Below are 115,343 nucleotides of genomic sequence, written 5' to 3'. Positions count from 1 at the left end.
GACCGGACCGGGCGGGTCGCCGCGGTGACCGGCCACGCCGACGTCCAGAACCCCGGCACCAACCTGCTCACCCGGTTGCAGCAGGTCCGCTACTTCGCCGCGTTCCGGGTCATCAAGGCCGCGGAGTCGCGGTACGGCGCGGTCACCTGCGCGTCCGGCTGCTTCTCGGCGTACCGCCGCTCCGAGCTCCTCGAGGTCCTCCACGAGTGGGAGAACCAGCGCTTCCTCGGCCAGGAGGCCACCTTCGGCGACGACCGGGCGCTCACCAACGCGCTGCTGCGCCGCGGCCGCGAGGTCCGCTACCAGTCGACCGCGGTCAGCGCGACGCTCGTGCCGGACCGCTGGAAGGCGTTCCTGACCCAGCAGTTGCGCTGGAAGAAGTCCTGGCTGCGCGAGACCCTGTACGTCGTCCGCTTCGCCTGGCGCTGGCCGCTGATCGCCGCGTTCGGCGTCTACGCCAGCGTGCTCTTCCAGCTGCTCGGCCCGCTGGTCGCCCTGCATTCCCTGGTGATCCGCCCGGTCTTCCTCGGCGGCTCGCCCTGGCTCTACCTGGTCGGCCTGCAGGTCGTCGCCGTGCTCTACGGCCTGCTCTACGCCGGCGTGAAGCGCAGCCCGCACTGGTGGGGCGGCATCGCCTACGCCTTCGCCTACTCGGCCGTGATCAGCTGGCAGATCTACTGGGCCATGCTCACCCAGCGCAACACGTCCTGGGGCACCCGCGACTCGTCGATCACCGGTGAGGGCCCGCCCCTCGCCGTCGCCGAGGTGGTCGGCGAGCCCGGCGACACCGGCCTCCCGCTGCTCTGCGCTCCCGGTCGCCGTCTCCCCGCCGTCCCCTCCACCCTCGCCGAGCGTCCCGCCGTCCCCGACTGGGACGCCGCCACGCGGCGCGACTGGGTGGTCGGCGTGCTCGCCGTACCGCTGTCGTCGCTGCCGGTCCTGTGGTGGGTGTTCCTGCGCTGAGCGGCGGCGCGGCTCGGGTCCGTCGGCCCCACGACCGGCGCAATCGCGCTGTTCAGGGGACAGGACGCCGCGCGCCGGGGGAGGAGTACGGCGAGCGCCGGGTCCGCAGCAGGACGGTCCACGCCAGGAGGGCCAGCGCGGCGGCTCCGACCAGGATCCAGCCGCCGATCGTCAGGACCCGGCCCCAGTCGGTCGGCCAGTCGGGCTCGGGGCGGTCGACGGTGGGCCTTTCGGTGGTCATCAGGTCGGTGGCCAGGGTCAGGGTGTCGGGGACGTCGGCGTCGACGGCGGCGACGGTGGCGCTGATGCCGTCGCGCTCGAGCAGCAGCAGGGCGCCGTCCGACGAGTCGAGGGTGCTGGTGCGGACCACGAGCCGATCGGCGGTGATGCCGAGGACGGTGGCGGTGCCGCCGGCGACGGGGTTCAGCTCGCCGCTCGCGTCGATGGTGGAGACCTTCAGGCGGCGATCGAGCAGCTGTACGGCGAGTTCGGAGTCGATTCCGGCGGCGATCGAACCGTCGGCGGTGACGACGCCGCGGCCCGACCAGAATCCGCGGAGGCGACGCGCCTCCCGGCGCTCGCCGTCCCAGCGGACCATCCGGTCGTTGCCGACGATGCTCAGCACTCCGTCGGCGGCGATCGCCACCGTCATGGCACTGGGCTCGCCGATCCGCATCTGGTCGACCGAGCCGGTCGTGAGATCGATCCGCCCGGCGAACGGCGACGCGCTACCCGTGGAGCTCTCGGTCCAGGAGGTGTAGCGCTCACCGGTCCAGCCGAGCCACCGTCCGTCCGAGGACCAGGTCAGGGTCCCGACGGCCGTGCCCTCCGCTCCGAGGATCGGGTGGTCGGTTACCGAACCCTCCTCGAGGTCGAGCACCCGCACGCCGCTCGGGATGGGCTCCGTGGCTGCGTCTGGTCCGAAGTGGGCGTAGGCGTAGGCGAGGCGTAACCCGTCCGGTGACAGTGCGACCGGCGAGCCGCCGAGGCCGTAGTTCAGGAGGAAGTTGTTGCCACCGAAGTCCGGGAGATCGAGCAGGTGGTACGCGCCGTCCGCGGCCCCCACGACCACCGGCAGTCCTCCGGGCGTCGTCCAGGCGGCGGCGGCCGTCCCGACATCGAGCTGCGACGAGACCTCATCCCGCATCCACGAGTCGTCGTTCTCCCGGTCCGACATCCGCTCCGGCACCGCCCACAACCGGTTCGGCACCCCGAGCGTCCGCCCGTCCACCGGCTCGAGCCCGTCCCGCGTCGGCAGCCAGGCCAGCGTCCCGGCGACCGCCAGCACGGCGACGACCGCAGCGACGACCCCGAGCCGGTCGCGCCGCCGGGCCCGCCGCGCCCGCGCCCACATGTCAGCGGGTACGACGACCTCCGGAGCCCGGGCCGCGATCCGCTCCAGCTCGTCGTGGATGCTCATGACGCTCCTCCCACCAGGTCGCCGAGCTCCGGCGCGAGGGTGCGCAGCCGGGCCAGCGCGTTCCGGGTCGTGGACTTGACCGTGCCCGGGGAGATCCCGAGGGCGTGCGCGGTCTGGACCTCGGTCAGGTCCTCGAAGTAGCGCAGCACCAGCACCGTCCGCTGCCGCACGGTCAGCAGGGCGAGGGCACTCTCCAGGCTGAGCCGCAGGTCCGGGTCGGACGGGACGGCGGGGGCGTCGTACGAGCCGAGGCGGACCTCGGACAGCCGCCGGCGCCGCCACCACGAGACGTTCTGCGTGTAGAGGATCCGGCGGACGTAGGGCTCGGGGTCGCCCTCGATCCGCGACCAGGCCTTGGCCGCCCTGAACAGCGCCGTCTGGACCAGGTCCTCGGCGAGGTGCGCGTCCCCCGTGAGCAGGTACGCCGTCCGCGCCAGCGCGCTCGTGCGCGCCATCACGAACGCGTCGAAGTCGTCCTCGTGAGTCACCCGACCCCCTCTCACCCCCTCCTACGCCGGGCAGGGGGTGTCCGGGGGGTCGGTCGGGCCGACTTTCTCCGACCTTCTCAGCCGAATCCGGACGTTCCTGGGCGAAGTAACGCCCGGGAACGTCCTAGTTCCCCGGTGAACCGGGGAAGTGTCAGCGGGCCCGCCGGGCCAGCCGCTCGACGTCCATGATCACGACCGAGCGCGGCTCCAGCCGCAGCCAGCCGCGCGAGGCGAAGTCGGCGAGCGCCTTGTTGACGGTCTCGCGGGAGGCGCCGACCAGCTGGGCCAGCTCCTCCTGGGTGAGGTCGTGGTGGACGTGCACGCCGTCGTCGGCGGTGCGGCCGAAGCGGTCGGCGAGGTCGAGCAGCGCCTTGGCGACGCGGCCGGGCACGTCGGAGAAGACCAGGTCGGCGACGACGTCGTTGGCCTTGCGGAGCCGGCCGGCGAGCTGGGCGAGCAGGCCGCGGGCGACGACCGGGCGGCCCTCGAGCCAGCGCAGCAGGTCCTCGTGGGAAAGGGACGCGAACGCGGCGTCGGTGACGGCGGTGACCGTGGCCGAGCGCGGGCCCGGGTCGAAGAGCGACAGCTCGCCGAACATCTGGCCGGGGCCGAGGATGGCGAGCAGGTTCTCGCGGCCGTCGGACGACGTACGGCCGAGCTTCACCTTGCCGTCGAGGACGATGTAGAGCTTGTCGCCCGAGTCGCCCTCGTGGAAGAGCACGTCGCCGCGGCGCAGCCGGTTCTCGGCCATCGACGCGCGCAGCGCCGTCGCGGCCTCGTCGTCGAGGGCGCTGAACAGCGGCGCCTGACGCAGTACGTCGTTGTCCACGGGTCCTCCTGGTTGACCGGATGTCCGCCCTCACCTGCGCAAAGGCATTCCGTCGTGATCCTAGCCAGTGGGGTATCTCACAGGCGACACCGGACCCCCGCGAGTCGCGGGTACGACGGCCGCGCTGTCGGTGCCCCGCCGTACCCTGAATCCGTGCCTGTGACCCCGGTGACCGCGACCAAGCCCGACACCAGCCTGGTCCGCCGAGCCCGCAAGGTCGACCGGGTGCTGGCCGAGACCTACCCCGACGCGCGCTGCGAGCTGGACTTCGACGACCCGTTCCAGCTCCTCGTCGTGACGGTGCTGTCGGCCCAGACGACTGACAAGCGCGTCAACGCCGTTCGCCCGACCCTGTTCGCCGCCTACCCGGACGCGAAGGCGATGGCCGCGGCCGACCGGGCGACCCTGGAGGGCATCGTCGGGCCGCTCGGGTTCTTCCGGGCCAAGACCGAGTCGCTGCTGCGCCTCAGCGCCGCGCTGGTCGAGGACCACGGCGGCGAGGTGCCCGGCCGGCTGGTCGACCTGGTGAAGCTGCCCGGCGTCGGCCGCAAGACCGCCAACGTCGTGCTCGGCAACGCCTTCGACGTCCCCGGCATCACCGTCGACACCCACTTCGGGCGCCTGGCCCGACGGCTCGGCTGGACCGAGGAGACCGATCCGGTGAAGGTCGAGCACGCGGTCGGCGCGCTCTTCCCGAAGCGGGACTGGACGATGCTCAGCCACCACCTGATCTGGCACGGCCGGCGTCGCTGCCACAGCCAGAAGCCGGCCTGCGGCGCGTGCCCGGTCGCCCAGTGGTGTCCGTCGTTCGGGGCCGGGCCGACCGACCCGGAGGCCGCCGCCAAGCTGGTGAAGACCGAGGGTCGCGCATGAGGAAGGCCCTCGGAGCGGCGGCCGTGCTGCTGCTCCTCGCGAGCGGCTGCGCGCCCGATGCCGAGGACCCGACCATCGGCGGCGCCCGGCCCTCGCGCGTCGACGTCGACACCCCCGAGCTGCGTGAGCTGAAGGCCGAGATCGGGGTCGAGGACTGCGCGCCCGGCGACGTGCCTGGCGACGGGGACGTCGGAGGCCTCCCCGACCTCACCCTCGCCTGCCTCGGCGGTGGCCCCGACGTCGACCTCGCCACGCTGCGTGGACCTCTGGTCCTCAACTTCTGGTACGCCGCCTGCGGCCCCTGCCGCCACGAGATGCCGGCCATCCAGGCGTTCCACGAGCAGTACGGCGACCGCGTCCCGGTCGTGGGCATCACCAACGACCTGTTCCCCGCGCAGGCCCTGGAGCTGGCCCGGACCACCGGCGCGACGTACCCCCAGCTGGCCGACCCCGGCAACGACGTCCAGGGCACCGGCCTGCGCCCCCGCGGCTACCCGACCTTCGCGTTCCTCCGCGAGGACGGCACGGTCGAGATGTCGGCCGGCGGGATCGACTCCGTCGCCGAGCTGACGGCGCTGGTCGAGGAGCATCTGGGGATCACCCTGTGACCGCGCCGGTGGTCCTGCCCGACTGGCTGGTCCCGGTCCGCGCGGCGGCCGAGCGCATCGAGGCCTCCGACCTCACCCGGTTCGTCCCGCCCGAGGGCGCCGGCGCCCGGCTCGGCGCGGTGCTGATGCTGTTCAGCGAGGGCCCGTCCGGCGGCGAGCTGCTGCTCACCGAGCGCGCCCACGACATGCGGTCCCACCCCGGCCAGGTGTCCTTCCCCGGCGGCTCGCTCGACCCGGGCGAGGGCGTCGTCGACGCGGCGCTGCGCGAGGCCGAGGAGGAGGTCGGCGTGGCGCCGTCCTCGGTGGAGGTCTTCGGGTTCCTGCCCGAGCTGTGGCTGCCGCCGAGCAACTTCGCGGTCACCCCGGTGCTCGGCTGGTGGCGCGAGCCGGGCGGTGCGTCGGTGGTCAGCCGGGCCGAGGTGCACGCGATCCACCACGCGCCGATCAGCGAGCTGGTCGATCCCGAGCACCGGATCACCGTCCGTCACCCCAACGGCTACACCAGTCCGGGCTTCCTCATCGGTCCAGACAAGGACGTCATCCTGTGGGGTTTCACGGGCGGGATCATCGCGCGCCTGTTCGACTACCTCGGGTGGTCCCGGCCGTGGGACGATGCGCGCGTCCGCGACCTCCCGTCGTACATGCTGGCCGGCGACTCGCGCACGCAGCGCAACGCCCGGGCCGGGATGCTGGACATCGAGCACGACGACCCGCACGACGAGAACGAGGACGAGGAGCCGGGGTGAACCTGCTGGACTGGCTGCTCGTCGCGCTCGTCGTCGCCTACGCGCTGTCGGGCTACTGGCAGGGCTTCATCACGGGCGCGTTCGCGACCGCGGGCCTGCTGCTGGGCGGTCTGTTCGGCGTCTGGCTGGCCCCGGTCGCGCTGGGTGACGCCTCCCCGTCGATGTGGGTCTCGCTCGGAGCGCTGTTCATCGTCATCCTGGCCGCCTCCCTGGGCCAGGCGCTCTTCCAGTTCGCCGGCGCCAAGATCCGCAACAAGATCACCTGGCAGCCGATCCGCGCCCTCGACGCGATCGGCGGCGCCCTGCTGAGCGCGGCCGCCGTCCTGCTGGTCGCCTGGGCGCTCGGCGTCGCGGTCTCCGGCAGCCGGATCGGCGAGGTCACCCCGCTGGTCCGCGAGTCGACGGTGCTGGCCAAGGTCAACGGCGTGCTGCCCCGCTCGGCGCCCAACGTCCTCAACGCCTTCAACGACGTCGTCGGCACCAGCTTCTTCCCGCGCTACCTCGAGCCGTTCGCCCCCGAGCGGATCGTCGAGGTCGCGCCGGGCGACAACAAGCTCCTCGAGCGTCGCCGCGTGCGGGTCGCCCAGGAGAGCGTGTTGAAGGTCCGCGCCAGCAACCGCTGCGGGCGCGGCGTCGAGGGCACCGGCTTCCTGTACGCCGAGGACCGCCTGCTCACCAACGCCCACGTGGTCGCCGGCGTCGACGAGCCCGAGGTGCTGCTCGGCGAGGACTCGGTGCCCGCGACCGTCGTCCTCTACGACCCCCAGCTCGACCTCGCCGTGCTCCAGCTCGACGCCGAGGGCCGCACCCCGCTCGACCTCGACGAGACCGCCGAGCCGCAGGACCCGGTCGTCATCCTGGGCTACCCCCAGGACGGCCCGTACGACGCCCAGGCCGGCCGGATCCGCGCCGAGCAGCGGCTCCGCTCGCCCGACATCTACGGCAAGGGCTCGGTCATCCGCGAGGTCTTCTCGCTGCGCGGCCTGGTCCGCCCCGGCAACTCCGGCGGTCCGATCGTCGCGCGCGACGGCGACGTCGTCGGCGTGGTCTTCGCCGCGTCGGTGACCGACGAGGACACCGGCTACGCCCTGACCGCCGCCCAGGTCGCCGACACGGCCGCCGAGGGCATCACGCGCAGCAGCGAGGTCTCGACCGGGGAGTGCGCCGGGTAGGCAGGGCGATGGGCCACCGGATCCTGCACCTGTCCGACACCCACGTCAGCGCCACGGGCCCCGACGAGGACGGCGTGGACGCGCTCCGGGCCCTCGACGGCCTGCTGGCCGACCTGCGCGACGTGGCCGGCATCGACCTGGTCCTGGTGACCGGCGACGTCGCCGACGACGGGTCGGAGGCCGGGTGCTCCGTGGTCCGTGAGCGGGTGGGCGCGTTCGCCGCCGAGCGCGGCGTGCCCCACGTCTACACGACCGGCAACCACGACGACCGGACCGCCTTCACCGCCGCGCTCGGGTCGGGTCACCTCAGCCCCGACGGGCGGGACCTCGCCGCGAGGAGCGGTCCTGGCTGCGCCGCGGTGAGCGAGGTCGACGGGCTGCGCGTGGTCACCCTCGACAGCCTGGTCCCGGGCTCCGTGCACGGGCAGCTCGACGACGACCAGCTGACCTGGGTGGACGACGTCCTGGCGGCGCCCGCTCCCGGTGGCACGGTGGTCGCCCTGCACCACCCACCGATCCACGTGCCCGGGGTGCCGACGATGGCGGCGGTGGCGCTGCAGCAGCCGGAGCGGCTGGCCGCCGTCCTGGCCGGGAGGGACGTGCACGCCGTCCTGTGCGGGCACTTCCACCACCAGCTGAGCGGGACGCTCGGCGACGTCCCGGTGTGGGTCACGCCCGGGGTGGTCACCCGGATCGACCTGACCGCCCCGCCACCGCTCGTGCGGGCGGTGCTCGGTGCCGGCGCCTCGGTCATCGACCTGGACGGCCCGGCGTCACCGGTCTGCCACGTGCTGCACGCCCGCGACCAGCGGGCCGGTGAGCAGGTCTACGTCTACGACCCGGTCACCGGCGACGTCACGACTGGCCCTTGAACGCCTTCGGGATCTCGCGGCCCTGCTCGATGGCCTTCTCGGGCGGGCCGACCTGCTTGACCTTCTTGATGCCGACGAAGACCAGCAGCCCGGCGATGCCGAGGTAGAGGCCGAAGACGATCAGGAACGCCCAGTGCAGGCTCAGCCCGCTGCCGTTCCAGTGGATGAAGTAGGCGATCGCCACCGAGAGCATGATGACCGCCAGCACGGCGACGAACCCGGCCGCGGCGAACATCGCGATGCCGATCCCGCCGGCCTTCACGCTCACCTTCAGCTCGGACTTGGCGAGCTCGATCTCCTTGGAGATCAGGGTCGAGATGTCGCGGCTGGCGTCGGCGACGAGCTTGCCGATCGTCGGGTCGTCCTTGCGGGGTGCCGGGACGGGTTCGGTGGCCATGCGGACCTCTCCTGAGGGCGAGCGGGATGCGGTGTGCAGACCCTACAAGCCCGTGGGACCGGGTCGGTGGTCGCGTTGGTAGACGTCGGGTACCCCATCGCCGTCCGCGTCGATCCCCTCCTCCTCGCAGAGGCGCCGATAGACGCGGTTGCGGCTGCGCAGCACCGCCGCGGCCAGCAGGGTCGCCACCAGCGAGCCGACCAGGACCCCGACCTTGACGTGGTCGTCCTGCGGCGTGCCGGTCCCGAAGGCCAGCTCGCCGATCAGCAGCGACACGGTGAACCCGATGCCCGCGAGCATCGCCATCCCGACCACGTCGACCCACGACAGCTCGTCGTCGAGGTCCGCGCGGGTGAAGGTCGCCAGCAGCCAGGTCGATCCGGCGATGCCGACCGTCTTGCCGACCACCAGCCCGGTGACGATGCCGAGCGCGATCGGGTCGGTCAGCGCGTCGGTCAGCCCCGAGAGGCCCCCGACGTCCACCCCGGCCGCGAAGAACGCGAACACGGGGACGGCGACTCCCGCCGAGATCGGTCGCACCAGGTGCTCCAGGTGCTCGGCCAGCCCGGGACCGGCGTCCGGTCCGCCAGCGGCCTCGCTGCGCAGCACCGGCACCGTGAACCCGAGCAGGACGCCGGCAACTGTCGCGTGCACCCCCGACTCGTGGACCAGCGCCCACGCGACCACCGCGAGCGGCACGAGCAGCCACCCGGAGCGGATCCGCCGCTGGACCAGCGCCGCGAACAGCGCGATCGGCACCAGCGCCAGCAGGAGGTACGACGGCCGCAGCTCGTCGGTGTAGAAGATCGCGATGATGGTGATGGCCAGCAGGTCGTCGACGACCGCCAGCGTCAGCAGGAAGGTCCGCAGGCCGGACGGCAGGTGCGTGCTGATGACCGCGAGGATGGCCACCGCGAACGCGATGTCGGTGGCCGTCGGGATCGCCCACCCGGTCAGGTCGCCGTCGGCGCCGAGGTTCCACAGCACGTAGACGATCGCAGGCGCAGCCATGCCGCCGACCGCCGCCGCGACCGGCAGAGCGGCCCGCCGCGGATCGCGCAGGTCGCCGGCGACGAACTCCCGCTTCAGCTCGAGTCCGGCGACGAAGAAGAAGATCGCCAGCAGCCCGTCCGCCGCCCAGGTGCCCAGCGACAGGTCGAGGTGCAGCGACTCGGGGCCGATCCGGAGGTCGCGAAGGTCGGCGTACGACGGCGCCCAGGGCGTGTTCGCCCAGACGATCGCGATGAGGGCGCCGGCGATGAGCAGGAAGCCGCCGGTCGTCTCGGCGCGCAGCACCGCGGCGATCCGCGAGCTCTCGAGGAACGTGCCGCGGGAGAACAGGCGGGGGGAGCGGTGCTGGGACATGGGGCCCTTCGAGGGGTCGGCGACAGGACTGCCGACCAGACTTCCCGGCGCACCACGCCCCACCCTATCCGCGAGCGCCCGGCCCGCCGAGTCGGCGCGAACTCGCGCCGACTCGGCGATCGGGGGAGTCAGTCCTCGCCCTTGCCCTCGCTCTGCTTGGCGGAGATCAGATCCATCACGGAGCTGTCGGCGAGGGTGGTGACGTCGCCGACCTCGCGGTTCTCGGCGACGTCGCGGAGCAGGCGGCGCATGATCTTGCCGGAGCGGGTCTTCGGGAGCTCGGCGACGATCATGATCTGGCGCGGCTTGGCGATCGCGCCGATCTCCTTGCGGACGTGGTTGCGCAACTCCTCGACGATGTCGGCCCCGCCGTCGCCCGCCTCGTCGCGCAGGATCACGAACGCGCAGACGGCCTGGCCGGTGTCCTCGTCCTTGGCGCCCACGACCGCCGCCTCGGCGACCTTCGGGTGCGAGACCAGGGCGGACTCGATCTCGGTGGTGGAGAGCCGGTGCCCGGAGACGTTCATGACGTCGTCCACGCGGCCGAGGACCCACAGGTCGCCGTCGGAGTCCTTCTTCGCGCCGTCGCCGGCGAAGTACCACCCCTGCTTGGCGTAGCGCGACCAGTAGGTGTCCTTGAACCGCTGGTCGTCGCCCCAGATGGTGCGGAGCATCGCGGGCCACGGCTCGGTGAGGACGAGGTAGCCGCCGGAGCCGTTCGGCACCGACTCGCCCTCCTCGGTGACCACGTCGGCCGCGACGCCGGGGATCGGGATCATCGCCGAGCCGGGCTTGCCGTGGGTGACGCCGGGCAGCGGGCTGATCATGATCGAGCCGGTCTCGGTCTGCCACCAGGTGTCGACGACGGGGGTGCGGTCGCCGCCGATGACGTGGCGGTACCAGACGTAGGCCTCCGGGTTGATCGGCTCGCCGACCGAACCGAGCAGCCGCAGGCTGGAGAGGTCGCGGGCGTCCGGGATCTCGCGGCCCTGCTTCATGAACGACCGGATCGCGGTCGGCGCCGTGTAGAAGATCGTGACGCCGTACTCCTCGATGATCTGCCACCAGCGCCCGCGCTCGGGGGAGTCGGGGGTGCCTTCGTAGAGCACCTGCGTGGCGCCGTTCGCGAGCGGCCCGTAGACGATGTAGGAGTGGCCGGTCACCCAGCCGATGTCGGCGGTGCACCAGTAGACGTCGGTCTCCGGCTTCAGATCGAAGACCGCCCAGTGCGTGTACGCCGCGCCGGTGAGGTAGCCGCCCGTGGTGTGCAGGATCCCCTTCGGCTTGCCGGTCGTCCCGGAGGTGTACATGACGTAGAGCGGGTGCTCGGCGTCGAAGAACTCCAGCTCGTGCTCGGTCGAGGCCTGCTCGACCGACTCGTGCCACCAGACGTCGACGTCGTCGTCCCACGCGACGTCCTGCCCGGTCCGGCGTACGACGAGCACCTTCTCGACGACGTCGGTCTTGGTGCGGGCCTCGTCGACCGCGGGCTTCAGGGCCGAGGGGGCGCCGCGGCGGTAGCCGCCGTCGGCGGTGACGACCACCTTGGCCTGGCAGTCGGTCAGCCGGGAGGCGAGGGCGTCGGAGGAGAAGCCGCCGAAGACCACGGTGTGCGGGGCGCCGATGCGGGCGCAGGCCAGCATCGCGACGACCGCCTCGGGGATCATCGGCATGTAGATCGCGACCCGGTCGCCGGCACCGACGCCGAGGTCGGTCAGCGCGTTGGCCGCCTGGCTGACCTCGTCCTTCAGCTGGCTGTAGGTGATGGTCCGCTTGTCGTCGGCCGGCTCGCCGACCCAGTGGAAGGCGACCTTGTCGCCGTGCCCGGCCTCGACGTGGCGGTCCACGCAGTTGTACGCCGCGTTCAGCCGGCCACCGACGAACCACTTCGCGAAGGGCGGGTTGGTCCAGTCCAGGACGGTGTCCCACTTCTGGTCCCAGCTCAGCCGGTCGGCCTGCTCGGCCCAGAAGCCCTCACGGTCCGCGGCCGCCCGCTCGTAGGCCTCCTCCGTCAGGTTGGCGTTCGCCGCCAGCTCGGCCGGCGGCTCGAACCGGCGGTCTTCCTTCAGCAGGTTCGAGAGGGTCTCGTCGCTCACGTCGTACTCCTGTTATCGCGTCGAAGGGTGGCACCCGCCACATTAGGGGCACCTCGTTGGTCGAGTAGTCCGCGAGGAACGAGCGGGCGTATCGAGACCCCCTGCAGCGGGTCTCGATACGCTCGCTGGCGCTCGCTACTCGACCAACGATCTGAGGTCTCGTTGGAGTCGTCCAACGGTCTGAGGTCTCGTTGGAGTCGTCCAATGGTCTGAGGTCTCGTTGGTCGAGTAGCCGCCGAGGAACGAGGTGGCGTATCGAGACCCGCCGCGTTGGCCTGGCCACTCGACCAACGAGTTGCTAATGCTGGACGGCCTGCTCGGCGCCCGCGCCGGTGAGGGCGCGGACCTCGAGCTCGTTGTAGCGCTCCTCGGCCTCGGGCTCGCGGGAGGTCACCGAGCCCAGCCAGCCGAAGAAGAAGCCGAGCGGGATGGAGACGATGCCCGGGTTCTCCAGCGGGAACCAGGAGATGTCGATGCTGGTGGGCAGCAGGGACAGGTTCTTGCCGGTGGGGTCCTCGCCCTTGCCGGAGACGATCGGCGAGAAGATCACCAGGCCGACCGAGGAGATCAGGCCGCCGTAGATGCTCCACACCGCGCCACGGGTGTTGAAGCGGCGCCAGAACATGTTGTAGACGATCGCCGGCAGGTTGGCCGAGGCCGCGACCGCGAAGGCCAGGGCGACCAGGAACGCGATGTTGAGGTTCTGGGCCGGGATGGCGAGCAGGATGGCGATCGCGCCGATGGCGGCGGCGGCGATCCGGGTCATCCGGATCTCCTGCTGCTCGGTGGCCTGGCCCTTCTTCACGACGTTGTTGTAGATGTCGTGGGCCACCGACGCCGAGGACGTCAGCACCAGTCCGGCCACCACCGCGAGGATGGTCGCGAAGGCCACCGCCGCGATCAGGGCGAGCAGGATCGCGCCGCCGGTCGAGCCGGCACCGCCGCCGACCTCCTCGGCCAGTTTCGGCGAGGCCAGGTTGCCGGCCGCGTCGAGCGTGCTGGTGTCGAGCAGGGCCGCCGCGCCGAAGCCGAGGACCAGGGTGAAGAGGTAGAAGACGCCGATCAGGCCGATCGCCCACAGCACCGACTTCCGCGCGTCGCGGGAGGTCGGGACCGTGTAGAAGCGGATCAGGATGTGCGGCAGACCCGCCGTACCGAGGACCAGGGCGATGCCGAGGCTGAGGAAGTCGATCTTGCTGGTCATCGTGGCGCCGTACTTCAGGCCGGGTTCGAGGAACGCCGAGCCCGCACCCGAGTTGTTCGCGGCGGAGCCGAGCAGGTCGGAGATGTTGAAGTTGAACTTGATGAGGACCAGCACCACGATCAGCGCGGAGCCGCTCATCAGCAGCACGGCCTTCACGATCTGCACCCAGGTGGTGCCCTTCATGCCGCCGACGGTGACGTAGAAGACCATCAGCGCGCCGACGGCCACGATGGTCAGGTTCTTGACGGCCTGGTCGTCGACGCCGAGCAGCAGGGTGACCAGCGCGCCCGCGCCGACCATCTGGGCGAGCAGGTAGAAGATCGACACGATCACCGTCGAGCTGGCCGCCGCCATCCGCACCGGCCGCTGCCGCATCCGGTAGGCCAGCTGGTCGGCCATCGTGTAGCGCCCGGAGTTGCGCAGCATCTCGGCGACCAGGAGCAGGGCGACCAGCCAGGCCACCAGGAAGCCGATGGAGTACAGGAAGCCGTCGTACCCGCTGAGCGCGATGGCGCCCGAGATGCCGAGGAACGAGGCGGCCGACATGTAGTCGCCGCCGATCGCGAGGCCGTTCTGGACGCCGGAGAACGAGCGGCCGCCAGCGTAGAAGTCGGCCGTGCCCGAGCTCTGCCGGCTGGCCCAGAACGTGATGCCGACCGTCAGGGCGACGACGGCGAGGAACAGGGTCGTGGTGAGCACCTGGTCGTCCATGTCAGACCCCCTTCGCCTGGTGCTCGCGGTACTCGTCGTCGAGCTGGCGGGCCAGCGGGTCGAGCTTCGCGGTCGAGAACCGGCTGTAGAGCCAGGCCAGCAGGAAGGTGGTCACGAACTGCAGCAGCCCGAACACCAGCGCGATGTTGATGTTGCCGACGACCTTGGTGCTCATGAAGTCGTGCGCCCAGTTGGAGAGCACGACGTAGAGCAGGTACCAGCTGAGGAACGCGACCGTCGCCGGGAAGACGAAGCCGCGGTAGAGCCGGCGCAGCTCGGTGAACTCGGGCCGGGCGTGCAGCTCCTGGTAGACGGGGTCGTGCGGGGAGGCCTGTTTCGGATCGGGTCGTGACGCCACGGTGGGTCCTCTCGGACGAGCGGGTGTGATCGCCGTCACCGTAGGAGCGGTCGTCGTACGACGGAGAGGGGTGCGCGCCCGACGTTCGCCCAGCGGGCGTGCCGCGTCGGCGAGCGGTCGTTCTCGTACGACGAGCGGTCGGCTCTCCTCCCCCGCTGGTTGAGGTGCGAGAGCCGCTAGGCCCGGGCCCTCCTCCCGGTGGTTGAGGTGCGAGGGCCGCTAGGTCCGGGCCCTCCTCCCGGTGGTTGAGGTGCGAGGGCCGCCGGGCCCGGGCCCTCCTCCCGGTGGTTGAGGTGCGAGGGCCGCTAGGCCCGGGCCTTTCTCCCGGTGGTTGAGGTGTGAGGGCCGCTAGGCCCGAGCCTCGAAACCCGGTGAGCCGGGAGTCGGTGCCGACCCGGTCGCCTCGGACGTCGCAGCCCGCCGCTGCACGGCCGCACGACGCGAGAGGTCCGGCAGCGCGTCGTACTCGCCTCGGATGAGCGCCTCGCGCTTGCGCCGGCTCCACCCCTGGATGCGCTTCTCGAACAGGTACGCCTCCTCGACCGAGTCGAACCACGCGCTCCAGACGAGCTCCACCGGCCGTCGCCTGCGGGTGTACGCCGCGCCCAGGTCGGGACTCTCGTTGTGCTGCCAGAGCCGTACCTCCAGGTCCCACGTGCTGCCGGCGTAGTAGGAGTCGTCGGAGCAGCGCAGGAGATAGGTGTAGGGCATGCCTGAAGCGTTCCCGGGTGCTCGGGCCGTGGCAACGACGTCGACTGGGGCTGTGGAGGACCTCTCGGCGCCGACGGTCGGGTCACCGGGTTTCGAGGCTCGCTCCGCTCGCACCTCAACCAGCGGGGGGGCGTGTCGCTGGTTGAGGTGTGAGGAGCGCTAGCGACGAGCCTCGAAACCTGGTGAGTTCGGGGTCGGTCTCGTGTTGTTGTCTGCTGTGCGCTTGGTGGTGGGTCGCTGGGCGTTGGTTGTCGGGTTGTCGGGTTTCGAGGCTCGCTCCGCTCGCACCTCAACCAGCGGGGGGGCGTGTCGCTGGTTGAGGTGTGAGGAGCGCTAGCGACGAGCCTCGAAACCTGGTGAGTTCGGGGTCGGTCTCGTGTTGTTGTCTGCTGTGCGCTTGGTGGTGGGTCGCTGGGCGTTGGTTGTCGGGTTGTCGGGTTTCGAGGCTCGCTCCGCTCGCACCTCAACCAGCGAGGGACGAGGGTCGGGCCTGGCGGCCTTCGCGCCTCGAGCAGCGGGGGTCGCCGCCGTGAGGTCGTGAGGGGCGTGAGGTCGTGAGGAGAAGTTGACGACATCGGTACGGCGTCATGTCGCCGGTGTTACGGCGGCTGTCGAGGGTGGAGGCACCTCACCCCACCAGGAGCACCGACATGACGATGACCGAGAGCCGCGCGGCCGCCGAGACCGTGCCCGCCGCCCGCCGTACCGGACGTTGGATCGACGACTGGCGGCCGGAGGAGCCGGAGTTCTGGGAGAGCACGGGCAGGCGGGTGGCCCGGCGCAACCTGGTCTGGTCGATCTTCGCGGAGCACCTGGGCTTCTCGGTCTGGCTGATCTGGAGCGTCAGCTCGGCGTTCCTGGTGTCGATGGGCTTCAGCTACTCGCCGCAGCAGCTGTTCCTGCTGGTGGCGCTGCCCAACCTGGTCGGATCGCTGCTGCGGCTGCCGTACACGTTCGCGGTGCCGAGGTTCGGCGGCCGGAACTGGACGATGGCCAGCGCGGCGCTGCTGCTGATCCCGACGCTGGGCTTCGCGGTGGCGGTGCAGAACCCGGGTACGCCGTACTGGCTGTTCTGCCTGATCGCGGCGACCGCGGGTCTCGGCGGCGGCAACTTCGCCAGCTCGATGGCCAACATCAACTTCTTCTACCCGAGTGACAAGAAGGGCGCGGCGCTCGGGCTGAACGCGGCCGGCGGCAACCTGGGCGTCGCGCTGATCCAGCTCTTCCTGCCGGTGATCATCGGCGGCGCGGGCATCTTCGGACTGGTCAAGGCGGCCGAGGGCGGGATCAGCCTGGAGCGGGCGGCCTACGTGTACGCCGGCCTCGCGGTCGCGGCGACCCTGGCGGCGTACTTCTTCATGGACAACCTCACCTCCGCGCAGTCGAGGCCGCGCGAGCAGCTGGCGGTCGTGAAGGAGAAGCAGACCTGGGTGATGGCGTTCCTCTACATCGGCACGTTCGGGTCGTTCATCGGCTACTCCGCCGCGATGCCGCTGCTGATCAAGCTCAACTTCTGGGTGCCGGACCCGGCGCCGCTCGGCACGGGCATCTACTTCGCCTACTTCGCCTTCCTCGGCGCGCTGGTCGGCTCCGCGACCCGGCCGTTCGGCGGCTGGCTCGCCGACAAGTACGGCGGCGCCCGCGTCACCCTCGGCGCCTTCGCCGGGATGATCGTCTCGACGCTCGCCGTCCTCTGGACGCTGACGCAGCTGACGCCGAACCCCGGCCAGAGCCCGGCGATCGCGGACGACAACCAGTCCTGGTTCCCCTGGTTCCTCGCGTTCTTCCTCTGCGTCTTCGCGAGCACCGGCATCGGCAACGGGTCGACGTACAAGATGATCCCGGCGATCTTCCGGACCCAGGCCGAGCGGGCCACGACGCCAGGCACCCCGGAGCGCGGGGCCGCGCTGCACGCCGGCACCAAGAAGGCCTCGGCCGCCATCGGCGTCATCGGCGCGGTGGGTGCGGTCGGCGGGTTCCTGATCCCGATCGCCTTCAGCTCGCCGTGGGTCGACCAGCCGATGGAGGCGACCAAGGGCGCGTTCGTGGTCTTCACCGCCTTCTACGTCGTCTGCGCGGTCGTGACCTGGGCGGTCTTCCTCCGCAAGCCGGCGCCGGCCAAGGCCGCGACCAGCCTCGCCAACGCCGGGATCTGATCGGCCTTGACCGACACCCACTGCCCCTACTGCTCCCTGCAGTGCGGCATGACCCTTCGAGTCGGCTCGTCCCTCGCCTCCTCGGGGCAAGCAGGTTCCAGCAGGAGCCGCCGGCTGGAAGTCCGGGAGCGCGACTTCCCGGTCAACGAGGGCGCGCTGTGCCGCAAGGGCTGGACGGCCACCGGGCTCCGCGGCCACCGCGAGCGGCTGACCACGCCGCTGCTGCGCGATCGGGCGACCGGCGAGCTGCGGGCGGCGTCGTGGGACGAGGCGCTCGACGTCGTGGCCACCCGCCTCCGGACGCTGCAGGAGGCGCACGGCCCCGACACGGTCGCCGTCTTCGGGGGCGGCGGGCTGACCAACGAGAAGGCCTACCTGCTCGGAAAGCTCGCCCGGGTCGCGCTGCGGACCAGCCGGATCGACTACAACGGGCGCTGGTGCATGTCGTCGGCCGCGTCGGCCGCCAACCAGGCCCTCGGGATCGACCGCGGGCTGCCGTTCCCGCTGGCCGACATCGAGCGGACCGACGTGCTGGTGCTGGTCGGCTCCAACCTGGCCGAGACCATGCCGCCGGCCGCGCGACACCTCGACCGGCTCCGCGAGCGCGGCGGGCACGTCGTGGTGATCGACCCCCGCCGTACGGCGACCGCGGCCCGGGCCGACACGGTCCTCCAGCCGGTGCCCGGCACCGACCTGGCGCTGGCCCTCGGCGTCCTGCACCTGCTCGACGCCGCCGGCGCGGTCGACGAGGAGTACGTCGCGTCGCGCACGACCGGTTTCGCCGCGGTCCGTCGTACCGCTGCGGCCTGGTGGCCGGAGCGGGTCGAGCGGGTGACCGGGGTGTCGGCGGGGGAGCTGCGCGCGCTGGCCGGCCTGCTCGCCGGCGCCGGGACGGTCACGGTGCTGACCGCCCGCGGCGCCGAGCAGCACAGCCAGGGCACGGCGACCGTGCTCGGCTGGCTGAACGTGGCGCTGGCGCTGGGGATGCCGGGGAAGGCGCACGCCGGCTACGGCTGCCTGACCGGGCAGGGCAACGGCCAGGGCGGCCGCGAGCACGGGCAGAAGTCCGACCAGCTGCCCGGCTACCGGATGATCGACGACCCGGCCGCGCGCGAGCACGTCGCGCGGGTGTGGGGCGTCGATCCGGAGTCGATCCCGGGCAAGGGGCTGTCGGCGTACGAGCTGCTGGAGTCGCTGGGCACCGGCTCGCGGGCCCTGCTGGTGTTCGGCTCCAACATCGTGGTCTCCGCGCCGAACGCCACCCGCGTCACCGAGCGGCTCGCCGCGCTCGACCTGCTGGTGGTCGCCGACATCGTGCTCAGCGAGACCGCCGCGATGGCCGACGTCGTGCTGCCGGTGACCCAGTGGGCCGAGGAGAGCGGCACCATGACCAACCTCGAGGGCCGGGTGATCCTGCGCGAGCGCGCCGTGACCCCGCCCGACGGCGTCCGCAGCGACCTCGACGTGTACGCCGGCCTGGCGTCGCGGCTGGGATCGACGGCGGCCTTCCCGACCGACCCCGAGGAGGCGTTCGCCGAGCTGCGGCTCGCCTCGGCCGGCGGGCGCGCGGACTACGCGGGCATCACCTACGACCGGATCCGCGCCGAGGACGGGGTCTTCTGGCCGTGCCCCGCCGAGGACCACCCCGGCACCCCGCGGATGTTCGCGGACTCGTTCGCCACCCCCGATGGCCGGGCCCGCTTCGTCGACGTCGAGCACGCCGGCGCGGCCGAGCAGCCCGACGCCGACTACCCCGTGCACCTGACGACGGGCCGGGTGCTGGCGCAGTACCAGTCCGGCGCCCAGACCCGCCGGGTCCGCGACCTCCCCGACGACGGCCCCTTCGTCGAGCTGCACCCGATGCTCGCTGCCCGGATCGGCGCCCGCGACGGGGAGCCGGTCATGGTGACCACCCGGCGCGGGTCGCTGCGCGCGCCCGCGCGGATCGTCGACACGATCCGACCGGACACGATCTTCGTGCCGTTCCACTGGGTCGGTGCCAACCGGCTCACCAACGACGCGCTGGACCCGTCCTCGCGGATGCCGGAGTTCAAGGTGTGTGCGGCGGAGGTGGGTCTCGATACGCCGTCGCTCGTCCCTCGCGACGGCTACTCGACCAACGAAGGGCTCGTTGGTCGAGTAGCGAGCGCGAGCGAGCGCGCTGTCGTTGGTCGAGTAGCGAGCGCCAGCGAGCGTATCGAGATCCCCGCAGCCCACCAGCGACCTGGATCGGGGCCGACTCTCGGGTCACCGGGTTTCGAGGCTCGCTTCTCTCACACGTCAACCACCGGCGAGACCCCCGCATGAGGACCGTGGTGGTCGGGGCCGGGATGGCGGCGGCGCGGCTGGCGGACGACCTGGTCGCGCGGGGCGGTGAGGTGACGCTGCTCGGCGACGAGGCGCACCCGCCGTACAACCGGATCCTGCTCTCGGCGGTCCTGGAGGGCACCCACGACGTCGGCGCGATCGGGCTCGGGCTGCGCCCGGAGGTCGACCTGCGGCTCGGGACCCGGGCGGTCGAGATCCACCGCGAGGAGCGCGAGGTCGAGCTGGCCGACCGCAGCCGGGTGCCGTACGACGCCCTGGTGCTCGCCACCGGGAGCATCCCCACGCTGCCGCCGATCCGCGGGCTGGTCCGGGTCGACGGGCGGCTGCACGAGCGGGTGCACGCGTTCCGCAGCCTCGACGACTGCGCCCGGCTGGACCGGGCGGTCACGGCCGGCGCGCGGACCGCGGTGGTCGTCGGCGGCGGGCTGCTCGGCCTGCAGGTCGCCCGCGCGCTGGGGGTGCGCGGGCTGGCGGTCGAGGTCGTCGAGGGCGGCGAGCACCTGCTCCGCGGCCAGGTCGACGAGAAGGCCGGGGGGATCCTGGCCCGCGACCTCCGGCGGCTGGGCGCGACGGTCTACACCGGCGCCCGCGCCGTACGGCTCACCGAGGACGGGTTGGTCCTCGACAACGGCTACACGCTCGACACCGACCTCGTGGTGCTCACCGCCGGCGGCCGTCCGAGCACCGCGCTCGCGCGCCGCGCGGGGCTGGAGGTCCGGCGCGGGATCGTGGTCGACGACCGGCTCCGCACCGACGACGAGCGCGTCTTCGCGATCGGCGACTGCGCCCAGCACCGCGGCCGTACGACGGGCTTCGTCCCGCCCGCCTGGGAGCAGGCCGGGCTGCTGGCCCGGCACCTCGCGGGCGAGGAGGTCGTCTACACCGGCACCCGCTCGGTCGCCCGGCTGCGCGCGACCGGCCTCGACGTGGCCGTGCTCGGCGACCCACAGACCGCCGCGGGCGAGGTGGTCGAGGTGACCAACCCGATCGTCGGCTCGCACCGGCGGCTGGTGGTCCGCGACGGCCGGATCGTCGCCGGCACCCTGGTCGGCGACCTGTCCCGGATCGGCCTGATCACCCAGCACTACGACCGGCAGACCGTGCTCGGCGCCCGCGAGCCCGGCCTGCTGCTGATGCCCGACCGGGCGACGGCGGAGGTCCCGCAGCGGCTGCCCGACGACGCGGAGGTCTGCTCCTGCGCGGGCGTCACCGCGGGCCGGATCCGCGCCTGCTCGTCGTACGACGACGTCCGCACCACCACCCGCGCCACCACCGGCTGCGGCGGCTGTGCCGCCGCGGTCGAGCAGCTCGTCACGGAAGGAGCACACGCATGAGCCCGCACCTGAGGAAGAAGCTGGTCGTCGTCGGCCACGGGATGGTCGGCCACCGGTTCGTGCAGGCCGCGATCGAGCGCGGCCTGACCGAGACCCACGACCTCGTCGTCGTGGGGGAGGAGCCGCGGCCGGCGTACGACCGGGTCGCCCTGACCTCCTTCTTCGAGCGCGGGGCCGACGAGCTGTCGTTCCTCCCCGAGGGTGCGTACGACGACCCGCGGGTCCGGCTCCTGCTCGACACCACCGTGGAGGGCTTCGACCCCGAGACGCGCACCGCGCTGCTGAGCAGCGGCGAGGTGCTCGCCTACGACGAGCTGGTGCTGGCCACCGGCGCCGCCCCGTTCGTGCCGCCGATCCCGGGCCACGACCTGCCGGGCTGCTTCGTCTACCGGACCATCGAGGACCTCGAGGCGATCCGCGAGGCCGCCGCGACCGCGACGGTCGGGGCGGTGATCGGGGGTGGCCTGCTCGGGCTGGAGGCGGCCAACGCGCTCGCCCAACTCGGCCTGGAGACCCACGTGGTCGAGATGGCGCCGCGGCTGATGGCCGTGCAGGTCGACGACGCCGGCGGCGCCGTCCTGACCCGGCACATCGAGAAGCTGGGCCTCTCGGTGCACACCGGGGCGATGACCTCCGCCGTCGTCGAGCGGGACGGTCGAGCGGCGGGGCTGGCGCTGAAGGAGATGGCCACCCCGATCGAGGCCGATGTAGTGGTCTTCTCCGCCGGCATCCGCCCCCGCGACGCACTGGCGCGGAGCGCCGGCCTCGACCTGGCCGAGCGCGGCGGCGTCCTGGTCGACGAGCGGTGCCGGACCTCCGACCCGCACGTGTGGGCGATCGGGGAGTGCGCGGCGCCCGCCGGCCGGATGTACGGCCTGGTCGCCCCGGGCTACGCGATGGCCGAGGTGGTGGTCGACGCGCTCCTCGGCGGGCCGGGCTCGTTCACCGGCGCCGACATGTCCACCAAGCTGAAGCTGATGGGCGTCGACGTGGCCAGCTTCGGCGACGCGTTCGCCACCACGCCGGGCGCGCTCGAGCTGGTCTACGCCGACGCGGTCGCGGGGGTCTACAAGAAGCTGGTGGTCTCCGACGACGGCAAGCAGCTGCTCGGCGGGATCCTGGTCGGCGACGCCTCGGCGTACGGCGTGCTGCGGCCGATGGTCGCCAGCGGCATCGAGCTGCCGGCCAACCCGGAGGAGCTGATCCTCCCGGTCACGAGCGGGTCGGGCGCCGGGGTGACGCTGCCCGACGAGGCCCAGGTGTGCTCGTGCAACGACGTGACCAAGGGCGACATCGTCGCGGCGGCCGCGGCGGGGGTGACCACCCGGGCGGGCTCGACCTGCGGGTCCTGCAAGGTGCAGGTCAAGAAGATCATCGAGGACTATTTCACCTCGGTCGGGCAGGTCGTAGACAAGAGCCTCTGCGAGCACTTCGCGCTCACCCGGCAGGAGCTCTTCGACGTCGTCGCGGTGCACGGGCACACCCGCTTCGACCAGGTGGTCGAGGCGCACGGCACCGGCCGCGGGTGCGACGTCTGCAAGCCGGCGATCGCGTCGATCCTGGCCAGCCAGCTCAACGGGCACGTCCTGGCCGAGGGCAACCGCACCCTGCAGGACACCAACGACGCCTACCTCGCCAACATCCAGCGCAACGGCACCTACTCGGTGGTGCCGCGCATCCCCGGCGGCGAGATCACCCCCGACAAGCTGATCGTGATCGGCGAGGTGGCCCGCGACTACGGGCTCTACACCAAGATCACCGGCGGCCAGCGGATCGACCTCTTCGGGGCCCGGATGGAGCAGCTGCCCGAGATCTGGCGGCGGCTGGTCGACGCCGGCTTCGAGTCCGGCCACGCCTACGGCAAGTCGCTGCGGACCGTGAAGTCGTGCGTCGGGTCGACCTGGTGCCGGTACGGCGTCCAGGACTCCGTTCAGCTGGCCATCGACCTGGAGCTGCGCTACCGCGGCCTGCGCTCGCCCCACAAGCTGAAGGGCGGGGTCAGCGGCTGCGCGCGGGAGTGCGCGGAAGCCCGGTCCAAGGACTTCGGCGTGATCGCCACCGAGAAGGGCTGGAACCTGTACGTCGGCGGCAACGGCGGTGCCACCCCCGCCCACGCCCGGCTGCTGGCCGGCGACCTCGACACCGAGACGCTGATCCGCTACCTCGACCGGTTCCTCATGTACTACATCCGCACCGCCGACCGGCTCCAGCGCACCGCGCCCTGGGTCGACTCCCTCGACGGCGGCCTGGACCGGGTGAAGGAGGTCGTCGTCGACGACGCGCTCGGGCTCGGCTCGGAGCTGGAGGCGGCGATGGTCCGCCACGTCGACTCCTACTTCGACGAGTGGAAGGAGACCATCGAGGACCCGGAGAAGCTGGCCCGGTTCGTGTCGTTCGTCAACGCCCCCGACACCCCGGACCCGAACATCTCCTTCCGCGCCGAGCGCGGCCAGATCGCCCCGGCCGACAGCGACGGTCCGGTCTCGCTTGGCTCGACGATCCCGGTGGGAGCGCCGCGATGACCACCTTCACCACGGTCTGCCGGCTCGACCAGATCGAGGTCGAGGGCGGGGTCGCGGCCCTGGTCGACGGCGAGGCGGTCGCGGTCTTCCGGACCTACGACGACGAGGTCCTCGCGATCTCCAACTACGATCCCTTCTCACGGGCCTCGGTGCTGGCCCGTGGCATCGTCGGGACCCGGGGCGAGATCCCGTTCGTGGCGTCGCCGATCTACAAGCAGGGGTTCGACCTGCGCACCGGACAGTGCCTCGACGACGCGGCGGTCCGGGTTCCGACGTACGACGTCCTGGTCGCCGACGGTGTGGTCTCCGTGGGCCGCAGGAGGGAATCTCATGACTGACCTGCCCCTCACCGGCTTCCGCGTGGGTGTCACGGCCGCGCGCAAGGTGGAGGAGCAGATCGCCCTGTTCGTGCGCCGGGGCGCCACCGTCGAGTGGGCGCCGGCGCTCTCGCAGGACCCCAACCAGGTCGACGACGCGTCGCTGCGCGCGGCGACCGAGGAGGTGCTGGCCCGCCCGGTCGACATGTTCCTCGCGACCACCGGCATCGGGATGAGGACCTGGTTCCTCGCCGCCGACGGGTGGGGCCTGGCCGACCCGCTCGTCGCCGCCCTGTCCTCGGCCGAGATCCTCGCGCGCGGCCCGAAGTCGGTCGGCGCGCTGCGCCGCCGCGGTCTGCGGGAGATGTGGGCGCCGGAGTCGGAGTGCTTCGAGGACGTCCTGGAGCACCTGCGCGGCCGCGACCTCACCGGCCTGCGGATCGTCGTGCAGGAGCACGGCCAGTCGCTGTCCATGGTCGCCCACGCGCTGCGCCGGCGCGGGGCCGACGTCACGGTCGTGACCGTCTACCGGGTCGCGGGCGCCGAGGACCCGGAGCCGATGTTCCGGATGATCGAGCTGATCGCCGACCGCCGGCTGGACGCGGTCACCTTCACCTCCGCGCCGGCCGTCGCCGCGCTGATGGACGCCGCCGGCCCGGTCGGGCGGCGCGACGACGTGATCACCGCCTTCCAGGCCGACGTGATCGCCTCCTGCGTCGGTCCCGTCACCGCGGCCGCCTTCGAGCTGTGGGGCGTGCCGACGATCTTCCCCGAGCGGTCCCGGCTGGCCGCGATGGTCAAGCAGCTCGAGGTCGAGCTGCCCTCGCGCCGTGAGGGGCTGTCGATCAGCCTGCAGGGCGGGGCGCTGCTGCTCCTCCACGGCGACGACGTGCTGCTCGACGGCCTCGAGGTCAAGCTCTCTCCCGCCCCGACCGCCGTGCTGCACGCCCTGGTCGCCAACCCGGGCAACGTCGTCTCCCGCCGCGCCCTGCTGGCCATGCTGCCCAGCGGCACCGCCGGCTCCGAGCACGCGGTCGAGATGGCGGTGGCCCGACTCCGCGCGGCGCTCGGCACCAAGGCCGTGCAGACCGTCGTCAAGCGCGGCTACCGGCTGGCGGTGAACGACTCGTGAGGCTCGTGACCGTCGCCCACGGCACCCGGCACGCGACCGGCAACGAGGTCGCGCGCTCGCTCACCGCCGCGGCCGGCGAGCGGCTCGGGCTCCCCGCGGTGGCGTCGTACGTCGAGCTCTGCGAGCCGATCTTCGCCTCGCTGCCGGCCGAGCCGTCGCTCGTCGTCCCGCTGCTGCTGTCCACCGGCTACCACGTGCGCGAGGACCTCGGGGGCGCGCGACCGCTCGGTCCCGACCCGCTGCTCGCCTCCGCCCAGGTCGACCGGCTGCTGGCCGCCGGTGCCCGGGCCGGTCAGCCGGTGACGATGGTGGCCGCCGGATCGACCGATCCGCTGGCGATGCGTGACCTGGTCCGCGCCCGCGACCTGCTCGCCGGTGCCTGGGGCGGCCCGGTGCGACTGGCCACGCTCACCGGCGAGGGTCTCCGCCCCGCCGAGGTGGTCCGGCCCGGGGACGCGGTCTCGCCGTACCTGCTGGCCGAGGGGTTCTTCGCCGCCCGCGCCCGCCGGGAGTCGGTGGGGGCGTCCGTCGTCGCCGACGTCATCGGCCCGCACCCGCTGGTCGTGGACCTGGTCGTCGCCCGCGCGACGGCGCTGCTGGAGGTCCGGGCGAGCGCCTGAGCCTGCCGCTGGTCGGGCTGCGGGTGTTTCGAGGCCTCAACCAGCGCTAGCCCCGGTCCAGCTCGACCGCCTCGGGCGTGTGCAGGCGCACCATCAGCCGGCGGGTGTGCGGAGGGATCCGGCCGGGGGTGAGCAGGCTGACGCCGACCATGGTCGCGAAGGCCAGCGGCACCGACCAGGCCGCCGGCTGCTCGAGCAGCACCCCGACCCACCCGGAGGCGGACGCCGGGGCCAGGGTCCAGGCCACCGCCGCGCCCGAGCCGACCCCGCCCGCCACCAACCCGGCCACCGCGCCGACCGCGGTCAGCCGGGACCACCAGATGCCGAGCAGCAGCAGCGGGCAGAAGGTCGAGGCCGCGACCGCGAAGGCCAGCCCGACGGCCCGGGCGACGCCCACGTTCGGCACCGCGAGCGCGACCAGGACGGGGACGAGCACGGCGACCACCGCCGCCACCCGGAACGCCGTGATGCCGCGCAGCCGGCGCTGGGTGACGTCCTGCGTGAGCACCCCGGAGACCGCGATGGCCAGGCCCGACGAGGTCGAGAGGAAGGCGGCGAACGCGCCGGCGGTCACCAGCCCGGTCAGCACCTCCCCGAGCGGTCCAGGTACGACGAGCCGCGGCAGCTCCAGCACCAGGACGTCGGACCGCCCGGACGCGGCCAGCTCCGGCGCGTAGACCCGCCCGAGGGCGCCGTACGCCGGGGGCAGGAGGTAGAAGACGCCGAGCAGCGCCAGCACCACCAGCGTCGTACGGCGGGCCGCACGCCCGTCGGGGTTGGTGTAGAAGCGGACCACCACGTGCGGCAGGCCCATGGTGCCGAGGAACGTGGCGACGATCAGCGAGTAGGTGAGGTAGAGCCCCTGCCCGCCCCCGTCGGCCAGCGGCACCGACCAGCCGGCGACCTCGCGCGCCGCGGGCGGGGTGCCGTCGCCGGCCCAGACGACCAGCAGCACCATCAGCGGCAGCAGCAGGGCGGTGAGCTTCAGCCAGTACTGGAAGGCCTGCACGAAGGTGATCGAGCGCATCCCGCCCGAGGTCACGTTGACCAGCACCACCAGCCCGACGATCACCGGGCCGACCCACACGGGCGCGCCGACGGCCGAGCGCAGGGTCAGCCCGGCGCCCTGGAACTGCGGCAGCAGGTAGAGCCAGCCGATGGCCACGACCAGCACCGAGCAGACCGCCCGCACCCCGCGCGAGCCGAGCCGGGCCTCGGCGAAGTCGGGCAGCGTGTAGGCGCCCGAGCGGCGCAGCGGGGCCGCGACCAGGACCAGCAGCACGAGGTAGCCCGCGGTCCAGCCGATCGGGTACCAGAGCATGTCGGCGCCGAAGGTCAGCACCAGCCCGGCGACGCCGAGGAAGGACGCGGCGGAGAGGTACTCGCCGCCGATCGCGCTCGCGTTGAGCCGCGGGTTGACCGAGCGCGACGCGACGAAGAAGTCGCTGGTCGTCCGCGAGAACCGCAGGCCCCAGGTGCCGATCGCCAGCGTGGCCACGGTGACCAGCACGATCGCGACGATCCCCGGGGCCGGGCTCACGGGCGGGTGTCCATGAGGTCGACGAAGGCCCGCTCGTTGCGCTCCGCGCGGCGGACGTACCACCAGCCCAGGCCGACCAGCAACGGGTAGACCAGCACCCCCAGCACCAGCCAGGCGACCGGCACCCCGGCCACCTCCACCGCCGCCAGGTCGGGCCAGACGTGGAAGACCAGCGGCCACGACCCGACCGTCACCGCCAGCACCCCGAGCACCCGCGCGGCCAGGCCGAGCTGCGCGCGCAGCAGCGAGCCCAGGTAGATCTCGCCGAGGCGGGTGTCGGTGTCGATGTCGCGGGCGCGCGACGAGCGCGCGGTCGCATCGGCGGTACGACGGCGCGGCGGTCCGGTCACCCGCACCCGCTCGGTCACGACCCGGCCCGCTTCAGCAGCAGGTCCCGCAGCTGCCGGGTGTGCCGCCGGCTGACCTGCAGCTCGGCCTCCGCGACCACCACCGTGCACCGCCCCGCGTCCATCCGCACCTCGTCCACGTGGGCCAGCGAGACCAGCAGCGAGCGGTGGATCCGGACGAACCCGGCCGGCGCCCACTCCTCCTCCAGCTGCGAGAGCGGGACGCGGACCAGGTGGGACCCGTCGGCGGTGTGCAGCCGCGCGTAGTCGCCCTGCGCCTCGACGTGCGAGATCGTCGACCGGGCCACGAACCGGGTCACCCCACCCAGCTCGACCGGCACTTGCAGGTCGCCGGCCGGGCCACGGTCGGAGGCGCCGTCGGCGATCCGTCGTACGGCCTCGGCGAGCCGGTCCGCGCGCACCGGCTTCAGGACGTAGTCGACCGCCCGCAGCTCGAACGCCTCGACCGCGTGCTCCTCGTGGGCGGTCACGAAGACGATCGGCGGCGGCTCCTTGAAGCGGGCCAGCACCTGGGCCAGCTCGAGCCCGCTCAGGCCCGGCATCTGCACGTCGAGGAACAGTGCGTCCACCTCGATCTCCTGCAGCACCCGCAGCGTCTCGGTCGCGCTGTCGCAGGTCAGCACCTCGGCCACCCGGGGGTCCTGCCCGAGCAGGTAGGCCAGCTCGTCCAGGGCCGGCCGCTCGTCGTCGACCACGAGGACCTTCACACGCTCACCCCCGGCGCGAACTTGGGCACCCGCACGACCACCCGTGTGCCGGCTCCGGGCGCGGTCTCGACGATCAGCCCGTGCTCGTCGCCGTAGGCGTTGCGCAGCCGGGCGTCGACGTTGCCGAGGCCGACCGAGTCGAGCGAGGCGTCGCCGGCCAGCGCCCGTCGTACCCGCTCGGGGTCCTCGCCGATCCCGTCGTCCTCCACCTCGATCACCGCCTCCTGGCCCTGGTCGCGCGCGCTGATCCGGATGTGCCCGCCCTCGCCGCGCCCCTCCAGCCCGTGGCGCACGGCGTTCTCGACCAGCGGCTGGATGCACAGGAACGGCACGACCACCGGCAGCACCTCCGGCGCCACGTTCAGGGTGACCCGCAGCCGGTCACCGAAACGCGCCTCCTCGAGCAGCAGGTAGCGCTCGATGGACCGCAGCTCCTCGGCCAGCGTCGTGTACTCGCCGTGCCGGCGGAACGAGTAGCGGGTGAAGTCGGCGAACTCCAGCAGCAGCTCGCGGGCCCGGTCGGGGTCGGTCCGCACGAAGCTGGCGATCGCCCCGAGCGAGTTGTAGATGAAGTGCGGGCTGATCTGCGCCCGCAGGGCGCGGACCTCGGCCTCCATCAGCCGGGTCCGGCTCGCGTCCAGCTCCGCGAGCTCCAGCTGTCCCGACACCCATCCCGCGACCTCGTCGGTGGCCCGCGCCAGCCCGGCCGTCGGGGACGGCGCGAACGCCTGCAGCGTCCCCACCACCCGCTCGTCGACCACCAGCGGGCTGGCGATCGCCGTCCGGATCGGGCAGCCGCCGACCTCGCAGCCCACCTCGCTCCGATCGAAGCTGCGGGTCCCGCCGGCCTCGATGGTCGCGACCGCCAGCGCCGCCGTACGACGCTCGTGGTGCTGCTGGCCGCCGCCGTCCCAGGCCAGCGGCCCGGCGGTGTCGGTCAGCGCCAGCGCGGGGGTGCCGAGCAGCGCGCGCAGGTGCCGGATCGAGCGCTCCGCGCTGGTGGTGGTCAATCCCTCCCGCAGCGCCGGGCTGGCCAGCGACGCGGTGTGCAGCGTCCGGAAGGTGGCGCGGTCCGACTCGCTCCCGAGGTGCGTACGTCGCCAGGCCCGACCCATGGCGACATCATCGCCGACGTGACCCCGATCACCGCCCTGTGGAGAGCGGCGCGCGTCGCCCGCGGATCCGCGTGAGGGTGGACGGATGGAGGTCCTGGAGGCGATGGCCGAGCTGGGCGGCGTGGCGACGACCGCCGTACTGGTCCGGCTGACCTCGCCCAAGCGGGTTCGTCTCGCTGAGGAACGCGGTGACATCGTCCGCGTGGGACGCGGGCGCTACCGCACCTCCGACGCGGACCGGGCGCTGCGACGCGCGGTCGAGCTGCGCGGCATGGCCTCGCACTTGAGCGCCGCGCAGCTGCATGGCTGGGAGATCCCGCACGCGCCGTCGTCGCCGTGGGTCACGGTGCCGCGCAACCGGCAGGTGCCCGCAGAGCGCCGCGCCCAGGTCCTCTGGGCGGACCTGTCCGAGGAGTCCGGGTTCGTGACCTCGCCGGTGCGCACCGTCGTCGACTGCGCCCGGCGCTGCGCCTTCCCGGAGGCGCTCGCCGTGGCCGACTCCGCCCTGCGCGCGGGGGTGGACCACGAGCTCGTCGTCCGCGCTGCTCGGGCCGTGCGGGGCAAGGGCGCCGCCCGGGCGGTCCGGGTCGCCGAGCTCGCGTCGCCGTTGGCCGCCAACACGTTCGAGTCCGTGCTGCGTGGTCTCGCCGTCGAGGCCGGGCTCGACGTGCTGCCGCAGGGGGAGATCGACCTCGGCGACCGCACGGTGCGACCCGACCTGGTCGACCGCGAGCGTCGGCTGGTCCTGGAGGCCGACTCCTGGGAGTTCCACGCGGGGAAGGACGCGTTCCAGAGCGACTGTCGCCGCTACACCGACCTGGTCGTCGCCGGGTGGACGGTGCTCCGGTTCACCTGGTGGCAGGTCATGCACGAGCCGGACTGGGTCCGAGCCTGCCTGCGTCGGATCGGGGCGGGGCACTCCCCGGGGGCGAACGTCGCCTGATCCCGGCGATACCGGGGGTGGAGCGAGGTGTTCGCCCCCAGGGAGTGCCCCCTCAGCGGAAGTCGATGAGCAGCATGTCCGTGTCGGTGCCGTCCGAGGTGGTCTCCATCGGGGTCGCGTCGTCGGAGGACACCGGCTCCTCGACCGCGGGCGCGTGCCGCACGATCCGGTCGGCCACGACCGAGCGGAAGCAGCGCACGACGTAGGGGAGCTGCATCCCGTCCATGCCGCGGCCGTAGTCGGCGTAGAACGCGCGGACCTCCTCCAGCTTGGCGGCCCGCGCCTCCTCGTCGAGCACCGCGACGTTCGAGCGGGAGCGGACCAGGTCGATGATCGACTCGCGGTCGACGCCCTGCCAGTGCTTGAAGACCGCGTCCTCGACGAAGCCGAAGTGCCCGCAGGTCGACACCGGCTCGGTGGGGTCGGTCGCCCGGTCCTGGGTGCCGATGATCCGGCCGAGCTTCTTCACCCACGGGATCCGCTCGTCGCGCTCGTTCCACACCAGCGCCAGCCGGCCGCCGGGCTTCAGGACGCGCGCGATCTCGGGCAGCGCCCGGTCGAGGTCGAACCAGTGGAAGGCCTGCGCGCTCACCACCACGTCGTACGACGCGTCCGGGGCGGCGATCTCCTCCGCGCCGCCGACGGTGGTCCGCACGTCGGGCAGGTCGCGGCGCAGGATCGCCAGCATCGCCTCGTCGGGATCGGTGGCGTGCACGTCGTGGCCGAGGTCGACGAGCTGCCGGGTGAGCTTGCCGGTGCCGGCGCCCAGCTCCAGGACGGTGGTCGGCTGCTCGCCGACCAGCCACGCCGCGGCGTCGCGCGGGTACGACGGCCGGCCGCGGTCGTAGGCGTCGGCCACGGCGCCGAAGGAACGGGCGTGGAGGTCACTCATCCGGTCCAGGCTAACGCGCGGGTAGCCTCCCGTCCGTGACCGCCGATCCCCTTGCGTGGCTGGTGTCCCTGGAGGGCGTCCCGAGCGCGTACGCCGCCGCCCGCGACGGCATCGACGTGGTGCTGCGCGACCGCGGGCTCCGGCGTACCTCTCCGGAGACGACGGCCGAGTCGCTGCTCCGCGGCGCCCACGCGAGCGCCGTCCTGGAGGGGTCGGCCTCGTCGCTCGCCGAGGTGCGCGAGGGCCGGGGCGACGACATCGCGCGCGACGCGGTGCGCCTCTCGACGCAGCTGCTCGGCCTGGTGCCGACCCTGCGGACCGCCCCGCTGCAGGCGCTGGCCCGGCTGCACGCGGTCGCCGCGTCCGGCTCGGTGGAGCCCGAGCGGCTCGGGCGGCCCCGGGACGCGGAGTCCGCCGGCCGGCTGCGCGACCTGGCCGGGATGCTGACCGCTCCCACCGAGGTGCCGGCGCTGGTCGTCGCGGCGGTCGTGCACGCGGGCCTCGCGACCACGGCGCCGTTCGCCTCCCACAACGGGATCATCGCCCGCGCCGCCGAGCGGCTGGTGCTCACGACCCGCGGGGTCGACGAGAAGTCGTTGATCGTGCCCGAGGCGGCGCACCTCGCGCTGCGGCCGGCGTACGAGTCGAACCTGCGCGGGTACGCCGGCGCCACCCAGGCGGGCGTGCACGCCTGGCTGCTCTACGCCGCCGAGGCGTACGCCGCTGCCGCGGAGGCCAGCCCGCTGCGGCGGACAGCGGAGTAGTCCTCGAGATGCAGGTGGCGCCCGAGTCGAGACCGACTCGGACGCCACCGCTGACACGAGAGACCGTCGGCTACCAAGCGTGCACATTCCAATTGCTGCCACCGGCAGATCCGGTTGGCGAGCACCCTGTAGGAAGGGTAGGTCGCCGCGTGGGTACCCCGGCTCACGTGTACGTCTCTGGAGTTGTGTGAGTCCTTGTCTACGCCCCTCGACCCGGGGGTTCAACCCTTGACTTTCGTCCGTCGGAGGGGGAGGCCTCAGCCCGAGAAGCGGCGGACCAGCTCGCGTCCGAGGGGTGGCTGGGAGAACCCCAGGTCGCCGGGGACGACGCTGTCGCTGTCCGGCGTGCGGCCCGCGAGGTAGACCGTCACCCGGTCCGCGTCCTTGCCCAGCTGACCGACCAGCGTGCTCGTCACGGCCCGCAGCACCACCACGAACGTCTCGCTGTCGGGCACGTCGACGGTGCCGCTGACGGCGCCGCCGGCGTACTGCTGGTGGTTGTAGGAGACGTCGTGGGCGCCGACCCCCGGGACCGCACTGACGGCCGCGGCGAGCCGCTCCGCGACGGCGGCCGCGTCGGGGCGGGAGCCGAAGAGTCGCGACAGCGCCGACACGTCAGTCTCCTCTGCTCACCGGGACGTCCACCGCGCTCGCCGAGCCCCCGGGTCCGACCAGGAACGGCGCGAGCGTGGCCTGGTACTCCCGGAGGATACGACCCGCGTCGGTGTCGGCCCCGAGCTCGTCGCGGACCGACTGGGCGTACTCGGTGTAGCTGTGGTTCACGCCCGGCTGCCAGAAGCCGCCGGGGCTGTCCAGGGTCACCGTCGGCGCCTGCGGGTGGGAGGTGCCGACGCCCCCCAGGTCGAGGCGGGGTACGACGTCCGCACCGTGCTGGACCTGCAGCACGCCGACCCCCGGCGCGACGGCCACGTGGTCGATCGGGGCGCCGTACGTGAGCACGTTGGTCACGCCGTACCGCTCCACGAACGCGGGGTCGCTGGCCAGGTTGGCGGCGATGATGCCGCCCTGGCTGTGGCCGACGAGCAGCACCTGGGAGCCGGCCGGGATGTTCGCCGCCTGCATCGCCTGCTCGACCGACTCGCTCGCCGCCGACGGGCTGCCCGCCACCAGGGAGAGGTTCGCGGTGAGGTCGCGCGGCTGGCCGCCGCCGGCCGGGGACCAGTTCTCGGTGCCGGGGATCGCGACGACGTACGCCGGGGTGCCGCCGTTGTCGACGCGGGTGATCCGCACGTCGCCGGTGCTGCCCGGCCCCTCGCCGACCTGGTAGCCGTCGGAGACGCCCTGCATCAGCGACGGCAGGTCGGTGGGGGTGGTGAGCGCGGGCTGGAACTGGCTGGCCTGCGTCGGGTCGGTCGGTACGGCGCTTGGGGTGCCGGCCAGGCCCGGGCCCTCCTTGAACCAGCCCTGGTCCTCGCCGGTGATGCCGTTGTAGATCGCGCCGGCGGCCGAGCCGACCGTGGTCAGGGCGCTGGCGGCGATCGCGGCGACCGGGACGTCCTCGCCGGACAGGACGTCGCCGAGCTTGCCCACCAGGTCGCCGGCACCGTCGAGCGTGCGGCCGACGCCCTGGAAGAACGCGCCGAGGTGGGCGCCGAGCCAGCCGGTGATCCCGCCGTCGGCCTGCTCCTGCTCGAGGGTGCCGTCGACGCCGCCGCCCGTCGTACCACCGGAGGCCTGGCCGGAGGCGTGGTCCTGGGCGTCGGCCTCCTGGCGGATCAGGGTGACGAGCGAGGTGAGGTGCTCGGCGGTGGAGTCGAGCTGGCGGCGCTCCTGCTCCTGCCAGCTGGCCCGGACCCGCTCGGCGTCGGGGCCGTTCCACTCCAGCTGCATCAGCAGCCCGTCGAGGCGCTGGGCCAGGCCGGTGATCTGGTCGGCGCCGCCCTGCAGGTCGTTGCTGGCGTTGCGGGCGGCGTCGGTGTCCATCCCGAGGGTGGTCACGACGCCGCCTCCAGGGCCCGGACCAGGGCCTCCATCGCGGCGGTGACGTCCCAGACGAGGAGCTCGGCGAGGCTGCCGGGCTGGGCCTGCCGGACGTCGTTGCCGGACGCGCCCGGCGTGACCGACCAGAGCTCGGTGCCGGTCGCGAGCCAGGTGCGGACGCTGACGTGCTCGGACTCGGCGCTGCCGGCCACCGTCGCCAGCACCACCGACGCGCGGCAGTCCTCGACGAAGGTCGGACCGGGCGGGCCGCCGGTGCGGTGCCGCGTCGACGGCGGGTCGGCGCGCAGGTGCTCGAGCGGCGGCAGCAGGTCGCGGACCACCGGCCAGAGCCGCTCGACCGGGAACGGGGTCGCGACGCCGTCCTCGACCAGCAGGCCGTGACTGCCGCGCAGTGCGAGGTCGACGCGACGCGTCGTGTCGTCGTACGTCGTGACGAGGCGCAGGCCGACCTGCGGACCCTGCTCACCCGGGGCGTCGATCGTCTCCATACGGGGACGCTAGGCGCGCCGGCGGGGGTGGCGGCAGGTGGAAGGTTCCTGCCTCTTCGCCGCTAGCGGCGGTGCTTGCGGGCGTTGGCCCAGATGACGCCGCCGACGGCGACGACCCCGCCGACGGCTAGCGCGGCCAGCGCCGGTCGCGGCGGGAGGACCCGGCTGCGCAGCGTCACGGGCCGGGTGAAGACCAGGACCGGCCAGCCGCGGTCCTGGGCGGCGCGCCGCAGGTCGCGGTCGGGGTTGACCGCGAAGGCGTGACCGACGGCCGCGAGCATCGGGACGTCGGTGACCGAGTCGCTGTAGGCGTAGGACTGCGCGAGGTCGTAGCCGCGGCGCTCCGCGAGCTCGCTGACGGCGCGAGCCTTCTCCTCGGCGTAGGCGTAGTAGGCGATCTCGCCGGTGTACTTGCCGTCGGCGATCTCCATCCGGGTCGCGATGACCAGGTCGGCGCCGAGCATCTCGGCGATCGGCTCCACCACCTCGATCCCGCTCGCGGACACGACGACGACGTCGCGACCGGCCGCGTGGTGCTCCTCGATGAGCGAGACGGCCTCGTCGTACACGAGGGGGTCGACGATGTTGTGGAGCGTGTCGGCGACGATCTCGCGGACCGTGGCGACGTCCCAGCCGGCGCAGAGCTGCGACATGAACTGCCGCATCTTCTCCATCTGGTCGTGGTCGGCGCCGCCGACCAGGTAGACGAACTGGGCGTACGCCGAGCGCAGCACGGCCCGCCGGGAGATCAGTCCGCCGGCCTGGAACGGCTTGCTGAACGCCAGGGTGCTCGACTTGGCGATGATCGTCTTGTCGAGGTCGAAGAACGCGGCGGTGGGCTTCGGCACCGGGGCGGTCATGCCCTCATCGTAGAGACCCGAGGCACGGAGCGGGCCACGAACCGTGCACAGGTGGCGCTCCCGCAGGCGTCGTCCCCAGGCCCACCCGGGACCGGCATGACCGGTCGGTGCGGGCGGGGAACGTCCTCGCCATGAACCCACCCCTCTTCGTCACCCGCGACGACACCCTCCTCGACGAGCTGCTCCGGCTGGCCGCGGCCGCCGGTGTCACCCCGGAGGTCGCCTCCGACGTCGGCGCCGCGCTGCGCGCCTGGACCGCGGCTCCGCTCGTGCTGCTCGGGGCCGACCTGGCCCTGGAGATGGCCCGCCTCGGCCCGCCCCGCCGCAGTGGCCTGCACCTGATGTCCTGGGGCACCTCTCCGGACGGCCTGTTCCGGCTGGCCCTCGAGGTCGGCGCCGAGAGCGTCACGGACCTGCCGCGCTCCGACGCCTGGCTGGTGGAGGTCCTCACCGACCTCGGCGACGACCGGCCGGCCCGGGGCCTGACGATCGGGGTCACCGGCGGGTCCGGCGGGGCGGGGGCGACCACCTTCGCCTGCGCGCTCGGCCAGGTCGCGGGCCGCGGCGGTCCCGCGGTCGTCGTCGACACCGACCCGCTCGGCCCCGGCATCGACCGGGTGCTGGGAGTGGAGTCGCGCGACGGCATCCGCTGGGACGCGCTCTGCCAGACGACCGGGCGGCTCAGCGCCCGCTCCCTGCGCGAAGCGCTGCCGCGCCGCGACGGCGTCGGGGCGCTGACCTGGCACGCCGGCTCCCGCGGCACGCTCCAGGCGTTCGCGGTGCGCGAGGCCCTCTCGGCGGCCCAGCGCGGCCACGACACGGTCGTCGTCGACCTGCCCCGGGTGGCCGATCCGGTGATCGACGAGGTCGCGGCCCGCTGCGACCTGGTGCTCGTGCTGGTCGCGCCGACCGTGGCCGGCGTCGCCTCGGCCGGTCGGGTCTGCGGGCGGCTGCCCGACCGGGGCGCGGTCCGGCTGGTGGTCCGCGGCAGCGGCCTCGACGCCGCGGAGGTGGCGCGGGCGACCGGCGTCCCCGTGCTCACCCAGATGGGCCACCAGCGCGGGCTCGACGAGGCGATCGACCTCGGGCTCGGCCCGGTGCGGTCCTGGCGCGGGCCGCTGGGCCGGAGCGCCGGCGCGGTCCTGGACCGGATGGCCCTGACCCGGGCCGCCGCGTGACGGCCGACCTGCCGGCCGGCGTCCTCGAGGCGGTCCGCGACGACCTGGTCAGCCGGGCCGGCGACCTGACGCCGCACCGGGTGGCCGAGGCCCTGCGACGCGCCGGCCGGCCGGTGGGCGACGCGACCGTCCTGGCCGTCCACGACGCGCTGCGGCGCGACGTCCTGGGCGCGGGGCCGCTGGAGCCGCTGCTCCGGCTGCCCGGCGTGACCGACGTGCTGGTCAACGGTCCGGGCGCTGTCCACGTCGACCGGGGCGACGGGCTGGAGGCGACCGACGTACGTTTCCCCGACGACGAGGCGGTCCGCCGGCTGGCCCAGCGGCTGGCCGCCACCGCCGGGCGACGACTCGACGACGCCTCGCCGTACGCCGACGTCCGGCTCGCCGACGGCACCCGCTTCCACGCCGTCCTGGCCCCGGTGGCCCGGCCTGGCACGGTCCTCTCCCTCCGCGTGCCCAGCGCGCGCCAGTTCACGGTGACCGGGCTGGTCGGCGCCGGGATGCTCGGTCCCGGAGCGGCCCGGCTGCTGGCCGCCGTGGTGGCCGCGCGGCTCGCGTTCCTGGTCAGCGGCGGCACCGGCAGCGGCAAGACCACCCTGCTGGCCGCGCTGCTGGCGACCGTCCCGGACGAGGAGCGGCTGGTCGTCGTCGAGGACGCCTCGGAGCTGCGGCCCGACCACCCGCACGTGGTCGGGCTGGAGGGTCGCCCGGCCAACATCGAGGGAGCCGGTGCGATCGACGTCCGCACGCTGGTCCGCCAGGCGCTGCGGATGCGGCCCGACCGGCTGGTGGTCGGCGAGGTGCGGGGCGGCGAGGTCGTCGACCTGCTGGCGGCGCTCAACACCGGCCACGAGGGCGGCTGCGGCACCCTGCACGCCAACTCCGCGGCCGACGTACCCGCTCGGGTGGAGGCGCTGGCCCTGGCCGCCGGGCTCGGGCGCCACGCCGCCCACAGTCAGCTGGCCTCCGGCGTCGACCTGGTCCTTCACCTGGTCCGGGACCGGGACGGCACCCGTCGGCTGCGGGAGGTCGCGGTCCCGGCTCGGGACGAGGGCGGGCTGGTGCGGATGGAGACCGCCGTACGGTTCGAGGCCGACGGACGCGAGGTGACGGGCCCGGCGGCGGCCCGGCTCGAGCGGGCCCTGGCGGACGCGTCGTGACGGCCGTCGCCGTCCTCGCGGCCGCGCTCGCGGCCGGGCTGCTGGTCGGTCGTCCGGCCCGGCTCCCGCGCCCGCCCGACCGACGACCGGGCGTCCGCACCCTGCTACCGCTCGGCGTCCTGCCGGCGGTGGTGCTGGTGGCCGGTGCCTCACCGCGGGTGCTGGCCCTCGCGGTCGTCGCCAGCGCGGCGTGGTTCGCGGGCGCGGCGCTGTGGCGCCAGCGCGGGGCGCGGCTGGCGGCGGAGCGTACGGCGGTCCGGGTACTGGAGACCTGCGAGCAGCTGGCCGGTGACCTGGGGGTCGGTCAGCCGCCCGGCCCCGCGCTCTCGCGGGCCGCCGCAGGCTGGCCCGAGCTCGATCCCGTGGCCCGGGCCTTCACGGTGGGCGCCGACGTCCCCGGCGCCTGGCGCGAGGTGGCGGGCCGGCCGGGCGCCGGCGACCTCCGCCACCTCGCGGCGGCCTGGCAGGTCTCGCACCGCACCGGCCAGGGCCTGGCCGAGGCCGTCGACCGGGTCGCCGAGCGGCTGCGGGCGGGCCAGGCGACGCGACGGGTCGTGCGCGGCGAGCTGGCCTCGGCCCGTTCCACGGCGCGGTTGGTCGCCGGCCTCCCGGTGGTCGCGCTGCTGATGGGCTCGGGCGCCGGCGGGGATCCGCTCGGCTTCCTGCTCGGCGAGCCGGTCGGCCTGGCGTGCCTCGCGGGAGGGCTCGGCTTCGGGGTCGCCGGGCTGGCCTGGATCGAGGCGCTCGCCCGCGACGTCGACCGGGTCGGGTGAGCACGGTGCCGGGGACCGTGGCGCTGTCGGCGCTCGCTGCTGCGCTGGCTGTGGCCCTGCTGCTCCCGGCGCGGCCGCGGCTGCGGGACGGTCCGCCCGTCCCCTCGCCCGCCGAGGACGGTGGTCGCGACTGGATGCTGCGCTACCGCTCGCTCTGGTGCCTGCTCGCGGGGCTGGCCGGCGCGGTCTTCGTCGGTGGTCCGGCGGGGCCCGTCGCCGGCGCGGTCGCCGGCGTGGGGGTCTGGGTGGTGATCGGTCGGGCCGAGCCCGCGGAGCTCCGGCGGCGCCGGGAGCAGACCCGCGCCGACCTGCCCCACGTCGTCGGGTTGCTGGGGTCGGCCCTCCGGTCGGGCGCGGCGACCGGCGAGGCGGTGGGCGTGGTGTGCGCCGCGCTCCCCGGCGCCGCGGCGGACCGGCTGGCGCCCGTGGCCGCGCGGCTCGCGCTTGGCGCCGACCCGGTGCGGGTCTGGGAGCAGCTGGCGGCCGACGACGCACTGGGCCCGCTCGGCCGCGCGCTGGCGCGGGCCCAGGTCTCCGGAGCGCCGGTGGTCCGGTCGGTCGAGCGGCTGGCCGACGAGCTCGCCGCGACCGCTCGCGCCGAGGTCGAGGACCGTGCCCGGGCGGTCGGCGTCAAGGCCGCGCTCCCGCTGGGGCTCTGCCTGCTGCCGGCCTTCGTGCTGATCGGCATCGTGCCGCTCGTCGCTGGGCTCCTCGGGACGGTCGGGCTGTGAGCGATGGGCCACGAACCGTCCACCGGTGCTGCTCCGGCACGACGTTCCACAGGGCTGACGACGAGGGCGGCGCCGTACCCGGTCCGCGCCGCAGGCTCGTTCCACCGGCCGCACCCCGTGGCCACGACGAGGAGGAGACCTCATGCACGACGACCACACGTCCCCCGCCCGGCCCGTCCACCCGGTCCGCGACGAGCGCGGGATCACCACCGCCGAGTACGCCGTCGGCACCGCGGCCGGAGCGGGCCTGGCGGGCCTGCTCTACAAGATGCTGACCGGCGGCTTCGGCGACCAGCTGCTGCAGACCCTGTTCGACCACGTGCTCGGCCTGCTGGGCATCGGATGACCCGCCGCCCCCGACGTACCGACCGCGGGGCGGCGACGGCCGAGCTGGCGATGACCCTGCCGATCCTGGTCGCGGTCACCATCGGCCTGGTCTGGCTCCTCGCGGTGGGGGCGGCTCAGGTCCGGGTCGTCGACGCCGCGCGGGAGACCGCCCGGGCCGCGGCCCGGGGTGACGCCGAGGGCGAGGCGGTGGCCCGGGGACGCCGGGTGGCGCCGGCCGGAGCCACGGTCACCTTGAGTCGCTCCGGCGACGAGGTGCGGGTGGTCGCGTCGGGGGAGGTGCACGGCCCGGGCGGGCTCTTCGGGTTCCTGCCGGGGGTCACCGTCCGGGCCGAGGCGGTCGCCGCCGCCGAGGAGGAGGGGCCGTGAGCGGCGTTCGCGACGAGCGGGGCTCGGCCACCGTGCCGGCGCTGGCGTTCCTCGGGGTGCTGCTGCTCCTCGGGGCGGCGCTCGGCGCGGTGGCGGCCCTGGTCGTGGCCCACCGGTCGGCGCAGTCGGCGGCCGACCTGGCGGCGCTGGCGGCCGCCACCGCGCTGGCCGAGGGTGGGGACGGCTGCGCGGCCGCGGACCGGGTGGCCGGCGCCAACGGGGCGGAGATCACCCGGTGCGACGTCGACGGGTTCGAGGCCACGGTCGGCCTGCGCGTCGACGGGCCGCGGTGGCGGGTGCTCGCGACCGACCCGGAGGCCGAGGCCCGGGCCGGGCCGGCGTGAGCGGTCAGGTCGGTGCGGGGTGGATCAGCTGCGGTCGTGGTCGGCGTCGTCGTTGTCGCGGTGCCGCTCGCGGTCGGCGATCTCGAGCTTCTCCGACAGCTCCTCGAGCTTCTTCGACTCCCGGCGCTGGCGCAGGGAGCGCTTGGTGCCGTACTTCAGGATGCCGAAGCCCCACAGGACGGCCAGACCGGCGCCGACACCGAGCAGGAAGAGGGCCAGCGGGCTCACCGTCACGCCCAGGACCTCGAGGTGTCGTCCGTCGATCTCGGCGGTGAAGACGGTGGCGACGATGACCAGCGCGCCGGCGCCGATGAGGATGAGACCCAGAAGCAGCATGCGCTGAGGCTACTGCTCCGTGAGGTCCGGCGGAGCGCCCTCGAGCAGGACGTCGAGGAGAGCGGTCGCGCCGGCCTTGTCGAGCGGGTTGTTCTGGTTGCCGCACTTGGGCGACTGGATGCAGGAGGGGCAGCCCTCCAGGCAGGTGCAGGAGGCGATCGCCTCACGGGTCGCCGAGAGCCAGGACCGGGCGGCCCGGAACCCCCGCTCGGCGAAGCCCGCGCCGCCGGGGTGGCCGTCGTAGACGAAGACGGTCAGCATCCCGGTGTCGGGGTGGAGCGCGGTCGAGACGCCGCCGATGTCCCAGCGATCGCAGGTCGCGAAGAGCGGCAGCAGTCCGATCGAGCAGTGCTCGGCCGCATGGGCGGAGCCGGGCAGGTCGCTCGCCGCGAGCCCGGACTCAGCGAGCACGTGACCGGGCACGGTCCACCAGACCGAGGCGGTGCGAAGCGTGCGGACCGGCAGGTCGAGCGGCACCTCGGCGACCACCTCGCCGCTGGGCTGGCGCCGCTTCAGGAACGAGACCACCTGATGGCTGACGTCGACGTCCCCGAACGAGAGTCGGCAGCCGCCCCAGTCGCGGTGCTCGCGCTCGCCGACCACGGTGATCTCGGTGACCTCGCGCGCCGACGTGGAGTAGTCGGGATCCGCCCGGCGGATCTCGGCCACGTGCTCGTCGAGGTCGAGCGAGTCGACCAGCCAGGTCTCACCGCGGTGGACGTAGACCGCGCCGGCGTGCGCGGTCGAGTGGGTGCTGGAGGCGTCGACGGTGCCGATCACCCGGCCGGTGCCGGTCTCGACCAGCTGGACGGGCGCGCCGCCGGCGGAGCGGATGTCGGCCAGGTCGGCCGCGCGGCGACGGTCGGTCCAGAACCAGCCGTGCGGGCGGCGGCGCAGCAGCCCGGCCTCCGTCAGTCCGTCGAGGACCTCGCGGGCGCCCGGACCGAAGAGCGGAAGGTCGGCCTCGGTGAGCGGGATCTCCTGGGCGGCGGCGCAGAGGTGCGGGCCGAGGACGTAGGGGTTGCCGGGGTCGAAGACGGTGGCCTCGACCGGCTGCCCGAGCAGCGCCTCGGGGTGGTGGACGAGGTAGGTGTCGAGCGGGTCGTCGCGCGCGATGAGCACCCCGAGCGCGTCCTGGCCGTCGCGGCCGGCCCGGCCGAGCTGCTGCCACAGGGCGGCCCGGGTCCCCGGGAATCCGGCCATCAGCACGGCGTCGAGGCCGGCGACGTCGATGCCGAGCTCGAGGGCGTTGGTGGCGGCCAGCCCGAGCAGGTCGCCGCGGCGCAGCGCCGCCTCGATGGCCCGCCGCTCCTCGGGCAGGTAGCCGCCGCGGTAGGCCGCGACCCGACCGGGGAGGGACGGGTCGACCTCGGCAAGCAGCTCGGCGGTCGTCAGGGCGACGTGCTCGACGCCGCGACGGGAGCGGACGAAGGCGAGGGTGCGGACCTGGGCGAGGACCAGGTCGGCCAGCAGGTCGGCGGTCTCGGAGGAGGCGGCCCGGCGGACCGGGGCGCCGTTCTCGCCGGTGTGGGCGGTGAAGGGCGGCTCCCACAGGGCCAGCGAGACCTGGCCGCGCGGGGAGTCGTCGCCGGTCACGGCCAGCACGTCGAGGCCGGTGAGCCGGCCGGCCGCCACCTCCGGCTCGGCGACGGTCGCGGAGGCGAGCACGAACGTCGGGTGCGCGCCGTACGACGCGCAGACCCGCCGCAGTCGCCGCAGCACGTGGGAGACGTGGGCGCCGAAGACGCCGCGGTAGTGGTGGCACTCGTCGACCACGACGTAGCTCAACGAGCCGAAGAACGCCGCCCAGCGCGCGTGGCCGGGGAGCAGCGAGCGGTGGAGCATGTCGGGGTTGGTCAGGACGTACTCGGCGTGGTCGCGCGTCCAGTCGCGCTGGTCGCGCGGGCTGTCGCCGTCGTGGGTGGCCACCCGTACGTCGAGGCCGAGCCCCGTCAACGAGGTCAGCTGGTCCTGGGCCAGGGCCTTGGTCGGCGCGACGTAGAGCACCGTGGCGCCGCGCTGGCCGCGCGCACCTCGCGCGGCGCGGACCCGGGAGAGCGCGGGCAGCTGGTAGGCGAGCGACTTGCCGGAGGCGGTGCCGGTCGCGAGCACGACGTGCTGGCCCGCGTGCGCCGCGTCGGCGGCCACCGCCTGGTGACGCCAGGGGCTGGTGATGCCGCGGCGACCGAACGCCTCGACCACCTCGGCGGCGGCCCACTCCGGCCAGTCGGCGCGCACGCCGGCCCGGGCCGGCAGCACCTCGACGTGGGTGAGTCGGTCCTCGCGGCCCGGCACGGCGGCGAGACGCTCGACGAGGCCGGGCAGGAGGGTCCTGCTGCGGGGGGTGGTGGCCGTCGTCGTCACGCTCCCGATCCTGGCAAAGGGCACCGACACCGGTGCCGCCCGGAGGGGGTCACCTGGCCGTCCGTCGTCCCGCACTGTTTACTTCTTTGTGCGCGCGAGCGTTCGGCATGGTTTCATTGTCCAGGCCGGGTGTCGGGCGCGTGTCGTTCCGCCACCCAGGTGCCGGTCGGAAATATCCTCCAGGGGAGTACACGTGGACCTCACTCTTGCAACGCGCGACGTCGATGGGAAGACCATCGTTGCCGTCGGCGGCGAGATCGACGTCTACACCGCGCCCAAGCTGCGCGACAAGATCACCGAGCTCGTCGCAGCCGGCGTCTACGACATCGTGATCGACATGGAGGCCGTCGAGTTCCTCGACTCCACCGGCCTCGGTGTGCTGGTCGGTGGACTGAAGAAGGTGCGTGCCCACGACGGGTCGCTCCACCTCGTCTGCACCCAGGACCGCCTGCTCAAGATCTTCCGCATCACCGGCCTCGCGAAGGTGTTCGTGATCCACGACTCCGCCGACGCCGCCCTCGCCAGCAGCTGACCCGTTCAGCCAGCACGCCCCGTCGTCCACCGCGGACGTCGGGGCGTTCGTCGTACCCGGATGTCGTGCCGGGACGTGCTGCTGACGACTCGCCGTGTGGTCCAGGTCACACGAACGTGCGTGACGCAGGTCTCATCTGCGTAGACTCCGGCTCGTTCTGACCTGAGTCACGCCACCCAGCTACTGCAGGAGGAAACACATGACGGGGATCGCTCCCGCTGTCGTGGAAGTCTCCGGCGGCAACCTCGTCCTGGTCATCGTCGTCGCCCTCATCGCGCTCGGCGCGCTGGCGATGGCGGCGATGTTCCGCCAGGAAGTGCTTGCTGCCGGTGAAGGCACCGACAACATGAAGGCCATCGCCCAGGCCGTGCAGGAAGGAGCGAACGCCTACCTGACGCGACAGTTCCGGACCCTCGCGATCTTTGCGGGCATCGCGTTCTTCGCGCTCCTGGTGCTGCCGGCCGACGACGCCGTGGTCCGGATCTTCCGGTCCGTGTTCTTCATCGTCGGGGCGGGATTCTCCGCGGCCGTCGGCTACCTCGGCATGAACCTCGCCGTGCGCGCCAACCTCCGGGTCGCGGCCGCCGCCGAGACCACCGGACGCGAGCCGGCCATGCGGATCGGCCTGCGGACCGGGGCCATGGTCGGCATGCTCACCGTCGGCCTGGGCCTGCTCGGCGCCAGCCTGGTCGTGCTGTTCTTCCAGGACGAGGCGCCCGACGTGCTCGAGGGCTTCGGCTTCGGTGCCGCGCTGCTCGCGATGTTCATGCGGGTCGGCGGTGGCATCTTCACCAAGGCCGCCGACGTCGGTGCCGACCTGGTCGGCAAGGTCGAGAACAACATCCCTGAGGACGACCCGCGCAACGCTGCCACCATCGCCGACAACGTGGGCGACAACGTGGGCGACTGTGCGGGCATGGCCGCCGACCTCTTCGAGTCGTACGCCGTCACGCTGGTCGCGGCCCTGATCCTCGGCTCGCAGGCCTTCGGCGACGCCGGTCTGGTCTTCCCGCTGCTGATCCCGGCGATCGGTGCCCTGACCGCGGTCGCGGGCGTCTACCTGACGACTCCGAAGGCCGGCGAGAACGGCCTGAAGACCATCAACCGGTCGTTCTACCTCTCCTCCGGCATCGCGGCCGTCGCCAGCATCGTGCTGTCCTACGTCTATCTCCCGGGCAGCTTCGCGGACTTCGACAACATCTCCGCGGACCTGGTCAACGCCGACGGGGATCCGCGCTTCATCGCCGCCTCCGCCGTGGTCATCGGCATCGTGATGTCTGCGGGCATCCTGGCCCTGACCGGCTACTACACCGGCACCGAGTACAAGCCGGTCAAGGACGTCGGCAAGACCTCGCTCACGGGCGCGGCGACGGTCATCCTCTCCGGCCTGTCGGTCGGCTTCGAGTCCGCGGTCTACACGACCCTGGTGATCGGGGCCGCCGTCTTCGGCGCCTACCTGCTCGGCGGCGCTGCGCTCACGGTCTCGCTGTTCGCCGTCGCGCTCGCCGGCTGCGGCCTGCTGACCACCGTGGGCGTCATCGTCGCCATGGACACCTTCGGCCCGGTCTCCGACAACGCCCAGGGCATCGCCGAGATGTCCGGCGACGTCAGCCCCGCCGGCGCGCAGATCCTCACCGAGCTCGACGCGGTCGGCAACACCACCAAGGCGATCACCAAGGGGATCGCGATCGCGACGGCGGTGCTCGCGGCGACGGCGCTCTTCGGCTCCTACGCCACCGCGGTCGCCGAGTCGCTCGCCGATGCCAACGTGGCGGACGACGAGTTCTACCTGCTCGACTTCAGCGTCTTCAACCCCGCGGTGATCGTGGGCGTCCTGCTGGGCGCGGCCGTGGTGTTCCTCTTCTCCGGCCTGGCCATCAACGCCGTGGCGCGGGCCGCCGGCGCCGTCGTCTACGAGGTACGACGCCAGTTCCGCGAGATCCCGGGCATCATGGAGGGCACCGGCCGGCCGGAGTACGGCAAGGTCGTCGACATCGTCACCCGCGACTCGCTGCGCGAGCTCATCACGCCCGGCATCCTGGCCGTGCTCGCCCCGATCGCCGTCGGCTTCGGCCTCGGCGTCACGGCGCTGGCCGGCTTCCTGGCCGGCGCGATCGGCACCGGCACCCTGATGGCGGTCTTCCTCGCCAACGCCGGTGGGGCCTGGGACAACGCGAAGAAGCTCGTGGAGGACGGCAACCACGGCGGCAAGGGCTCGCCCGCTCACGAGGCGACCGTCATCGGCGACACCGTCGGTGACCCGTTCAAGGACACCGCCGGCCCGGCCATCAACCCGCTGATCAAGGTGATGAACCTGGTCTCGCTGCTCATCGCCAGCGCCGTCGTGTCGCTGAGCGTCGGCGACGACCAGAACGACATCGTCCGCATCCTCATCGCCCTGGTGGCGGTGGCGATCATCGCGGTCGCCGTCTACGTCTCCAAGCAGCGCGAGGTCACCCTCGGCGACGACGTGCCGCCGGCCCCGCCCGCGGCGCCGCCGACGAGCCAGGTCGACCCCACGCCGACGGCGCAGTTCTAGCCGACGACGTACGACGAACGGCCCGCCCGGAGCGATCCGGGCGGGCCGTTCTGCGTCTGCGGCTACTCGATGTCGACCTTCAGCGGTCTTCCACCGGTGGGTCCGACGAGGTCGTTGCCGCCGTAGCTCACCCGGACGGTGTGCCGGCCACGGCCCAGCCGGGCCAGGTCGATGGTCGTCACGCCGTGCTGCCGAGCGGTGAGCATGGTGCGCGCGACGATCCGCCGGTCGTGGTGGATGACGACGCGCCCGGTCGTGGGCAGGCCGCCCGGTGCGCTCACCCGCAGGGTCACCTTGCTGCCTCGCGCGGTCAGTCGGATGCGCGGCGCAGCGAACCAGACCCGGAACGAGTAGCTGGTGCTGGTCGCCGAGACGGAGCCGACCCGGGTCGCGGTCGAGACGACCGTCAGGGTGGTCCGGGCGAGTCGAGGGCTGAGCCGCAGGGTGGTGCTCGTGGCGCCGGGCACGCGGCGACCGTCGGCGTACCACTGCAGGGTCGAGGTGGCGTCCGCTGGCCAGATCGTGGGGCTCAGGCGCACGATCCCGCCATCCGGGTCGGACGAGCCCCTGATGAAGCCCCGCTGGAGGACCGGCGGCGGGTCGCCCAGCCCGACGGGCACAGCCGCCGAGGTGACGGTGCCGGTCTCGTGCCCCGGCCGGTGTCCGGTGATGCGCACGGAGATCCGGTGGCCGACGTCCGGGGTCCGCAGCAGGTAGGAGTCGGACGTGGCGCCGCGGATCGGCTGACCGTCTCGCAGCCACTGGTAGGTCGAGCTCACCTCAGGAAGCGACCAGTCCGGTGAGGGCGCGGTGAGGACGTGCCCGTTGCGTGCGGTCCCCGTCGGCGCCGGGGTCGTGGCCGTAGGTGCCTCGCCGGCGCCGACGAGCAGACCCGGTGACGTCACGACCCCCGGTGCTCGACCCGAGGCCGATCCGGTGATCCGTACCGACACGACGTGCCCGACGTCGGCGCTCGTCAGCTGGTACGACGCATCGACGGCGCCGTCGATCGGGACGTCGTCGCGCCGCCACTGGAAGGCCGACCTGACCTCGCTGGTCGACCACGTCGGGACGTCGACGGCGAGGCGCTGGCCCGCGCGTGCGGTGCCGCGGACAGTCGGAGTCGCGGCGGTGGGCGCCGGCAGCTGGAACGAGATCGCGCCGACGTCGAGCGTCGCGGACTCGGGGGAGGCCGACAGGAACCGAGCCTCGCGGCGTACGGTGCCGCCGCCCAGATAGCGGCGTTCCTTCCGGACCTGGTCGTAGACGTAGACGGTGAACTCGGTGTTCCACCGGACCTTGGCCTGGTAGCGCCCGCCGCCGAGACCGGTCGCTCGGCTGAGCACCGTGCCGTCGCGATCGACCAAGCCGGCCCACAGCTGGTCGCCGTCGGCCGGCCCGCCATCGCGGTCGAACAGCTGGAACGTGACCTGGGTGGCTCCCGGTCCGACCGGGATCGACCCCGCGTCGTACGCCTGGTCCCCGACGAGGAAGCTCTGTGCCTCCCCGAGGTCGGTGGTGTCACCGAGGAAGAAGGTCTCACCCTCATCGGGTCCGTCGGCGGGAATGGCGGCGAGGGTGTAGCGGCCGGGGAGAGCCGAGAAGCGGTAGCGCCGGACACCGTTGGGAAGCCAGGCCCAGGCCACGACCCAGCCGCGATCGCCCTCGGCGTTGAGATGGACGAGGGCGACGTCGACTCCCTGGGCGTAGGTGTCCCGCAGCGTGATCGTCCCGGTCACCGGCGTGCCCGAACGGAGCACGAGATCACCGACGCTGCGCCCGGGGGAACGAGAGCCGAGGGTGAAGGTCTCGGCATCGATGATGCTGGGTGCGCCGCCCAACCAGGTCGTGGGCAGGCCGAGGCGCGTCTCGTCGATGTCGTAGGCGCCGTACACCGAGATCGTGAAGGTCCGGCCGCGGTCGACGGCGGGAAAGGTGAAGGCGCCGTCGTCGTCGGTCCAGACCTGGGACCGCACCGAGTACTCCAGGTCGCTCACCGATCGGACCAGGCTGACCCGGATGCCTCCCATCGGACGTCCGTCCTGGTCCAGCACCCGTCCGGTGACCGGCACGCCCCGGTCGCGCTCCAGTGCGACGGCGTCCAGGAGCAGGTCCTGCGCGGGCGCGACGGTGACCGTCGTACCGGCGCCGCCGCCGTAGTAGGCGGGTTCGAGGGCGGGCGCCACCCCGTCGGGCGAGGAGAAGCGGACGAGGTAGTCGCCGGCCGGGACGTGCAGCGTGTAGGCGCCGTGCGAGGCGAGGTCGCCGACCTCGTAGGTGAGGTCGCTGGCCACCGGCTCACCGCCGGGGTCGAGCACGGAGAACGCCTCGACGAGCACGTAGTCGCGCAGCAGGCCGTCGGGGCCGAGGACCGTGCCGCGGACGGTCGCGTCGGCGGGGAGCGTGGGGTCGATGCCGGGGGCGTAGCGCCGCTCGGACCCACCCGGCGCGGGCGGGTCCGCCGCGTCCGCGGGGGTGTGCGTGCCCAGGACGGCGACGAGGGTGCCGAGCAGCAGGGCTGCGAGGGCGACGATGGTGGTGGCGGTGCGCGTGCGCGCGCCAGCGGCCGGAGACATGGGACCTCTCTTCTGTTCCGGAGGACCTTAAGTCGGCTGGGCCCCTGTCCGCCGGGTTTCCCGGATAGTCGGGCCGCACGGACGGGCTCCTAGGCTGTGCGGGTGACCTCCAGCGACCTGCCCCACCGGCTCCGCGACGCGCTGACCGCGGCGTCCTTCACCTACGACGCGGTCGCCGAGCTCCTGGGCCCGCTGGCCCACGACGCGCTGGCGCGCAACGAGACCCGTCCCGGGGTACGACGGACCGCGGGCGGGTCGCCGCTGGAGACGCTGGTACGGCTGTTCCTGCTGCAGCGACCGGTGTCCGCGAGCCAGGCCGAGACCGCGCTCCCCGGGCTGGTCGACCGGCTGGCCGTCGAGGGGATCCTCGAGCAGTCGATCGGCGAGGTGGCCGCGCGGCTCGACGTACGCCCGTATGCGACGGAGGGGCTCGATCTCTGGGTGGTCAGCGACCTGACCCCCGGGCTGGACGGCGGACCGCAGCGGGTCGGGCCCGAGCACGTGCTGGGCATCAGCCCGGCGTCGACGTCGCTGGCCCAGCTGACGCTGCGCGACCCGGTCGCGCGGGCCCTCGACCTCGGCACCGGCTGCGGCGTGCAGGCGCTGCACCTGGCCGCGCACAGCACCTCGGTCGTGGCGACAGACGTCAACCCGCGCGCCCTGTGGGTCACCCGGTTCAACACCGCGCTCAACGACGTCGCCGAGAAGGTCGAGGTGCGCGACGGGTCGTTCTTCGAGCCGGTGCGGGGCGAGCGCTACGACCTGATCGCCACCAACCCGCCGTTCGTGATCTCGCCGGCGACGGGGGAGCGCCTGGTGTACCGCGACTCCGGGCTGCCCGGCGACCGGGTGGTCGAGGACATCGTGCGGGCCGCCCCGGACCACCTCACGCCCGGTGGCTGGTGCCAGGTGCTGGCCAACTGGGTCATCGACCGCGACCGGCCGTGGGACGAGCGGCTCGCCGGCTGGCTGGCCGACGACTGCGACGCGCTCGTGGTGCAGCGCGAGGTCGTCGACCCGGCCCGGTACGTCGAGCTCTGGCTCAAGGACGCGGGCCACCACGGGGGACCCGACTACGCGCACCGCTACGACACCTGGCTGTCCTGGTTCGACGAGCAGGGCATCGAGGCGGTCGGCTTCGGCTGGGTCAACCTCCGCAAGCGCTCCGGATCCGACACCGGGGCCGGGGCTCCGGCTCGCGAGCTCCTCGACTGGCCGTACGACGTCGAGCAGCCGATCGCGCCCGCGCTGGGCGCCTGGGGCGACGCCGTGGACGCCCTGGCCGACGGGGTCGGACCCGACTCGCGGCTGGTCGTGCGCAACGACGTCCGTCAGGAGACCGTCGGCGCCCCCGGCGCCGAGGACCCCGAGGCGGTCGTGCTGCGCCAGCAGCGCGGGCTGCGCCGGGCCCGTCAGGCCGACACCGTGGAGGCGGCGCTGGTCGGTGCGTGCGACGGCGAGCTCGCCGTCGGCCAGATCCTCGACGCGGTCGCCCAGCTGCTCGAGCGCGACGCCGAGGAGACCCGGGCGACCTACCTCCCGGCCGTGCGCGAGCTGGTCGCCCAGGGCTTCCTCGAGCCGGCGTAGGACGACTCAGTCGGCGGCCGCTCGGGCGCGGTCGCGCAGCCGGACCAGCTGCTCGCGGGTCGCGCCCAGCAGGACGTCGGCGCGTCCGAGCGGCAGCAGGTCGGGCACGCCGGTGGGCCGACCGCTCCACGGCTGGCCGCGGAAGCCGCGCAGCGCCGCGGCGACCTCGTTGCCCGCGGTCGACAGGCCGCCGCTCAGCCCCAGCGTGTCCTGCACGGTGCCGATCCGGCGTGGACCGGTGGGCTGGAAGAGACCGTTGGCCTTGCCGACCGCCCAGACCAGGCCACCGGCCAGGTGCGCGGCGGACTTGGGCCGCGTGACCCGGGTCGGGTCCTCGACCCACAGGGCGAGCAGCGCGTGCCGGAGCGCGACGGACGTCTCGGGATCGAACCACCGGTCGGCCACGACGTCGAGGAGCGTGGCGGTGGTCTCGACCCACTGCCGCGACCTCTCGTCCGGGAAGTCCGTGGGGAGGTCGGTCGTCTCGTCGCCCAGGGGCTCGGCGTCCAGCGCATCCACGGCGGCCGCTCCGCCGCAGAGGTAGGTCAGCCAGTCGAGGACGCGCACGTGCTGGGGCGGCTCGGGCGGCGGGGGCGGCGGGGCCGGTCGCTCGACGTACTGCTCCCACGCGGTGTCGCGGGCGTGCTCGTGACGGGTCTCGACGAGCCGGCCGCCGACGTAGACCAGGTGGGTGACGCGGTCGGCGAGGTCGATCGGTGGCTCGGCGTAGGGGGAGGGGTAGGGGTCGTAGCGGTCGTCGTACCAGTCGTGCACGGGAGCCTCCGAGAAAAGGGCAGGGGCGGGCCGTGCCACCGTGGCACGACCCGCCCCCGACGCGTGGAGCTCGTCCACAGGCCCCTGGATCAGGCCTTGATCCTGACCGTCTTCTTGATCGGCGCGACGTTGGCGTCGCCGCCGTAGGTGATCGTCAGCTTCCGCTTGCCCTTCTTGAGCTTCTTCAGCTTGATGACGACCTTGCCCTTGCTCTTGGCCTTCAGCGTGGTCGCGCCGACCTTCTTCTTGCCGTCCTTGACCACGATCGAGCCCAGCGGCCGCTTCAGACCGGGGACCTTCACGACGACGGTGAGCTTGCCGCCCTTGTAGGTGGCGACCAGCTTCGGCACCGCCTTCGGGACCTTGATCCCCTTGCTCGTGAAGACGATCGGTGCCCGGGTCGCGCCGTCGGGGTTCGGGTCCTCGATGGTGATCCGGTAGCTGACCGTGCGCCCGCCGGCGACGGCCGGGATCGCGAACTTCTCGAAGAGGTCGCCGTCGCTGTAGTCGTCGGCGGGCCGGCCGTCGATGAACCACTCGATGGTGACGTAGTCCTGCCACCCGGGGGTGGACCGGAAGTCCGGGCTCCAGGTGCCGAGGCTCGTGGTGATGGTCTTGCCGACCAGCACCTTGCCGCTCACCTTCGGGGCCGAGACCATCCGCGGGGCCGTGAGCAGCAGCTGCACGTCCTCCAGGACACCGGCCTCGATCCCCACACCCGGCGCGGTGATGGCGCCGCCCGCGGCGACCGTCACGACGGCGTACGCCGTGGTCTCGGCGTCGGCGTTCAGCAGCCACGTCGTGGCCCTGCCGGCCTTCTCGTAGCGCAGGTTGTACCGGCCGACCGGGACGTTGATGGAGAAGGTGCCCTCGGCGGTGGACGTGCCGACCCCGGCCTGGGTGCCGGTCCCGGCCTTGAACGCCCGGACCGTGGCACCGGCCAGCGGCTCCCCGGTCTCGTCGCTCACCGTGCCGCGGATCGCGTAGACGCCGGTCGACTTCGCCAGCACGACGTCGTCGAGGCCCGAGGTCAGGACCTCGCCGTCCACCTCCGACAGGGTGCCGTCGTTCGCCACCTTGATCGAGGTCGGCGCGGTCACGCCACCGTAGAAGGTGCCGTCCCAGGTGGTGCCGCCGACCGCGCGGCCGACGTACTCGATCGTGTAGGTCCCGACGGGCAGCTTCAGGGTGAAGGTGCCGTTGGCCGCCGAGGTCGTGGCGATCGCCGGCACCTCGGTGTCCGTGGTCCTCGCCCGCACGGTGATGCCGGCGAGCGGGTTGCCGGCGCCGAGCACCCGACCGGTCAGGTCAAAGTTGGTCGTGCCGCGCAGCGTCACGCCCTCCAGCGCTCCACCGGGGACGGGGTCGCCGCCGACGATGCTGACCGCGCCTCCGACGGCGACCACGACCTGGGCGGTCGCGCCGTCGCCGTTGAGCAGGTACGCCGTGGCGAAGCCGGTGCGGGTGAACTTGATCCGGTAGGTGCCGGCCCGCAGGGCCAGCGCGTACGCGCCCTCGTCGTCGGTGAGGACCGGGGTGACGGCGGCGCCGGGGGTGACGACCTCGACCGACACGCTGACGCCGCTGAGCGGGTCGCCGTTGGCGTCGGCGACGTCACCCGAGAGCGGGTACGTCGTGTCGGCGGTCGCCACGCTCAGGGTGGTGTCGCCGAGCGCGCCGCCCGCCTTTGGGACGTCGTTGACGGAGACGGCGTTGCCCTGGCCGACCTTGACCGGGGTGGACGCCGCGGGCGTCGCGCCGCCGTAGTAGGTCTGGACGTAGGCCGGAGCGGCCGCACCGTTGTCGGTGAACCGGACCGTGTACTCGCCGATCTTCAGGCCGGAGACCGACCAGGCACCGCTGGCGGTGGTCGCGGCCGAGACCCCGACCCGGCTCTCCGGGGCGAGGTCGCCCGCGGGGAAGACCTCGGCCACGATGCCGGCGACGCCGCTGCCGTTCGCGACCACCCGGCCGTTGATGGCGGTGCCGGCGGTGGCGTCGGCCAACGTCATCGACTCCAGGGTGGCCGGGGTGACGATGCCGCCCGAGGCGACGACGACCTGGATCTCAGGCTCCCCTGCGCCGGGGTAGGTGGCGCCGGTGAACCCGGACTTCGCGAAGGTCAGGCGGTAGGTGCCGACCTTCAGCAGCAGCCGGTAGCGACCGTGGTCGCCGAGCTCGCCGTCCGCGCCGGTGACGGCGCTGGCGAGGGTGCCGGATCCGTTCTGCGGCGTCGCGGTGACGGTGGCGCCGTCGATCGGGTCGCCGGCCTCGTCGAGCAGCTCGCCCACGACGGGGTACGTCGTGTCCGTGCCCTCCTTGGCCATCTCGGTCTCGCCCACGGCCCCGCCGGGGGCGGGGACGGTGGCGACGGTGACCGCGTTGCCCTGGCCGACCTTGACCGGCGCTGCCGTCCCGAGCTCGCTGCCGCCGAGGAAGGTCTGGATGTAGGTGTTCGCGTCCGCCACCTTGTCGGTGAACCGGACCGTGTAGGTGCCGATCTTCAGGGTGTTGAGCGACCAGGCACCGAGCGTGCCGGCGTTGGTCGCGGTCGTCGCCGTGGCGACGGGGGTGCCGGAGACGTCGCCGTACGGGAAGACCTCGACGGTGATGCCGTTGACGCCGGCCCCGCCGGACACGACCCGCCCGGAGAGGACCGCGTCGCCGGTGGCGTCGGCCAGCTCGACCGGGGCCAGCTCGGCCTCGGGGGACGGGGTGGTCCCGATCAGGACGGTGCCGTCGAGGTTGACCTTCACGTCGACCGGGGTCAGGTCACCGCCGGGGTAGGTCGCGTTGGTGAACCCGGTGCGGGCGTAGGTGACGCGGTAGGTGCCGGGCTTCAGCAGCAGCCGGTAGCGCCCGTGGTCGCCGAGCTCGCCGTCGGCACCGCTCTGGACGACCACCTGGTTGCCCACCGGGGTGGGCGTCTGCGGCACGGCGGTGACGGTGACGCCGTCGAGCGGGTCGTCGTTGGCGTCGGTGACCTCACCGGTCACCGGGTGCGGGGTGTCGGCGGAGGAGCGGGACAGGGTGACCGCGCCCAGCTTGTTCTCGGCCACCGGGACACCGGCGACCTTGGCCACGCCGCCCTGGGCGATCTCGACCGGAGTGGCGGTGGCGCCGCCGTACCAGGCCTTGTCGTAGGTGTTGGCGCCCGAGGCGCCGGAGAACTCGACGACGTAGGTGCCGACGACCAGGCCGTCGACGCCGCTGAGCGACCAGGCGCCGGTCGCGCCGGTGCTGGTGGTGCTGGCGACCGCGGTGGTCAGGTCACCCTCGCGGTAGGCCTTGACGGTGATGCCGGGCAGGCCGGCGGTGCCGTCGGTGACGGTGCCGCTCAGCGCGTACTCGGTCTTGCCGGCGACCTCGGTCTCGCCGAGGTCGCGGCCGGCGATCGGGGTCGCGTTGACCGAGATCGTGCCGTTGGCGGCGACGGTGACGACCGCGGTGGCGTCCCCGCCGCCCTGGTACGTCGCGTTCTCCCAGTCGGTCCCGCCGGCGACGTGGATCTCGTAGCTGCCCGGCTTCAGCTGCAGCCGGTAGCGGCCGTGCGCGCCGGCCGCGCCGTCGTCGCCGCTCTCGTCGACGTCCCCGGTGCCGGCACCCTGGGGTACGGCGCTGACGGAGAGGCCGTCGATCTCGGCGCCGTTGACGTCGATCACCGAGCCGAGCACGGGGTGGGTGGTGTCGGCGCTGGAGAGCGAGAGCTTGACCGGGTCGAGCGCGTCGACCGCCGTGCCGCCGACCTTCAGGGCGCCGCCCTGGCCGACCTGCACCTCGACCAGCGAGGTGGAGGAGTACGTCGTCGGCGTCGGGACGTTGTCGACGTACTCGAGGTCGTAGGTGCCGACGGGCAGGTTGAGCGTGTAGGAGCCGGTGCCGTCGGTGGTGTCGGTGTCGACCACGTCGCCGGCGTCGGTCGAGCCGGTCGGGAAGGCGCGGACGGTGATGTCGGCGATCGGGGTGGTGTCTCCGGAGACCTGGACCAGGCCGGTCACGGCGTACGGGTTGCTCACCAGGAGGACGTCGTTGAGCCGGTTGGCGACCAGCGGCTCGCCGGCGCTGGCGGAGAGGGCGCCGGTCGGGCCGACGGTGACGGTCGCGGGCGTGGTCTGGCCGCCGTACCGGGTCGAGACCCAGCCGGTCTTGGCGAAGGCGACCCGGTAGGTGCCGGGCTTCACCGAGACGGTGTAGCGACCGGCGTCGTCGCCCTCGGGGGCCGTGGTGCCGGTGCCGGAGTCGGTGCTGCCGCCGATCGGGGTGACGCTGACGTCGACGCCGCTGACCGGGTCGCCGTTGGCGTCCACGACCGCGCCGGCGACGGGGAACTCGGCGTCGGCGGGCGGGGTGGCGAGCTTGACCGTGGTGAGCGCGCGGTTGCCGGTGACGGTGACGTCGACCGGCTCGGTGCCGGTGCCGTCGTACCAGGCGGGGACGTAGGTGCTGCCGGGGTCGGTGTAGCGGACGTGGTAGACGCCGGGGGACAGGATCAGGGTGTAGGCGCCGCTGCCGTTGGTGGTCGCCGTCGCGACCGCGTCCTCCTCGTCGCCCGGGTGGTAGGCCGCGACGTTGATCCCCGTGAGCGGGGTGCTGCCCGCGTTCTGGACGACGCCCGTGACGGAGTAGGTCTGGGTGCTGGAGAGCTGGACCTCCTCGAGCTCGTTGCCCTCCAGCGGCTCGCCGTCGACCGAGAGCTGGCCCTCGTCGTCCACGTCGACCTGCAGCGGCTCCTCGCTGCCGCCGTACAGGGCGGTGGTGTAGCCCGTCTTGGCGAACTGCAGCCGGTAGCTGCCCTCGGCCAGCGGCAGCGTGTAGACGCCGCCGCCCGCGGTGGTGGTCTGGCCGGCGCTGGTGGTGAACGCCGGCGCCGCCAGCGCGGTCACGGTGACGCCGTTCAGCGCGGCGCCGAGGCTGTCGGACACCGAGCCGCTCGCGGCGCCGGGGACAGCGTGGGCGGGGGCGACGCCGACGAGGGAGGCCAGAGGGACGGCGAGCACGGTGGCCAGCAGGAGCACCAGGGCGCGGAGGGAGCGGCGGGGGGAAGGCATGGAGGGGGTCTCCTCGGTCGTGGCACGGACTGACCCATGCTGGCGACACCTTCGGGCCCGCGAGCCCTTCCTGGAGGAGTTGCCCGGGGAGGACTAGACCAGTCGTCGAACGGTCTCGCGGAATGCTCCGTCGCCGGCACGCGCTACCGTGACTGGCCGTGAGCCCCCTCGTGGGGATCCAGGACGTTCGAGGAAAGAGCAGCAGTGGCACACAAGTTGGTGATCGTCGAGTCCCCGGCGAAGGCCCGCACGATCGGCGGGTACCTCGGTCAGGGGTACGTCGTCGAGTCCTCCATCGGCCACATCCGGGACCTCCCGCAGAGCGCGGCGGACACCCCGGCCAAGATCAAGGACAAGCCGTGGGGTCGGCTGGCGGTCGACGTCGACCACGGCTTCGAGCCCTACTACGTGGTGCCGCGCGACAAGAAGGCCCACATCGCCAAGCTCAAGACCCTGCTCAAGGACGCCGACGAGCTCTACCTCGCCACCGATGAGGACCGCGAGGGCGAGGCGATCGCCTGGCACCTCCTCGACGAGCTGAAGCCCAAGAAGGGCGTCCCGGTCCACCGGATGGTCTTCCACGAGATCACCAAGCCGGCGATCCTGGCCGCCGTCGAGAACCCGCGCCAGATCAACGACGACCTCGTCGAGGCCCAGGAGGCGCGCCGGATCCTCGACCGCCTCTACGGCTACGAGGTCAGCCCGGTGCTGTGGAAGAAGGTCATGTCCGGCCTGTCCGCCGGTCGCGTCCAGTCGGTCGCGACCCGGCTGGTCGTCGACAAGGAGCGCGAGCGGATGGCCTTCCGCGTCGCGTCGTACTGGGACCTCGAGGGCACCTTCGACGCCGGCAGCAAGCACGAGCAGCGGATGTTCCCGGCCAAGCTGCACTCCGTCGACGACGTGCGGGTCGCCCGCGGCTCCGACTTCGGCCAGGACGGGCAGCTGAAGGCCAGCGCGAACGTCGTCCACCTCGACCGCACCCGCGCCGAGGCGCTGGCCTCCGCGCTGCAGGACACGACGTACGACGTCCGCTCGGTGGAGTCGAAGCCCTACCGGCGCTCGCCGTACGCGCCGTTCCGCACGACCACCCTGCAGCAGGAGGCCGGCCGCAAGCTCGGGATGAGCGCGTCGGTGGCGATGTCGGTCGCGCAGCGGCTCTACGAGAACGGCTTCATCACCTACATGCGTACGGACTCGACGACGCTGTCGGACAGCGCCGTCGGCGCGGCCCGGGCGCAGGTCCGCGAGCTGTACGGCGCCGAGTACGTCCCCGACAGCCCCCGCGTCTACGCCTCGAAGGTCAAGAACGCCCAGGAGGCGCACGAGGCGATCCGGCCCGCCGGCGACACCTTCCGCACCCCCGCGCAGACCGGCCTGACCGGCGACCAGTTCCGGCTCTACGAGCTGATCTGGATGCGCACGGTCGCGTCCCAGATGAAGGACGCCGTCGGCAACTCGGTCACCATCCGCCTCGGCGGGGCCGCGGCCACCGGCGAGGACGTCGTGTTCTCGGCCAGCGGTCGCGTCATCACCTTCCACGGCTTCCTCAAGGCCTACGTCGAGGGCACCGACGACGACTCCGCCAAGGACGACGCCCAGACCCGGCTGCCGAACCTCACCCAGGGCGACGCCGTCTCCGCCGCCTCGGTGACCGCGAACGGCCACGAGACCAAGCCGCCGGCGCGCTACACCGAGGCCACGCTGATCAAGGAGCTCGAGGAGCGCGAGATCGGGCGGCCCTCGACGTACGCCTCGATCATCGGGACGATCCTCAACCGCGGCTACGTCTACAAGAAGGGCACCGCGCTGGTGCCGGCCTGGCTGGCCTTCTCGGTCACCCGGCTGCTGGAGGAGCACTTCCCGCGGCAGATCTCCTACGAGTTCACCGCGCAGATGGAGGACGTGCTCGACGAGATCGCGGCCGGTCGCAAGACCCGCGCGGAGGAGCTGGCGGAGTTCTACTTCGGCTCCGGCGACGTCGAGGGCCTCAAGAAGCTGGTCGACGAGCTGGGCGACATCGATGCCCGCGAGCTGGCGACCTTCCCGGTCGGCGGCCCGGACTCCGGCATCAACCTGCGGGTCGGCCGCTACGGGCCCTACCTCGAGGGCCCGGACGACGAGGGCAACCCGATCGGCAAGCGCGCCAACGTCCCCGACGACCTGCCGCCCGACGAGCTGACCCTGGAGAAGGCGACCGAGCTGTTCGCCAACCCGGCGGGCGAGGAGATCGAGCTCGGCGTGCACCCCGAGAGCGGGCTGCACGTGGTCGCCAAGAACGGCCGGTTCGGGCCCTACGTCACCGAGGTGCTGCCCGACGACGCGCCGAAGTCGGCCAAGCCGCGCACCGGCTCGCTCTTCAAGTCGATGACGCTCGACACGGTCTCGCTCGAGGACGCCGTCAAGCTGCTGTCGCTGCCCCGTGTGGTCGGCGCCGGCGAGGACGGCGAGGAGATCACGGCCCAGAACGGCCGCTACGGGCCCTACCTGAAGAAGGGCACCGACTCGCGCTCCCTCACCTCCGAGGACCAGCTGCTGACGATCGGTCTCGACGAGGCGCTGCGCATCTACGCCCAGCCCAAGCAGCGCGGCCGGGCCGCGGCTGCCGCGCCGTTGAAGGAGCTCGGCAACGACCCGGTCTCCGGGCAGCCGGTGGTCGTGAAGGCCGGCCGGTTCGGCGAGTACGTCACCGACGGCGAGTACAACGCCACCCTCCGCAAGGAGGACAGCGTCGAGTCGATCACCCTCGAGCGTGCGGCCGAGCTGCTCGAGGAGCGGCGCGCGAAGGGTCCGGCCAAGAAGGCGGCCAAGAAGGGCGCGAAGAAGGCGCCGGCCAAGAAGGCCGCGGCCAAGAAGACGACCGCCAAGAAGACGACTGCCAAGAAGACGACCAAGAAGGCCGCGGCCAAGAAGTCCTGACCGCGGCCTCGGTGGCCGGGGGGCGCCGCGGCGGCCCCCGGGAGAGTTTCATCGGCTGGCCGATGAAACTCCTGCCTGGACGATGAAGCTTTGTCGTCCCGGCGTGAGCTTTGTCGGCCAGCCGATGAAACTCACGCCGGCGCCGGAGAGCGTCGGCCGACGCCCTTCAGGAGATCGACCATGTCCTGCTCGCTGAGTCCCGCACCGGGAGCGGTGAGCGACATCAGCCGGCCCTCGTTGCGGGTGGGCGCCTTCAGGTAGAGCACCGCCTCGCCCGACCCGTCGGTGGTGACCCAGGCCCGGGCCGGGTCCATCTCCGGGAAGTCGACCTCGCTCGCGTCCTCGGGCACCGACGCCGGCGAGGCCAGCGTGAAGCTGATCGGCTGCTCGCTGAGGCCGCGCTCGTACGACAGGGTCATCCCCATCACCTGGAACTCCTCGGTCACGACCTCCCCGGCGGAGGAGGGGGCGGTCGAGGGAGGGGCGGACGGGGCGGCCGGGGGTGGCGGGGTGGGGGCATCGGGGGCCGAGCCGCCGACCACGACGGCCGCGGCGGCGACGGCGGCCGCGGCGGGCAGCGTGACCATGCCGATCCGGCCCCACAGCGGGGTCGCGCGCACGGTCGGCACCGGGCCGTCGTACGTCAGGTCGTCGGCGGCGTCGTGGAAGGCGACCCGCAGGTCGCGGGTGAGGTCATCGTCGGTCAGCATCGGCGTTCTCCTTGGTGGGGGCGAGCACGGACCGGAGGCGGTCCAGCGCGCGGGCGGTCTGCGACTTGACGGTCCCCTCGGAGCAGCCGAGCGCCGCCGCGGTGTCGGCGACGCTGAGGTCGTCGAAGTACCGCAGCACCAACACCGCCCGCTGTCCGGCCGGCAGCTGCCGGGCCGCGCGCAGGAGGCGGTCGCGGTCGGCGACCCCGTCGGTCACCGGGACGGCCACATCGACCTCGAGGGGCGCCTCGCCGGGTCGACGGCGCAGGTCGCGCCACCGGTCCTTGGCGAGGTTGACCACGACCCGGCGGGCGTACGCCGCCGGATCGCGCCGGGCGGTGGACCATCGGCGGGCGGTCCGCAGCAGGGCGGTCTGCACGAGGTCCTCGGCGTGGCCGCGGTCCCCGGTCAGGAGGTACGCCGTGCGCAGCAGTCGGTCGGACGCGTCGTGCACGAACGTCTCGAACGAGCGCTGGTCGGCCCGGCTGATCACTGGTGGCTCCGTCTTGTCACACCCCCCAGAACTCCGACCCACGCCGTCAGGTTGTCACGGTCTCGAGGATTCGCCAGCGGACGCCGTACCCGGTGGCTAGCGTCGGTCCATGCGCTTCCGTTCCCTCGCCGCCGCGGCCTCGCTCGCGGTGCTGCTCCCCGGTCTCGCCATGACGTCGGCCCACGCCTCCGTCCCTGCTCACCGCGCCGCGAAGGTGACGTTGAAGGACCTGCCGGCCTCGTCCGAGGTGGGGAGGAAGGTCACGCTCGCGGGCACGGCCAAGCCGGCCCGGAAGGGCAAGAAGGTCAAGGTCACCGTCGAGCGGCTCTACGCCGGCGGTTCGTGGCAGAAGGTCGCCACGGCGCGGACCAACAAGAAGGGGAAGTACGCCGTCAAGGTCGCGCTGACCCGGGGCGGGACGACGTCGTTCCGGGTGAAGCGGGCCGGCGGTGGCACGACCGCGGCTGACTCGCTGGCGGTCTACCAGTGGCTGAACCTGGTCGACGTGCCCTTCCTGGTGGGCGGCGGCGCGGTGGAGATACGACGGGTGGCGAGGATCGGCGGCCGCGCCTTCCCGAACAGCATCCAGCTCCCCCAGGGCAACGGCGGCCTGGCGGTCAAGCCCAACGGGCTCTGCACCTCGCTCGAGTTCTGGACCGGGTTCCTGGACAGCCAGCGTTCCGGGCTGGCCGCCACGGCCCGCCAGAACGGCGGCCTCGGGGGGTACGGCGGACCGGCCCAGTCCCAGGTGTCGTTCTCGACCCCCGTGGGCCCGGCCGTCCGGGTGAGCCTGGATCTGACCGGGCAGCGCTACGGGTTCGGTGAGGTGATGGTGGCCGACGCCCCGAACACCGACCTGGTGCTGGCCAGCCCCCGGCTGCGGTGCAACGCCACCACCGTCGCCGAGATGGACTGGAACGAGCTCTCCCTCTGAGGCGACCCGTCTTGGCCGGTGTCGGCGGCCCCCCGTAGGTTCTCTGCGTGAGCAGCTCCGGGGTGTACGCCGACACCGGCGTCTTCGTGTGCTTCGAGGGCGGCGAGGGGTCGGGCAAGTCCACCCAGTCGCGGCGGCTGCGCGAGGCCCTGGAGGCGGACGGCCACACGGTGCTGCTGACCTTCGAGCCCGGGGACACCCCGGTCGGGCGGACGCTGCGCGAGATCGTGCTCAGCCCCGAGACCGGCGAGCTGTCCGACCGGACCGAGTCGCTCCTCTACGCCGCCGACAAGGCCGAGCACGTCGACACCGTCGTCCGCCCCGCGCTCGACCGGGGCGAGGTGGTCGTCACCGACCGCTACGTCGACTCGGCGCTGGCCTACCAGGGGGCCGGACGCGCGCTCGACGTCGCCGAGGTCGAGCAGGTGATGCGCTGGGCGACCGGTGACCTACGGCCCCACCTCACCGTGGTCCTCGACCTGGAGCCCGACGCCGGGCTGGGCCGGTTCGAGGGGCGCGACCGGATCGAGGGCGAGTCCCTGGAGTTCCACCAGCGGGTGCGCGAAGCCTTCCAGCGGATGGCCGCCGCCGCCCCCGACCACTACCTCGTGGTCGACGCCCGGCTGCCGGTCGACGAGATCGCCGGACAGGTGCTCGACCGGGTCCGCCCGCTGCTCGACCGGGCGGCGGTGGCGCCGTGAGCGTCTGGGACGACCTGGTCGGCCAGCACCGCGCCGCCGTGGCGCTGCGCGAGGCCGCCGCCGGTCACGGCATGAGCCACGCCTGGCTGTTCACCGGACCTCCCGGCTCCGGCCGCTCCAACGCCGCCGTCGCCTTCGCGGCCGCGCTCCAGTGCACGGAGGCCGAGGCCGGCTGCGGGGTCTGCCACGCCTGCCACACCGTGCTCGCCGGGTCCCACGCCGACGTCAAGCGGGTCAGCACCGAGGGCCTCTCGCTCGGCGTCGACTTCATCCGCGACCTGGTCCGGGCCTCGGCCCTCTCGCCGGTCGGCCGGGGCTGGCAGATCATCATCGTCGAGGATGCCGACCGGCTCACCGAGCGGGCGGTCAACGCCCTGCTCAAGGCCATCGAGGAGCCGGCCGAGCGCACCGTGTGGATGCTCTGCACCCCGACCGTCGAGGACGTGCTGCCGACCATCCGCTCCCGCTGCCGGCTCGTCACGCTCACCACGCCGACCGCCGCCGACGTCGCGGCCTTCCTGACCCGGATCGACGACGTCCCGGACGCGCTGGCGTCGTACGCCGCTCGCGCCAGCCAGGGCCACATCGGCCGGGCCCGGGCGCTGGCGCGCGACGAGGCGACCCGCAACCGCCGCCGCGACGTCGTCTCGATCCCGGCCGGGCTGACCAGTCTCGGGCGTTGCATGAAGGCCGCCCAGCGGCTCGCCGAGGTCACCAAGGAGGAGGCCGACGTCGTGACCGGCGACCTCGACGCCCGCGAGAAGGTCGACCTCGACTCGGCGTACGGCGTGGTCGAGCGCGGCCGTCGTCCGCGGGAGTACGCCCCGGCCCTGGCGACCCTGCTGAAGGAGCAGAAGTCGCGGGCCAAGCGCCGCCACCTCGATGTCGTCGACCGCAGCCTGATGGACCTGGTCTCGGTCTATCGCGACGCGGTCGCCCTCGCGACCGGGGCGCCGGGCGAGCTGGTCAACGCCGAGATCCGCGCCGACGTCGAGAAGGTCGCCGCCAGTGCGTCGCCCGAGCTCAACCTGCGCCGGATCGGCTGGATCTTCGAGGCCCGCGAGCAGATGCTGGAGTTCAACGTGCCGCCCGCCCTCGCCCTGGAGTCGATGATGGTGGCCCTGCAGTCGCCGGACAGCGTGCACGGATGATGGGGCCGCGCGCAGTCCGGGTCGTGGTGCTGGTGCTGGTCGGCCTGCTGGTCCTCGGTGCGCTGGGGGCGGCGATCTCCACCTTGGCCTCCGACGACGGTGGTGGTGGGGCCGGGCGCAGCGACGGTCCGGCCCGGGCCAACCCGCCCACGCCCCCGCCCGCCGGCGCCACCGACGCCCCCGAGCCGGCGCTGGCGCCGTACTACTCCCAGCAGCTGAGCTGGGGCGTCTGCCGCGAGCAGTACGAGTGCGCCACCCTGACCGTGCCGCTCGACTACGACCGGCCAGCGGGCGAGACGATCGACCTCGCGCTGCTGCGGGTGCCAGCGGGCGACCCCGACGGCCGGGTCGGCTCGCTGGTGGTCAACCCGGGCGGCCCGGGCGCGCCCGGCACCGACTACGCCGCCAGCGGCCAGTTCGGCGACCGTCTGGCCGAGGGTTTCGACATCGTGGGCTTCGACCCCCGCGGCACCGGCCAGAGCGCGCCGGTGGACTGCCTGTCCGACGACGACCTGGAGGCCTACCTCGCCGCCGACCCGTCGCCGGACGACCAGGACGAGATCGAGGCGACGGCCGCCGACGTCACCGCCATGACCCGCGGCTGCTCCGAGCTGTCGGGCGAGCTGGCGGCCCACGTCTCGACGGTCGAGGCGGCCCGCGACATGGACGTGCTGCGTGCGGCCCTGGGCGAGCCGGAGCTGCTCTACCTGGGGGCGTCGTACGGCACCTTCCTCGGGGCGACGTACGCCGAGCTCTTCCCCGACCGGGCCGGGCGGCTGGTCCTCGACGGGGCGGTCGACCCGACCCTCTCCGCACTCGAGCAGTCGCTGGCCCAGGCCGGCGGGTTCGAGACCGCGTTGCGCTCCTACGTCACCGACTGCGTCGACGGCGGCGACTGCTTCCTGGGTCGTTCCCTCGACGAGGGTCTGGCCCGGATCGCGTCCTTCCTCCGGACGGTCGACGAGGAGCCGCTGCCCGCCGGCGGCGACCGCGAGCTCACCGAGGGGCTGGCCTTCACCGGGATCATCACCCCGCTCTACGTCCGCGACTACTGGACACTGCTGGACCGCGGGCTGGAGTCGGCCTTCGACGGCGACGGGTCGGTGCTGGCCCTGCTGGCCGACGCCTACGCGTCGCGGGGACCTGACGGCAGCTTCCTCAACAACAGCGTCGAGGCGATCGTCCCGATCAACTGCCTCGACGACCCGGCCACCACCCCGGTCGACCGGGTGCTCGACCAGCTCCCGGCCTTCGAGAAGGCGGCCCCGACCCTGGCACCCCAGTTCGTCTGGAGCCAGGTGGGCTGCCTCGGCTTCGAGCCGCGCACGGCCGAGCCACCCCCGACCATCCGGGCCGAAGGGGCCGCGCCGATCGTCGTCGTCGGCACGACCCGGGACCCGGCGACGCCGTACGAGTGGTCGGTGGCGCTGGCCGAGCAGCTCGAGTCGGGCGTGCTGGTGAGCCGCGACGGCGACGGCCACACCGGCTACGGCTCCGACAACGCGTGCGTCGACGACGCGGTCGAGGACTTCCTGGTCGACGACACGGTGCCGGAGGACGGGCTCAGCTGTTGATCGACGCGGCCCGAGGAACGAGGGCCGAGGTCGCGACGGAGCGTGTCGAGACCGAGCCGGGGTCCCCTCGCAGCCTGGCGTCTCACACCGGCTCGGCGATCGCCTGGATGCGGCGGGTGGCCAGCTCGATCATCAGCCGGGCGGCGGGGGAGAGAACCGCGTCCTTGCGGTGCACGACGGCGAAGGTGTCGTACTGCCGCGGCCGCAGGGACGCCCACGTCGCGCCGGGGGCGAGGCGGGGGATCAGCTGGCGCGCGGCGCCGAGCGGGATGACGGTGTCGGCGTAGCCCATCCCGACCAGCTCGACGGCGGTCTCGATGTCCTCGACCTCGATCCGGGTCTGCGGGTTGCGGCCGGTCTCGTGCAGCATCTGACGCAGCGTGTGCCGGGTCGAGTCGACCGAGCGGAAGGTGGTCTCCGCCATCACCAGCGAGGCGAGGGAGAGCCGGTGCGCCGTCACCGGCGCGGCCACATGAGCGGGATCGGCGCTGACGTAGACCAGCTCCTCGCGGGCGACCGGGGTGAGGGTCAGCCCCTCGCTGCCCACCGTCGAGAGGGCGAGCATCGCCGCCTCCAGCCGACCGCGCCGCAGGTCCTCCGCGACCTCGGTCGAGTTCTGGCCGACCAGCTCGACCCGGACACCGGGATACCGAGCGAGTACGTCGGCGATCAGGCCGGCGCCGGCGTACAGGCGGGCGATGCCGAACATCCCGAACCGGATCGTCCCGGTCTCGAACGCCTTCACCGACTGCACCGCGCGCCGGGTCTCGTCCGCCGCCGCGAGCGTCCGCTCGGCGTGCGGGCGCAGGGTGTCGGCGACGGTCGTGGGGATCACGCCGCGGCCGACCCGCCGGAAGAGCTGGACGCCGAGCGACTTCTCGAGGGTGCGGATCTGCTCGGAGACGCTCGGCTGCGAGTAGCCGAGCTCCTCGGCGGCCCGGGTCAGCGACCGGTGCTCGTAGGTCGCGAGGAAGCAAGTCAGCTGGTGCAACGAAAGCATAGGGAAAGCCTATGGGTTCTGCAGGCAAGTGAGGCTACCCCTATGAGAGCGGCGGCCCGACAATTGTCGTGTACCCACCCTGACCCCTGAAGGAGGTCCCTCGATGTTCGCTCACCACTGCACGTCGTGCACCCAGCGCCAGCTGATCTTCCCGAGCCAGGTGACCTCGCTCGTGAACACCGACCACGGCATCATCGCCGCGTTCACCTGCTGGTGCGGCTCCGAGCAGACGCTGCTCACCGGCCGCAACGCCGGCGCCCCGGCGGAGGTCCGCGAGGACGCCGTCGTCGCCGCCTGATCGCGGATTTTCGCGAGGCCGACCGCTCTCCGTATACTTCCCCGGGTTGTCCGGCACCTGGTGCTGGGCGGCACGCCGCCTTAGCTCAGTCGGTAGAGCGAGTCACTCGTAATGACTAGGTCGTCAGTTCGATTCTGACAGGCGGCTCCACGTCAACAGCCCCCGCCTGCGGAGACGCAGGCGGGGGCTGTTGGCGTTCCGGGCCAACGGTGCCGAGTCGATGCGCTCCAGGTCCTGTCAGTTTGTCGACACCGCTCTGACGTGCGCGTTCGCACTCGCCGCAGGCGCCGCCGAGTTGGGGGTGTGCTCAGCGGCGGGACCGAGCGACCGCCTGGGCGGGGGCACGCTCCTGGAAGTGGCGGTGAGAGCGGGAGGTGCGTCGCGCGAACCGCGGCGGCATCGCGGTCGTATCGGCGCGGCCGACAGAGCCCTATCCCTCGGAGACGATGCGACCTAATGTTAGCGCTAACAATGGACGTGACGGTCGTCACGATGTATCGCTAGAGGACGCAGATGACTTCTCCTACGACCCGCCGACGGCGGTCGACGGCGCTGGGCCTGATCGCGGCGTTGGCCGCCACTGGCCTGACGAGTACCGGTCTGGCGGGGCTGGGCGGCCCGGCCACAGCGGTCGAGCCCGACCCCTCCCTGATCGCCAGCTTCAACTTCGATGACGCGGCCACTGGCCTCGTGGGTGCCGGTGCGAAGGCCACGGTGCAGGGCTCGCTCAGCCTGGTTGAGGGTCAGGACGGCACCACGGCCGTCAAGATCACGCGCGGCAACTGGCTCGACGTCACCAAGGACGACGGCACGCCGCTGCTGGCCGGGCTGGATGACATCACCATCAGCTACGACCGCAACCCCACCGACAGCAGCGCCAATGCCGGCTGGGCCCTGATCGCGCAGCGCAGCAACCAGACGAACGTCTATCAGCAGGAGCACTACGTCGGCGTCCTCGACAAGGCCACCAGCCTCGTGGTCGAGCGCTACGACAACGCCGGTGCGCGCGACAGCAGCGGCAACCTGAGCGCGGGCGCCCTGACTCCGGGATGGAAGCACGTCGACCTGGTGCTCGACGGCCCCGCCGCCCGCCTCTACGTGGACGGCGACCTCAAGGCCACCAACACGACGGGCAAGGCGCTCAGCACCATCCTCGGCGCCTCCGGCGGCGTCCTGCAGATCGGCAAGGCCGACTGGACGGCGAGCGACGAGTACTTCGACGGCCTCATCGACAACGTCGAGGTCCGCGACCAGGCCCTCACCGAGACCCAGGTCGCGCAGCTCAACGCAGCCCAGGCCCTCGCGAAGGTGCCGGACGAACTCACCATCGAGGCCTCCAGCTACGTGCTGCCCGGCGCCGAAGGCGTCGTCTCCTGGACGTCGCAGACCCCCGCGGTCTCGATCGACGCGGACGGCCGCACCGCCACGGTGACCCGCCCGGCCCCGGGTTCGCCGGCCACGACCGGCACCCTGATCGCGCAGGTCAGCATCGACGGCGAGCCCCGTACGAAGCGGGTCGCGGTCACCATCACCGCACCGCTCACCGCCGAGCAGATGGCCCGCGACGCCCTCGACGGCATCGTGCTGCCCGGTCTGCAAGACGTCCGCTCCAGCCTCGCGTTGCCCACCACCGGCGCGCACGACCTGCCCATCACCTGGACGTCGTCGGCGCCGTCGGTCATCTCGCCGACCGCCCTCGGCGAGGCCGCGCCCGGCGTGGTGACCCGCCCCGGCCAGGATCAGGTCGTCACGCTGACCGCCACCGTCGGCACCCTCACCCGCACCTTCAGCGCCGTCGTCCGTGCCGCCGTGGCCGCGCCCGAGACCACGGACTACCTCTTCGCGCACTTCACCGGCGTGGAGCAGACCCCCCAGGACGAGCAGATCTACTTCGCCACCAGTGAGGACGGCGACACCTGGACCGACACGCGCACCAACGGCAACCCGGTGCTGCGCAACGACGAAGGCGACCGCGGGGTGCGCGACCCCTACCTGGTCCGCTCACCCGAGGGCGACACCTTCTACCTCATCGCCACCGACCTCAACATCCACCTGCGCGGCGGATGGGGCAACGCGGGCGCCACCGACACCGGCAGCCTCAAGCTGGCCGTCTGGAAGTCGACCGACCTGGTCAACTGGGGCGAGCCGGAGCTGGTCGACGTCGCCTCCCAGATCCCCGGCGCCGGCATGGCATGGGCGCCCGAGGCGATCTGGGACCCGGTGAAGAAGCAGTACCTCGTCTACTGGGCCACCAAGTCCCAGGACACGAACACGCTCGGAGACTGGGTGAACGTCTACTACGCCACGACCCGCGACTTCGAGACGTTCTCCGACCCCGTCAAATGGATCGACCGCGACCACTCGATCATCGACACCACGGTCATCAAGATCGGCGACTGGTACTACCGCGCCTCCGGTGACGGCCAGATCACCATCGAGAAGTCGAAGAACCTCTACGCCACCACCACCTCCGCCACGGCACCGGCGTACGTCAGCGACGACCAGTGGTCGCTCGTCGGCACCCTGTCGTCGATCTTCGGCGACCCGAACTTCTCCGGCGCCCGTCTGGAGGGGCCCGAGTTCTTCGAGTACAACGACGACGACCGCAACGCACCCGACCAGCGACTGTGGGGCCTGCTGGCCGATGAGTACTGGAACGGCAGCGGCTACTTCCCCTTCCGGACCACCGATGTCGCCGCCACGAACGCCCCGCCGTGGGTCAACGCCAAGAGCAGCGTCAACTTCGGCGCACTCAAGAAGCGCCACGGCACCATCCTGCCCATCACCCGTGGCGAGCTGGACGCCGTCAAGGCCGCCACCGCGCAGCCCGGACTGCTCGTCGACGACACTCCGCCCACCGTGCAGGTGAGCATCGACCCGGTCGCCCGCACCGCCACGATCGCCAGCAACGACACCGGCTCGGGAGTCGCGTCCGTCGAATACAGCCTGGACGGCGACACCTGGGAGTACTACACCGGTCCGGTGGTCCTCGGGGACGACACGGGCACACTCGGGTGGCGCGTCGTCGACCGACTCGGCAACCAGGCCAGCGGCGAGCAGGCATTCGCCGGCCTCGAGGCCCTCTCCGGCCCGGCACCCGCCATCGCCGGGTCGGCGCGGGTGGGCTCGAGCCTCACCGCGGTGCTCGGTGCCTGGAGCCCGGCCCCGACCTCGGTGACGTACCAGTGGCTGCGCGCAGGGAGGCCGATCGCCGGCGCCACCGGGGGCTCGTACCGGATCGTCCCGGCCGACGCCGGCCGACGGCTCTCGGTCACGGTGACCGGCTCACGCGCCGGCTACGCCAGCACCCGACGGACCTCGACGCCGACTGCCATCGTGGCGCCCGGTCGCCTGACCACCGGCACGGTGCAGGTGAAGGGCCGCGCAGCTCCAGGCCGCACGCTCGTCGCCGTCGTCCGTCGCTGGGGCCCGGCCCCGGTCACGGTGGCCTACCAGTGGCTCCGTGACGGCAAGGTCGTGCGCGGCGCGAAGGCGACCGGCTACCGCGTGAAGCGCGTCGACCGCGGCCACCGCCTGTCGGTTCGAGTGACCGTCACGAAGGCCGGCTATGTCGCGGTCACCAAGGTCTCGCGCGTGGTCCGCGTGCGCCGACCAGCAGCTCAGTAGCCGCGAGGGGCGCGGGCGTACGGCGTGCGCCCGCGTCCCTCGCAGCAGTGCGCGGAGTGTGCCCGCCGCGGTCGCCGACGGCCAGTCGCCCAGCGCGAGCCTTCTCAGGATCGATCGTGTGGGTCTGCTGCACGAACCGGTGGGAGGTCGACGTGCCCTACCTCCGGCAGATCTGGGTACGAGCACGAGGTGACCTCACCTCTGGATGCGCGCGTTCTGACCTACCGGCTCTTCTACGGCCCCGCGCTCCTGGTCAAGCGTCTCCTCGTGCGTGACGGATTCGAGGTCATCGGTCCGACGACGCCCCGGAGCGGGCGCACCTGCACCTTGCAGGTCGCGACCGGAGGCGAGGGACGTGAAGGCCGGGCAGACGAGATCGTGCGGCGTTGGGCGCCGGATTCCTACCGGCTGACGGTCGATGCCGCGGGCAGGTCGTGACGCGGGTTCGCCCTGCGACCACGGGACGGCTCTCGGGGAGGGGGTCGAAGAAGTCGCGCCTGCGCCGCGCGGCGAACGAGCGAGTCACGGACTCGCGCCACCCGACGACCAGCATGCACAGACCGAGCGCGACGAAGCGGCATGCGGATGCGACGGACCACGCGGATCGACGAGACATCGATGCTCCCCTGGTCGAGATGTGCAGGGGCCTGGTGTCCCGCACCCGTCCACTCGAAACCGGTGCCACGGTGACCCGGTCAACCGCAGCAGGCCCGACTGCAGGGCCGCCGACACGGGTGGGCCGCGGATGGCGCAGATCCGGTTCCTGGTTTCGTCCCTCACGAGCCCAGCCGCGGAGGTCATCGGCGCCGGTCGGGTACCCCTTCCTCTCGGGTCCGCTTGCTGGCGACGCGCGTCCGACCAAGACTGGCCCAGCCCGATCGTCAACGTTCGACGTCCCGCCCAGGAGGGGCTGATGCTCACAGCTGCACCGTTCGCGGGTGCCCGAGACGGCACCAGGATGAACGGGCCTCGTGCATGGAGGTGCGTGATCGCAGGCGAGGCGAGGTGTCGACGTGGTCGATGAACGCGACCGCGACGGGCAGGGACGCGCGCAGCAGGCGCGTCCTCGTGACGCGCTGGGACGACCGCTGCCGTACGGCGCGGCCGGCGTCGAGCCCATCTCCGAGGCGCCGCTCCCACCGCGGGAGACGCTGGGCTACGCCCGCAGCCTGCTCGAGGAGGGGCGTCCGTTCGCGGCGCACGAGGCCCTCGAAGTCAGGTGGAAGTCATGCCCGGAGGAGGAGCGCGAGCTGTGGCAAGGTCTGGCCCAGCTGTGCGTGGGCCTGACCCACCACGCGCGCGGGAACGCGGTGGGAGCTTCCAGGCTCGTCGAACGAGCGGCCGGGCATCTCCAGGAGCACGCGCAGGCCGCCGGCCCTACCTTCGGACTCGACCTTGCGGCCCTCATCACGTGCGCCCGCCTCCGCCTGCAGGACGCGTGAAGGCTCCCCCGCGAGAGGGGAGGTGACGTCAGGGTCGAGCCCCTCTGCCGTCGGGTCCCGAACCAGACCGTGATCCCGGAGTCCTCCTGCACCTGCGACGCATCCGGGGTGGAGGCCCGTGGTGGACCCGTCGGAAGCATCCGGGCCATGCCGGCGTGAACGGCTGGTCGCAGGAGGTGCGCCCGGCGTACCCGAGTTTCCCGAACCCCCTGCACGGCCGGCGAGCGTCCCCTACCTTGACCCGGTGATGAAGCGCTCTCGGGTCCTGGCCCTGGTCCTCGTGACCGTCGTGTCGGCGGTGCTCAGCATGGGCTCGGTCTCGCCGAGCCCGGCGGCGGCCTCGTCGGCCGCGGGCGGGTTCCGGTGCACGATGGAGGCCTTCGGGCACACCCAGGACGGGCGGATCACCTTCCGCCGTGTGGTGAACGACCGGGTCGAGGTGTCGAAGACGACGGCCGGGCCGGTGGGCTGGCGACCGATCTCGTGGACGCTCCTGAGCTACAACGGCTGGCCGGGGCACGAGGAGACCGAGCAGCTGGTCGCGGCGACGGACGGCAAGATCCGGCTCGTCGCGACCGAGTGGAACGAGGGCGGGAACCTGAGCGTGCGCGTCCTGAAGGTGGTCGGACGCGGGTACCCGAGCCGGCTGATCACGTTCGACAACGGCAACGTCTTCTGGGTGGGCGCCGACCGGGCGCTGCGGCGCGCGAGGTTCACGGGCAGCAAGCTCGTCCGGAGGACGGTCCTGCCGGTCACGATCAGCGGCGCGACCGCGATGACCGCGCGCGGCGAGGAGTTCGGTGAGTCGCGGATCTACTACACCGACCGGGCCGGCGCGCTCCACGTCGTGACGAACGACGGCGCGAAGGCGACGGATGTGGTCCTGAAGGCGAGCGGCTACCGCGGTGTCACCGGGTTGCGGGCGGGCGGCTGCTCGTCGGCGAACGGTGCCCGGCACCGGCCCTACCTCGGCCTCCTCCTCGTCAAGCGCACGACGGGGGAGGGACGGTTCCAGCGGATCCTCCGTCCCACGGCGGCGAACGGTGGCCGGGTCACGAAGTCCGTCCGTGTCGGTCGGTCGGACTGGACGTGGCGCCGGCTCGGGTGAGCCGACCTGGCCGAGCACGCGTGGTCCGGGGGCATCGCACGATGCGGAGATGGCAACGTCCGTCGCGGGCGTGACGCCACGCCACGGACCTACGTTGGCGAGGTGAACGACCCGCACCTCGACCCGCAGATCGCCGTACTCGCCCGTGGTGGGGCAGTGGCGGAGCCGCCCGGGCCACAGGTGCGGTCCGTGCGGGACCTGACGGTGCCGGGCCCCGGCGTCCCGGTGCGCCTGTACGGCGGGGAGCGCGACGACTGCGTCGTGGTCTTCCTGCACGGGGGCGGGTTCGTCAGCGGCGGGCTGGACAGCCACGACGCCCACGCACGGATGCTCTGCCGCGACACCGGGCGCAGCGTGCTCGCGGTCGACTACCGGCTGGCCCCCGCCCACCGCTTCCCCGCGGCGTACGACGACGCCCTGGCCGCCGTCCGCTGGGCGGCCGACGAGCTCGCCGACCGGGTCGCGGTCGCGGGTCCGAGCGCGGGGGCGAACCTTGCGCTGGGGGCGGCGCTCGCGCTGGCGGGGACGACCGCGGCGCCGGTCGCCCAGCTGCTGGTGAACCCGCTGGTGCACGGCGACCCGTCGTACCCCTCGCGGAGCGAGCTCGCCGACGCCTACGGGCTGACGTCGGAGCGGCTGGAGTGGTGCACCGAGCAGTACCTCGCCGATCCGGCGCTGCGCGACGACGTGCGGTTCGCGCCGCTGCTCTCGCCCGACCTCGGTGCGCTCCCGCCGACGGTGCTCGTCGTCGCGGGGCGGGACCCGCTGCGCGACGAGGGCCGCGAGCTGGGGCGTCGGCTCCGCGTCGCCGGGGTGCCGGTCGATCTCAGCGAGGAGCCGGGGATGCCGCACGGCTTCTGGCGCTTCGCCGAGCTCTCGGACGCGGCCGGCTCGGCGGTGGCGCGGATGGGGGCGCTGCTCCGGAGCCGGATCGACGCCGCTCCGTAGGATCGCGCCGTGCCGCCCCGCTCCCCGCTGCCGCTCCGGCACGGGCTGAGCGCGGCCTGGGTGTGCACGCCGCACCGCGACCCGGAGCGGCCCGCGCCGTGGACGACGATGGGGGCCTGGCTGCGCGACCACGTCGACGCCCGCGTCGAGGTGGAGCCGATGCTCGCCGCCGGCCGCTTCGTGTACGCCGACGCGCGCCCCGTCGCGGACGCGGACCCCTACCGGCCGCACACCTTCGTGTGGTTCCACCGCGACCTGCGCGACGAGCCCGTCGTGCCGGGTCCGCTCACCCTCGTCCACCGCGACGAGCGGGTCCTGGTGGTCGACAAGCCCGCCTTCCTGTCGACGGTCCCGCGGGGGCGGCACGTGACGCAGAGCCTCGTCGTCCGGCTGCGTGACGAGCTCGGCCTGCCGGACCTGACGCCGATGCACCGGCTCGACCGGGTGACCTCCGGACTGGTGCTCTGCGCGGTCGGGAAGCAGTGGCGCGGGGCCTACCAGGCGATGTTCGCGCAGGGGACGGCGCGCAAGACCTACCGCGCGCTGGCGCCGTACCGGGCGGAGCTGGAGGAGCCGCGCACGGTCCGCGACCACATCGCGGCGATCCCCGGCACCGGGCGGGCGGAGATCGTGGCCGGTGCGCCGGTCAACGCCGAGACGCTGGTGGAGCTGGAGGAGCGGCGCGGCGACCTCGCGGTCTACCGGCTCACCCCGCGCACCGGCCGCACCCACCAGCTGCGGCTGCACCTGCGCGACCTCGGCGCCCCGATCGTCGACGACCCGATCTACCCGGTCGACCTGGAGGTGGACGTCGACGACTTCACGCGGCCGCTGCAGCTGCTCGCCAGCGAGCTGGAGTACGTCGACCCGGTCGACGGCGTCGTACGACGGTTCGCGAGCCCGCGGGGCCTGCCGCTGAGCGCTCTGGGGCGGTGAGCCGCCCACCATCGGCCGGCCAGGAACGGTGGACACCGCACCGCCCGACGGCGCGTCGCGCGGAACGGATCCGCCGGGGCGCCCCGCGGGACTAGCATCACCGGGCACGTCACAGGAGCGGGGGAGAGCCGTGGTGGGACCGGGTCTGGCACTGCCGGCCGCGCCCGACCACGGGCCGGAGTTCGGGCACGACGCGCTGGTGGTCTGCGACAACCTGGTGCGGATCTACCAGACCGAGAGCGTCGAGGTGCAGGCCCTGCAGGGGCTCGACCTGCTGGTGCACGAGGGCGAGATGATCGCGCTGGTCGGGGCGTCCGGGTCGGGCAAGTCGACGCTGCTGCAGGTGCTGGCCGGGGTGGACGCGCCCACCGCCGGGCGGGCGCGGGTGGCGGGGCACGACCTGCTGGACATGAGCCGCGCGGACCGGGTGCGCTACCGGCGGCACGTGGTCGGGTTCGTGCGTCAGCAGTCGGTGCGCAACCTGGTGCCCTACCTGACCGCCGCCCAGGTGGTCGACCTCCCGCTGAGCATCGCCGGCGTACGACGGAGCGAGCGGCGCGAGCGCACCGCGGAGCTGCTGGACACACTGGGGGTCACGCACTGCGCCGACCGGCGGCCCGGGCAGATGTCGGGCGGCGAGCAGCAGCGGGTGGCGATCGCGGTGGCGCTGGCCATCCGGCCGCGGGTGCTGCTCGCCGACGAGCCCACCGGCGAGCTGGACAGCGAGACCGCGCAGGAGGTGTTCGCCGCGCTGCGCACCGCCAACCGGGTGCTCGGGGCGACGGTCGTCGTGGTCACCCACGACCGCGCGGTCAGCGACCAGGTCGCCCGGACCGTGGCGATCCGGGACGGCCGCACCAGCAGCGAGGTGCTGCGCAGCGACGAGGGGGCGGGGGCGCTCGGCGCGGCGGAGGAGTACGCCGTGATGGACCGCGCGGGTCGGGTCCAGGTGCCGCGCGAGTTCCGCGAGGCGCTCGACCTCACCCGCCGGGTCCGGCTCGCCCTGGCCGCGGACCACGTCGAGATCCGCTCGGACCGCGAGGGGGGCCGGTGAGCGCGGTCGTCGTCCGCGGGCTCACCCGGTCGTACGGCGCGGGCCCGGGCACCGTGCACGCGCTGCGCGACGTCTCCTTCGACGTGGCCCCCGGCGAGATGGTGGCCGTGGTCGGCCGGTCCGGCTCGGGCAAGACCACGCTGCTCAACCTGCTCGGCGGCCTCGACCGACCCGACACCGGGACCGTCCACCTCGAGGGCACCGAGGTGACCGCGCTCGGCGACGAGGGGCTGAGCGCCCTGCGGCGCGACACGGTGTCCTACGTCTTCCAGACCTTCGGCCTGCTGCCCGCGCTCACGGCGGCCGAGAACGTCGGCGTCCCGCTGCGCCTGCGTCGTACGGCGGTGGCCGCGCGCGAGCAGCGGGTGGCCCTGCTGCTCGACCTGGTCGGCCTGCGCGAGCACGCCCAGCAGCGACCGGCCGAGCTCTCCGGCGGCCAGCAGCAGCGGGTGGCCATCGCCCGGGCACTCGCCGGCTCGCCCCGACTGCTCGTCGCCGACGAGCCGACCGGCCAGCTCGACGCCGAGACCGGGCTCGCGGTGATGGCCCTGCTCCGGGCCGTGGTCGAGTCCGAGGGCGTGACCGCGGTGGTCGCGACCCACGACCCGGTGATGATGTCGCTCGCCGACCGGGTCCTCACCATCGCCGACGGACGGGTGCACGGGTGACGTGCTGAGGTTCGTCGTACGCCGGGCCCTCGTGCAGCGGCGGATGGTCGTCGCCGCCGTCGTCCTGGTGGCGGTGGCGGCGACCCTGCTCGGCACCTGCGCGCTGCTGCTGGGCCCGACCCAGGACCGGGCCTTCGCCGAGCAGGTGCAGCGGTCCGAGCCGGCCGAGGTGGACGTGACCGCCTACCTCGTCGACCTCCCCGGCCCCGACCTGGTCGCGGCCCGCGAGGAGGCCGGCGTCGTGGTCGCCGGGGTGCTGGCCACGACGGACCCGACGGTGACCGGCAGCGCGACCTCGCGGATGCGCCGGCTCGCCGACGGCGACCGGCTGGGCTACCTCGTGGCCGGGGATGACGTCGAGCAGCGGGCGGTGCTCACCTCGGGTCGCTGGCCGGTCGGGGCCGGCGAGACGGTGCTGCCCGACGTCGCCGCGAGTCGCCTGGAGCTCCGGGCGGGGGACCGGCTGCGACTCGGCGGGGAGATCGGGCAGGGCGGCGTGGACGGCGACCTCGCGCTCCGGGTCGTCGGCACCTTTCGGCCGCTCTCGCGGGCCGGGTGGGAGACCGACCCGCTGGGCGGCGCGGGCTCCGAGCCGTCGTTCAGCGACGGCTCGGTGACGGCACCGGCGTTCGGGCCGTTCGTCGTCACCGACGACGAGCTCCGCGCCAGCGGCTCGACGGTGTCCGGGCTGCGGGTCACCGCCCACCCGACCCTCGCCCTCGCCGACGACCGGGCGCTGCGGGACGCCGTCGCCGCGCTCGACCGGGCCTCGGCGCTCCTGGACTCGCGGGTCGGCGACCGGGCCCGGATCACCCGGGTGGGCTCGGACCTGCCGCGGACCCTCGACCGGATCCACGCCCAGCAGGACACCACGCGGGCGACCGTGGTGGTCGTGCTGCTGCTCGGCGCCGCGCTGTCGCTCGCGGCGGTGCTGCTGGCGGGCCGGTCGGTCGCCGCCGTACGGGACGAGGAGCGGGCCCTGCTCGTCGCCCTCGGCCTGAGCCGCGGGCAGCAGGTCGGCGCCGCGCTCGGGGAGGCGCTGCTGCTCGCCGTCGCCGCGTCCGTGCCGGCCCTTCCCGCGGCCGCGCTCGCCCACTCCCGGCTCACCCACCTGCCGTCCCTCGAGGCGGCCGGGCTGGCCCAGTCGCCCACGGTCACGGCGGGGCTCGTGGTGACCGTCCTGGCGGCGGCGCTGGTGCTCACCCTGGCGCTGGTCGCGTCCGCGGTGGATCCGTCGACGACGACCGCCGCCTCCCGGCGCCGCGCCGTCGCGGGGCTCGGCGTCGACGCGCTGCTGGTCGGCGCCGCCGTGGTCTGCGCGTGGCAGCTGCGCTCGCAGCCGGCCGGGGCCGCCACCGGCGGTGACGTCACGCTGCTGCTGGCGCCGGTCGTCTGCCTGGCCGCCGCGACCGTGCTCGTGGTCCGGCTGGTCCCGCTGCTCCTCGCCCTGGTGGCCCGGGCGGCGGCCCGGTCCCGCGGCCTGGTCCTGCCGCTGGCGGCGCACCAGGCGGCCCTCCGGGCCCGCACCGGTACGGCGACGCTGCTGATCGTCGCCGCCGTCGCCGCGATCCCCGTCGGCCTGGCGCTCCACAGCACCTGGTCGCAGTCGCAGGACGACCAGGCCGCGCTGCGGGTCGGCACCGACCTCGCGCTCACGCTCGCCGGGCCGCCGAGCAGCGCGGACGCCGCCGCCGTGATCGCGGCGACCGCCGACCAGGACCCGGTCGTGTCCGCGGTGGTGGACCGCCCGGTCGTGCTCGGCCGGTACGTCGGCGAGGCCGGCTCGCCCCCCGTGCTCGTGGCCGTCGACAGCCGGCACGCCGGCGAGCTGCTCCGCGGGCGCCACGAGGCGGGGCGGCCCTGGTCGGCGGTCGGTGCCGAGCTGGCCCCCGGGCCGCCGGTCGAGGGGGTGCCCGTCCCCGAGGACGGCGCCGGTCTGGAGCTGACGGGGACCGCGCTGGACGGGGCGCGGGTCACGCCCACGGTGGTGCTGCAGGACGCGTCCGGCTTCCGCGGGTCGGTCTCCGGCGTGGCCGTGCCGATGGACGGCCGGCCTCACCCGGTGGAGTGGCGGGGGCCGATCGGACCGGACCAGCGGCTGGTCGCCGTACGGCTGGAGGTCGACGGGGCGCCGGTCGACGAGCCGACCGTGGGGACGGCGGACGTGGAGATCGCGCTCGGCGTCCCGGGGGACACCGCGGGCTGGCAGGTGCACGCGCTGGGTCGGGACACCCCGGTCCGCAGCGCCGAGGTCGTCCCCGGGCTGCGGGTCACCGCCCGGCTGGACCTGGCCTACCTCGCCTACACCGGCGCCGACCTGCTGGTGACCGCCTTCGCGCCCCCGGACGAGGTGCCGGTCGCCGTCTCGCAGGACCTGGCCGACGCCGTCGGCGTGGGGGTCGGCGACGACCTGTCCGCGATCGTCGGGGAGACCGACCTGCCGTTCCGGGTGGCGGCCGTGGTGCCCAGCGTGCCCGGTGCCCCCGGTCGGACGGCGGTGCTGGCGGACGTCGACACCGTCTCGCGGGCGCTCGTGGACGCCGGCCGGCTCGAGCCGGTCGTCGACGGCTGGTGGGTGGCGGACCCCGGCCCCGGGACCACCCGCGCCCTGGAGGACCTCGACCTGGGTGAGGTGCTCACCCGGCAGGAGCTCGCGACCGACCTCGCCCAGGGGCCGCTCCGGGTCACCGTCCCGGCCGCGCTGCTCACCCTCGTCGTGGCCGCGGCGGTGCTGCTGCTTGCCGGTGTCGGGCTGGTGCTCGGCGCCGACCGGCGCCGGCGGACCGCCGAGGTGCCGCGGCTGCGGGCCCTCGGCCTGACCCGGCGCGGCGCCCGGCGGCTGCTGCTGGCCGAGCACGCGGCGCTCGTCGTACCGCTGCTGCTGGCGGGGACCCTCGCCGGCGCCGGGGTGGTGCTGGCGATCGGACCCGACCTGGTCCGCTCCGACCTCGGCGCGGCGCCGGTCCCCGCCGCGGTCGTCGCCTGGCCGTGGACGGTGTCGGCGCTGGTCCTCGGGGGGCTCCTGGTGGGCGTGCTGGCCCTCACGGCGGTCGTCACCGCCCGCCAGGTACGACGCTCCGACCTCGCCGACCTGCGTCAGGGGGACGGATGAGACTGCACGGACCCACCCTCCGCGGCCGGGTGCGCAGCGATCCCGGCCTGCTGCTCCTCATGGGCCTGGTCGTCGCGCTCACCACCGCCCTGACCGCGGCGGTCGCGCCCCTGACCGACCGCACGGGCGACCGGGCCTTCGCGGACGCGGTGCGCGACGCCGGCCTGCGCGGTGCGGTGGTCGCCACCCTCCCCGAGGGGTACGACGACCCGCGCGGCGAGCGGACCCGCGACCCGGGCTCCGCGACCGAGCTGCGCCAGGCCACGTCGTACGCGCAGGGCACGCTGCCCGGCCGGCTGGCCCGGGTGCTCCGGCCCGGGGTCGCGACGACCACCACCCTCGCGCTGCAGCTGCTGGACGCCGGACCGGGCCGCTACCTGCGGCTCGCCTACGTCGACACCCCGGACGGCGAGCCGGCCGTCACCTACACCGCGGGTCACGCGCCCCGGGCGGCCGTGGGCGAGGACCGCGCCGACGCCGCCGTGCCCGCCGGCGCGGGTCCGTGGCCGGTGCAGGTCGCGCTGTCCGAGGCGGCGGCCGCCGCCCTCGACGTCGGCCCCGGCGACCGGATCCCGGCCGAGGACGAGCAGCACCGCGAGGTGCTGGTCCGGATCAGCGGCGTCTACGTCGCGTCCGACCCCGACGACGACGCCTGGCAGGTGTCGACCGAGCTGCTCGAGCCGTCCCAGGGGATCTCCGAGGGCGTGCTGCGCACCTCGGCCGCGGCGCTCGTCTCCGCCGCCGCGTTGCCCGACCTGCGGCTCGCCGTACCGGCCGACGACCTGACGCAGCGCATCCTCTTCACCCCGCGCCCCGAGCGGCTGCGCTGGCGCGACTCGCGGGAGCTGGAGCAGGCCGTGGCCTCGCTGCAGACCACCGCCGGGGTCGGCGGCGGCGACCTCTCCTGGGACAGCCTGCTCGACCGGGTGCTGGCCGACGAGCGCGTGCAGGTCGCGTCCGCGCAGGGGCAGGCCCAGGTCCTGCTGCTCGGGCTGCTCGCCTGCGCACTGCTGGTGCTGACCCTCGGCGCCCAGCTCCTGGTACGACGGCGCGCCGGTCCGGTCGTGGTGGCCCGCGAGCGCGGCGCCTCCCTGGCCGGCATCTCCGGCGAGCTGCTCGTCGAGTCGCTGCTCGTCGCGGTGGGCGGGGCCGCCGTCGGGCTCGGCGCCGTCGCCCTGCTGGCGGGCACCCCCGGCTGGGGCTGGTCGCTCCCGGTGCTCGCGATCGCCGTCGGTGCGGCGCCGGTCCTCGGGGCGGTCCTCGCCGCGCGGGCGACCGGTGCACGGCGGGTGCCGGCCAACCGCGCAGCCCGTCGTACGGCGGCCCGCTCGCGGCGGCTGACCCGGCTCTTCCTGGAGGCGAGCGTGCTGGTCGCGGCCGGGCTGGCCCTCCTGGCCCTGCGCCAGCGCGGCGTGGTCGGGGCCGACCTGACGGCGGCGTCGGCCCCGACCTGGTGGGCGGTCGCGGGCGCGGTCGTCCTGCTCCGGCTGCTGCCGCCGGCGGCCCGCCTGGCGCTGCGCGGCGGACGTCGTACGACGGGGACGGTGCGGTTCCTCGCCGCGGCGCGGATCGCGGAGACCGGCGCCCGGGCGCTGCCGCTGCTGGTGGTCACGGTCGCGGTCGCCCAGCTGACCGTGGGCGTCGCGCTGGCGGCGACCGAGCGTGAGGGGCAGGCGGCCGGCGCGCTGCTCGCGGTCGGGGGAGACGCGCGGCTGACCACGGCCCCGGGCGCCGACCTCGCCCCTGCGGTCGCGGCCGCCCCGGGCGTGCGCGCCGCGGCGTCCGGGCGGGTCGAGGACGGCGTGCGCGCGTCGTCGCGGAGCAGCGCCGACTCGGTGCGGCTGGTGGTGGTCGACGCGGCGTCGTACGCCTCGCTGCTCGCGGCGAGCGCCCTCCCGGACGCGCCCCGGCTCACCCGTCTCCGAGGCGGCGGCGACCGGGTGCCGGCGCTGCTGCTCGGCGGCGACGCCGGGCTGCGCGACGGCCTGGTGGTGCGCTGGGACGACGAGAACGTCCCGCTCGACGTCGTCGGGACCGCGCCCCGGGTGGACGCCTCGGTCGACCCGGTGGTGGTCGTGGACGCCGCCGCCTTCGCCGACGCCGGCGCGGTGGCCCAGCCCGACACCGTGTGGGCGGTCGGACCCGGAGCGGCGGACGCGCTGGAGGCGACGGGGGCCGGCGTCGTCCTCCGGTACGACGACGAGCTCGCCGCCCGCCGGGACGCGCCCCTGGCCGCGGGCCTGGTCCGCCTGGCCGTCGCCACCTCGGTCCTGCTCCTGCTGCTCGCCGTCCTCGGGGTGGTGCTCGCGGCCGCTGCCGAGGCGCCGGCCCGGGGCGAGTCGCTCGGCCGGCTGCGCGCGCTCGGTCTCGGGGACCGCGAGCTGCGCCGGGTCCTGGGCGCCGAGCTCGTCGTCCCCGTCGCGGTGGCCGTGCTGGCCGGCCTGGCCCTGGGCGTCGGCGCCTCCGCCGCGACCTTCGGCTCGCTGTCGCTGGAGCGGATCACCGGCCAGACGACGACGCCGGACCTGGTCCTCCCGTGGTGGACGGCGCTCGCGGTCGGCGTCCTCGTCGGCGCCGTCCTGGTGGTCGCCCGCGTCGAGTGGCGGCGGCTGCGGAGGCGGTCGCTGGCGGGGCTGCTGCGGGGCTGACGGCGTGCGGCCCCGGTCCGGCGGTGAGCTGTCCACCGTTCGTCGTACCGGATCGGTGGATGACGCACCGCCGGGTGGCGCGTCGCGGCCGACACCCCGCGGCGGCGGTGCGTCCGCCACCGAAGGCCGCGCGGGAACGGTGGACAGCTCACCGCTGCCCGGGTGGTCCCGCCCTGCCGACACCGGCGCGACGAGGGGAACGCCGGACACCGGGGGTGGGTGGTGGCACCATGCGGTCCCGGAGGTGGAGCCCGTGTCGACCCAGACGCTCACGTACCAGCGGCCGTCCGCGCTGACGGACCCACGCCGGCTGGTCCTCGAGACCGGCGGCGGTCGGGCCCTGCTGCACCCGGCGGCGCACCCCCGCTTCTTCGACGGCTGGGTGACCCGCCCGCACCTCGTCGCCGAGGCACTGCGCCAGGTCGCCTCCGTCGCCGCCGCCGAGTACTGGCGGCGTGAGCGGGTGCCCGCGGGCGGCGGATTCGACCCGGTCGTCACCTCGGACGGTCGGATGCTGCGGTTCGAGTCGTTCTCGCTCTGCGGCGGTGTCCAGGCGCGGCTCGACCTCGAGCCCGAGATCCTGGATGGCGACCTCCTCGACCGGGGGACGACCAACGTCGACGTCAACGAGCCGCTGCGCCGGATGCTGACGGGCGTCGCCGCCGACGGGATGCTGCACCTCTCGGTCGGCTCCGACGGCCTGGTCGCGACGACCGGGGAGGGCTCGGTCGTGGAACGACGGGTCCCCCTGTCGACCCGTTGGCTGCGCGGCTTCGCGGAGGCCCAGCAGCTGGCCTCGACGTTCGAGCTGCGCACCGAGCTCGACGGCCGGCAGGCTGCGGCGTTCCTCACCGGCCTGGCCCGCGACACCCGCGGGTGGGTCGTGCCGGCCGGCCGCGGCTGGCGGCTGTCGTCGCGCGCCGCGCCGGGCAGCGTCCACCTGTCGGGCTCCGCACGGCTGGCGTCCCTGCTGCCGCTGGTGCGGCACGCGACGGCGCTGCGGGCCTACGGTCCCCACCTCGCCTCGGGCTCGGCGCCGACGGCCTCGGTCTGGGAGCTGCGGCTGCCCGGTCTGCGCTACGTCCTGATGCTCTCCCCGGAGCCCGCCCGAGGCTTCTCCGGGGAGGGGGCGGGCCTGACCGTGCTCGCCGGGCGCGGGGCCCTGGACGACGCCGACGAGGTCGGCCGGCTGCTGGACTACCAGTCCCGCCTGGAGCCGGACCTCCTGGCCGAGCAGACCGGCCTGCCCGCCGAGCGGGTGCGGGCCGCCCTGGCCTGCCTGGCGGTCGCCGGCCGGGTCGGGTACGACGTCACCACCGCCGCCTACTTCCAGCGCGACCTGCCCTACGACGCCACCAGCGTCGGTCGGCTCAACCCTCGGCTCCGCCAGGCCGAGGAGCTGGCGGCCGCGGGCGCCGTCACCGTCGTGGGCGACTCGGTCGCCGAGGTGGTGAGCGGCGAGCGCACCTACCGGGTCCGGACCCGCGACGACGGCAGCACGGCCTGCACCTGCACCTGGTGGACGACGCACCGCGGCGCGCGAGGACCCTGCAAGCACGTTCTCGCCGCCACCCTCGTGACCAGCCGGGCCTCGGCCGGATGAGCGCGCCGACCCTCGACGAGCTCGTGCCGCTGATGGCGGCCCGGGACCTCGCCCCGCTCGTCGCCCGCCTCGACGACCTCGACGACGCCGGCCGCAAGACGCTGGTGAAGCCGGTCCGCGCGCTCTCCCGGTCCGGCGAGTGGGGAGATGCCCCCCGCCACCTGGCCCGCGGGCTGGCCGTCGTGGGCCCCGCGGTCCTGCCGGACGCCCGGTCGACGACCGCTTGGGTGCGCCGCTTCGCCGGCTGGCCAACCGACGACCAGGACGTGAGGTTCGACCGCTACGGCAACCGGCTGCCGAGCCTGTCGCTGGTCGGCGGAGCCGTCGTCGAGGTTCTCGTACGACGGGCTCCGACGTGGCTGCCCGCCCTCGTGGACGCCCTCGCCGAACGGCTCCGGTTCAACCCCTACGACCCCGACGACTACCTGCTCATCGAGAGCCTGCGCACCCGGATCGGGCTGCCGCCCCCCGCGGTGCCGGTGTTCGTCGCCGCGTGGATCGACGTCGCCTGGTCCCCCAGCCGCGACGGGTCCGACCCCGTCGACCTGGTGCGGGCGGAGCCGGCGTACGCCGCGCTCGTGCCACTGGCCCTCGAGGTCGATGAGATCGCCGGCGTGCTGAGCGAGGGCGGCCAGCTCCGTCGCCTGGCGGACAGCGGAGCGGTCGACCGCGACGGGTTGATCGACGCCGCCCTGGCCCGCCTCCAGCGGGGTGGACGACCCCAGGCGACCAACGACGTCGTGCGCGTCCTGGACTCCCTGGACCCGACCCCGGACGAGGTGGCCGCCCGCGTCCGCGGCTACCTCGTCCTGCTGCCGCCCGGGTCCGCCACCAGCGTCGCCACGGTGGCGCAGCGCGACCTCCAGCGCCAGCACGCCGAAGGTCTGCTCCGAGCCGACGACGTCCTCGAGATGTCGCGGTCGGTCTTCGCCCGGACCGACAAGAAGGTGCTCCGGGCGCAGCTCAAGCACCTGGCAGCGCACGCCCGGTCCGTCCCTGCCGACGCCGACCTCGTGGCCCGCGCGGCCTGTGCCGCGCTGGACAACGCCGCGCCCGACGTCCAGCGTGGTGCCGTCGACCTGCTGGTCCGGCTCGCGCCTGGATTGTCGGCCGCGGTCGTGGCGGAGGTCGCGGCCGCGGGCGAGGGGCTTCCGGGGGACCTGCACCTGCGACTCGGGTCCGGTCTCCCGGCGGCGGAGGCGGTCCCGGCTCCGCCGCTCCCGGCACCGCCGGTCGCGACCCTGCCGGGCCCGCCGGCGCCGGTCGGACCGGTGCTGCCGATCACCTCGGTCGACGAGCTCGTCGAGGAGCTGGCGTCGATCGTGCGGTCGGAGCCGCTCCGGGCTCGCGGCGCCGACCTCGACCGCGTGGTGGAGGCCCTGCCGCGCCTCGCGGGCGCCGACCGGGACGGCCTGCGCCAAGCCGCGACCACGATCACGCAGTCCGGGACCTACGCGTACTACCGCGAGCACGCGAGCGGGTTCGACTTCGGGACCCGGTGCGGCCTGGTGGTCCTCCTGGCCAGCTGCCTCGGCGACGCCTGGGGGCGACCGGCGCCGGACCCCCACCTGGGCCGTCGTCCCGGCCCGGAGCGAGCGATCACGGAGCGCCTCTTCAGCCTTGCCCAGCGCATCCGCACCGACGGGACCGTCCGGGTCGTCGCGCTCCCGTCGACCCTCGACGGCGCGATCACCGCCAGCGACCTGCTCGACCGCCTCGCCACCGCGGCCGCACAGGGATGGACGCCGGACGAGCTTGATCTCGAGCAGGCCCTGCTGCGCCTCGACCCGTCGGCGGCCGACCCTGCGCTGTTCGAGGCACTGGGTGGAGACGCGGCCGCTCGGGTGGCGCGCTGGATCCGGTCGGGCGGGCGCCGTACCCCCGTCGGGGTGAGGGGACGGGCGCCCGAGCCCGCGGTCGAGAGTCTCGAGGACCCGCCGGTCACGGGGCTGCTCTGGGAGCGGTTGAGTCGATGGACCGTGCCCCGGAAGGGCCAGACGGCCGGATGGGATCCAGGCGCCGCGTTCGACACCTGGCCGCTGGTCCTGCCGCACCACCGCGACATCGTGGCGGCCCATCTTCTCCGCGAGCTGAGCCGCGCCCGGGACTCCCGATGCCAGGGGCTGGGTGCCCTGGTCGACCTGACCGAGGGCTCCGGCCCCGTCGGGAACGCGCTCCTGGTCGGCCTCGCCTACGCGGCGGCCGGCAAGCACCAGGACGCCTGGTCGGCCGCAGCCGACGGGCTCCTGGTCCTGGCCGGCCGGAGGCAGCTCGACGGTGCCGCGTTCGGTGAGGTACTCGCCACGATGGTCGAGCGGGGAGACATCGTCGCCAAGCGCCTGGTGACGCCCCTGGGGGACGCCGCGCGGGCCGGCGCAGCGGTCGAGATCTGGCCCGCGCTCGCCGGGGTGCTCCGTCCGCTGCTGACCGGCACGGCGACCGGGACCGGACTCGTCGACCTGCTGGTCCTCGGCGCGGAGGTCGCTCCCCTCGCGGGGGCGCGGGGCACCGTCGAGGGTCTCGACGCGCTCGCCGAGCGCCGGGGGAGCAGTCGCCAGGTGGTCGAGGCCCGCCGGCTGCGGGAGATCCTGAGGAGGCCGGTCGGCTGAGGCCGACGGCTCGTAGCGCCCCGGCCACCGGCGTGCGGCCCCGGTCCGGCGGTGGGCTGTCCACCGTTCGTCGTACCGGATCGGTGGATGACGCACCGCTGGGTGGCGCGTCGCCGCCGACACCCCGCGGCGGCGGTGCGTCCGCCACCGAAGGCCGCGCGGGAACGGTGGACCGCTCACCGCCGCCCGGGGATCAGCGGGTGGCGGTGCGCGCCCCCAGCAGCCCGTCAGTCGCCTCGGCCAGCCGGGCGGCGAACATCTCGGTGGTGGACTCGACGAAGCTGTCGGAGAGATGGGTGCCGGCGCGGTAGACCACGACGCCGCCGATGACCGCCGGGCAGTGCACGCCGTCGGGGCAGACCACGGACGTCATGTCGACGACGCGGGTGCCGGGGACCCGCTCGGCCGCCGCCCGCTGGACCTCCGCGCCGGAGCGGGGAACCCCGTCCGCGAGCGTCCCCGTGCAGATGGTGAGGTCGTCGAGGTTCTCCTGCACGCAGTCCGGGATGGTCATGCTCGACGGCACCGGGGTGTCGAGGATCGGGACGATCCGGGCGCCGGTCGCGGCCACCCGCTCCCAGTGGTGCACCAGGCCGTCGACCATCGCCTCCGGCTCGTAGTCGGCGGTGGTCTGGCCGCCCGGCGGCAGCGACTTGGATGGCCGCGTGACGGTGAGGACGACGTCAGGCCGGAGCTCCTCGACCATGGACAGGGAGTCGCGCGACCAGGCCTCGCAGTTCTCGTTGCGCTGGCCGTGGTCGAGCAGCACGGAGTCGGCGAACAGGCAGCCGTTCTTGGCGATGACGACCAGCCGCCAGCCCTCGCGCTCGGCGATCGCCTCGACCGGGGTGAACCACTGGGCGGCCTTCGAGTCGCCGACCAGGACGACGGTGCGGTCGGCGTCGGGATCGCCGTACTCGCAGGAGAGGAGCTTGCCGGTGCGCGGCGGCGCGACGCAGCGGTCGGCGTAGATGCGCGGCAGGTCGCGGTAGGTCTCCAGCGGCGAGGGGCGCAGGTGGTCGACGCGGCGCACCGCCGCCCAGTCGGTGTCGACGTACCGCGGGTCCTGCAGGGCGCGGGCTCCCGGCGCCTCGGTCGCGGTGGCCACCTCGGCCGTGTCGACGAGCGAGTACGACGCCACCAGCGCCACGCCGGCGACCGCGGCCACGGCGGTGCCGAACGCCCCCGCGAGCAGGGCCGGCCGGGGCCGGGCCAGGCGGGGGGAGTGGCGCAGGGGCGTCTCGAGGTAGCGGTAGGACAGCCACGCCGGCACGACCGAGACGGCCACGACCAGCAGCGCCTGGCGGACCCGCAGGTCCCCCCAGATCCCCTCGGCGGCGACGAGGAGCGGCCAGTGCCAGAGGTAGAGCGAGTACGACAGCGCGCCGACCCAGACCGCCGGTCGCAGCCCGAGCACCCGCCCCACGCCCCACGGCACCGTGCGCCCGGCGCCGGCCAGGATCGCCGCGGCGGTGCCCAGCACGGGCAGCAGGGTCGCGGGTCCGGGCCAGCGGGTGCCCGAGTCGACCAGCAGGATCGCGGACACCACGGCCGCGCCACCGGCCCAGCCGAGGACGCCGCGCACGGCGGCTGGGATCCGCAGCAGCCAGGGCAGCGCCAGGGCCAGCAGCGCGCCGACCCCGAGCTCCCAGACCCGGGTGGTGGAGACGAAGAACGCGAGACCGGGCTGGGCGACGGCGTACGAGAGGGTGAAGACGAAGGACGTGGTCGTGGCGACGACGAGCACCACCAGGAGCACGGCGCGCCACCGGTGCCGGACGAGCGCGGCCAGGAGGGCGGCGAGGATCGGCCAGACGACGTAGAACTGCTCCTCGACCGCGAGCGACCAGTAGTGCTGCACGGGCGACGGCCCGACCTGCTCGGCGAGGTAGTCGACCTCGCGGAAGGCCAGGCGCCAGTTGACGACGTACCCGGCGGCCGCGGCGATGTCGCCGCCGAACACCTGACGGCTGGTCGCCGGCAGCCAGAGCAGCGAGACGAGGCCGCTGAAGACCAGGACGACGGAGCTCGCCGGCAGCAGCCGCCGAGCGCGGCGGGCCCAGAAGTCGGCGAGGCCCAGGCGTCCGCGCTCGGCCAGCTCGCGCGCCATCATCGAGGTGATCAGGAAGCCGGAGATGACCAGGAAGACGTCGACGCCGGCGAAGCCGCCGGGCGTCCAGGCCAGGCCGGCGTGGTTGAGCAGCACGGAGCCGACCGCGAGGGCACGGAGACCCTCGATGTCGGGGCGGAACGACCGGCTCGGCGGAGCGGTCCGCTTCGGGGTTCGCGGGGCACGGTGCACGCCAGGTCCGATGCCGGTCGACCCGGATCGGTTCGGACCGGGTGACGGGTCCGCACGGCGGCCGGTGGCGAGCAACGTCATGTAATCAAACTAAACCACTAGACTTAGTTCACGGGAAACGTCCGCGTGTCGAACGGCTGTGAATCGTTACATCGCCGCAATAGGAGGAATCTTTACGCGCAACGGGACGACCGTAGAAAGGCCAGCGCCTCTTCTCTCCTGCCACGAAAGGCGCTGGATCCTTCATGTCCCCACGCACCACCGGGCGTCGTACCGCCCGCCTGATCGCCCTGCCGGCGATCGCGGCGGTCGCGGTCGGCACCCTCGCCGTCACCCCCGCAGCCCAGGCGCTGACCAGCGTCACCACCAGCAACGGCGCAGCCGTCTTCATCAACGACGCGCGACGCCCGGGCCTCGACACCGGCTCGATCCGCAACGTCACCGGCTCGCGGATGGAGGGCTTCGGCAACATCTTCGTCCACGTCGACACCCCCGCCGGCGAGGAGCCGCGGATGAACGACCAGATGATGCGCGGGTTCGGCCTGACGGCCGGCGCGCCCGGGTCCTACCTCTCGACCAAGTCGGTCCGGCTCGGCGACGTCCTGATGACCCGCAAGGTCCGGGTCGCGGCCGCCAGCAACACCACCAGCTTCTTCGACACGTTCACCAACTCCTCGACCGAGACGGTGACGCTCCAGGTCTCCTTCGGCGGCTCGCTCGGATCCGGCTTCACCGCCACCAGCCCCAACAAGGCGACCGTGTCCGCGTCCAGCAGCGGCGACGCGGTGGTCGACGCCGCGGACACCTGGATCTCGGCGACCACGCCCGGCACGACCCGCCCCACCGGCGTCGTCGTCGGCTCCGGCGTCGAGGCGCTCGGCGACCAGCAGTCCGACCCGTTCACCACGCCGTACGTCGCCACCGGCAGCCGGTCCAACGACCTGGGCTTCGTCCGCGAGCTGACGATCGAGCCGGGCGAGACCGAGTCCCTGGCCCAGTTCGTCGTCGTCGGCGCGACCAGCGACACCACCCAGATCGCGACCGACACCGCGGCCCTCGCGGCGAGCCCGGACTTCTCGAACCTGACGATCGACGAGATCTGCACCCTGGAGAACTGGGACCTCGCGTCGTACGCCGCCGCCTGCGCGGGCGCCGAGCCGCTCCAGGTCCCGGCTGCCGACGCCGAGGTCGAGCACACCACCGACGTCGCCTACGACGTCACCGGCAAGACCGTCGCCCAGCTCCAGGCCGACCTGGTGGCCGGCAACGTCACGTCGGTCCAGCTGACCAAGGCCTACCTCGACCGGATCGAGGCGTACGACGGCGGCGCGCTCGGCTTCCACTCGTTCATCACCGTCGCGAAGGACGCGGTCGCCCAGGCGCTCGCCGCCGACCAGGCGCGGAAGGCCGGCCGCACGGGCGACCTGCTCGGCATCCCGATCGCGCTGAAGGACATCTACGACACCAAGGACATGCCCACCTCGGGCGGCACCCTGGCCCTGAAGGACTGGGAGCCGAAGAAGGACGCCTGGCAGGTCGCGAAGCTGCGCGAGGCCGGGGCCGTCGTGATCGGCAAGACCGTGCTTTCGGAGTTCGCCAACTCGGGCTCGTTCAGCGAGAGCGGCTTCAAGCAGACCTGGAACGCCCTCTACCCGTCGAAGACCTCCTTCGGCTCCAGCGGCGGCTCGGCCACCGCGGTCGCGGCCGACCTGGCCGCCGCCGCGATGGGCACCCAGACCGGCGTCTCGCTCTACGCGCCCTCCACCGGCGCCAGCCTGACGACGTTCCGCGGCACCGACGGACTGACCAGCACCAACGGCGTGATGCCGCTGACCTGGGCCACCGACTACGCCGGCCCGATCGCTAAGTCGGTCACCGACGTCGCCTCGATCCTGGACGCGACGGCCACCCGGACCACCGGCAACAACCCCGACGACCTGCTCACCTCCCGCGTGGACAACGACCTGCGTCCCGTCGAGTGGAAGTCGGCGCTGAAGACGACCGCGCTGCAGGGCAAGGTCATCGGCTACGTCCCGAGCGCCTTCGCCTCCACGGCCATCACCGACGACAACGCCGGCGCCGTGGCCCTCGCTCAGTTCCGTACGGCGGTCGAGGCCGCCGGCGGCACCCTCGTGGCGGTCACCGGCGCGACCGCGCCGACCAACCCGCCGGCCGCCGGCTTCCCGACCTCCGGCAGCGCCGGCTCCGAGGGCTGGGAGCGCTACATCGGCGAGGAGCGTCCCGCGACGTTCCCGATGACCGCGAAGCAGCTGCTGGAGAACCAGGCGAACCTGCCCTACAACGTCTCGGGCAACTACAACTACAACCCGATGGACGACACCAGCGTCACCAACCTGCTGGCCCGTCGGGACGCCTACAAGGTCAACGCGGCCTCCTGGATGGACACCGCCTTCGGCCAGCCGGTCGACGCCGTGGTCTACCCGGGCTTCCTGACCAGCATCGGCAACAACGACGCGTCGTCGGCGATCTTCAGCTCCGACCGCGCGTCCGGCGTCATCACCCAGGGCGTCGGCCTGCCGACGGTGATGGTCCCGATCGGCAAGAACGACGAGGGCCAGTCCAACAACGTCCAGATCGTCGGGCGGGCCTGGACCGACACCACCGTCCTCGGGATGGGCTACGCCGTGGAGCAGCAGGCCCAGGCGGCCATGCACACCACGTTCGCCCCGGCCCTGCCGTGGAGCGGTCCGGCCGACTCGGTCACCGCGCTGAGCCTGCGCAGCACGGCCACGACGTACGGCACCGCGGCCCAGGCGACCGTCACCGTCGCCGCCGACCCGGCCGCCACCGGCACCGTCACCGTCGCAGCCGCCGGCCGGTCGGCGACGGGGACGCTCGTCGGTGGCAAGGCCACGGTGGCCCTCCCGGCGACGCTCCCGGTCGGCACCCACCTGGTCACCGCGACCTACTCGGGCTCGGCCACGGTCGCGGGCAGCACCGCGACCGCCACCCTCAAGGTGGCCCGCTCGGCCCCGGGCGTCTCGGTCGGGCTGGTGAAGAAGACCGTGCGCACGAACCAGAAGGGCGCGGTCAAGGTCCGGCTGTCGGCCCCCGCCACCGTCCTGGTCTACGACGGCAGCAAGGTCCTCCGCTCGGTCAAGGTCGGTCGCACCGGGACGGTGAAGCTGCCCCGGCTCTCCGCCGGTCGGCACCGGATCCGGCTCTACGTCGTCGCGGGCGAGGAGTACGCCGCGGCCTGGAGCAGGACCGTCGTGCTGCGGGTGAAGAAGAAGCGGTAGCACCGGCACGAACGCACCACCGGCAGCGCCGCGGACCTCGGGGTCCGCGGCGCTGCCGTCGTTGCGGGCTCAGCCCGGCCGGTCGCCGGTGGCGACGGGGCGCGAGGGGTCCGAGCTCCACGCCGACCACGAGCCCGGGTAGAGCGCCGCCGTCACGCCGAGGGTGGCCAGGGCGAGCACGTCGAGGGTCGCGCTGGTCCCGCCACCGCAGTAGGCGCCGACCTCGACGCCCTCCGCCAGCCCGACGGCGTCGTACGTCGCTCGCAGCGCGTCCGCCCTGCGCAGCCGGCCGAGGCCGTCGAGGTTGGCGGTGCTGGGCAGGTGGTGGGCGCCGGGGACGTGACCGCCCGTCACCCCGCCGGCGTAGGCGTGGGTGCCACGCGCGTCGAGCAGCAGTCCCGAGCGGGCCAGCGCGGCCGCGCCGTCGTCGTCGAGCACCGGCAGCGACCCGAGGGTGACCCGGAGGGCGCCGGACCCGGGTGGCTCGCTGTGCTCCCCGAGGGGCCCGCCCGCGGCCACCCAGGCGTCGAGGCCGCCGTCGAGGTAGCGCACGTCCGGTACCCCGGCCCACCGCAGGGTCCACCAGGCGCGCGCCGCCAGAGCGGGCTGGTCGCGGGTGTAGACGACGACCACCGAGTCGGGGTCGACGCCCCAGCGCTCGACCCGGTCCTGGACCTGGGCGCGGTCGGGGAGCGGGAGCGAGCCGGTGCCCTCCCGGGGGGTGCCGACCAGGTCGGCGGTCAGGCCGACCAGGAGCGCACCGGGCACCCCGGTACGGCGCGCATCGGCCGGCCCCAACTCGCGCCGGACCTCCAGGAGCACCACGCGTCCGGACCGCTCGCCCGTCAGCAACGTCCGCAGCGCGTCGGGGGCCACGACGGGCGCGACCCCGGCCGCGGCGGCGGGATCGGGGGATGGCGGCATGGTGCTCCTCGGCTCACGACCCTATTGTCGAGTATTAAGATACAGATAAGTGAGTAAAAGATCCGTGCGGGGTCCTGGTGTGGTCCGGCGTGGCGGCCCGGTCCTCTAGCCTGCGGCGGTGAGTCGACGCAGGAGGTGGATCAGCGCCGCCACGCACGCGGCGTGGGGCTGGCTGGACCGGGCGGGGGAGATCGTCCCCGGCACCCGCGCGGCGGACGCGTTCGGGAGCTTCGGCCCGGGCAGCTGCCTGGGGTTCCCGACGGCCACCCTGATGAACGTCGGCTCGATCCACCTCGGCTCGCGCACCCTGGTCGGTCGGCAGGCGACGCTGTCGGTGGGCTACTCGCCGGGGGACGCCGTGCTGCCCGAGCGCGGCCTGGTGATCGGTGACCGATGCGTGATCGGCGCGCGGACCAGCCTCACCGCGCACGAGTCGATCGTCGTCGGCGACGACGTGTGGTGCGGGCAGGACGTGTTCGTCTCCGACGCCAGCCACGGCTACCAGGACCCGGACATCCCGATCGGTCGGCAGTTCGGCCAGCACAGCCCGGTCGTCATCGGCGACGGCTGCTGGATCGGGCACGGCGCGATCGTGCTGCCCGGCACCACGCTCGGTCGCCACGTGATCGTGGCCGCCGGGTCGGTGGTGCGGGGCACGGTTGAGGACCACGCGATCGTGGCGGGCGTCCCGGCCCGGGTCGTCCGGCGCTACGAGTCGGGGGTGGGGTGGATCGGCGCGGGCGGCGACGTACGTCCCGAGGTGGGACCGGACCCGCGGTTGCGTTGACTCCTAGTCTCGGAGCATGACCGCGCAGCCGACGTACGCCTCGACCAGCCCGACGACCGGGGAGGTGCTGGCCACCTTCGACTTCGCCTCCGACGCGGACGTCGAGGCGGCACTCGCAGCCGGGGCCCGGGCCTTCGCCACCTGGCGCTCCGCCACGCTCGAGGAGCGGGCGGCGGTGGCCAAGCGGGTCGGCGCCCTGTTCGCCGAGCGGGCCGACGAGCTCGCGCTGATCGCGGTCGAGGAGATGGGCAAGCCGCTGGGCGAGGCGGTCGAGGAGGTCGAGTTCTGCCAGGCGATCTTCGACTACTACGCCGAGCACGGACCGGCGCTCGCGGCCGACCAGCCGATCACGTCGTTCTCGGGCGACACCGCCGTTGTGCAGAAGCGGCCGATCGGGCTGCTGCTCGGCGTGATGCCGTGGAACTTCCCCTACTACCAGGTGGCTCGGTTCGTCGCGCCCAACCTGGTGCTCGGCAACACCCTGCTGCTCAAGCACGCCGAGTCGGTGCCACGCTGCGCGGAGGCCGTCGAGCGGCTGCTGGCCGACGCGGGCGTCCCCGACGGCGTCTACCGCAACCTGTTCGCCACCTTCACCCAGGTCGAGACGGTGATCGCCGACCCGCGGGTCCAGGGCGTCTCGCTCACCGGTTCGGAGCGGGCCGGCGCGACCGTCGCCGCGCTCGCCGGGCAGCACCTGAAGAAGTGCGTCCTCGAGCTCGGCGGCTCGGACCCCTACGTCGTCCTGGACTCCGACGACGTCGAGGCCGCCGCGAAGCAGGCCTGGGAGACCCGGCTCTACAACACCGGCCAGGCCTGCAACTCCAACAAGCGGATCATCGTCACCGACGACCTGTACGACGGCTTCGTCGCCAAGCTCGTCGACCTGGCCAGCGGCCTGCGGCCCGGCGACCCGGCCGACCCGGACCGCGGCGACGACACCTACCCGCCGCTGTCGTCGGTGACCGCCCGCGAGCGGCTCCAGGAGGTCGTCGACGACGCGGTCGCGCAGGGCGCGACGCTGCACGTCGGCGGAGAGGCCGGGGCGGGCGCCTACTACGCGCCGGCCGTGCTGACCGGGGTCACGCCGCAGATGCGGGCCTACCGCGAGGAGCTCTTCGGCCCGGTCGCCGTCGTCTACTCCGTGTCCTCCGACGAGGAGGCGTTGACGCTCGCCAACGACACGCCGTACGGCCTCGGGGGTGCGGTGTTCAGCACCGACGAGGAGCGGGCCGCACGGCTCGCCCGCCAGCTCGACGTCGGCATGGCCAACGTGAACACGCCCGCCGGTGAGGGCGCGGAGATCCCGTTCGGCGGCGTGAAGCGCAGCGGCTTCGGTCGCGAGCTCGGCCCGCTGGGCATGGACGAGTTCGTCAACAAGCGGATGTTCTACGTGAAGAGCGACGGATGAGGTCGTGAGTAGTACGGGGAGGGGCATACGTGTGCCCCTCCCCGTACTACTCGACAGGCGACCCCGCGGCCGACGGTGGCCCCGACCACTACCGTGAGGGCGTGCTGACCCCCGTCTCGTACCCCGCCTACCCCGCCCCCTCGGCCCGCGCGCTGGAGCTGTACGACGCGATGGTGGCGTTCGTGCGGGAGGAGGTGCTCCCAGCGGAGGCGTCGTACGACGCGTTCCGCGCCGCGGCCGCGCCGGGGGACCACACCGTGCCGCCGGTGATCGAGGAGCTGAAGGCCAAGGCCCGCGAGCGCGGGCTGTGGAACCTCTTCCTGCCGTCGGAGTCGGGGCTGTCGCAGCTGGAGTACGCGCCGATCGCCGAGCTGTCGGGCTGGTCCAACGAGCTGGCGCCCGAGGCGATCAACTGCCAGGCGCCGGACACCGGCAACATGGAGCTGCTGCACCTGCTGGGCACCGAGGAGCAGAAGCGGCAGTGGCTGGAGCCGCTGCTGGCCGGGGAGATCCGCTCGGCGTTCGCGATGACCGAGCCGGCCGTGGCGAGCTCCGACGCGACGAACATCGAGACCCGGATGGTCCGCGACGGCGACGAGTACGTCATCACCGGCCGCAAGTGGTGGATCAGCGGCGCGGCCGACCCGCGCTGCCGGGTGCTGATCGTGATGGGCAAGACCGACCCGACCGCGGCGACCCACCGCCAGCAGTCGATGCTCGTGGTCCCGGTCGACACCCCCGGCGTCGACATCCAGCGGTCGCTGCCGGTCTTCGGGCGCCAGGACCAGCACGGTCACTGCGTCGTGGAGTTCACCGACGTCCGGGTCCCGGTCACCGCCGTGATCGGCGAGGAGGGCGGCGGGTTCGCGGCCGCCCAGGCCCGGCTCGGCCCGGGTCGGATCCACCACGTGATGCGCGCGCTCGGCGCGGGGGAGCGGGCGCTGGCCATGATGGTGAAGCGGGCCCAGACCCGGTCCGCCTTCGGGGGGCCGCTGGCCGACCAGTCCGCCGTGCGCGAGCGGATCGCCGAGTCGCGGATCGAGCTCGAGCAGGCGCGCGCGCTGTGCCACCGGGCGGCGTACACGGTCGACGCCGAGGGCAACAAGGCCGCGCGCCACCTGATCGCCGCGGCCAAGGTCGCCGTACCCCGGGCCGTGCTGTCGGTCATCGACCGCGCCATCCAGCTCCACGGCGGTGCCGGCGTCACCGACGCGACCGTGCTCTCGACGCTCTACGGCTGGCACCGCGCGATGCGGATCTTCGACGGCCCCGACGAGGCCCACCTGACCACGCTCGCCCGCGCCGAGCTCACCCGCGAGCCGCTGTTCGACCTGCCGGAGACGGTGTTCAGCCAGTTCGGCTGAGGGCCCTCCAGCGGTCACCCGCTGACCGCAATCGGTGCCAGGCTGACCGCATGAGCCGTCACGTCCAGATCACCTTCGACGCCCACGACCCGCGCGCCCTCTCGACGTTCTGGCGCGACGCCCTCGGCTACGTCCACCCCGGCCCGCCGGGGGTCGAGCTGCCCGAGGGGGCCGACCCGCTGGCGGCCTGGGAGGAGTTCCTCGAGCGCGTCGGAGTCCCGCCGGAGCAGCGCAACAGCCGCTCGGCGCTCGAGGACCCCGCGGGGGAGGGGCCGCGGCTGTTCTTCCAGCAGGTGCCCGAGGAGAAGGCCACCAAGAACCGGGTGCATCTCGACGTCCGGGCCGCGCCCGGGATGGAGGGCGACGAGCGGATGGCCGCCCTCGAGGCCGAGGCCGACCGGCTGGTCGAGCGGGGGGCCTCGCGGGTGAGGCGGTTCGAGCCCGAGCCACCGCTGTCGCTGGGCTTCCTGGTGATGGCCGACCCGGAGGGCAACGAGTTCTGCCTCGACTGAGGTCGTTCGCCGCTACGGTGACCCGGTGTCCACGACCCTCCTGACCTCGCGACGAGGACTCGGGCCGATCGCCGGGGTCCACGCGGGGCTGCTGGTCGGGGGCGCGATCACTCTCTCGCTCGACCCGCCCGCCCAGGGCTGGGGCGTCCTGCTCTGCGTCGTGGCGTACGTCGCCGCGCTGCTGACGGTGTGCCGCGCGACCGACCGCGAGGACCTGCTGGCCCTGGCCGGCTTCCTGGCCCTGGTCTCGGTGTTCCAGGTGCTGCCGGACTGGGTGCTCGCCGACCTCGTCGGCACCCTGCGCTTCCCCGACCGGGGCGGGCCGCGCGTCGACGACGTCATCCCGCTCGCGATGGCCGCGATGTGGGTCGCCCCGCTGTTCGTCGCGGTCGGCCTCGCCGGCGGTCGCCCGGGCCGCGCCGCACTGCTGTCCGGGCCCGTCTTCCTCGGGGCGGAGCTGCTGGCGCCGAGTCTCGGTCTCTGGGAGCCGACCGGCGACACCCGCCGCGTGCTCGGCGTCGCCGTGTACGTCGTCCCGGCCGAGGCCGCGCTGGGCTGGGCGACCGCCACCGCCTTCGCCCACGTGCGGAGCGCCTCGCTCCCGGTCCGCGCCGGCGCGGCGCTCGCCGTGTCGACGTTCTACCTCGGCGCCCTCGTCCTCGCGCACTTCCTGATCGACGTCGCGGGCTGGCGCCTCACCGCCTGATCAGCGCGGTCGCACGTCCACCGTCAACCGGACGGTCACCTCGTCGCCGAGGGAGACCCCCTCGGCCCTCCGCAGCTTGTCCTTCAGCGGTACGACGTACCCGCCGTCCTTCGGCCACAGCGACGTCGTCAGCTCCGTCTCGCCCACCGCGACCCGGACCGGGATCATCCCCCAGCCGTAGGACACCAGGGCGGCCGCCTCCGCGAGCTCGACGCACTCGTCCTCGGGCACGCTCACGAAGTGGTACGGCGCCGGTCCGCGCCACTCCCAGACGACGCCGTCGAACTCCAGGATCACGGTCCGACGGTAGCGGGCGGGTCTCGAGAAAACTGACGGCCCGGCGCTGTCCGGCGTTCGTGCGGACACACCTGGCGCGTCACTTTTCCAGCGCCGACCCGAGCCGCCTGCGGAACCGAGCCTGGCCCGCGGGCGTGAAGAGGGACTCGCGCAGCAGGGCGTGCCAGACCTGGATCCGGCCCGGGTCGTGCGGGCGGCCGAGCGCGAGGTCGGCGTCGCGGAGGATCCCGACGGCCTGGTGCAGGACGTGCTCGCTGGTGTAGCCGCGGCGCTCCAGGTCGGCCGCGATGATCCGGCGACCGCGCTCGAGGTCGCGGCGCTGCCGGGCGCGCGGGAGGTGGTCGGCGCCGTCGTACTCGTGCAGGAAGCGGGTGCCGAGAACGCGCAGGTCGGCGCGGGCGACGTGCCGGCCGTCCGGCGTCCAGATCTCCTGCGGCGGCTCGACCGGGACGTCGCAGACGACGTGCAGGACCCGCAGCAGCGTCTCCCAGGCCGACTCCGCCCGACCGTCCGCCAGGACCAGCGCCTCGCGCAGGCGGGGTGCGCCGCGCCGGTGCTCCCGCGCCGCGATCCACAGCTCGTCGGTCGTCGTCTGGTGGTGCTGCAGCGCGCAGTCGACCAGCACGACCAGGTCGAGCAGGCCGAGGTCGCGGCCGCACGCGACCAGGGTCTCGGGGACCGTCGTCAGCCGCAGACCGTCGATCACCTCGCTGGGTGGGATGGCGCGGTACCGGCAGGCGATGAGACCGCGTCGACGGGACGCGTGCTGGGCCTCGATCTGAGCGACCCAGACCGGGAGCGGGTCCGGGAGCGGCAGCAGCCACCAGCCCCGGACGCGCGCGCTGGTCAGGTGGGTGAAGGCGGCCGTCTGGCGGAGCACCTGCTGCCAGGCGTGCAGGTCGGAGAGCCCGGAGGAGGTACGACGGTGCAGTGCACGGGCCACGGTGTCCCAGTCGGGTCCGGGCGGCCGCGGTCCGGTGGCGAGGTCATAGCGGGTGAGCATGCCTGTCACGGTCGTCGGCACCGCGGACGCTCGGAGCCCAGGCGAGACCGGCCTGGGGATGACCGCGGCGGGACCAGTGCCTGTGGACGGTGAGGGGGCTGGGGTGGTGGCCGGGCGGGTGGTGGAAAAAGTGACGCCTCGGCACGATTCCACCGGGTGTCCGGACCGCCCCAGCGCGTCGGTTTTTCCCCGACCCCGGACCCAGCCCGTCAGTTTTTCCCGGACCCGGACCCCGCTACTGCTCCTCGATCGACGCCTTCACCGCAGCCGCACTGGCGTGCGCCTCATCCATCAGCAGGATCAGCTCGGGGGCGGTCCAGCTGCGGGGCTTGTCGTCCATCACCGACAGCACGCCGATGATCCGGCCGGCGCCGTCGGTGATCTGCCAGCCGGCGTACGAGTGGATGCCGAGCTCGGCGATGAGCGGGTGGGCGGCGACCCGCTTCTCCAGGCTGACGTCGTCGACGATCAGCTGGGCGCCGTGGTCGCGCACGTAGGTGCAGAACGACTCGATCAGCGGGATCTCGCGGGCCCGGTCGAGGTCGTCGGGGAGGCCGGAGGCGCCGATGAAGAAGTGTCGCTCGTCGTGGAAGGTCGAGAGCAGGGCGATCCGGACGTTCAGCCGTTCGCGCAGGCGGAGCGCGACATCGTCGTGCCGTTGACCGGTGTAGGCCGGGCGGGGGTCGCTCACGCGTCGAGTGTGGCCCATCGCCGGCCCGGCCGGACCGGAATCGTCGATGCTCACCCCCGGGTGAGTGCGTCCCGCGCCCGCTCCACCTCGGCGGCGGCGGCCTCGGCCAGCGCGGCGACGGTCGCGGGGTCGCCGCCGTCGCGCGCGGCGGTCTCCAGCTCGGCGAAGCGGTGGGCGACGAGCAGGGCGCCCAGGGACGCGCTCGCGGAGCGCATGCTGTGAGCGATGTCGGCCGCCGCCGGGGCGTCGGCCGCGTCGACGGCGGCGGTGAGGCCGGCCAGCTGCCGGCCCGCGTCGGTGACCCACGCGTCGACGAGGCGCTGGCGGAAGGCGTCGGCGTCGGGGCCCAGGTGGCCGGTGAGCGCGTCGAGGGCGCCCGGGTCGAGCACCGGGGGCAGGTCCTCGGCGGGCGGGGGCGCGGGCTCGGCCGGGGTCGGCGTCGTGGACCGGACCCGGCGCAGCGCGCCGGCCAGCTCCTGGGCGCGGACCGGCTTGGAGAGGTGGTCGTCCATGCCGGCCGCGAAGCTGGCGTCGACGTCGTCGACGAGCGCGCCGGCCGTCATGGCGACGATCCGCGGCTGCCGCTCGACGGGCAGCTCGGCCCGGATCCGCCGGGTCGCCTCGTGGCCGTCCATCACCGGCATGTGCACGTCCATCAGGACCAGGTCGTACGGCGCCGCGTGCACCGCCGCGAGGGCCTCCTCGCCGTTGGCGACCACGACCGGGCGCTGGCCGAGCCGCTCGAGCATCAGGGTGGCCACCTTCTGGTTCACCGTGTTGTCCTCGGCCAGCAGGATGCGCAGCCGGCCCAGGCTCTCCGGCTCCTCGACCACGGCCGCCTGGAGGTCGTGGGCCCCCAGCAGCTGGGCGACGGTGTCGCGCAGGGAGGCCGCCTTCACGGGCTTGGTCAGGTGGACCAGCCGGACGGAGGCCGCCTCGCGCACCGGCTCGCCGAGCGAGGTCAGCAGCAGCAGCGGTACGTCGGCCCACGCCGGCAGCTCGCGCAGCCCGCGGGCCAGGTCCAGCCCGTCCAGCTCGGGCATGTGCATGTCGAGCACGCCCAGGTCGAGCGCGCCGGGGGTGGCGGCCATGGTGGCGAGCGCCTGCGCCGGGTGGGCGAAGTCGACGACGTGCATCCCCCACGCCTCCAGCTGGGCCCGCAGGATGTGGCGGTTGGTGTCGTTGTCGTCGACGACCAGCGCGTGCCGGCCCCGGAGCTCGGCGGGCGCGACCCGGGTGCGGTCCTCCTCGCCGTCGGCGGCCCGGCGCATCGGGACGACCATCGTGAACGTCGAGCCGGTGCCGACCTCGCTCTCGACGACCAGCCGGCCGTCCAGCGCCTCGGTCAGCCGCTGGCTGATGGCCAGCCCGAGGCCGGTCCCGCCGTACACGCGGGTGGTGCTGCTGTCGACCTGGCTGAAGGAGCGGAAGAGCCGGTGCATCCGGTCCTCGGGGATGCCGATGCCGGTGTCGCGCACGGCCAGGGCCAGGACCGGGCGGTCGGGGTCGGAGCCGTCCTCGACCCGGACCCGCACCAGGACCTCGCCCTCGGAGGTGAACTTGACCGCGTTGCTGAGCAGGTTGACCAGCACCTGGCGGACCCGGGTCACGTCGCTCTCGACCACCGCGGGTACGTCGGGGTCGATCTGCGCGACCAGGTCGATGCCCTGGGCGGCGGCCTGCGCGGCGACCAGGTCGAGCGAGCTCTCGACGCACTCGCGCAGCGCGAACGCGTGCTGCTCCAGGTCGAGCTCGCCGGACTCGATCTTCGAGAAGTCGAGGACGTCGTTGATGATCGTGAGCAGCGCGTCGCCCGAGGCCTGCACGGTCTCGGCGTAGTCGCGCTGCCGGTCGTCGAGGTCGCTGGCCAGCAGCAGCCCGCTCATCCCGATCACGGCGTTCATCGGGGTCCGGATCTCGTGGGACATGGTCGCCAGGAACGCCGACTTCGCGACGTTCGCCGCTTCCGCGTCCTGGCGCGCGGTCACCAGCTCGCGCTCGCGCTCGACCAGCGCCCGGGCCATCCCGTCGAGGCCGGTCCCGATGTCGCGCAGCTCGTCGGGGGCGTCGCCGCGCGGGCGCGGCTCCAGGTCGCCGTCCCGGATCCGGCCGATCGCGACCAGCAGCTCGTCGACCGGCTCGACCACGGCCGCGCGGAGCGTACGGCGCTGGCGGCCGACGACGTACGCCGCACCGCCGAGCAGGAGCACCTCGACCACCAGGCCCACGGCGAGGACGGTGGTCTTGCGCTGCTGGGCGTCGGCGCGGCGCTGGTCGGCGTACGTCTCGAGCTCGTCGTGGACCGTGCGGTAGTCGTCGAAGAGCGCCTTGCCGCGGTCGATGAACTCCCTCTTCGCGGGGCTGCCCGGCTGAGCGGCCAGGGCCGTCCCGGTGCCGAGGGCCTCGTCGACCCAGTCGTCGGTCCAGCGCTGGCTCGCGCGTTGTTGGGCCGCCAGCATCTCGGCGATCCGGTCGTCGCCGTCGAGGTAGCGCTCCGCGTCCTCGAGCTGCTCGCGGGCCGCCACGACGCCCTCGGAGTAGGGCTCCAGGTCGCTGGTCTGCCCGGTCAGCAGATAGGCGCGCAGCCCGGTCTCCTGGTCGAGCATGGCGAGGTGGGCGAGCCGGACCGCCCGCGCGCCGTTGGTCGCGCGCTCCAGGTCGCGGTCGAGCGAGAGCGCGAGGTAGCCGAGGATGGCGCCGTTGACCAGCGCCACGAGCGCGACCGTCAGCAGACCCGTGAGCGTGACTCGGCCGACCTGTCGCGCGAGGGACACGTAAGGAATGGTCTCACGAGCGTCGAGAGGTCCTACCCGTTCGGGTGACCTCACGGCCGGGTACGAAGGCGGACGTGACCGACCGCGACTGGCTGCTGACCACCGAGGAGCGCGGCAACCCGCGGACCCGGCTGGGCGCCTGGACGGCAGGCAACCTGGTCCGGCCGCTGGTGCACGGGGCGACGTACTTCGCCGAGCTGTTCGAGCGGATCGAGGCGACGGTGGCCGGCGACCTGCTGTTCTTCACGGACTGGCAGGGCGACGCCGACGAGCGGCTGACCGGCGAGCCCGGCAGCGAGGTCGCCGAGGTGCTGGGGCGGGCCGACGAGCGCGGGGTCGACGTACGCGGTCTGGTCTGGCGCTCGCACCCGAGCGCGATCGGCTTCACCGAGGACCAGAACCGCCGGCTCGGGCGCGACCTGCAGCGGCGCGGCGCCGAGGCGCTGCTCGACATGCGGGTCCGCACCGGCGGCTCGCACCACCAGAAGCTGGTCGTGATCCGGCACCGCGACGACCCGTCGCGCGACGTCGCGTACGTCGGCGGCATCGACCTGTGCCACTCGCGCCGCGACGACCTCGACCACGGCGGCGACCCGCAGCCCCAGCCGATGGCCGAGGAGTACGGCGCCACCCCGCCCTGGCACGACCTCCAGGCGGCGATCAGCGGGCCCGCGGTGCACGACGTCGAGACCGTGTTCCGCGAGCGCTGGGAGGACCCGACCCGGCTGAGCCGCAGTCCGGTCTACTTCTTCGGCGACAAGTTCCGCGGGCTCGACGTACGGCCGGACCCGCTGCCGCCGCAGGCGCCCCCGCCGCCCGCGGCCGGGTCGCACACGGTGCAGCTGCTGCGCACGTATCCCAACCTGCGGCACGGCCGCGACTACCCGTTCGCCCGTGGTGGCGAGCGGAGCGTGGCCCGCGGCTACACCAAGGCGCTCGACCGGGCGCGACGGCTGGTCTACGTCGAGGACCAGTACCTCTGGGGCCACCACATCGGCAACGCGTTCACGCGCGCGCTGCGCGAGCACCCCGACCTGCACGTGCTCGCGGTCGTCCCGATGCACCCCGACCTCGACGGAGTGATGGGGCGGACCCCGCAGCTGCTCGGACGGCGCCGGGCGATGCTGCAGATGGCCGAGGCGGCACCCGGCCGGGTCGCCGTCTACGGCATCGAGAACCACGCCGGCACGCCCGTCTACGTGCACGCCAAGGCCTGCGTCATGGACGACACCTGGACCTCGATCGGCTCCGACAACTTCAACCGCCGCTCCTGGACCCACGACTCCGAGCTCTCCGCGGTGGTGGTCGACGAGGACGGCGCCTACGGCCGCGACCTGCGGCTCACCCTGGCCGCCGAGCACCTCGACCGCTCACCCTCCGACGTCGCCGACCTCGCCGACCCGCACGCCATGTTCCGGGCGTACGACGCCGCCGCGGCCGCCCTCGACGCGTGGCACGAGGGCGGACGCGTCGGTCCGCGGCCGCCCGGTCGGCTGCGCCGGCTCGCTCCCCCCGACCTCGGCCCGGTCGCCCGGGCGCTGGCCACCCCGGCGTACCTCTGGCTGCACGACCCGGACGGCCGGCCCCGACCGCTGCGGAGGCGGGACGGGTTCTGACCGGGGTCCCGGCCACGGCGGACCTTCGACCCTGCTCGTCGCGCCGCGACCGGCGCAGGCTGGAGCCATGAACGAGATGAACCCCGGCAGCTTCAGCTTCGGCCCGCTCTGGTGGGCGATCTTCCTCGGCGTCATGGCGCTCGCCGTAGTGGCCGTGATGTGCCTGTTCCTGTGGCAGGCCAGCAGGGAGTCGACCCCGCGGGCCGCCGTGCCCGTGCGCCTCGACCCTGCCCTCGGGTCGGGTCAGCGGGTGGGGCAGCTCGCCGTCGACCAGGACGCGGCCGACGCGAGCCGGGGCGGCATCCTGGCGCCGGCTCAGAAGCCGATCGGCAGCCCGGCGTAGTTCTCGGCGAGGCCGGTGGCGCCGGCCTCGCTGCTGGTGACCCAGCGCAGCTGCGAGAGCTGGAGCTGCTCGTCGAAGGGGTCGCCGCCGGTGTGCAGCATGGTGGTCATCCACCAGGAGAAGTGGGTGCAGCGCCAGACCCGCCGCAGCGCGGTGTCGGAGTAGGCGTCGGCGAGCCGGGTGTCGTCCTTGCGGAGCAGGTCGACCAGCGCGGGCGCGAGCAGCGCGACGTCGGCGACCGCGAGGTTGAGCCCCTTGGCTCCGGTGGGCGGGACGATGTGGGCGGCGTCGCCGGCGAGGAAGAGGCGGCCGTGCCGCATCGGGGACTGCACGAAGGAGCGCATCGGCAGCACGCTCTTCTCCGTGATCGGCCCGTCGGTCATGGCCCAGCCGTCCTGGCCGTGGCCGAGCCGGTCGCGCAGGGCGGCCCAGATCCGGTCGTCGGACCACTCCTCGGGCGCCGTCCCGTTCGGCACCTGGAGGTAGAGCCGCGAGACGGTGGCCGAGCGCATGGAGTGCAGGGCGAACCCGTCCGGGTGCCAGGCGTAGATCAGCTCGTCGGTCGACGGGGCGACGTCGGCCAGGACGCCGAGCCAGGAGTACGGGTAGGTCCTCGCCCAGGTGCTCGGCGACGGGAGCGCGCTGCGGCTCGGGCCGAAGGAGCCGTCGCAGCCGACGACGACGTCGGCGGTGATCCGCTGCTCCTCGCCGTCCTGCGTGAACGTCACCGAGGGGTGGTCGGTCTTCAGGTCGTGCAGCGCGGTGTCGCCGACCTCGTAGACGACCTGCTGACCCGCCGCGCGGCGGGCCGCGACCAGGTCCTTCTGCACCTCGGTCTGGCCGTAGACGTGCACCGCGCGGCCGACGAGGTCGACGAAGTCGAGATGGTGCCGCTCGCCCGGCCACTGCAGGTGGATGCCGCGGTGCCGGTCGCCCTCACGGTCCAGCCGGTCACCGAGCCCGGCGTAGCGCAGCAGGTCGACGGTGGACTGCTCCAGGATGCCGGCGCGGATGCGGCCGGCGACGTACTCCTCGCTGCGGGACTCGACCACGACCGACTCGACGCCCTCGGCGGCCAGCAGGTGGGCGAGGAGCAGGCCGGCCGGGCCGGCGCCGACGATCGCCACCTGGGTTCGCATGCTCGTCAGTGTTCGTCGGCACAGGCGGTGAGACCTAGGCGGGTGTTCCGGTCACCGGAAGTCCGCTGATCGCCCGGCCGACGCCGTGCGCGGCGACCTGGAGGGCGGCCACCAGCCGCGGCCGGTCGTTCCTCAGGGACGGGACGACGATGCCCAGCGCGGCCACCACGTCCGGCCCGCGCCGGATCGGCACCGCCACCGAGCAGGCGCCCAGGCTCATCTCCTCGACCGTGGTCGCCCAGCCCTCCCTGACCGTGCGCGCTAGCTGGCGGCGCAGCGTCCCCGGCTGGGTCACCGTGTACGGCGTGACGCGGGTCAGGTCGCTCAGCACCGCCGCCTGCACGTCGGCCGGCGCGTGCGCGAGCAGTACCTTGCCGACCCCGGTCGCGTGCAGCGGCAGCCGCGACCCGATGGTGCTCACCACCGGCACCGACGCGTGCCCGGCCAGCCGGTCCAGGTAGAGCACCTCCGCCCCGTCGCGCACCGCGAGGTGGACCGTGGCCAGGGTGGCGCCGTACAGGTCGTGGAGGTACGGCGACGCCACCTCCACCAGTCCCGCGTTCAGCGGCGCCAGCAGCCCGATGTCCCAGAGCCGCCGGCCGACGACGTACCGCCCGTCGCTCGCGCGGGCCAGCGCACCCCACTCGACCAGTTCGCCGACCAGCCGGTGCGCCGTGGCCAGCGGCAGCCCCGCCCGCCCGGCCAGCTCGGTCAGGGTGAGCCGGCGGTGGTCCTCGTCGTACGCGCCCAGGAGTGCCAGCGCCCGGCTCGTGACCGAGGCGCCGGAGCGGGACGCGTCACCGGCCATGGGGCCATCATCGCTGGTGCCCCTCGCTGGTGCCCCTCGCGCCGGTTGCGGTTCACGCTGGTTGAGGTGTGAGGGCCGCCAGGCCCGAGCCTCGAAACCCGGTGAGTCGGGAGTCGGCCTGGGTCGAGGCCGTCTTGTGGCAAGACGGGTTTCGAGGCTCGCTTCGCTCGCACCTCAACCACCGGTGGTCACCGCCGTTGCCGGTGGTTGAGCAGGTTGCGCAGCAACCGTGTCGAAACCCCTGCACCCGGGCGCCGTCGTCGGGCTGCGGGGGTTTCGACACGCTCACCCGCTGGCGCGGCTTCGCTGCTCAACCACCGATCCTCGCCGCCGCTGCCGGTGGTTGAGCAGGTTGCGCAGCAACCGTGTCGAAACCCCTGCACTCGAGCGGCGTCGTCGGCTTGCGGGGGTCTCGACACGCTGACCCGTCGGAGGAGGGGGAGCTGGACGGCGCCGGACTTCCGCTGAGCGGAAGGCGAACGGGACCTCGCGTGCCGGTGGCGTCGTACGGTCCGGGACGTGACAGCAACCTCTTCCGACACCGCGGCCACCACCCAGGCCGAGGTCAGCGCCGAGATCGCGGCACTCTCCCGGGCGTACGACGACGCGGGCACGACCGAGGAACGGGTACGGCTCGACTACCCGCCGTACCGCAGCAGCATCCTGCGGCACCCCACGAAGGACCCGCACCACGCCGACCCCGAGGGGATCGAGCTGTGGTCGCCGGCCTTCGGTCACACCGACGTCGACCCGCTCGAGGCCGACCTGACCATCCAGCACGCCGGCGAGCCGGTGGGGGAGCGGATGGTGGTCACCGGTCGGGTGCTCGACGGCGACGGCCGGCCGGTGCGGCACCAGCTGGTCGAGGTCTGGCAGGCCAACGCGGGCGGACGCTACCTCCACAAGCGCGACCAGCACCCCGCGGCGATCGACCCGAACTTCACCGGCGTCGGGCGCTGCCTGACCGACGGTGACGGGGTCTACCGGTTCACCACGATCAAGCCGGGGCCCTACCCGTGGAAGAACCACCGCAACGCGTGGCGCCCGGCGCACATCCACTTCTCGGTCTTCGGCAGCGATTTCACCCAGCGGCTGGTCACCCAGATGTACTTCCCGGGCGACCCGCTGTTCGCGCTGGACCCGATCTACCAGGCCATCGTCGACCCGCGGGCCCGCGAGCGGCTGGTGGCGTCGTACGACCACGACGTGACGCAGCCCGAGTGGAGCACCGGCTACCGCTGGGACATCGTGCTCACCGGCGCGCACCGCACCCCGATGGAGGACGCGTGAGCACCCCCACCCCCGGCCAGACGGTCGGCCCGTTCTTCGGCTACGCCCTCCCGTACGACGGCGACAGCGAGCTCGTCCCGCCGGGCAGCCCGGGCGCGGTCCGGCTGTCCGGGCTGGTCCTCGACGGCGCCGGCCAGCCGGTGCCGGACGCGCTGCTCGAGCTGTGGCAGCCCGACGCCGACGGGGTGGTCTCCCGTGAGACCGGCTCGCTACGCCGGGACGGCTTCACCTTCACCGGCTGGGGTCGGGCCGCGACCGACCACGCCGGTCGCTACTCCTTCACCACCGTCGCGCCCGGCCCGACGGCCTCCGGCGCGGCGCCGTTCTTCGCGCTGACGATCTTCGCGCGTGGCCTGCTGGACAAGCTCCACACCCGCGCCTACCTCCCGGACCCCGGGGCCGACCGGCTCCTCGAGTCCGTGCCGGCCGAGCGCCGGGACACCCTGGTCGCGCGGCCCGACCGGCACGGGTTCGTCTTCGACGTCCGCCTGCAGGGCGAGGGGGAGACCGTCTTCCTGCGTCACGCGCGAGACTGACCGCATGGCTGACCTCTTCTGGCCCGGCGACGACCGGGCCGGCGACCACTTCACGTCGGAGTCGTTCCTCGCGGTGATGGTCGAGCTCGAGGCCGAGTGGGCCGACCTCGACCTGTCCGACGTCGACGCCGAGCGCCACCTGGAGTGGCTGGTCAACGAGTCCGAGATCGGCGGCAACCCGGTCATCGGGCTCGTCGACCTGCTCCGCGAGGCGACCGGAGACCGGTCGATCCACCGGGGCCTGACCAGCCAGGACGTCGTCGACACGGCGCTGGTGCGGATGGCCGAGCAGGCGGTCGCCGACCTGCGCCACGACCTGGACGCGGTGGTCGCCCGGCTGGCCGCGCTCGCGACCGAGCACCGCGACACCCCGATGGTGGCCCGCACCCTGACCCAGCACGCGGTCCCGACGACCTTCGGCTTCCGCGTCGCCCAGTGGCTGACCGCCGTGCTCGACGCCCGCGACGACGTACGACGCCTCGAGTTCCCCGACCAGCTCGGTGGGGCCGCGGGGACGCGCGCAGCGATGGTCGAGCTCGGGCGGGACCTGCCGCTCGACGAGCTGCCCTGGCACACGACCCGCGCGACCGTGACCCGGATCGGCGACGCGCTCGCCGGGTGCGCCGACGCCTGCGCGCGGATCGCGAACGACGTCCTGGTGCTGGGCCGTCCCGAGATCGGTGAGCTCGCCGAGGGCTCCGGCGGCGGCTCGTCGACGATGCCGAACAAGGCCAACCCCGTCCTCTCGGTCCTGGTACGGCGGGCCGCGCTGACCACGCCCCAGCTCGCCGCGACCCTGCACCTGGCGGCTGCCAGCCAGGTCGACGACCGCGCGGACGGCGGCTGGCACGCCGAGTGGGCGACCCTGCGCGACCTGGTCCGGCGCACCCTGGTCGCGGTCTCGCAGACCTCCGACCTGCTCGACGGACTGGTCGTCCACGCCGACCGGATGGCCGCGACGCTGGCGGCGGCGGGCGACGGCGTGCTCGCCGAGCAGCGCACGATGGCCCGGGCCGCGGGTCACGACCCCGCGCCGACCTACCTCGGGCAGGCGGGGGCGATCATCGACGCCGTCGTCGCCCGATCGAAGGAGAACCCATGATCCCCGCCATCACCGCGGTGCGGATGACCGGCGCCGCCCACCGCGCCGACCTGCCGCTGCTGGTCCTCGGCCCCTCGCTCGGCACCTCCGCGAGCACCCTGTGGACGGCCTGCGCCGCGGGCCTGACCGAGGTGTTCGACGTGCTCGCCTGGGACCTCCCCGGGCACGGCCACAACAAGGCCGTGCCGGAGGAGCAGTTCACGATGGCCGAGCTCGCCAGGGGGGTGCTCGCCGTGGTCGACGACGTATGCGAGCAGCGCGGCAAGGCCGGCAGCACCTTCCTCTACGCCGGCGACTCGGTCGGTGGTGCCGTCGGGCTGCAGCTGCTCCTCGACGTCCCGGACCGGGTCGGCGGCGCCGTGCTGCTCTGCACCGGCGCGAAGATCGGCGACCCCGCGATGTGGGCCGGCCGGATCGGCCAGGTGAGCGTGTCCGGCACGCCGGTGATGGTGGCGGGTTCGGCCGAGCGCTGGTTCGCCCCGGGCTTCCTCGACCGCCACCCGGACGTCGGTTCCGCCCTGCTGGGCGCGCTGCAGGACACCGACGACACCGGCTACACCCAGGTCTGCCAGGTGGTCTCCGACTTCGACGTCCGCGACCGGCTCAGCGAGATCACCGCACCCGTGCTCGCCGTCGCCGGCGCGCACGACGTCGCCACCCCGCCGGCCCTGCTTGAGGAGATCGCCGACGGGGTCCGCGACGGCCGGCTCGTCGTCCTCCCCGACGTCGCCCACCTGGCCCCGGCCGAGGCGCCCTCGGAGGTCGCGGCGCTGCTGCGCCAGCACCTCCTCGGGGAGCCGCTCCCCGCCGAGCGCGGCGAGCGGTATGACGCCGGCCTCGCCGTACGCCGCGAGGTGCTCGGAGACGCCCACGTCGACCGGGCCACCGCGAACGCCACGGACTTCACGCGCGACTTCCAGGAGCTGATCACCGAGTACGCCTGGGGCGAGATCTGGACCCGTCCCGGCCTGGACCGCCGCAGCCGCTCGCTGATCACCCTCACCGCCCTGGTCGCCCGCGGCCACCACGAGGAGCTCGCGATGCACGTGCGGGCCGCGCTCCGCAACGGGCTCACCGTCGACGAGCTGAAGGAGCTGTTCCTCCAGACCGCGATCTACTGCGGTGTGCCCGACGCCAACACGGCGTTCCGGATCGCCCAGGGGGTGCTCGCGGAGGAGGGCCTGGCCTGAGCCCGGGGCGCTAGGCCCCCACCCGGGCCGGCCGGCCCCGCAGCACCTCGGCCGCCGAGGCCTGCAGCCGCTCCATCAGCGCCCGGATCGCCGGGACCTCCTCCGCGCCGGGGCGGTGCACCAGGCCGATGGTCCGCCCGCCGAAGAACGCCGAGCGGCGGACCTCCACGTCGGGGTGCCGGAACGCGGCCAGGGCCAGCTGGGGCAGCACCGTCACGCCCAGCCCGCGGGCCACCAGGTTCTGCACCACGACGTAGTCGTCGCTCTCGTGGAGGAGCTCGGGCTCGAAGCCGGCCTCGCGGCAGCAGCCGACCAGGTGCTGGCGGCAGCGCTCGCACCCGGCCACCCAGCCCTGGCCGGCCAGCCAGCGGGCGGTCACCTGGCGCGGCAGGCCCGCGTCCGGACCGGCCACCAGGTACGTCGGCTCCGCGCCCAGCGGGACGTGGGCCAGTCGGCCGTCCTCCTGCGGCTGGCCGTCGTACCCGAACACCACGGCGACGTCGACGTCCCCGGTCTGCACCGCCGCCCAGGCCTCGGGCGGCTCGGACTCCACGAGCGTGACGACGACCCCGGCGTGCAGCGCGCGCAGCTCCTGGACCGCGTGCGGGACCAGGGTGGCGGCGGCCGACGGGAAGGCGGCCAGCCGCACCCGCCCGGCCCGGAGGTCGGTGAGCGCGGAGAGCTCCTCGCCGGCGAGGTGGAGCTCGTTGGCCACGCTGTTGGCCCGGCCGAGCAGGATCGTGCCGGCCTCGGTGAGTCGGGTCCCGCGGCTGGTCCGCAGCAGCAGGGCCGACCCGACCTCGCGCTCGAGCATCGACAGCTGCTGGCTGACCGCCGACTGGGTGGTGCCGAGCTCGCGGGCCGCCGAGCTGAGCGAGCCGGAGCGGGCGACGGTGCGGAAGAGCAGGACGCGGCGCGGATCCATCCGGCCATCAGATCACCTAAGGGATGCTCTGAGCAATGGAAGGCTACCTGGGATCGGTGGATCGGCGGACCATAGGAGCATGGAGACCCTGGGCCTGATCGGCGGCATGAGCTGGCACTCGACGGCGACCTACTACCGGATCATCAACGAGATGGTCGCCGAGAGCCGCGGCGGCCACGCCTCGGCCCGGATCGCCCTGCAGTCGCTGGACTTCGCGGAGGTCCGCGAGTGCCAGGTGCGCGGCGACTGGGACCGGGCCGCCGAGCTGCTCGTCGAGGCCGGCCGGCGCTGCGTCGCCGGCGGCGCCACCACTGTGGCGATCTGCACCAACCTGATGCACAAGGTCGCCCCGCAGGTCGAGGCCGCTCTCGACGTGCCGCTGCTCCACATCGGGGACGCCGTGGCCGCCGAGGCCCGGCACCACGGCTGGGGCACGGTCGGCATCCTCGGCGCCCGGTGGGTGATGGAGGAGCCGTTCTACAGCGAGCGCCTCGCCCGGCACGGCGTCGGCACCGTCACCCCGGGGCCGCGGGACCGCGACGCGGTCGACCGCGTCATCTTCGACGAGCTCACCCAGGGCGTCGTCCGGGACGCCTCGCGCGGGACCTACCTCGACGTGATCCGCGACCTGGCCTCCCAGGGCGCCGAGGCCGTCGTGCTCGCCTGCACCGAGATCGGCCTGCTGGTCGGGCCCGGCGACAGCCCGATCCCGGTCATCGACAGCGCCGAGGCGCACGCCCGCGCGCTGGGCCGCATCGCCCAGGGCGTGACCGTCTAGACCCCGAGCTCCGCCGCCACCAGCGCGGCGTGCAGCGACACCCGGATGTCCGGGTCGTCCAGCCGCTCGCCCAGGACGGCCTCGGCCTTCGCGAGCCGCGCGTAGTACGCCGGCCGCGACAGGTGCAGGCTCGCGGCGGCCTGGGCCTTGCCGGCCGGGTTCAGCAGCAGCGCGCGTACGGCGGCCACCAGCTCGGTGCCGTGAACGGCGTCGTGCTCGCGCAGGGGCTCCAGCTCGCGGGCGACGAAGAGCCGCAGCCGGTCGTCGTCGGCGAGCAGGGTCAGCAGGCCGCGCAGGTGCACGTCCTCGAGCCGGTGCACCGGACGGTCGGCGGGCCGGTCGGGGCGGACCGCGTCGACCACCTGCCGCGACTCGCGCAGCGTCCGGTCGGCGGTGGCCAGCGAGGCGGCCGGCCGGCCCGCGCCGACGACGGCGGAGTGGCGCCGCAGGAGCGCGGTCGCGAGCCGGTCGACGACCGCCTCCGACGCCGTCGGGGAGACGGCGAGCAGCACCCGCACGTCGTGGTCCATCTCGCAGATCAGGGCGGGCAGGCCGGCCTCGTGGGCGGCGTGCACGACGGCGGCGAGCACCTCGCCCGCCGACGACCGGCGCGACGCGTCCGGGCGCGGCCGGATGGTCAGGCCGACGTACGAGCGCCGGGTCGTGGGCAGGCCCGCCAGCTCGCAGCGTCGTACGACGTCCGCCGCGGCGGGGTCGGTCTGCAGGGCGAGGAGCAGCTCGTGGTGGGTGCGCCGGACCAGGTTGTCGCGGTCCCGGTCGTGCAGCCGGTGCAGGGCCAGCGCGGCGGCCCCGCGCTCCGCGATGGCCACCAGCCGCTGGGAGGGCGGGCGCGGGGAGAGGACGACGAGCCGCCCCCAGCCGCGCTCGCGCGGGCCGAGCCGGGTCAGCAGCCAGCCCTGCTGCTCGTCCCAGGTCGTGCGGCCGGCCAGCGGCACCCGGCCCGAGCGGGTGGTCCAGCCGTCGAGCAGCTCGCCGGGGTCGTCCGGTCCGGCGAGGTAGTCGACCACCTGGTGCTGCTCGCTCTCCAGCACGACCGTCGCGCCGGCCAGCCGCTGCACGGCGGCCAGGATCTCGCCGGGGTCCGCCTCGGCGAGGCTGAGCGCGGTGAACGTCTCGTGCACCCGCTCGGCCTCCCGCAGCTCGGCCAACTGCTCGTCGACCACCCGCTCGCCGACCGCCTGGGTGATCCCCGCGAAACGCGTCACCCGCTGCAGGCACACCAGCGGCAGCCCGGCCTCGGCGCAGGCCGCGACCAGGGTGTCCGGGACGGCCGACCAGCGCCGCCCGAGCTCGACCATCAGGCCCGCGGCGGACACCTCGGCGAGGCTCTCGGCGAAGGCGCGCAGCCCGGCCTCGGCCTCCGGCAGCGCGATGCCGGTGGTCAGCACCAGGTCGCCGCCGCGCAGCAGCGGGGCGATGTCCGGCAGCTCGGTCGCGTGCACCCAGCGCACCCGCCGGTCCAGCCCGTCCGCCCCGGTCAGCAGCACCGGCTCGGCCGCCCGCAGCACCGGCATGGCGAGCACGTCGCGCAGGGTGACGTCGGTCATCGCGGCAGCCTTACAGATCGTCGGGTTGTTGTCGGGAATCGTACGGTCCGTCGGGCGCCGTCCGCGCGGGCACGCCCGAGGATGGGGTCCATGACGATCTCCCACTGGTCCGCGGGGGCGCCGTACGCCGGCTCCTCGACGCAGACGGCCGACGTGACCAATCCCGCCACCGGCCAGGTCAGCGGCCAGGTCGCGCTGGCCAGCCGCGAGGACGCCGACCACGTCATCGCCGCCGCGAAGGCCGCCGCGCCCGGGTGGGCCGCGACGTCGCTGGCCCGCCGTACCCAGGTGATGTTCGCGTTCCGCGAGCTGCTCAACTCCCGCAAGGGCGAGCTGGCCGAGCTGATCACCGCCGAGCACGGCAAGGTGCACTCCGACGCCCTCGGCGAGATCGCCCGCGGCCAGGAGGTCGTCGAGTTCGCCTGCGGCATCTCCCACCTGCTCAAGGGCGGGCACAGCCCGAGCGCCTCCACCGGCGTCGACGTGCACTCGACCCGCCAGCCGCTCGGCGTCGTGGGCATCATCAGCCCCTTCAACTTCCCGGCGATGGTCCCGATGTGGTTCTTCCCGGTCGCCATCGCGGCCGGCAACACGGTGGTGCTCAAGCCCAGTGAGAAGGACCCGTCCGCCTCGCTCTGGCTCGCCGAGCTGTGGAAGGAGGCCGGGCTGCCCGACGGCGTCTTCAACGTCCTGCAGGGCGACAAGGTCGCGGTCGACGCGCTCCTGGAGAGCCCGGACGTCGCCTCGATCAGCTTCGTCGGCTCCACCCCGATCGCCGAGTACGTCTACGAGCGGGCCAGCCGGAACGGCAAGCGCGTGCAGGCCCTCGGCGGCGCGAAGAACCACATGGTCGTGCTCCCCGACGCCGACCTCGACCTGGCCGCCGACGCCGCGGTCAACGCCGGCTACGGCAGCGCCGGCGAGCGCTGCATGGCGATCAGCGTGCTGGTCGCCGTCGAGCCGGTCGCCGACGAGCTGGTGGCCCGGATCGCCGACCGCACCCGCACCCTGGTCATCGGCGACGGGGCCAAGGGTGTCCAGCAGGAGTCCGACATGGGCCCGCTGGTCACCCGCGCCCACCGCGACAAGGTCGCGTCGTACGTCGAGGCCGGCCAGGCCGCCGGCGCCAAGCTGGTGATCGACGGCCGCGAGGTGCAGGCCGCCGGCGCGGCCGACGGGTTCTGGCTCGGCCCGACGCTGTTCGACCACGTCACACCCGACATGGACATCTACACCGACGAGATCTTCGGCCCGGTGCTGTCCGTGGTGCGGGTGGCGTCGTACGACGAGGCCGTGGCGCTGGTCAACAGCAACCAGTACGGCAACGGCACGGCGATCTTCACCAACGACGGCGGCGCCGCCCGGCGCTACGAGAACGAGGTCGAGGTCGGGATGATCGGGGTGAACGTGCCGATCCCGGTGCCGGTCGCCTACTACTCCTTCGGCGGCTGGAAGCGCTCGCTCTTCGGTGACACCCACGCCCACGGTTCCGAGGGCGTCCACTTCTTCACCCGGGGCAAGGTCGTCACGACCCGCTGGATCGACCCCGCCAACCGGCCGACCGGCGGCCTCGAGCTGGGGTTCCCGCAGAATGACTGACCCGCAGCGCACCTACGAGCTCGACCGCAAGCACGTCTTCCACTCCTGGTCCGCCCAGGCCGAGATCACCCCGATGGTGGTGACCAAGGCCGACGGGTCGTGGCTCTGGGACGGCGACGGCAACCGCTACCTCGACTTCACCTCGCAGCTGGTGTTCACCAACCTCGGCCACCAGCACCCCCGGGTCGTGAAGGCGATCCAGGAGCAGGCCGCGACGCTCTGCACGATCGCGCCGGTGGCGGCCAACGACGCCCGCTCCGAGGCGGCCCGGCTGATCGCCTCGCACACCCCGGAGGGCCTGGACAAGGTCTTCTTCACCAACGGCGGCGCCGACGCCAACGAGCACGCGATCCGGATGGCCCGCCTGCACACCGGCCGGCACAAGGTGCTCTCGCGCTACCGCAGCTACCACGGCGGCACCCAGCTGGCGATCAACCTGACCGGCGACCCGCGGCGCTGGCCCAACGACCACGCCTCCGACGGCGTCGTGCACTTCTTCGGGCCGTTCCTCTACCGCAGCGCCTTCCACGCCACGACCGAGGCCGAGGAGTGCGAGCGCGCGCTGGCGCACCTGGAGCAGGTCATCGCGCTCGAGGGCCCCGGCACGATCGCCGCGATCCTGCTCGAGTCGATCCCCGGCACCGCCGGGATCATGGTCCCGCCGCCCGGCTACCTCACCGGCGTCCGCGAGCTCTGCGACCGGCACGGCATCGTGCTGATCGCCGACGAGGTGATGGCCGGCTTCGGCCGCGCCGGCAGGTGGTTCGCGGTCGAGCACGACGCAGTGGTCCCGGACCTGCTGACCTTCGCCAAGGGCGTCAACTCCGGCTACGTCCCGCTCGGCGGCGTCGCCATCAACGAGGCGATCGCGGCGACCTTCGACCACCGGCCCTACCCCGGCGGCCTCACCTACTCCGGCCACCCGCTGGCCTGCGCGGCCGCCGTCGCCACCATCACCACGATGGAGGAGGACCGGGTCGTCGAGCACGCCGCCGCTCTCGGCGAGGAGGTCTTCGGCCCCGGCCTGACCGAGCTCGCCGGCCGCCACGACTGGATCGGCGAGGTCCGCGGCACCGGCGTCTTCTGGGCACTGGACCTGGTCGCCGACCGGACCACCCGCGAGCCGCTCGCGCCGTACGGCGGCTCCTCGCCGGCGATGGGCGCGGTCATCGCCGCGTGCAAGGCCGAGGGGCTGCTGCCGTTCGCCAACTTCAACCGGATCCACGTCGTCCCGCCGCTGACCATCTCGGCCGAGGACGCCCGCGCCGGCATCGCCATGCTCGACCGCGCCCTCGCGAAGGCGGCGGACTCGTTGGTCGAGTAGCGAGCGGCTCTCGTTGGTCGAGTAGCGAGCGCCAGCGAGCGTATCGAG

General features: G+C 73.8%; 94 protein-coding genes and 1 tRNA gene (1 of these 95 running past the window's edge). 59 read left to right on the top strand and 36 right to left on the bottom strand.

Annotation, left to right across the window (positions count from 1 at the left end; all coding sequences use genetic code 11):
- Positions 1–963, top strand: partial view of a glycosyltransferase family 2 protein gene (locus BLT76_RS09045; protein WP_139175456.1) — the 3' portion only. The gene continues 618 nt to the left of window position 1, outside the view; 963 of the gene's 1,581 nt are visible here — the last part of the coding sequence; its start codon lies beyond the left edge, outside the window; its stop codon occupies positions 961–963.
- Between the two features lie 52 nt (positions 964–1,015).
- Here BLT76_RS09045 and BLT76_RS09040 read toward each other — a convergent pair whose 3' ends face one another.
- The 3 genes from BLT76_RS09040 to BLT76_RS09030 all read right to left on the bottom strand — a co-directional run bounded on the left by BLT76_RS09040 (position 1,016) and on the right by BLT76_RS09030 (position 3,700).
- Positions 1,016–2,383, bottom strand: a complete 1,368-nt coding sequence (locus BLT76_RS09040; RefSeq protein WP_090854064.1) for a WD40 repeat domain-containing protein — start codon at positions 2,381–2,383, stop codon at positions 1,016–1,018.
- On the bottom strand, positions 2,380–2,871 hold the full coding sequence (locus tag BLT76_RS09035) for a SigE family RNA polymerase sigma factor (protein WP_244509331.1): 492 nt from the start codon (positions 2,869–2,871) through the stop codon (positions 2,380–2,382). The genes BLT76_RS09040 and BLT76_RS09035 overlap by 4 nt, the downstream gene beginning before the upstream one ends.
- Positions 2,872–3,022: 151 nt before the next feature.
- Positions 3,023–3,700, bottom strand: coding sequence for a Crp/Fnr family transcriptional regulator (locus BLT76_RS09030; protein ID WP_090854061.1), 678 nt, complete (start codon positions 3,698–3,700; stop codon positions 3,023–3,025).
- 153 nt (positions 3,701–3,853) lie between these two features.
- On the opposite strand from BLT76_RS09030, the gene nth reads away from it, so the two are divergent.
- The 5 genes from nth to BLT76_RS09005 are packed head-to-tail and all read left to right on the top strand — an operon-like array spanning position 3,854 to position 7,971.
- Positions 3,854–4,573, top strand: coding sequence for an endonuclease III (gene nth, locus BLT76_RS09025; protein WP_244509330.1), 720 nt, complete (start codon positions 3,854–3,856; stop codon positions 4,571–4,573).
- Positions 4,570–5,181 carry a TlpA family protein disulfide reductase gene (locus BLT76_RS09020; RefSeq protein WP_090854055.1) on the top strand — a complete coding sequence of 204 codons (612 nt, stop codon included), beginning with the start codon at positions 4,570–4,572 and terminating at the stop codon, positions 5,179–5,181. Before nth ends, BLT76_RS09020 begins: the two co-directional genes overlap by 4 nt.
- On the top strand, positions 5,178–5,927 hold the full coding sequence (locus BLT76_RS09015) for an NUDIX hydrolase (protein WP_244509329.1): 750 nt from the start codon (positions 5,178–5,180) through the stop codon (positions 5,925–5,927). The genes BLT76_RS09020 and BLT76_RS09015 overlap by 4 nt, the downstream gene beginning before the upstream one ends.
- Positions 5,924–7,099, top strand: a complete 1,176-nt coding sequence (locus BLT76_RS09010; protein ID WP_090854052.1) for a MarP family serine protease — start codon at positions 5,924–5,926, stop codon at positions 7,097–7,099. Before BLT76_RS09015 ends, BLT76_RS09010 begins: the two co-directional genes overlap by 4 nt.
- An 8-nt stretch (positions 7,100–7,107) precedes the next feature.
- Positions 7,108–7,971 (top strand): metallophosphoesterase, encoded by an 864-nt coding sequence (locus BLT76_RS09005; RefSeq protein WP_090854049.1) that lies wholly within the window; start codon positions 7,108–7,110, stop codon positions 7,969–7,971.
- Here the strand turns inward: BLT76_RS09005 and BLT76_RS09000 are convergent.
- The 6 genes from BLT76_RS09000 to BLT76_RS08975 form a co-directional block, all read right to left on the bottom strand.
- The gene (locus BLT76_RS09000) at positions 7,955–8,368 is read right to left on the bottom strand and encodes a phage holin family protein (protein WP_090854046.1); all 414 of its coding nucleotides are present in this window, start codon (positions 8,366–8,368) and stop codon (positions 7,955–7,957) included. The two genes, BLT76_RS09005 and BLT76_RS09000, sit on opposite strands and share 17 nt — an antisense overlap.
- Positions 8,369–8,410: 42 nt before the next feature.
- On the bottom strand, positions 8,411–9,733 hold the full coding sequence (nhaA, locus tag BLT76_RS08995; protein WP_090854043.1) for a Na+/H+ antiporter NhaA: 1,323 nt from the start codon (positions 9,731–9,733) through the stop codon (positions 8,411–8,413).
- A gap of 128 nt (positions 9,734–9,861) precedes the next feature.
- Entirely contained in the window at positions 9,862–11,829 is a 1,968-nt protein-coding gene (acs, locus tag BLT76_RS08990) for an acetate--CoA ligase (RefSeq protein WP_090854039.1), read from the bottom strand.
- Between the two features lie 298 nt (positions 11,830–12,127).
- A complete protein-coding gene (locus BLT76_RS08985; RefSeq protein ID WP_090854036.1) occupies positions 12,128–13,744 on the bottom strand; it encodes a solute symporter family protein in 1,617 nt (538 codons plus the stop codon).
- A gap of 1 nt (position 13,745) precedes the next feature.
- Positions 13,746–14,102, bottom strand: coding sequence for a DUF485 domain-containing protein (locus BLT76_RS08980; protein ID WP_090854032.1), 357 nt, complete (start codon positions 14,100–14,102; stop codon positions 13,746–13,748).
- Between the two features lie 348 nt (positions 14,103–14,450).
- Positions 14,451–14,813, bottom strand: coding sequence for a GIY-YIG nuclease family protein (locus BLT76_RS08975; protein ID WP_090854029.1), 363 nt, complete (start codon positions 14,811–14,813; stop codon positions 14,451–14,453).
- Positions 14,814–15,463: 650 nt separating this feature from the next.
- On the opposite strand from BLT76_RS08975, the gene BLT76_RS08970 reads away from it, so the two are divergent.
- Genes BLT76_RS08970 through BLT76_RS08940 form a run of 7 tightly spaced genes read left to right on the top strand, consistent with a single transcriptional unit; the run spans position 15,464 to position 25,222 of the window.
- Positions 15,464–16,969 carry an MFS transporter gene (locus BLT76_RS08970; RefSeq protein WP_090854027.1) on the top strand — a complete coding sequence of 502 codons (1,506 nt, stop codon included), beginning with the start codon at positions 15,464–15,466 and terminating at the stop codon, positions 16,967–16,969.
- A gap of 6 nt (positions 16,970–16,975) precedes the next feature.
- Positions 16,976–19,276: a molybdopterin oxidoreductase family protein gene (locus BLT76_RS08965; protein WP_257024101.1), complete on the top strand. Its 2,301-nt coding sequence runs from the start codon at positions 16,976–16,978 to the stop codon at positions 19,274–19,276.
- Positions 19,273–20,631, top strand: coding sequence for an FAD-dependent oxidoreductase (locus tag BLT76_RS08960; protein WP_090854023.1), 1,359 nt, complete (start codon positions 19,273–19,275; stop codon positions 20,629–20,631). Before BLT76_RS08965 ends, BLT76_RS08960 begins: the two co-directional genes overlap by 4 nt.
- Positions 20,628–23,153 (top strand): nitrite reductase large subunit NirB, encoded by a 2,526-nt coding sequence (gene nirB / locus BLT76_RS08955; RefSeq protein WP_090854021.1) that lies wholly within the window; start codon positions 20,628–20,630, stop codon positions 23,151–23,153. The genes BLT76_RS08960 and nirB overlap by 4 nt, the downstream gene beginning before the upstream one ends.
- Positions 23,150–23,491, top strand: a complete 342-nt coding sequence (gene nirD / locus BLT76_RS08950; RefSeq protein ID WP_090854018.1) for a nitrite reductase small subunit NirD — start codon at positions 23,150–23,152, stop codon at positions 23,489–23,491. Before nirB ends, nirD begins: the two co-directional genes overlap by 4 nt.
- A complete protein-coding gene (locus BLT76_RS08945; protein ID WP_090854015.1) occupies positions 23,484–24,602 on the top strand; it encodes a uroporphyrinogen-III synthase in 1,119 nt (372 codons plus the stop codon). The genes nirD and BLT76_RS08945 overlap by 8 nt, the downstream gene beginning before the upstream one ends.
- A complete protein-coding gene (locus tag BLT76_RS08940) occupies positions 24,599–25,222 on the top strand; it encodes a sirohydrochlorin chelatase (RefSeq protein ID WP_090854012.1) in 624 nt (207 codons plus the stop codon). Before BLT76_RS08945 ends, BLT76_RS08940 begins: the two co-directional genes overlap by 4 nt.
- Positions 25,223–25,268: 46 nt before the next feature.
- Here the strand turns inward: BLT76_RS08940 and BLT76_RS08935 are convergent, their stop codons facing one another.
- Genes BLT76_RS08935 through BLT76_RS08920 form a run of 4 tightly spaced genes read right to left on the bottom strand, consistent with a single transcriptional unit; the run spans position 25,269 to position 28,952 of the window.
- Positions 25,269–26,762, bottom strand: a complete 1,494-nt coding sequence (locus tag BLT76_RS08935; RefSeq protein WP_090854011.1) for a sodium/solute symporter — start codon at positions 26,760–26,762, stop codon at positions 25,269–25,271.
- The gene (locus BLT76_RS25355; protein ID WP_139175455.1) at positions 26,759–27,130 is read right to left on the bottom strand and encodes a DUF485 domain-containing protein; all 372 of its coding nucleotides are present in this window, start codon (positions 27,128–27,130) and stop codon (positions 26,759–26,761) included. Before BLT76_RS25355 ends, BLT76_RS08935 begins: the two co-directional genes overlap by 4 nt.
- A complete protein-coding gene (locus BLT76_RS08925; protein WP_090854008.1) occupies positions 27,127–27,837 on the bottom strand; it encodes a LytR/AlgR family response regulator transcription factor in 711 nt (236 codons plus the stop codon). Before BLT76_RS08925 ends, BLT76_RS25355 begins: the two co-directional genes overlap by 4 nt.
- A complete protein-coding gene (locus tag BLT76_RS08920; RefSeq protein WP_090854005.1) occupies positions 27,834–28,952 on the bottom strand; it encodes a sensor histidine kinase in 1,119 nt (372 codons plus the stop codon). The genes BLT76_RS08925 and BLT76_RS08920 overlap by 4 nt, the downstream gene beginning before the upstream one ends.
- A gap of 85 nt (positions 28,953–29,037) precedes the next feature.
- On the opposite strand from BLT76_RS08920, the gene BLT76_RS08915 reads away from it, so the two are divergent.
- Entirely contained in the window at positions 29,038–29,895 is an 858-nt protein-coding gene (locus tag BLT76_RS08915) for a DUF559 domain-containing protein (protein ID WP_090854002.1), read from the top strand.
- Between the two features lie 52 nt (positions 29,896–29,947).
- On the opposite strand, the gene BLT76_RS08910 is transcribed toward BLT76_RS08915, so the two are convergent.
- Positions 29,948–30,787 (bottom strand): class I SAM-dependent methyltransferase, encoded by an 840-nt coding sequence (locus BLT76_RS08910; protein WP_090853998.1) that lies wholly within the window; start codon positions 30,785–30,787, stop codon positions 29,948–29,950.
- Between the two features lie 35 nt (positions 30,788–30,822).
- Between BLT76_RS08910 and BLT76_RS08905 the strand changes: the two genes are divergently transcribed.
- Complete coding sequence (locus BLT76_RS08905) at positions 30,823–31,551, top strand: oxidoreductase (protein ID WP_090853995.1); 729 nt, start codon at positions 30,823–30,825, stop codon at positions 31,549–31,551.
- A 257-nt stretch (positions 31,552–31,808) separates the two neighbouring features.
- On the opposite strand, the gene BLT76_RS08900 is transcribed toward BLT76_RS08905, so the two are convergent.
- The 4 genes from BLT76_RS08900 to BLT76_RS08885 form a co-directional block, all read right to left on the bottom strand.
- Entirely contained in the window at positions 31,809–32,165 is a 357-nt protein-coding gene (locus BLT76_RS08900; RefSeq protein WP_090853992.1) for a hypothetical protein, read from the bottom strand.
- A 1-nt stretch (position 32,166) separates the two neighbouring features.
- Complete coding sequence (locus BLT76_RS08895) at positions 32,167–33,510, bottom strand: alpha/beta hydrolase family protein (RefSeq protein ID WP_090853989.1); 1,344 nt, start codon at positions 33,508–33,510, stop codon at positions 32,167–32,169.
- Positions 33,507–34,001, bottom strand: coding sequence for a hypothetical protein (locus BLT76_RS08890; RefSeq protein WP_090853986.1), 495 nt, complete (start codon positions 33,999–34,001; stop codon positions 33,507–33,509). The genes BLT76_RS08895 and BLT76_RS08890 overlap by 4 nt, the downstream gene beginning before the upstream one ends.
- 62 nt (positions 34,002–34,063) lie before the next feature.
- Positions 34,064–34,861, bottom strand: a complete 798-nt coding sequence (locus BLT76_RS08885; RefSeq protein ID WP_090853984.1) for an HAD family hydrolase — start codon at positions 34,859–34,861, stop codon at positions 34,064–34,066.
- A 131-nt stretch (positions 34,862–34,992) separates the two neighbouring features.
- On the opposite strand from BLT76_RS08885, the gene ssd reads away from it, so the two are divergent.
- The 7 genes from ssd (at position 34,993) to BLT76_RS08850 (ending at position 39,761) form a co-directional block, all read left to right on the top strand.
- Positions 34,993–36,039, top strand: a complete 1,047-nt coding sequence (ssd, locus tag BLT76_RS08880; protein ID WP_090854520.1) for a septum site-determining protein Ssd — start codon at positions 34,993–34,995, stop codon at positions 36,037–36,039.
- Positions 36,036–37,199 (top strand): TadA family conjugal transfer-associated ATPase, encoded by a 1,164-nt coding sequence (locus tag BLT76_RS08875; RefSeq protein WP_090853981.1) that lies wholly within the window; start codon positions 36,036–36,038, stop codon positions 37,197–37,199. The genes ssd and BLT76_RS08875 overlap by 4 nt, the downstream gene beginning before the upstream one ends.
- A complete protein-coding gene (locus tag BLT76_RS08870; RefSeq protein WP_090853978.1) occupies positions 37,196–37,972 on the top strand; it encodes a type II secretion system F family protein in 777 nt (258 codons plus the stop codon). The genes BLT76_RS08875 and BLT76_RS08870 overlap by 4 nt, the downstream gene beginning before the upstream one ends.
- Entirely contained in the window at positions 37,969–38,703 is a 735-nt protein-coding gene (locus BLT76_RS08865) for a type II secretion system F family protein (protein WP_244509327.1), read from the top strand. The genes BLT76_RS08870 and BLT76_RS08865 overlap by 4 nt, the downstream gene beginning before the upstream one ends.
- A 142-nt stretch (positions 38,704–38,845) precedes the next feature.
- A complete protein-coding gene (locus BLT76_RS08860; protein WP_090853976.1) occupies positions 38,846–39,049 on the top strand; it encodes a DUF4244 domain-containing protein in 204 nt (67 codons plus the stop codon).
- Entirely contained in the window at positions 39,046–39,417 is a 372-nt protein-coding gene (locus BLT76_RS08855) for a TadE family type IV pilus minor pilin (RefSeq protein ID WP_090853974.1), read from the top strand. Before BLT76_RS08860 ends, BLT76_RS08855 begins: the two co-directional genes overlap by 4 nt.
- The gene (locus BLT76_RS08850; RefSeq protein ID WP_090853972.1) at positions 39,414–39,761 is read left to right on the top strand and encodes an Rv3654c family TadE-like protein; all 348 of its coding nucleotides are present in this window, start codon (positions 39,414–39,416) and stop codon (positions 39,759–39,761) included. Before BLT76_RS08855 ends, BLT76_RS08850 begins: the two co-directional genes overlap by 4 nt.
- Positions 39,762–39,785: 24 nt before the next feature.
- Here BLT76_RS08850 and BLT76_RS08845 read toward each other — a convergent pair whose 3' ends face one another.
- Positions 39,786–40,097, bottom strand: coding sequence for a hypothetical protein (locus BLT76_RS08845; RefSeq protein WP_090853969.1), 312 nt, complete (start codon positions 40,095–40,097; stop codon positions 39,786–39,788).
- Between the two features lie 9 nt (positions 40,098–40,106).
- Positions 40,107–42,461 (bottom strand): DEAD/DEAH box helicase, encoded by a 2,355-nt coding sequence (locus BLT76_RS08840; protein ID WP_244509326.1) that lies wholly within the window; start codon positions 42,459–42,461, stop codon positions 40,107–40,109.
- A gap of 193 nt (positions 42,462–42,654) precedes the next feature.
- On the opposite strand from BLT76_RS08840, the gene BLT76_RS08835 reads away from it, so the two are divergent.
- Both BLT76_RS08835 and BLT76_RS08830 read left to right on the top strand, forming a co-directional pair.
- On the top strand, positions 42,655–42,993 hold the full coding sequence (locus BLT76_RS08835; RefSeq protein WP_090853966.1) for an anti-sigma factor antagonist: 339 nt from the start codon (positions 42,655–42,657) through the stop codon (positions 42,991–42,993).
- Between the two features lie 199 nt (positions 42,994–43,192).
- On the top strand, positions 43,193–45,532 hold the full coding sequence (locus BLT76_RS08830) for a sodium-translocating pyrophosphatase (protein WP_090853964.1): 2,340 nt from the start codon (positions 43,193–43,195) through the stop codon (positions 45,530–45,532).
- Positions 45,533–45,594: 62 nt separating this feature from the next.
- Here BLT76_RS08830 and BLT76_RS08825 read toward each other — a convergent pair whose 3' ends face one another.
- Positions 45,595–48,108, bottom strand: a complete 2,514-nt coding sequence (locus BLT76_RS08825; RefSeq protein ID WP_090853960.1) for a hypothetical protein — start codon at positions 48,106–48,108, stop codon at positions 45,595–45,597.
- Between the two features lie 102 nt (positions 48,109–48,210).
- On the opposite strand from BLT76_RS08825, the gene BLT76_RS08820 reads away from it, so the two are divergent.
- The gene (locus BLT76_RS08820) at positions 48,211–49,695 is read left to right on the top strand and encodes a DUF7059 domain-containing protein (protein WP_308632308.1); all 1,485 of its coding nucleotides are present in this window, start codon (positions 48,211–48,213) and stop codon (positions 49,693–49,695) included.
- A 6-nt stretch (positions 49,696–49,701) separates the two neighbouring features.
- On the opposite strand, the gene BLT76_RS08815 is transcribed toward BLT76_RS08820, so the two are convergent.
- Positions 49,702–50,469 (bottom strand): hypothetical protein, encoded by a 768-nt coding sequence (locus tag BLT76_RS08815; protein ID WP_090853954.1) that lies wholly within the window; start codon positions 50,467–50,469, stop codon positions 49,702–49,704.
- Between the two features lie 89 nt (positions 50,470–50,558).
- The gene (locus tag BLT76_RS08810; protein WP_090853951.1) at positions 50,559–55,517 is read right to left on the bottom strand and encodes a beta strand repeat-containing protein; all 4,959 of its coding nucleotides are present in this window, start codon (positions 55,515–55,517) and stop codon (positions 50,559–50,561) included.
- A 204-nt stretch (positions 55,518–55,721) separates the two neighbouring features.
- On the opposite strand from BLT76_RS08810, the gene topA reads away from it, so the two are divergent.
- Positions 55,722–58,433 carry a type I DNA topoisomerase gene (gene topA / locus BLT76_RS08805; protein WP_090853949.1) on the top strand — a complete coding sequence of 904 codons (2,712 nt, stop codon included), beginning with the start codon at positions 55,722–55,724 and terminating at the stop codon, positions 58,431–58,433.
- A gap of 131 nt (positions 58,434–58,564) precedes the next feature.
- On the opposite strand, the gene BLT76_RS08800 is transcribed toward topA, so the two are convergent.
- Positions 58,565–59,143, bottom strand: coding sequence for a hypothetical protein (locus BLT76_RS08800; RefSeq protein WP_139175454.1), 579 nt, complete (start codon positions 59,141–59,143; stop codon positions 58,565–58,567).
- Complete coding sequence (locus BLT76_RS08795; protein WP_244509325.1) at positions 59,127–59,636, bottom strand: SigE family RNA polymerase sigma factor; 510 nt, start codon at positions 59,634–59,636, stop codon at positions 59,127–59,129. Before BLT76_RS08795 ends, BLT76_RS08800 begins: the two co-directional genes overlap by 17 nt.
- A 109-nt stretch (positions 59,637–59,745) precedes the next feature.
- On the opposite strand from BLT76_RS08795, the gene BLT76_RS08790 reads away from it, so the two are divergent.
- From BLT76_RS08790 to BLT76_RS08775, 4 genes are read left to right on the top strand one after another with little or no spacing between them, the layout of a single operon-like run.
- Entirely contained in the window at positions 59,746–60,570 is an 825-nt protein-coding gene (locus tag BLT76_RS08790) for a hypothetical protein (protein ID WP_090853943.1), read from the top strand.
- A gap of 47 nt (positions 60,571–60,617) precedes the next feature.
- Positions 60,618–61,271, top strand: a complete 654-nt coding sequence (tmk, locus tag BLT76_RS08785; protein WP_090853940.1) for a dTMP kinase — start codon at positions 60,618–60,620, stop codon at positions 61,269–61,271.
- Entirely contained in the window at positions 61,268–62,422 is a 1,155-nt protein-coding gene (locus BLT76_RS08780; protein ID WP_090853937.1) for a DNA polymerase III subunit delta', read from the top strand. The genes tmk and BLT76_RS08780 overlap by 4 nt, the downstream gene beginning before the upstream one ends.
- Entirely contained in the window at positions 62,419–63,996 is a 1,578-nt protein-coding gene (locus BLT76_RS08775) for an alpha/beta hydrolase (protein ID WP_244509324.1), read from the top strand. The genes BLT76_RS08780 and BLT76_RS08775 overlap by 4 nt, the downstream gene beginning before the upstream one ends.
- A gap of 82 nt (positions 63,997–64,078) precedes the next feature.
- Here BLT76_RS08775 and BLT76_RS08770 read toward each other — a convergent pair whose 3' ends face one another.
- Positions 64,079–64,996, bottom strand: coding sequence for a LysR family transcriptional regulator (locus BLT76_RS08770; protein WP_090853934.1), 918 nt, complete (start codon positions 64,994–64,996; stop codon positions 64,079–64,081).
- A 103-nt stretch (positions 64,997–65,099) separates the two neighbouring features.
- On the opposite strand from BLT76_RS08770, the gene BLT76_RS08765 reads away from it, so the two are divergent.
- From BLT76_RS08765 to BLT76_RS08700, 14 genes are all read left to right on the top strand, one after another.
- Positions 65,100–65,294 carry a hypothetical protein gene (locus tag BLT76_RS08765; protein ID WP_090853931.1) on the top strand — a complete coding sequence of 65 codons (195 nt, stop codon included), beginning with the start codon at positions 65,100–65,102 and terminating at the stop codon, positions 65,292–65,294.
- Positions 65,295–65,368: 74 nt separating this feature from the next.
- Positions 65,369–65,444 (top strand) — tRNA-Thr (locus BLT76_RS08760).
- 363 nt (positions 65,445–65,807) lie between these two features.
- Positions 65,808–68,921 carry an immunoglobulin-like domain-containing protein gene (locus tag BLT76_RS08755; protein ID WP_090853928.1) on the top strand — a complete coding sequence of 1,038 codons (3,114 nt, stop codon included), beginning with the start codon at positions 65,808–65,810 and terminating at the stop codon, positions 68,919–68,921.
- A 189-nt stretch (positions 68,922–69,110) separates the two neighbouring features.
- Positions 69,111–69,359 carry a hypothetical protein gene (locus BLT76_RS08750; RefSeq protein WP_090853925.1) on the top strand — a complete coding sequence of 83 codons (249 nt, stop codon included), beginning with the start codon at positions 69,111–69,113 and terminating at the stop codon, positions 69,357–69,359.
- A 575-nt stretch (positions 69,360–69,934) separates the two neighbouring features.
- Positions 69,935–70,363, top strand: coding sequence for a DUF309 domain-containing protein (locus BLT76_RS08745; RefSeq protein ID WP_090853922.1), 429 nt, complete (start codon positions 69,935–69,937; stop codon positions 70,361–70,363).
- A gap of 244 nt (positions 70,364–70,607) precedes the next feature.
- Positions 70,608–71,471: a hypothetical protein gene (locus tag BLT76_RS08740; RefSeq protein WP_139175453.1), complete on the top strand. Its 864-nt coding sequence runs from the start codon at positions 70,608–70,610 to the stop codon at positions 71,469–71,471.
- Positions 71,472–71,573: 102 nt separating this feature from the next.
- Complete coding sequence (locus tag BLT76_RS08735) at positions 71,574–72,419, top strand: alpha/beta hydrolase (RefSeq protein ID WP_170866983.1); 846 nt, start codon at positions 71,574–71,576, stop codon at positions 72,417–72,419.
- A 9-nt stretch (positions 72,420–72,428) separates the two neighbouring features.
- Positions 72,429–73,355: a pseudouridine synthase gene (locus tag BLT76_RS08730; protein ID WP_090853914.1), complete on the top strand. Its 927-nt coding sequence runs from the start codon at positions 72,429–72,431 to the stop codon at positions 73,353–73,355.
- A 133-nt stretch (positions 73,356–73,488) separates the two neighbouring features.
- Positions 73,489–74,409 (top strand): ATP-binding cassette domain-containing protein, encoded by a 921-nt coding sequence (locus BLT76_RS08725; RefSeq protein WP_090854505.1) that lies wholly within the window; start codon positions 73,489–73,491, stop codon positions 74,407–74,409.
- Positions 74,406–75,077 carry an ABC transporter ATP-binding protein gene (locus BLT76_RS08720; RefSeq protein WP_090853911.1) on the top strand — a complete coding sequence of 224 codons (672 nt, stop codon included), beginning with the start codon at positions 74,406–74,408 and terminating at the stop codon, positions 75,075–75,077. Before BLT76_RS08725 ends, BLT76_RS08720 begins: the two co-directional genes overlap by 4 nt.
- A 1-nt stretch (position 75,078) precedes the next feature.
- On the top strand, positions 75,079–78,189 hold the full coding sequence (locus tag BLT76_RS08715) for an FtsX-like permease family protein (RefSeq protein WP_090853909.1): 3,111 nt from the start codon (positions 75,079–75,081) through the stop codon (positions 78,187–78,189).
- Positions 78,186–80,837 (top strand): FtsX-like permease family protein, encoded by a 2,652-nt coding sequence (locus BLT76_RS08710; RefSeq protein WP_139175452.1) that lies wholly within the window; start codon positions 78,186–78,188, stop codon positions 80,835–80,837. The genes BLT76_RS08715 and BLT76_RS08710 overlap by 4 nt, the downstream gene beginning before the upstream one ends.
- A 253-nt stretch (positions 80,838–81,090) precedes the next feature.
- The gene (locus BLT76_RS08705) at positions 81,091–82,440 is read left to right on the top strand and encodes an SWIM zinc finger family protein (protein WP_211752821.1); all 1,350 of its coding nucleotides are present in this window, start codon (positions 81,091–81,093) and stop codon (positions 82,438–82,440) included.
- Complete coding sequence (locus BLT76_RS08700; protein WP_090853901.1) at positions 82,437–85,049, top strand: DUF6493 family protein; 2,613 nt, start codon at positions 82,437–82,439, stop codon at positions 85,047–85,049. The genes BLT76_RS08705 and BLT76_RS08700 overlap by 4 nt, the downstream gene beginning before the upstream one ends.
- Before the next feature lie 193 nt (positions 85,050–85,242).
- Here BLT76_RS08700 and BLT76_RS08695 read toward each other — a convergent pair whose 3' ends face one another.
- A complete protein-coding gene (locus BLT76_RS08695; RefSeq protein ID WP_090853898.1) occupies positions 85,243–87,432 on the bottom strand; it encodes an acyltransferase family protein in 2,190 nt (729 codons plus the stop codon).
- A 164-nt stretch (positions 87,433–87,596) separates the two neighbouring features.
- Between BLT76_RS08695 and BLT76_RS08690 the strand changes: the two genes are divergently transcribed.
- Complete coding sequence (locus tag BLT76_RS08690; protein WP_090853895.1) at positions 87,597–90,611, top strand: amidase family protein; 3,015 nt, start codon at positions 87,597–87,599, stop codon at positions 90,609–90,611.
- 69 nt (positions 90,612–90,680) lie between these two features.
- Here the strand turns inward: BLT76_RS08690 and BLT76_RS08685 are convergent, their stop codons facing one another.
- Positions 90,681–91,535, bottom strand: coding sequence for a sulfurtransferase (locus BLT76_RS08685; protein ID WP_090853892.1), 855 nt, complete (start codon positions 91,533–91,535; stop codon positions 90,681–90,683).
- A gap of 118 nt (positions 91,536–91,653) precedes the next feature.
- Here BLT76_RS08685 and BLT76_RS26575 point away from each other — a divergent pair, with 118 nt between their 5' ends.
- The 5 genes from BLT76_RS26575 (at position 91,654) to BLT76_RS08660 (ending at position 96,312) form a co-directional block, all read left to right on the top strand.
- Positions 91,654–92,322 carry an acyltransferase gene (locus BLT76_RS26575; RefSeq protein WP_280139632.1) on the top strand — a complete coding sequence of 223 codons (669 nt, stop codon included), beginning with the start codon at positions 91,654–91,656 and terminating at the stop codon, positions 92,320–92,322.
- A 16-nt stretch (positions 92,323–92,338) separates the two neighbouring features.
- On the top strand, positions 92,339–93,730 hold the full coding sequence (locus tag BLT76_RS08675; protein WP_090853889.1) for an NAD-dependent succinate-semialdehyde dehydrogenase: 1,392 nt from the start codon (positions 92,339–92,341) through the stop codon (positions 93,728–93,730).
- 101 nt (positions 93,731–93,831) lie between these two features.
- A complete protein-coding gene (locus BLT76_RS08670) occupies positions 93,832–95,094 on the top strand; it encodes an acyl-CoA dehydrogenase family protein (RefSeq protein WP_244509323.1) in 1,263 nt (420 codons plus the stop codon).
- Between the two features lie 50 nt (positions 95,095–95,144).
- Entirely contained in the window at positions 95,145–95,606 is a 462-nt protein-coding gene (locus BLT76_RS08665; protein WP_090853886.1) for a VOC family protein, read from the top strand.
- 25 nt (positions 95,607–95,631) lie between these two features.
- A complete protein-coding gene (locus BLT76_RS08660) occupies positions 95,632–96,312 on the top strand; it encodes a DUF6989 domain-containing protein (protein WP_090853883.1) in 681 nt (226 codons plus the stop codon).
- On the opposite strand, the gene BLT76_RS08655 is transcribed toward BLT76_RS08660, so the two are convergent.
- The 4 genes from BLT76_RS08655 to BLT76_RS08640 form a co-directional block, all read right to left on the bottom strand.
- The gene (locus tag BLT76_RS08655; protein ID WP_090853879.1) at positions 96,313–96,609 is read right to left on the bottom strand and encodes a DUF1905 domain-containing protein; all 297 of its coding nucleotides are present in this window, start codon (positions 96,607–96,609) and stop codon (positions 96,313–96,315) included.
- Positions 96,610–96,688: 79 nt separating this feature from the next.
- Positions 96,689–97,612 carry a hypothetical protein gene (locus BLT76_RS08650; RefSeq protein WP_090853876.1) on the bottom strand — a complete coding sequence of 308 codons (924 nt, stop codon included), beginning with the start codon at positions 97,610–97,612 and terminating at the stop codon, positions 96,689–96,691.
- 235 nt (positions 97,613–97,847) lie between these two features.
- Complete coding sequence (locus BLT76_RS08645) at positions 97,848–98,303, bottom strand: GAF domain-containing protein (protein ID WP_170866982.1); 456 nt, start codon at positions 98,301–98,303, stop codon at positions 97,848–97,850.
- A 50-nt stretch (positions 98,304–98,353) separates the two neighbouring features.
- Complete coding sequence (locus BLT76_RS08640; RefSeq protein WP_090853870.1) at positions 98,354–101,077, bottom strand: response regulator; 2,724 nt, start codon at positions 101,075–101,077, stop codon at positions 98,354–98,356.
- A 74-nt stretch (positions 101,078–101,151) separates the two neighbouring features.
- Here BLT76_RS08640 and BLT76_RS26570 point away from each other — a divergent pair, with 74 nt between their 5' ends.
- Both BLT76_RS26570 and BLT76_RS08630 read left to right on the top strand, forming a co-directional pair.
- A complete protein-coding gene (locus BLT76_RS26570) occupies positions 101,152–102,693 on the top strand; it encodes a phospholipase D family protein (RefSeq protein ID WP_090853866.1) in 1,542 nt (513 codons plus the stop codon).
- 67 nt (positions 102,694–102,760) lie between these two features.
- Positions 102,761–103,036 (top strand): hypothetical protein, encoded by a 276-nt coding sequence (locus BLT76_RS08630; protein WP_090853863.1) that lies wholly within the window; start codon positions 102,761–102,763, stop codon positions 103,034–103,036.
- Here BLT76_RS08630 and BLT76_RS08625 read toward each other — a convergent pair.
- Positions 103,009–104,175, bottom strand: coding sequence for a 4-hydroxybenzoate 3-monooxygenase (locus BLT76_RS08625; protein ID WP_090853860.1), 1,167 nt, complete (start codon positions 104,173–104,175; stop codon positions 103,009–103,011). The two genes, BLT76_RS08630 and BLT76_RS08625, sit on opposite strands and share 28 nt — an antisense overlap.
- 34 nt (positions 104,176–104,209) lie before the next feature.
- Positions 104,210–104,983 carry an IclR family transcriptional regulator gene (locus BLT76_RS08620; protein ID WP_090853857.1) on the bottom strand — a complete coding sequence of 258 codons (774 nt, stop codon included), beginning with the start codon at positions 104,981–104,983 and terminating at the stop codon, positions 104,210–104,212.
- Positions 104,984–105,502: 519 nt separating this feature from the next.
- On the opposite strand from BLT76_RS08620, the gene pcaH reads away from it, so the two are divergent.
- From pcaH to pcaDC, 4 genes are read left to right on the top strand one after another with little or no spacing between them, the layout of a single operon-like run.
- Complete coding sequence (pcaH, locus tag BLT76_RS08615; protein WP_090853854.1) at positions 105,503–106,273, top strand: protocatechuate 3,4-dioxygenase subunit beta; 771 nt, start codon at positions 105,503–105,505, stop codon at positions 106,271–106,273.
- The gene (gene pcaG, locus BLT76_RS08610; RefSeq protein ID WP_090853851.1) at positions 106,270–106,809 is read left to right on the top strand and encodes a protocatechuate 3,4-dioxygenase subunit alpha; all 540 of its coding nucleotides are present in this window, start codon (positions 106,270–106,272) and stop codon (positions 106,807–106,809) included. Before pcaH ends, pcaG begins: the two co-directional genes overlap by 4 nt.
- A gap of 4 nt (positions 106,810–106,813) precedes the next feature.
- Positions 106,814–107,911: a lyase family protein gene (locus tag BLT76_RS08605; RefSeq protein WP_090853845.1), complete on the top strand. Its 1,098-nt coding sequence runs from the start codon at positions 106,814–106,816 to the stop codon at positions 107,909–107,911.
- Positions 107,908–109,101, top strand: a complete 1,194-nt coding sequence (pcaDC, locus tag BLT76_RS08600) for a bifunctional 3-oxoadipate enol-lactonase/4-carboxymuconolactone decarboxylase PcaDC (protein WP_090853843.1) — start codon at positions 107,908–107,910, stop codon at positions 109,099–109,101. The genes BLT76_RS08605 and pcaDC overlap by 4 nt, the downstream gene beginning before the upstream one ends.
- Before the next feature lie 10 nt (positions 109,102–109,111).
- Here pcaDC and BLT76_RS08595 read toward each other — a convergent pair whose 3' ends face one another.
- The gene (locus tag BLT76_RS08595) at positions 109,112–110,026 is read right to left on the bottom strand and encodes a LysR family transcriptional regulator (protein ID WP_090853840.1); all 915 of its coding nucleotides are present in this window, start codon (positions 110,024–110,026) and stop codon (positions 109,112–109,114) included.
- 79 nt (positions 110,027–110,105) lie between these two features.
- On the opposite strand from BLT76_RS08595, the gene BLT76_RS08590 reads away from it, so the two are divergent.
- A complete protein-coding gene (locus BLT76_RS08590; RefSeq protein WP_090853837.1) occupies positions 110,106–110,804 on the top strand; it encodes an aspartate/glutamate racemase family protein in 699 nt (232 codons plus the stop codon).
- Here BLT76_RS08590 and BLT76_RS08585 read toward each other — a convergent pair.
- A complete protein-coding gene (locus tag BLT76_RS08585; protein WP_090853834.1) occupies positions 110,801–112,372 on the bottom strand; it encodes a PucR family transcriptional regulator in 1,572 nt (523 codons plus the stop codon). The two genes, BLT76_RS08590 and BLT76_RS08585, sit on opposite strands and share 4 nt — an antisense overlap.
- Positions 112,373–112,453: 81 nt before the next feature.
- On the opposite strand from BLT76_RS08585, the gene BLT76_RS08580 reads away from it, so the two are divergent.
- Together BLT76_RS08580 and BLT76_RS08575 are read left to right on the top strand one after the other, a co-directional pair.
- Entirely contained in the window at positions 112,454–113,971 is a 1,518-nt protein-coding gene (locus tag BLT76_RS08580; protein WP_090853831.1) for a CoA-acylating methylmalonate-semialdehyde dehydrogenase, read from the top strand.
- Entirely contained in the window at positions 113,964–115,295 is a 1,332-nt protein-coding gene (locus tag BLT76_RS08575) for an aspartate aminotransferase family protein (RefSeq protein ID WP_090853829.1), read from the top strand. Before BLT76_RS08580 ends, BLT76_RS08575 begins: the two co-directional genes overlap by 8 nt.
- Positions 115,296–115,343 lie beyond the last annotated feature (48 nt).

The organism is Nocardioides lianchengensis, assembly GCF_900101465.1.
Classification (GTDB): domain Bacteria; phylum Actinomycetota; class Actinomycetes; order Propionibacteriales; family Nocardioidaceae; genus Nocardioides; species Nocardioides lianchengensis.
This window is presented reverse-complemented; position numbering and strand designations above follow the sequence as displayed.

Bases quoted from the DNA above. Each gene is read 5' to 3' on its own strand.
- BLT76_RS08585 (WP_090853834.1), bottom strand. From the start codon at position 112,372: ATGACCGACGTCACCCTGCGCGACGTGCTCGCCATGCCGGTGCTGCGG.
- BLT76_RS08975 (WP_090854029.1), bottom strand. From the start codon at position 14,813: ATGCCCTACACCTATCTCCTGCGCTGCTCCGACGACTCCTACTACGCC.
- BLT76_RS08915 (WP_090854002.1), top strand. From the start codon at position 29,038: ATGGAGGTCCTGGAGGCGATGGCCGAGCTGGGCGGCGTGGCGACGACC.
- BLT76_RS08810 (WP_090853951.1), bottom strand. From the start codon at position 55,517: ATGCCTTCCCCCCGCCGCTCCCTCCGCGCCCTGGTGCTCCTGCTGGCC.
- BLT76_RS08890 (WP_090853986.1), bottom strand. From the start codon at position 34,001: ATGGAGACGATCGACGCCCCGGGTGAGCAGGGTCCGCAGGTCGGCCTG.
- BLT76_RS09020 (WP_090854055.1), top strand. From the start codon at position 4,570: ATGAGGAAGGCCCTCGGAGCGGCGGCCGTGCTGCTGCTCCTCGCGAGC.
- BLT76_RS08775 (WP_244509324.1), top strand. From the start codon at position 62,419: ATGATGGGGCCGCGCGCAGTCCGGGTCGTGGTGCTGGTGCTGGTCGGC.
- BLT76_RS08605 (WP_090853845.1), top strand. From the start codon at position 106,814: ATGGCTGACCTCTTCTGGCCCGGCGACGACCGGGCCGGCGACCACTTC.
- BLT76_RS08855 (WP_090853974.1), top strand. From the start codon at position 39,046: ATGACCCGCCGCCCCCGACGTACCGACCGCGGGGCGGCGACGGCCGAG.
- BLT76_RS08625 (WP_090853860.1), bottom strand. From the start codon at position 104,175: ATGCGAACCCAGGTGGCGATCGTCGGCGCCGGCCCGGCCGGCCTGCTC.
- BLT76_RS08860 (WP_090853976.1), top strand. From the start codon at position 38,846: ATGCACGACGACCACACGTCCCCCGCCCGGCCCGTCCACCCGGTCCGC.
- BLT76_RS08920 (WP_090854005.1), bottom strand. From the start codon at position 28,952: ATGGGTCGGGCCTGGCGACGTACGCACCTCGGGAGCGAGTCGGACCGC.
- pcaDC (WP_090853843.1), top strand. From the start codon at position 107,908: ATGATCCCCGCCATCACCGCGGTGCGGATGACCGGCGCCGCCCACCGC.
- BLT76_RS08590 (WP_090853837.1), top strand. From the start codon at position 110,106: ATGGAGACCCTGGGCCTGATCGGCGGCATGAGCTGGCACTCGACGGCG.
- BLT76_RS08675 (WP_090853889.1), top strand. From the start codon at position 92,339: ATGACCGCGCAGCCGACGTACGCCTCGACCAGCCCGACGACCGGGGAG.
- ssd (WP_090854520.1), top strand. From the start codon at position 34,993: ATGAACCCACCCCTCTTCGTCACCCGCGACGACACCCTCCTCGACGAG.
- BLT76_RS08765 (WP_090853931.1), top strand. From the start codon at position 65,100: ATGTTCGCTCACCACTGCACGTCGTGCACCCAGCGCCAGCTGATCTTC.
- BLT76_RS08945 (WP_090854015.1), top strand. From the start codon at position 23,484: ATGACTGACCTGCCCCTCACCGGCTTCCGCGTGGGTGTCACGGCCGCG.
- BLT76_RS08885 (WP_090853984.1), bottom strand. From the start codon at position 34,861: ATGACCGCCCCGGTGCCGAAGCCCACCGCCGCGTTCTTCGACCTCGAC.
- BLT76_RS08620 (WP_090853857.1), bottom strand. From the start codon at position 104,983: ATGGCCGGTGACGCGTCCCGCTCCGGCGCCTCGGTCACGAGCCGGGCG.
- BLT76_RS08800 (WP_139175454.1), bottom strand. From the start codon at position 59,143: ATGCTGACCGACGATGACCTCACCCGCGACCTGCGGGTCGCCTTCCAC.
- BLT76_RS08575 (WP_090853829.1), top strand. From the start codon at position 113,964: ATGACTGACCCGCAGCGCACCTACGAGCTCGACCGCAAGCACGTCTTC.
- BLT76_RS08790 (WP_090853943.1), top strand. From the start codon at position 59,746: ATGCGCTTCCGTTCCCTCGCCGCCGCGGCCTCGCTCGCGGTGCTGCTC.
- nhaA (WP_090854043.1), bottom strand. From the start codon at position 9,733: ATGTCCCAGCACCGCTCCCCCCGCCTGTTCTCCCGCGGCACGTTCCTC.
- BLT76_RS08700 (WP_090853901.1), top strand. From the start codon at position 82,437: ATGAGCGCGCCGACCCTCGACGAGCTCGTGCCGCTGATGGCGGCCCGG.
- BLT76_RS08695 (WP_090853898.1), bottom strand. From the start codon at position 87,432: ATGACGTTGCTCGCCACCGGCCGCCGTGCGGACCCGTCACCCGGTCCG.
- BLT76_RS08845 (WP_090853969.1), bottom strand. From the start codon at position 40,097: ATGCTGCTTCTGGGTCTCATCCTCATCGGCGCCGGCGCGCTGGTCATC.
- BLT76_RS08830 (WP_090853964.1), top strand. From the start codon at position 43,193: ATGACGGGGATCGCTCCCGCTGTCGTGGAAGTCTCCGGCGGCAACCTC.
- BLT76_RS08580 (WP_090853831.1), top strand. From the start codon at position 112,454: ATGGGGTCCATGACGATCTCCCACTGGTCCGCGGGGGCGCCGTACGCC.
- BLT76_RS09040 (WP_090854064.1), bottom strand. From the start codon at position 2,383: ATGAGCATCCACGACGAGCTGGAGCGGATCGCGGCCCGGGCTCCGGAG.
- BLT76_RS08685 (WP_090853892.1), bottom strand. From the start codon at position 91,535: ATGCCGCCATCCCCCGATCCCGCCGCCGCGGCCGGGGTCGCGCCCGTC.
- BLT76_RS08710 (WP_139175452.1), top strand. From the start codon at position 78,186: ATGAGACTGCACGGACCCACCCTCCGCGGCCGGGTGCGCAGCGATCCC.
- BLT76_RS08910 (WP_090853998.1), bottom strand. From the start codon at position 30,787: ATGAGTGACCTCCACGCCCGTTCCTTCGGCGCCGTGGCCGACGCCTAC.
- BLT76_RS09005 (WP_090854049.1), top strand. From the start codon at position 7,108: ATGGGCCACCGGATCCTGCACCTGTCCGACACCCACGTCAGCGCCACG.
- nirB (WP_090854021.1), top strand. From the start codon at position 20,628: ATGAGCCCGCACCTGAGGAAGAAGCTGGTCGTCGTCGGCCACGGGATG.
- BLT76_RS08985 (WP_090854036.1), bottom strand. From the start codon at position 13,744: ATGGACGACCAGGTGCTCACCACGACCCTGTTCCTCGCCGTCGTCGCC.
- BLT76_RS08665 (WP_090853886.1), top strand. From the start codon at position 95,145: ATGAGCCGTCACGTCCAGATCACCTTCGACGCCCACGACCCGCGCGCC.
- BLT76_RS08630 (WP_090853863.1), top strand. From the start codon at position 102,761: ATGAACGAGATGAACCCCGGCAGCTTCAGCTTCGGCCCGCTCTGGTGG.
- BLT76_RS08970 (WP_090854027.1), top strand. From the start codon at position 15,464: ATGACGATGACCGAGAGCCGCGCGGCCGCCGAGACCGTGCCCGCCGCC.
- BLT76_RS08960 (WP_090854023.1), top strand. From the start codon at position 19,273: ATGAGGACCGTGGTGGTCGGGGCCGGGATGGCGGCGGCGCGGCTGGCG.
- BLT76_RS08825 (WP_090853960.1), bottom strand. From the start codon at position 48,108: ATGTCTCCGGCCGCTGGCGCGCGCACGCGCACCGCCACCACCATCGTC.
- BLT76_RS08755 (WP_090853928.1), top strand. From the start codon at position 65,808: ATGACTTCTCCTACGACCCGCCGACGGCGGTCGACGGCGCTGGGCCTG.
- nirD (WP_090854018.1), top strand. From the start codon at position 23,150: ATGACCACCTTCACCACGGTCTGCCGGCTCGACCAGATCGAGGTCGAG.
- BLT76_RS09000 (WP_090854046.1), bottom strand. From the start codon at position 8,368: ATGGCCACCGAACCCGTCCCGGCACCCCGCAAGGACGACCCGACGATC.
- BLT76_RS08690 (WP_090853895.1), top strand. From the start codon at position 87,597: ATGTCCCCACGCACCACCGGGCGTCGTACCGCCCGCCTGATCGCCCTG.
- BLT76_RS08770 (WP_090853934.1), bottom strand. From the start codon at position 64,996: ATGCTTTCGTTGCACCAGCTGACTTGCTTCCTCGCGACCTACGAGCAC.
- BLT76_RS08595 (WP_090853840.1), bottom strand. From the start codon at position 110,026: ATGGATCCGCGCCGCGTCCTGCTCTTCCGCACCGTCGCCCGCTCCGGC.
- BLT76_RS08650 (WP_090853876.1), bottom strand. From the start codon at position 97,612: ATGCTCACCCGCTATGACCTCGCCACCGGACCGCGGCCGCCCGGACCC.